Origin of the sequence: Mesorhizobium sp. Ca11, assembly GCF_020165275.1 — a bacterium.
In the GTDB taxonomy this organism is placed as follows: Bacteria; Pseudomonadota; Alphaproteobacteria; order Rhizobiales; family Rhizobiaceae; genus Mesorhizobium.
The window spans coordinates 284,495-395,923 of sequence record NZ_JAIUHU010000004.1 but is presented as its reverse complement, the minus strand read 5'-3'; the positions used below and the strand labels follow the sequence as shown (position 1 = coordinate 395,923).

At 63.7% G+C, this 111,429-nt stretch carries 109 protein-coding genes and 1 other RNA gene (1 of these 110 running past the window's edge); 43 read left to right on the top strand and 67 right to left on the bottom strand.

Translation table 11 applies throughout. From position 1 onward, the window contains the following. Positions 1 to 113: 113 nt before the first annotated feature. The 3 genes from LB538_RS10415 (at position 114) to LB538_RS10405 (ending at position 3,283) form a co-directional block, all read left to right on the top strand. Positions 114 to 1,037, top strand: coding sequence for a sulfite exporter TauE/SafE family protein (locus LB538_RS10415; protein WP_095765915.1), 924 nt, complete (start codon positions 114 to 116; stop codon positions 1,035 to 1,037). Further along, complete coding sequence (locus tag LB538_RS10410; RefSeq protein ID WP_095765916.1) at positions 1,037 to 1,828, top strand: TIGR02186 family protein; 792 nt, start codon at positions 1,037 to 1,039, stop codon at positions 1,826 to 1,828. The genes LB538_RS10415 and LB538_RS10410 overlap by 1 nt, the downstream gene beginning before the upstream one ends. 198 nt (positions 1,829 to 2,026) lie before the next feature. Beyond that, positions 2,027 to 3,283, top strand: coding sequence for an Hsp70 family protein (locus LB538_RS10405; protein WP_224523422.1), 1,257 nt, complete (start codon positions 2,027 to 2,029; stop codon positions 3,281 to 3,283). Positions 3,284 to 3,572: 289 nt separating this feature from the next. On the opposite strand, the gene LB538_RS10400 is transcribed toward LB538_RS10405, so the two are convergent. Beyond that, positions 3,573 to 4,460, bottom strand: a complete 888-nt coding sequence (locus LB538_RS10400; protein ID WP_224523420.1) for a LysR substrate-binding domain-containing protein — start codon at positions 4,458 to 4,460, stop codon at positions 3,573 to 3,575. Between the two features lie 124 nt (positions 4,461 to 4,584). Between LB538_RS10400 and LB538_RS10395 the strand changes: the two genes are divergently transcribed. From LB538_RS10395 to LB538_RS10380, 4 genes are read left to right on the top strand one after another with little or no spacing between them, the layout of a single operon-like run. Then, positions 4,585 to 4,743: a hypothetical protein gene (locus LB538_RS10395; RefSeq protein ID WP_224523418.1), complete on the top strand. Its 159-nt coding sequence runs from the start codon at positions 4,585 to 4,587 to the stop codon at positions 4,741 to 4,743. Continuing rightward, positions 4,740 to 7,670, top strand: a complete 2,931-nt coding sequence (locus tag LB538_RS10390; RefSeq protein WP_224523416.1) for a molybdopterin oxidoreductase family protein — start codon at positions 4,740 to 4,742, stop codon at positions 7,668 to 7,670. The genes LB538_RS10395 and LB538_RS10390 overlap by 4 nt, the downstream gene beginning before the upstream one ends. Continuing rightward, complete coding sequence (locus LB538_RS10385) at positions 7,667 to 8,401, top strand: 4Fe-4S dicluster domain-containing protein (protein WP_224523414.1); 735 nt, start codon at positions 7,667 to 7,669, stop codon at positions 8,399 to 8,401. The genes LB538_RS10390 and LB538_RS10385 overlap by 4 nt, the downstream gene beginning before the upstream one ends. A gap of 2 nt (positions 8,402 to 8,403) precedes the next feature. Continuing rightward, a complete protein-coding gene (locus LB538_RS10380) occupies positions 8,404 to 9,342 on the top strand; it encodes a dimethyl sulfoxide reductase anchor subunit family protein (protein ID WP_224523412.1) in 939 nt (312 codons plus the stop codon). Positions 9,343 to 9,345: 3 nt separating this feature from the next. Here LB538_RS10380 and pdeM read toward each other — a convergent pair whose 3' ends face one another. From pdeM to LB538_RS10355, 5 genes are all read right to left on the bottom strand, one after another. Further along, on the bottom strand, positions 9,346 to 10,062 hold the full coding sequence (gene pdeM / locus LB538_RS10375) for a ligase-associated DNA damage response endonuclease PdeM (protein ID WP_224523411.1): 717 nt from the start codon (positions 10,060 to 10,062) through the stop codon (positions 9,346 to 9,348). Positions 10,063 to 10,080: 18 nt separating this feature from the next. Continuing rightward, positions 10,081 to 12,612, bottom strand: coding sequence for a ligase-associated DNA damage response DEXH box helicase (locus LB538_RS10370; protein ID WP_224523896.1), 2,532 nt, complete (start codon positions 12,610 to 12,612; stop codon positions 10,081 to 10,083). A 272-nt stretch (positions 12,613 to 12,884) separates the two neighbouring features. Continuing rightward, the gene (locus LB538_RS10365; protein WP_224523409.1) at positions 12,885 to 13,745 is read right to left on the bottom strand and encodes an NlpC/P60 family protein; all 861 of its coding nucleotides are present in this window, start codon (positions 13,743 to 13,745) and stop codon (positions 12,885 to 12,887) included. 37 nt (positions 13,746 to 13,782) lie between these two features. Further along, complete coding sequence (locus LB538_RS10360; protein ID WP_040985896.1) at positions 13,783 to 14,133, bottom strand: MarR family winged helix-turn-helix transcriptional regulator; 351 nt, start codon at positions 14,131 to 14,133, stop codon at positions 13,783 to 13,785. A gap of 68 nt (positions 14,134 to 14,201) precedes the next feature. Then, positions 14,202 to 15,566, bottom strand: coding sequence for a leucyl aminopeptidase family protein (locus LB538_RS10355; protein ID WP_224523408.1), 1,365 nt, complete (start codon positions 15,564 to 15,566; stop codon positions 14,202 to 14,204). A 125-nt stretch (positions 15,567 to 15,691) separates the two neighbouring features. On the opposite strand from LB538_RS10355, the gene LB538_RS10350 reads away from it, so the two are divergent. Further along, positions 15,692 to 16,519 (top strand): tetratricopeptide repeat protein, encoded by an 828-nt coding sequence (locus LB538_RS10350; protein ID WP_095765924.1) that lies wholly within the window; start codon positions 15,692 to 15,694, stop codon positions 16,517 to 16,519. 148 nt (positions 16,520 to 16,667) lie between these two features. Here the strand turns inward: LB538_RS10350 and LB538_RS10345 are convergent, their stop codons facing one another. The 9 genes from LB538_RS10345 to LB538_RS10305 form a co-directional block, all read right to left on the bottom strand. Beyond that, positions 16,668 to 17,684 (bottom strand): type II secretion system F family protein, encoded by a 1,017-nt coding sequence (locus LB538_RS10345; RefSeq protein ID WP_224523405.1) that lies wholly within the window; start codon positions 17,682 to 17,684, stop codon positions 16,668 to 16,670. Positions 17,685 to 17,697: 13 nt separating this feature from the next. Further along, positions 17,698 to 18,711, bottom strand: a complete 1,014-nt coding sequence (locus LB538_RS10340; RefSeq protein WP_095765926.1) for a type II secretion system F family protein — start codon at positions 18,709 to 18,711, stop codon at positions 17,698 to 17,700. A gap of 155 nt (positions 18,712 to 18,866) precedes the next feature. After that, a complete protein-coding gene (locus tag LB538_RS10335) occupies positions 18,867 to 20,363 on the bottom strand; it encodes a CpaF family protein (RefSeq protein WP_224523403.1) in 1,497 nt (498 codons plus the stop codon). Positions 20,364 to 20,393: 30 nt separating this feature from the next. Continuing rightward, positions 20,394 to 21,677 carry a CpaE family protein gene (locus tag LB538_RS10330; RefSeq protein ID WP_224523401.1) on the bottom strand — a complete coding sequence of 428 codons (1,284 nt, stop codon included), beginning with the start codon at positions 21,675 to 21,677 and terminating at the stop codon, positions 20,394 to 20,396. Positions 21,678 to 21,722: 45 nt separating this feature from the next. Next, positions 21,723 to 22,454 carry a CpaD family pilus assembly protein gene (locus LB538_RS10325; RefSeq protein WP_224523399.1) on the bottom strand — a complete coding sequence of 244 codons (732 nt, stop codon included), beginning with the start codon at positions 22,452 to 22,454 and terminating at the stop codon, positions 21,723 to 21,725. 14 nt (positions 22,455 to 22,468) lie between these two features. Beyond that, positions 22,469 to 24,004 carry a type II and III secretion system protein family protein gene (locus LB538_RS10320; protein ID WP_224523397.1) on the bottom strand — a complete coding sequence of 512 codons (1,536 nt, stop codon included), beginning with the start codon at positions 24,002 to 24,004 and terminating at the stop codon, positions 22,469 to 22,471. After that, positions 24,001 to 24,813: a Flp pilus assembly protein CpaB gene (gene cpaB / locus LB538_RS10315; protein WP_224523395.1), complete on the bottom strand. Its 813-nt coding sequence runs from the start codon at positions 24,811 to 24,813 to the stop codon at positions 24,001 to 24,003. Before cpaB ends, LB538_RS10320 begins: the two co-directional genes overlap by 4 nt. Before the next feature lie 219 nt (positions 24,814 to 25,032). Next, a complete protein-coding gene (locus LB538_RS10310) occupies positions 25,033 to 25,551 on the bottom strand; it encodes a prepilin peptidase (RefSeq protein ID WP_095765932.1) in 519 nt (172 codons plus the stop codon). A gap of 157 nt (positions 25,552 to 25,708) precedes the next feature. Beyond that, complete coding sequence (locus tag LB538_RS10305; RefSeq protein ID WP_095765933.1) at positions 25,709 to 25,888, bottom strand: Flp family type IVb pilin; 180 nt, start codon at positions 25,886 to 25,888, stop codon at positions 25,709 to 25,711. A 345-nt stretch (positions 25,889 to 26,233) separates the two neighbouring features. Here LB538_RS10305 and LB538_RS10300 point away from each other — a divergent pair, with 345 nt between their 5' ends. The 3 genes from LB538_RS10300 to LB538_RS10290 all read left to right on the top strand — a co-directional run bounded on the left by LB538_RS10300 (position 26,234) and on the right by LB538_RS10290 (position 28,047). After that, a complete protein-coding gene (locus tag LB538_RS10300; protein ID WP_140687731.1) occupies positions 26,234 to 26,656 on the top strand; it encodes a pilus assembly protein N-terminal domain-containing protein in 423 nt (140 codons plus the stop codon). 142 nt (positions 26,657 to 26,798) lie between these two features. Continuing rightward, the gene (locus tag LB538_RS10295) at positions 26,799 to 27,392 is read left to right on the top strand and encodes a TadE/TadG family type IV pilus assembly protein (RefSeq protein WP_411909004.1); all 594 of its coding nucleotides are present in this window, start codon (positions 26,799 to 26,801) and stop codon (positions 27,390 to 27,392) included. Positions 27,393 to 27,429: 37 nt separating this feature from the next. After that, positions 27,430 to 28,047 (top strand): TadE/TadG family type IV pilus assembly protein, encoded by a 618-nt coding sequence (locus LB538_RS10290; RefSeq protein WP_224523393.1) that lies wholly within the window; start codon positions 27,430 to 27,432, stop codon positions 28,045 to 28,047. A gap of 3 nt (positions 28,048 to 28,050) precedes the next feature. Here LB538_RS10290 and LB538_RS10285 read toward each other — a convergent pair whose 3' ends face one another. Further along, on the bottom strand, positions 28,051 to 28,989 hold the full coding sequence (locus LB538_RS10285; protein ID WP_224523391.1) for a phosphate/phosphite/phosphonate ABC transporter substrate-binding protein: 939 nt from the start codon (positions 28,987 to 28,989) through the stop codon (positions 28,051 to 28,053). A 134-nt stretch (positions 28,990 to 29,123) separates the two neighbouring features. On the opposite strand from LB538_RS10285, the gene LB538_RS10280 reads away from it, so the two are divergent. The 5 genes from LB538_RS10280 to dnaA all read left to right on the top strand — a co-directional run bounded on the left by LB538_RS10280 (position 29,124) and on the right by dnaA (position 34,920). Beyond that, positions 29,124 to 30,362 (top strand): phosphopentomutase, encoded by a 1,239-nt coding sequence (locus tag LB538_RS10280; RefSeq protein ID WP_224523389.1) that lies wholly within the window; start codon positions 29,124 to 29,126, stop codon positions 30,360 to 30,362. After that, positions 30,355 to 31,245, top strand: a complete 891-nt coding sequence (gene mutM / locus LB538_RS10275; RefSeq protein WP_224523388.1) for a bifunctional DNA-formamidopyrimidine glycosylase/DNA-(apurinic or apyrimidinic site) lyase — start codon at positions 30,355 to 30,357, stop codon at positions 31,243 to 31,245. The genes LB538_RS10280 and mutM overlap by 8 nt, the downstream gene beginning before the upstream one ends. Positions 31,246 to 31,291: 46 nt before the next feature. Beyond that, positions 31,292 to 32,065 (top strand): enoyl-CoA hydratase, encoded by a 774-nt coding sequence (locus tag LB538_RS10270; protein WP_224523387.1) that lies wholly within the window; start codon positions 31,292 to 31,294, stop codon positions 32,063 to 32,065. Positions 32,066 to 32,261: 196 nt separating this feature from the next. Further along, entirely contained in the window at positions 32,262 to 32,528 is a 267-nt protein-coding gene (rpsT, locus tag LB538_RS10265) for a 30S ribosomal protein S20 (RefSeq protein ID WP_095765940.1), read from the top strand. Between the two features lie 844 nt (positions 32,529 to 33,372). After that, positions 33,373 to 34,920 carry a chromosomal replication initiator protein DnaA gene (gene dnaA, locus LB538_RS10260; RefSeq protein WP_095765941.1) on the top strand — a complete coding sequence of 516 codons (1,548 nt, stop codon included), beginning with the start codon at positions 33,373 to 33,375 and terminating at the stop codon, positions 34,918 to 34,920. On the opposite strand, the gene LB538_RS10255 is transcribed toward dnaA, so the two are convergent. Further along, entirely contained in the window at positions 34,904 to 35,122 is a 219-nt protein-coding gene (locus tag LB538_RS10255) for a hypothetical protein (RefSeq protein ID WP_224523386.1), read from the bottom strand. The two genes, dnaA and LB538_RS10255, sit on opposite strands and share 17 nt — an antisense overlap. Here LB538_RS10255 and dnaN point away from each other — a divergent pair. The 6 genes from dnaN to LB538_RS10225 all read left to right on the top strand — a co-directional run bounded on the left by dnaN (position 35,121) and on the right by LB538_RS10225 (position 40,605). Further along, complete coding sequence (gene dnaN / locus LB538_RS10250; RefSeq protein WP_095765942.1) at positions 35,121 to 36,239, top strand: DNA polymerase III subunit beta; 1,119 nt, start codon at positions 35,121 to 35,123, stop codon at positions 36,237 to 36,239. The two genes, LB538_RS10255 and dnaN, sit on opposite strands and share 2 nt — an antisense overlap. Before the next feature lie 141 nt (positions 36,240 to 36,380). After that, positions 36,381 to 37,541, top strand: coding sequence for a DNA replication/repair protein RecF (gene recF, locus LB538_RS10245; RefSeq protein ID WP_224523385.1), 1,161 nt, complete (start codon positions 36,381 to 36,383; stop codon positions 37,539 to 37,541). A gap of 155 nt (positions 37,542 to 37,696) precedes the next feature. Further along, a complete protein-coding gene (locus LB538_RS10240; RefSeq protein ID WP_224523384.1) occupies positions 37,697 to 38,452 on the top strand; it encodes a molybdopterin-synthase adenylyltransferase MoeB in 756 nt (251 codons plus the stop codon). Positions 38,453 to 38,456: 4 nt separating this feature from the next. Next, on the top strand, positions 38,457 to 38,945 hold the full coding sequence (locus tag LB538_RS10235; protein ID WP_224523383.1) for a GNAT family N-acetyltransferase: 489 nt from the start codon (positions 38,457 to 38,459) through the stop codon (positions 38,943 to 38,945). After that, a complete protein-coding gene (locus LB538_RS10230; RefSeq protein ID WP_224523382.1) occupies positions 38,942 to 40,195 on the top strand; it encodes an aconitase X in 1,254 nt (417 codons plus the stop codon). The genes LB538_RS10235 and LB538_RS10230 overlap by 4 nt, the downstream gene beginning before the upstream one ends. Continuing rightward, the gene (locus LB538_RS10225) at positions 40,192 to 40,605 is read left to right on the top strand and encodes an aconitase X swivel domain-containing protein (protein WP_095765948.1); all 414 of its coding nucleotides are present in this window, start codon (positions 40,192 to 40,194) and stop codon (positions 40,603 to 40,605) included. Before LB538_RS10230 ends, LB538_RS10225 begins: the two co-directional genes overlap by 4 nt. Positions 40,606 to 40,611: 6 nt before the next feature. Here the strand turns inward: LB538_RS10225 and LB538_RS10220 are convergent, their stop codons facing one another. After that, positions 40,612 to 41,613, bottom strand: coding sequence for a 2-hydroxyacid dehydrogenase (locus LB538_RS10220; RefSeq protein ID WP_224523381.1), 1,002 nt, complete (start codon positions 41,611 to 41,613; stop codon positions 40,612 to 40,614). A gap of 269 nt (positions 41,614 to 41,882) precedes the next feature. Between LB538_RS10220 and LB538_RS10215 the strand changes: the two genes are divergently transcribed. Further along, positions 41,883 to 42,440, top strand: a complete 558-nt coding sequence (locus tag LB538_RS10215; protein WP_224523380.1) for an SH3 domain-containing protein — start codon at positions 41,883 to 41,885, stop codon at positions 42,438 to 42,440. Positions 42,441 to 42,580: 140 nt separating this feature from the next. On the opposite strand, the gene LB538_RS10210 is transcribed toward LB538_RS10215, so the two are convergent. After that, positions 42,581 to 42,964 carry a DUF4260 domain-containing protein gene (locus LB538_RS10210; RefSeq protein ID WP_224523378.1) on the bottom strand — a complete coding sequence of 128 codons (384 nt, stop codon included), beginning with the start codon at positions 42,962 to 42,964 and terminating at the stop codon, positions 42,581 to 42,583. A gap of 6 nt (positions 42,965 to 42,970) precedes the next feature. Further along, positions 42,971 to 43,402 (bottom strand): iron response transcriptional regulator IrrA, encoded by a 432-nt coding sequence (irrA, locus tag LB538_RS10205; RefSeq protein WP_095766194.1) that lies wholly within the window; start codon positions 43,400 to 43,402, stop codon positions 42,971 to 42,973. Between the two features lie 247 nt (positions 43,403 to 43,649). Here irrA and fabA point away from each other — a divergent pair, with 247 nt between their 5' ends. From fabA to LB538_RS10185, 4 genes are all read left to right on the top strand, one after another. Next, on the top strand, positions 43,650 to 44,165 hold the full coding sequence (gene fabA, locus LB538_RS10200) for a 3-hydroxyacyl-[acyl-carrier-protein] dehydratase FabA (RefSeq protein WP_140845655.1): 516 nt from the start codon (positions 43,650 to 43,652) through the stop codon (positions 44,163 to 44,165). A 115-nt stretch (positions 44,166 to 44,280) separates the two neighbouring features. Then, complete coding sequence (gene fabB / locus LB538_RS10195) at positions 44,281 to 45,501, top strand: beta-ketoacyl-ACP synthase I (RefSeq protein ID WP_095765953.1); 1,221 nt, start codon at positions 44,281 to 44,283, stop codon at positions 45,499 to 45,501. 30 nt (positions 45,502 to 45,531) lie between these two features. Further along, complete coding sequence (gene fabI / locus LB538_RS10190; RefSeq protein ID WP_095765954.1) at positions 45,532 to 46,344, top strand: enoyl-ACP reductase FabI; 813 nt, start codon at positions 45,532 to 45,534, stop codon at positions 46,342 to 46,344. Between the two features lie 102 nt (positions 46,345 to 46,446). Then, positions 46,447 to 48,000 (top strand): putative bifunctional diguanylate cyclase/phosphodiesterase, encoded by a 1,554-nt coding sequence (locus tag LB538_RS10185; RefSeq protein ID WP_224523376.1) that lies wholly within the window; start codon positions 46,447 to 46,449, stop codon positions 47,998 to 48,000. An 88-nt stretch (positions 48,001 to 48,088) separates the two neighbouring features. Here LB538_RS10185 and LB538_RS10180 read toward each other — a convergent pair whose 3' ends face one another. The 12 genes from LB538_RS10180 to LB538_RS10125 form a co-directional block, all read right to left on the bottom strand. Beyond that, a complete protein-coding gene (locus tag LB538_RS10180) occupies positions 48,089 to 49,099 on the bottom strand; it encodes a class I SAM-dependent methyltransferase (protein WP_224523374.1) in 1,011 nt (336 codons plus the stop codon). 130 nt (positions 49,100 to 49,229) lie between these two features. Beyond that, complete coding sequence (gene pnp, locus LB538_RS10175; RefSeq protein ID WP_095765957.1) at positions 49,230 to 51,380, bottom strand: polyribonucleotide nucleotidyltransferase; 2,151 nt, start codon at positions 51,378 to 51,380, stop codon at positions 49,230 to 49,232. A gap of 381 nt (positions 51,381 to 51,761) precedes the next feature. Further along, positions 51,762 to 52,031 (bottom strand): 30S ribosomal protein S15, encoded by a 270-nt coding sequence (gene rpsO, locus LB538_RS10170; protein WP_095765958.1) that lies wholly within the window; start codon positions 52,029 to 52,031, stop codon positions 51,762 to 51,764. Positions 52,032 to 52,220: 189 nt separating this feature from the next. Continuing rightward, on the bottom strand, positions 52,221 to 53,315 hold the full coding sequence (gene corA, locus LB538_RS10165; RefSeq protein ID WP_095765959.1) for a magnesium/cobalt transporter CorA: 1,095 nt from the start codon (positions 53,313 to 53,315) through the stop codon (positions 52,221 to 52,223). Positions 53,316 to 53,421: 106 nt separating this feature from the next. Beyond that, positions 53,422 to 54,381: a tRNA pseudouridine(55) synthase TruB gene (gene truB, locus LB538_RS10160; RefSeq protein ID WP_224523372.1), complete on the bottom strand. Its 960-nt coding sequence runs from the start codon at positions 54,379 to 54,381 to the stop codon at positions 53,422 to 53,424. Then, positions 54,382 to 54,798 carry a 30S ribosome-binding factor RbfA gene (rbfA, locus tag LB538_RS10155; protein WP_095765961.1) on the bottom strand — a complete coding sequence of 139 codons (417 nt, stop codon included), beginning with the start codon at positions 54,796 to 54,798 and terminating at the stop codon, positions 54,382 to 54,384. A 123-nt stretch (positions 54,799 to 54,921) separates the two neighbouring features. Then, positions 54,922 to 57,489, bottom strand: a complete 2,568-nt coding sequence (infB, locus tag LB538_RS10150; protein WP_224523370.1) for a translation initiation factor IF-2 — start codon at positions 57,487 to 57,489, stop codon at positions 54,922 to 54,924. Continuing rightward, entirely contained in the window at positions 57,486 to 58,136 is a 651-nt protein-coding gene (locus tag LB538_RS10145) for an RNA-binding protein (protein ID WP_224523891.1), read from the bottom strand. The genes infB and LB538_RS10145 overlap by 4 nt, the downstream gene beginning before the upstream one ends. A 32-nt stretch (positions 58,137 to 58,168) precedes the next feature. Continuing rightward, a complete protein-coding gene (nusA, locus tag LB538_RS10140) occupies positions 58,169 to 59,764 on the bottom strand; it encodes a transcription termination factor NusA (RefSeq protein ID WP_095765964.1) in 1,596 nt (531 codons plus the stop codon). 46 nt (positions 59,765 to 59,810) lie between these two features. Beyond that, on the bottom strand, positions 59,811 to 60,443 hold the full coding sequence (rimP, locus tag LB538_RS10135; RefSeq protein ID WP_224523368.1) for a ribosome maturation factor RimP: 633 nt from the start codon (positions 60,441 to 60,443) through the stop codon (positions 59,811 to 59,813). A gap of 156 nt (positions 60,444 to 60,599) precedes the next feature. Then, a complete protein-coding gene (locus LB538_RS10130; protein WP_224551439.1) occupies positions 60,600 to 60,887 on the bottom strand; it encodes a type II toxin-antitoxin system RelE/ParE family toxin in 288 nt (95 codons plus the stop codon). After that, positions 60,884 to 61,126: a CopG family ribbon-helix-helix protein gene (locus LB538_RS10125; protein ID WP_224526699.1), complete on the bottom strand. Its 243-nt coding sequence runs from the start codon at positions 61,124 to 61,126 to the stop codon at positions 60,884 to 60,886. Before LB538_RS10125 ends, LB538_RS10130 begins: the two co-directional genes overlap by 4 nt. On the opposite strand from LB538_RS10125, the gene LB538_RS10120 reads away from it, so the two are divergent. After that, entirely contained in the window at positions 61,110 to 61,271 is a 162-nt protein-coding gene (locus LB538_RS10120) for a hypothetical protein (protein ID WP_181174833.1), read from the top strand. The two genes, LB538_RS10125 and LB538_RS10120, sit on opposite strands and share 17 nt — an antisense overlap. A 29-nt stretch (positions 61,272 to 61,300) precedes the next feature. Here the strand turns inward: LB538_RS10120 and trmB are convergent, their stop codons facing one another. The 18 genes from trmB to LB538_RS10030 form a co-directional block, all read right to left on the bottom strand. After that, entirely contained in the window at positions 61,301 to 62,011 is a 711-nt protein-coding gene (gene trmB / locus LB538_RS10115) for a tRNA (guanine(46)-N(7))-methyltransferase TrmB (RefSeq protein WP_224527093.1), read from the bottom strand. Further along, entirely contained in the window at positions 62,008 to 63,273 is a 1,266-nt protein-coding gene (gene metK / locus LB538_RS10110; RefSeq protein ID WP_095765968.1) for a methionine adenosyltransferase, read from the bottom strand. The genes trmB and metK overlap by 4 nt, the downstream gene beginning before the upstream one ends. Positions 63,274 to 63,435: 162 nt before the next feature. Continuing rightward, complete coding sequence (locus LB538_RS10105; RefSeq protein ID WP_140545192.1) at positions 63,436 to 63,858, bottom strand: helix-turn-helix domain-containing protein; 423 nt, start codon at positions 63,856 to 63,858, stop codon at positions 63,436 to 63,438. 139 nt (positions 63,859 to 63,997) lie between these two features. Further along, entirely contained in the window at positions 63,998 to 65,584 is a 1,587-nt protein-coding gene (lnt, locus tag LB538_RS10100) for an apolipoprotein N-acyltransferase (protein ID WP_224526701.1), read from the bottom strand. Positions 65,585 to 65,761: 177 nt separating this feature from the next. Continuing rightward, positions 65,762 to 66,232 carry a VOC family protein gene (locus LB538_RS10095; protein WP_224526704.1) on the bottom strand — a complete coding sequence of 157 codons (471 nt, stop codon included), beginning with the start codon at positions 66,230 to 66,232 and terminating at the stop codon, positions 65,762 to 65,764. 12 nt (positions 66,233 to 66,244) lie between these two features. Beyond that, positions 66,245 to 67,318, bottom strand: coding sequence for a hemolysin family protein (locus LB538_RS10090; protein ID WP_224526707.1), 1,074 nt, complete (start codon positions 67,316 to 67,318; stop codon positions 66,245 to 66,247). A 27-nt stretch (positions 67,319 to 67,345) separates the two neighbouring features. Continuing rightward, entirely contained in the window at positions 67,346 to 67,843 is a 498-nt protein-coding gene (ybeY, locus tag LB538_RS10085; protein WP_224526709.1) for an rRNA maturation RNase YbeY, read from the bottom strand. 11 nt (positions 67,844 to 67,854) lie between these two features. Continuing rightward, positions 67,855 to 68,847, bottom strand: a complete 993-nt coding sequence (locus LB538_RS10080; RefSeq protein WP_411909007.1) for a PhoH family protein — start codon at positions 68,845 to 68,847, stop codon at positions 67,855 to 67,857. 84 nt (positions 68,848 to 68,931) lie between these two features. Then, the gene (gene miaB, locus LB538_RS10075) at positions 68,932 to 70,341 is read right to left on the bottom strand and encodes a tRNA (N6-isopentenyl adenosine(37)-C2)-methylthiotransferase MiaB (protein ID WP_224526715.1); all 1,410 of its coding nucleotides are present in this window, start codon (positions 70,339 to 70,341) and stop codon (positions 68,932 to 68,934) included. A gap of 144 nt (positions 70,342 to 70,485) precedes the next feature. Beyond that, positions 70,486 to 71,286, bottom strand: a complete 801-nt coding sequence (locus LB538_RS10070) for a lysophospholipid acyltransferase family protein (RefSeq protein WP_140843733.1) — start codon at positions 71,284 to 71,286, stop codon at positions 70,486 to 70,488. Between the two features lie 26 nt (positions 71,287 to 71,312). Then, entirely contained in the window at positions 71,313 to 71,807 is a 495-nt protein-coding gene (gene rimI / locus LB538_RS10065) for a ribosomal protein S18-alanine N-acetyltransferase (protein WP_224526718.1), read from the bottom strand. Then, positions 71,807 to 72,562 (bottom strand): tRNA (adenosine(37)-N6)-threonylcarbamoyltransferase complex dimerization subunit type 1 TsaB, encoded by a 756-nt coding sequence (tsaB, locus tag LB538_RS10060; RefSeq protein ID WP_224526720.1) that lies wholly within the window; start codon positions 72,560 to 72,562, stop codon positions 71,807 to 71,809. The genes rimI and tsaB overlap by 1 nt, the downstream gene beginning before the upstream one ends. Positions 72,563 to 72,687: 125 nt before the next feature. After that, the gene (locus tag LB538_RS10055) at positions 72,688 to 73,794 is read right to left on the bottom strand and encodes a DUF1513 domain-containing protein (RefSeq protein ID WP_224526722.1); all 1,107 of its coding nucleotides are present in this window, start codon (positions 73,792 to 73,794) and stop codon (positions 72,688 to 72,690) included. 4 nt (positions 73,795 to 73,798) lie between these two features. Continuing rightward, positions 73,799 to 74,872, bottom strand: a complete 1,074-nt coding sequence (locus tag LB538_RS10050) for an imelysin family protein (protein ID WP_224527096.1) — start codon at positions 74,870 to 74,872, stop codon at positions 73,799 to 73,801. 20 nt (positions 74,873 to 74,892) lie between these two features. Continuing rightward, positions 74,893 to 76,377: a di-heme oxidoredictase family protein gene (locus tag LB538_RS10045; RefSeq protein ID WP_411909003.1), complete on the bottom strand. Its 1,485-nt coding sequence runs from the start codon at positions 76,375 to 76,377 to the stop codon at positions 74,893 to 74,895. A 129-nt stretch (positions 76,378 to 76,506) separates the two neighbouring features. Then, a complete protein-coding gene (gene bfr / locus LB538_RS10040; protein ID WP_095765979.1) occupies positions 76,507 to 76,992 on the bottom strand; it encodes a bacterioferritin in 486 nt (161 codons plus the stop codon). Further along, positions 76,958 to 77,269, bottom strand: coding sequence for a (2Fe-2S)-binding protein (locus LB538_RS10035; protein WP_224526726.1), 312 nt, complete (start codon positions 77,267 to 77,269; stop codon positions 76,958 to 76,960). The genes bfr and LB538_RS10035 overlap by 35 nt, the downstream gene beginning before the upstream one ends. Positions 77,270 to 77,370: 101 nt before the next feature. Beyond that, positions 77,371 to 78,660, bottom strand: a complete 1,290-nt coding sequence (locus tag LB538_RS10030) for an imelysin family protein (RefSeq protein ID WP_224526727.1) — start codon at positions 78,658 to 78,660, stop codon at positions 77,371 to 77,373. A gap of 416 nt (positions 78,661 to 79,076) precedes the next feature. Here LB538_RS10030 and LB538_RS10025 point away from each other — a divergent pair, with 416 nt between their 5' ends. Genes LB538_RS10025 through LB538_RS10015 form a run of 3 tightly spaced genes read left to right on the top strand, consistent with a single transcriptional unit; the run spans position 79,077 to position 80,931 of the window. Next, positions 79,077 to 80,360, top strand: a complete 1,284-nt coding sequence (locus tag LB538_RS10025) for an NAD(P)/FAD-dependent oxidoreductase (RefSeq protein WP_224526729.1) — start codon at positions 79,077 to 79,079, stop codon at positions 80,358 to 80,360. A 9-nt stretch (positions 80,361 to 80,369) separates the two neighbouring features. Further along, positions 80,370 to 80,600 carry a type II toxin-antitoxin system ParD family antitoxin gene (locus LB538_RS10020; protein WP_224526731.1) on the top strand — a complete coding sequence of 77 codons (231 nt, stop codon included), beginning with the start codon at positions 80,370 to 80,372 and terminating at the stop codon, positions 80,598 to 80,600. Positions 80,601 to 80,604: 4 nt separating this feature from the next. Next, positions 80,605 to 80,931, top strand: coding sequence for a type II toxin-antitoxin system RelE/ParE family toxin (locus LB538_RS10015; RefSeq protein WP_224526733.1), 327 nt, complete (start codon positions 80,605 to 80,607; stop codon positions 80,929 to 80,931). A gap of 46 nt (positions 80,932 to 80,977) precedes the next feature. Here the strand turns inward: LB538_RS10015 and LB538_RS10010 are convergent, their stop codons facing one another. From LB538_RS10010 to ffs, 12 genes are all read right to left on the bottom strand, one after another. After that, a complete protein-coding gene (locus LB538_RS10010) occupies positions 80,978 to 82,255 on the bottom strand; it encodes a 4-aminobutyrate--2-oxoglutarate transaminase (RefSeq protein WP_224526736.1) in 1,278 nt (425 codons plus the stop codon). A 184-nt stretch (positions 82,256 to 82,439) separates the two neighbouring features. Next, positions 82,440 to 83,186 (bottom strand): ABC transporter ATP-binding protein, encoded by a 747-nt coding sequence (locus tag LB538_RS10005; RefSeq protein ID WP_140843752.1) that lies wholly within the window; start codon positions 83,184 to 83,186, stop codon positions 82,440 to 82,442. Beyond that, entirely contained in the window at positions 83,183 to 84,019 is an 837-nt protein-coding gene (locus LB538_RS10000; RefSeq protein WP_095765985.1) for an ABC transporter ATP-binding protein, read from the bottom strand. The genes LB538_RS10005 and LB538_RS10000 overlap by 4 nt, the downstream gene beginning before the upstream one ends. After that, on the bottom strand, positions 84,016 to 84,942 hold the full coding sequence (nikC, locus tag LB538_RS09995; protein ID WP_224526739.1) for a nickel transporter permease: 927 nt from the start codon (positions 84,940 to 84,942) through the stop codon (positions 84,016 to 84,018). Before nikC ends, LB538_RS10000 begins: the two co-directional genes overlap by 4 nt. Positions 84,943 to 85,138: 196 nt before the next feature. Then, positions 85,139 to 86,206: an ABC transporter permease gene (locus LB538_RS09990; protein ID WP_224526743.1), complete on the bottom strand. Its 1,068-nt coding sequence runs from the start codon at positions 86,204 to 86,206 to the stop codon at positions 85,139 to 85,141. Between the two features lie 15 nt (positions 86,207 to 86,221). After that, a complete protein-coding gene (locus LB538_RS09985; RefSeq protein ID WP_411909002.1) occupies positions 86,222 to 87,859 on the bottom strand; it encodes an ABC transporter substrate-binding protein in 1,638 nt (545 codons plus the stop codon). A gap of 268 nt (positions 87,860 to 88,127) precedes the next feature. Further along, positions 88,128 to 89,405: a lytic murein transglycosylase gene (locus LB538_RS09980; RefSeq protein WP_224526748.1), complete on the bottom strand. Its 1,278-nt coding sequence runs from the start codon at positions 89,403 to 89,405 to the stop codon at positions 88,128 to 88,130. Between the two features lie 192 nt (positions 89,406 to 89,597). Then, entirely contained in the window at positions 89,598 to 90,203 is a 606-nt protein-coding gene (gene recR / locus LB538_RS09975) for a recombination mediator RecR (protein ID WP_224526751.1), read from the bottom strand. A 199-nt stretch (positions 90,204 to 90,402) separates the two neighbouring features. Next, a complete protein-coding gene (locus LB538_RS09970) occupies positions 90,403 to 91,389 on the bottom strand; it encodes a cell wall hydrolase (protein WP_224526754.1) in 987 nt (328 codons plus the stop codon). Positions 91,390 to 91,605: 216 nt separating this feature from the next. Continuing rightward, a complete protein-coding gene (locus tag LB538_RS09965; protein WP_095765991.1) occupies positions 91,606 to 91,929 on the bottom strand; it encodes a YbaB/EbfC family nucleoid-associated protein in 324 nt (107 codons plus the stop codon). A 22-nt stretch (positions 91,930 to 91,951) separates the two neighbouring features. Continuing rightward, positions 91,952 to 93,766, bottom strand: coding sequence for a DNA polymerase III subunit gamma/tau (locus LB538_RS09960; protein WP_224526757.1), 1,815 nt, complete (start codon positions 93,764 to 93,766; stop codon positions 91,952 to 91,954). A gap of 106 nt (positions 93,767 to 93,872) precedes the next feature. Continuing rightward, an RNA gene (gene ffs, locus LB538_RS09955) (signal recognition particle sRNA small type) lies at positions 93,873 to 93,969 on the bottom strand. Positions 93,970 to 94,152: 183 nt separating this feature from the next. Between ffs and LB538_RS09950 the strand changes: the two genes are divergently transcribed. Genes LB538_RS09950 through LB538_RS09940 form a run of 3 tightly spaced genes read left to right on the top strand, consistent with a single transcriptional unit; the run spans position 94,153 to position 95,871 of the window. Beyond that, complete coding sequence (locus LB538_RS09950) at positions 94,153 to 94,572, top strand: HIT domain-containing protein (RefSeq protein ID WP_224526759.1); 420 nt, start codon at positions 94,153 to 94,155, stop codon at positions 94,570 to 94,572. A gap of 44 nt (positions 94,573 to 94,616) precedes the next feature. Beyond that, positions 94,617 to 95,558, top strand: coding sequence for an NAD(+) diphosphatase (nudC, locus tag LB538_RS09945; RefSeq protein ID WP_224526761.1), 942 nt, complete (start codon positions 94,617 to 94,619; stop codon positions 95,556 to 95,558). A 10-nt stretch (positions 95,559 to 95,568) separates the two neighbouring features. Next, the gene (locus tag LB538_RS09940) at positions 95,569 to 95,871 is read left to right on the top strand and encodes a Dabb family protein (protein WP_140843772.1); all 303 of its coding nucleotides are present in this window, start codon (positions 95,569 to 95,571) and stop codon (positions 95,869 to 95,871) included. Positions 95,872 to 96,161: 290 nt separating this feature from the next. Here the strand turns inward: LB538_RS09940 and LB538_RS09935 are convergent, their stop codons facing one another. Together LB538_RS09935 and LB538_RS09930 are read right to left on the bottom strand one after the other, a co-directional pair. Next, positions 96,162 to 97,025 (bottom strand): prephenate dehydratase, encoded by an 864-nt coding sequence (locus LB538_RS09935; protein WP_224526763.1) that lies wholly within the window; start codon positions 97,023 to 97,025, stop codon positions 96,162 to 96,164. Positions 97,026 to 97,034: 9 nt separating this feature from the next. Further along, the gene (locus tag LB538_RS09930; RefSeq protein WP_224526764.1) at positions 97,035 to 97,763 is read right to left on the bottom strand and encodes a 3-deoxy-manno-octulosonate cytidylyltransferase; all 729 of its coding nucleotides are present in this window, start codon (positions 97,761 to 97,763) and stop codon (positions 97,035 to 97,037) included. 192 nt (positions 97,764 to 97,955) lie between these two features. Between LB538_RS09930 and LB538_RS09925 the strand changes: the two genes are divergently transcribed. From LB538_RS09925 to LB538_RS09895, 7 genes are all read left to right on the top strand, one after another. Further along, positions 97,956 to 98,627 carry a c-type cytochrome gene (locus LB538_RS09925; protein ID WP_224526766.1) on the top strand — a complete coding sequence of 224 codons (672 nt, stop codon included), beginning with the start codon at positions 97,956 to 97,958 and terminating at the stop codon, positions 98,625 to 98,627. A gap of 257 nt (positions 98,628 to 98,884) precedes the next feature. Beyond that, entirely contained in the window at positions 98,885 to 100,765 is a 1,881-nt protein-coding gene (locus LB538_RS09920) for an extracellular solute-binding protein (protein WP_224526768.1), read from the top strand. After that, entirely contained in the window at positions 100,765 to 102,642 is a 1,878-nt protein-coding gene (locus LB538_RS09915; protein ID WP_224526770.1) for an extracellular solute-binding protein, read from the top strand. The genes LB538_RS09920 and LB538_RS09915 overlap by 1 nt, the downstream gene beginning before the upstream one ends. Positions 102,643 to 102,672: 30 nt before the next feature. After that, complete coding sequence (locus tag LB538_RS09910; protein ID WP_095766000.1) at positions 102,673 to 103,767, top strand: microcin C ABC transporter permease YejB; 1,095 nt, start codon at positions 102,673 to 102,675, stop codon at positions 103,765 to 103,767. Beyond that, entirely contained in the window at positions 103,767 to 104,906 is a 1,140-nt protein-coding gene (locus LB538_RS09905) for an ABC transporter permease (protein ID WP_224526773.1), read from the top strand. Before LB538_RS09910 ends, LB538_RS09905 begins: the two co-directional genes overlap by 1 nt. Next, entirely contained in the window at positions 104,903 to 106,531 is a 1,629-nt protein-coding gene (locus LB538_RS09900; protein ID WP_224526775.1) for an ABC transporter ATP-binding protein, read from the top strand. Before LB538_RS09905 ends, LB538_RS09900 begins: the two co-directional genes overlap by 4 nt. Before the next feature lie 40 nt (positions 106,532 to 106,571). Further along, the gene (locus tag LB538_RS09895; protein ID WP_224526778.1) at positions 106,572 to 107,513 is read left to right on the top strand and encodes a 2-hydroxyacid dehydrogenase; all 942 of its coding nucleotides are present in this window, start codon (positions 106,572 to 106,574) and stop codon (positions 107,511 to 107,513) included. On the opposite strand, the gene LB538_RS09890 is transcribed toward LB538_RS09895, so the two are convergent. The 3 genes from LB538_RS09890 to LB538_RS09880 all read right to left on the bottom strand — a co-directional run bounded on the left by LB538_RS09890 (position 107,510) and on the right by LB538_RS09880 (position 109,554). After that, positions 107,510 to 108,040 carry an AAA family ATPase gene (locus LB538_RS09890; RefSeq protein WP_224527101.1) on the bottom strand — a complete coding sequence of 177 codons (531 nt, stop codon included), beginning with the start codon at positions 108,038 to 108,040 and terminating at the stop codon, positions 107,510 to 107,512. The genes LB538_RS09895 and LB538_RS09890 overlap by 4 nt on opposite strands. A 59-nt stretch (positions 108,041 to 108,099) precedes the next feature. Beyond that, positions 108,100 to 108,474: a hypothetical protein gene (locus tag LB538_RS09885; RefSeq protein ID WP_140843790.1), complete on the bottom strand. Its 375-nt coding sequence runs from the start codon at positions 108,472 to 108,474 to the stop codon at positions 108,100 to 108,102. 135 nt (positions 108,475 to 108,609) lie between these two features. Further along, complete coding sequence (locus tag LB538_RS09880) at positions 108,610 to 109,554, bottom strand: class I SAM-dependent DNA methyltransferase (protein ID WP_224526783.1); 945 nt, start codon at positions 109,552 to 109,554, stop codon at positions 108,610 to 108,612. A gap of 109 nt (positions 109,555 to 109,663) precedes the next feature. Here LB538_RS09880 and LB538_RS09875 point away from each other — a divergent pair, with 109 nt between their 5' ends. Then, positions 109,664 to 110,671, top strand: a complete 1,008-nt coding sequence (locus LB538_RS09875) for a ligase-associated DNA damage response exonuclease (protein WP_224527105.1) — start codon at positions 109,664 to 109,666, stop codon at positions 110,669 to 110,671. A gap of 235 nt (positions 110,672 to 110,906) precedes the next feature. Then, a protein-coding gene (locus tag LB538_RS09870) for a cisplatin damage response ATP-dependent DNA ligase (protein WP_224526786.1) crosses the window boundary here: on the top strand, positions 110,907 to 111,429 show its 5' end (the start). Its footprint extends 1,079 nt past the window's final position; 523 of the gene's 1,602 nt are visible here — the first part of the coding sequence; the start codon lies at positions 110,907 to 110,909; its stop codon lies off the right edge, out of view.

Below are 111,429 nucleotides of genomic sequence, written 5' to 3'. Positions count from 1 at the left end.
CCCGTCTGTCTCGATCAGTTTGTCCGCCGGCGCAAGAAAAAATTGGCTTTTCGGTGCTTTACTGTCCGGGGACGGCACTGTGCGCCGGCAGACAAACTGATCGAGACAGACGGGTGGGCATCTATCTCCCGATCGCGGAAATTTCCGTCAACATCTTCGTGCTGCTCGCGATGGGCGCCGCGGTGGGTTTCCTGTCGGGCATGTTCGGGGTCGGCGGCGGCTTCCTGATCACGCCGCTTCTGATTTTCTACAACATCCCGCCGGCAATCGCCGTCGCCACCGGCGCAAACCAGGTCATCGCCTCCTCCTTCTCCGGCGCGCTTTCGCATTTCAAGCGCGGCACGCTCGACTTCAAGCTGGGCGGCGTGCTTTTGGCCGGCGGCATCGTCGGCTCGACGGCCGGTATCTTCGTCTTCGCGCTGTTGCGCCGGCTCGGCCAGCTGGACCTGTTCATCTCGCTGCTCTACGTCGTGCTGCTCGGCACGGTCGGCGGGCTGATGCTGTTCGAAAGCGTCAACGCGCTGCGCGCCAGCCGCAGCGGCGCCGCACCCGTGCTCAAGAAATCCGGACAGCACAACTGGATTCATCGGTTGCCGTTCAAAATGCGCTTCCGCGCCTCGAAGCTGTTCGTCAGCGTCATCCCGGTGCTTGGGCTCGGCGCCGGGATCGGCTTCCTGTCGTCGATCATGGGCGTCGGCGGCGGCTTCATCATGGTGCCGGCGCTGATCTATCTGCTCAAGGTGCCGACCAATGTCGTTATCGGCACCTCGCTGTTCCAGATCATCTTCACCTCGGCCTATACGACGCTGGTGCATGCCACGACCAACCAGACGGTCGACGTGATCCTGGCTTTCCTGCTGATGGCCGGCGGCGTCGCCGGCGCGCAATATGGCGCCAAGGCCGGCCAGAGGCTACGCGGCGAACAGCTGCGCGCCCTTTTGGCGATGCTGGTGCTGGCTGTCGCCATCCGCCTTGCCGCCGATCTCTTCGTGACGCCGCCCAATCTCTATTCTCTGTCCGCCGCGGGGCTCAACTGATGGCGGCGCGACGAGCATTTGCAGCCGCCGTCTCGTTGTCGATGCTCTTTGCCCTTTCCCCGGCGACGGCGCAGACGCCGCCCGCCGAAAGCATTCAGATCGGCCTGTCGACGGATGCCATTTCCATCACGGCGGGCTTCTCCGGCGCCGACCTGACGATCTTCGGATCGCTGGAGAATCCCGATCCGCTGATCGCGCGCCAGGGGCGCTACGACGTGATCGTCGTGCTCGAAGGGCCGCCAAGGCCGGTCGTCGTCCGGCGCAAGGACCGGGTGCTCGGCGTCTGGATCAATCTGGATTCGGAGACGTTCGAGAACGTGCCGGTTTCCTATTCCGTCGCGACGACGCGACCGCTGCAGGACATCGCCGAGCCCGCCAAATACAAGCAGCTCTCGCTGGGCGCGCAGAACCTCTACATGAAGCCCGCCGACGAGACCGACAGCCCGGCGACGATCGAGGAATTCACCGCCGCGCTCCGCGACCGCAAGGCAGCGACGGGCCTCTACAGCGAGAATGTCGGCGGCGTGCAATTCCTGTCGCAGAACCTGTTTCGCGCCACCGTGCGCCTCGCGCCCAACGTGCCGGTCGGAACCCATAAAGCCCGCGCGTTCCTGTTCAAGAGCGGCATGTTCGTCAAGGAAAGCTCGGCCCAGCTCGAAATCCGCAAATCCGGCTTCGAGCAATCGGTCTTCCGCGTCGCGCATGACGATTCGTTCCTCTACGGCGTGTTTGCGATATCGCTGGCCATGCTGACCGGCTGGCTGGGCCGGCTCATCTTCCGCAAGGATTGATGCTTCGGGAAGGATCGGAAGACCCGTTTTCCGTTCGAAACAGGGTTTCCCTTTTCCCGGTTTTGCGATACATCGCCGCCTCCCAGCCTAGGGACAAGCACAGACATTTCGATCGGCAGAGCGGTCCGGCAATCCGGATGACGGCGCGCAACGCGTCGCCGACGATATGCCGCCATGAAGCAAAGACAGGAGGCTGCGATGCGATCGGCATTCGGCGGCATCGATTTCGGCACGTCCAATTCCACCGTGGGCGTGATCCGCAACGGCCGGGCGCGACTGGTGGCGCTGGAGGGCGAGCAGCCCACTCTGCCGAGCGCCGTGTTCTTCAACTTTGAGGACGGCTACACCTATTTCGGCCGCCGCGCGATCAGCGACTATACCGACAGCATCGAAGGCCGGCTGATGCGCTCGCTGAAGAGCGTGCTTGGCAGCTCGCTTGCCAACGAGAAGACGCGCATCAAGGCACGCCAGATCGGCTTCATCGACATCGTCGGCCTGTTCATCGACCACCTCAAGAAGCGGCTGGAAGAAGATGCCGGCGGTCCGGTCGACAACGTCGTGCTGGGCAGGCCCGTGCAATTCGTCGACGACGACGCGGCTGCCGATGCGAAGGCGCAGGGTGAATTGGAAAAGGCGGCGCGCGCGCAAGGCTTCAAGCACATCGCCTTCCAGTTCGAGCCGATCGCGGCGGCGCTCGATTACGAGCAGAAGGTTTCCCGCGAGGAGCTGGCGCTGATCGTCGACATGGGCGGCGGCACCTCCGATTTCTCGATCGTACGAGTCTCACCGGAGCGCGCCCGCTCGACCGACCGCAAGGCCGACATATTAGCCAACCGGGGCATCCATATCGGCGGCACCGACTTCGACCGGCTGCTCAGCATCGTCCATGTCATGCCCGAGCTCGGCTATCTGACGCGGACCAAGGACCACAAGCGGAACCTGCCCGCGGCCTATTTTATCGATCTGGCGACCTGGCAGCGCATCAACCTCGTCTACACCGCCAAGGCGATGAACGACCTGCGACAGATCCGCTACGAGGCCGAGCGGGCCGACCTCGTCGACCGCTTCATCCACGTCGTCGAGCATCGCTACGGCCATGCGATGGCGGGCCTAGTCGAGAGGGCCAAGATCGCGCTCACGGACCAGCCCTCGGCCGAAGTGAAGGTGTCGCTACCCGGCGCGCGCTTCGCGGCCGAGATCACGCGCGCCGGCCTCGAGGAGACCATCGCGAGCGATATCGAACGCGTGGCCGCGACGGTCAAACACACGATCGCCGACGCCGGCATCCCTGCTTCGGCCATCACCGCCGTGTTCCTCACCGGCGGTTCGACCGCCATCCCGCTGGCGAAACGGCAGATCCTGGCGCTGGTGCCGCAGGCATCGGTCATCGAAGGCGACATGTTCGGCTCGGTCGGCCTGGGCCTCGCGCTGGATGCGCAGCGGAAATTCGCGTGAGGGCTGGAGCTTGACTAAGACGCCAGTCACTTCGTCATCCACGGGCGGAGCAAGGAGCGAAGCGACGCGGCGCAGACCCGAGGATCCATTCCGTGACTTTGAAGCGTTGCTCCGGTGCAGAATTCTGCTCCGCTGCATTCCACGTCGAAGGTCACGGAATGGATCCTCGGGCCTACGCTCCGCTTCGCGTCGCTCCGCCCGTGGATGACGAAGTTCGGAGGCTTTCGGCTAATCGCGAGCGTTCGCAATGATCAGCATCCAAATGACATAGTTCGGATGCCGCCTGGGCTCAGCTGGCCCTTCCACCCAGATGCGCCTTCAGCGCCATCTGCGCGAGGCTCGCCTGGCGGTCGCGGTGGGTGATCATGGCGAAGTCGCGCTTCGGCAATTCGACCGGCACGGCCCTGAGGCTGCCTTCCGCCAGGGAGCGCGCGACCACCAGTTCCGAGATGATCGTCGCCCCTGCGCCGGCCTCGACCGCCTGACGCACGGCCTCATTGCTGGGCAGGACGAGGAAAATCTGCAACTCGGCCGGCGGGACTCCCTGGCTAAGCGCGAAATCCTCCAGCGCCTCGCGCGTGCCCGACCCGCCTTCCCTGATGATCCAGCGCAGCGCCCTGATGTCGAGGTTCCCCGCCCGCGTCATCGGGATTTCGGGATGCGCGCGCGCGACGACCAGCATCGGACGGTCTTCGTCGACCGTGGCGCGGCGCAGGATGTCGGACTCGGTGCGGCCCTCGACCAGTCCGAAATCGGCCCTGCCGTCCAGCACATTGGTCTCGACCTGCCTGGTGTTGCCGATTGTCACGCTGAGCTTCACGGCAGGATAGGCCTCGTGGAAGGACGCCAGGCGGCGCGGCAACCAGTAGCTGGCGATGGTCTGACTGGCCGCGATCGACAGGCTGCCGGCGACGGTCTGCGAGACATCCTCCAGCACGCCACGGGCCGCCACGGCGCGATCCAGAACCGCCTTCGCCTCCGGCAGGAAGCGGTGGCCGGTCTGGGCCAGCTCGATGTTGCGGCCGACCCGGTTGAACAGGCGCACGCCGTGCTGGCTTTCGAGCGCGCGAATGGCAGCCGACGCCGCCGACTGCGAGATGCCGAGCCGCTCGGCAGCCTTGGTCATATGGCCGTGCTCGGCGACAGCGACGAAGATGCGCAACTGATCGAGTGTCATGGGCTAACTAAGAAGCAAAATCGATCGGAATTACAAGAGCTGCTTGTTAGACGCATCAATAGCTTTGTTCTAAGTTTTTACAGGAAATTGGAAAAAACTGGTCGTCAGAGGCCAAGAGCGGGAAATGGCAGGGCGCTTCAAATCCCTATTCGCGCATTGGAGCCGCCGGCTGAAGCGGCAGCTCGCCGGTGAGCGCTATCATCCCGAGCTCCACTACATGCGCGGCCCCGGCCCCAAGACGAAGGCCAAGATGGCGAGCGGCAAGAGCGTTCGCGGATCATGAGCAGGGCCGAGCCGCGCGGCGCCAATTCCGCCCCCTCGCAACGGCCGCTGGCGGACAGCCGAGCGCCGGAGGAGGGCGATGGCGTCGAGACCTCGCCAAGCGTCTCCGACCGCATCGCCAAGACCACCTGCTACATGTGCGCCTGCCGCTGCGGCATCGACGTCCACATCAAGGACGGCAAGGTACGCTACATCAACGGCAACAAGGACCATCCGGTGAACCGCGGCGTGATCTGCGGCAAGGGCAGCGCCGGCATCATGCAGCATTACAGCCCGGCGCGGCTGAAGAAGCCGTTGCTGCGCACAGGTCCGCGCGGCTCCGGCGAATTCCGCGAGATCGAGTGGGAGGAAGCGCTGACCATCGCCACCGAGAGGCTGTCGGCGATCCGGCGCACCGACCCGAGGAAGCTTGCCTTCTTCACCGGGCGCGACCAGTCGCAATCGCTGACCGGCTGGTGGGCGTCAAAATTCGGCACACCCAACTTCGCCGCCCATGGCGGCTTCTGTTCGGTCAACATGGCGGCCGGCGGGCTCTATACGATCGGCGGCTCGTTCTGGGAATTCGGCGAGCCCGACTGGGACAACACCAGATACTTCATGCTGTTCGGCGTCGCCGAGGACCATGATTCCAACCCAATCAAGATCGGCCTCGGCAAGCTCAAGGCACGCGGCGCCAAGGTGGTTTCGATCAATCCCTGCCGCACCGGCTACAATGCCATCGCCGACGACTGGATCGGCATTCGCCCCGGCACCGACGGCCTGTTCGTGCTGGCGCTCGTCCACGAACTGCTCAAGGCCGGACGCGTCGATCTCGACTATCTGCTGCGCTACACCAACGCGCCCGTGCTGGTCGTGCAGGAACCGGGGACCGCCGACGAGGGCCTGTTCGTGCGAGACGGCGACGGCAATCCGCTGGCTTGGGACAGAGTGGCGAAGCGCCCGGTCAATGCAGCCGACCCCGAAGCCAAGCCGGCGCTGACCGGCAGCTATGAGGCAGGCGGGCGGCGTTGCGTGCCTGTCTTCCAGCTCATCGCCGAACGCTATCTCGACGAGACCTATTCGCCGGACGCCGTGGCGGCGCGCTGCGGCGTCACCGCCGACACGATCCGGCGGATCGCGGCGGAGCTGGCGCATGTCGCCTTCGAGCAGCCGATCGAGCTGCCGATCGCCTGGACCGATTGGGCCGGCCGGCGACACGAGACGATCAAGGGACGACCCGTCTCGATGCATGCCATGCGCGGCATCTCGGCCCATTCCAACGGCTTTCACACCTGCCGCGCCATCCATCTGCTGCAGGTTCTGCTGGGCACCGTCGATGTTCCAGGCGGTTTCCGCTTCAAGCCGCCCTACCCGCGCCCGGCGCCGCCGGAGCCGAAGCCATGCGGAAAAAACGTTCGGCCGATGACGCCGCTGGACGGCATGCCGCTCGGCTTCGTCTGCGGCCCGGACGATCTTCTCGTCGACGAGGCCGGCCGGCCCACCCGCATAGACAAGGCCTATTCCTGGGAAGCACCCCTGGCCGCGCACGGGCTGATGCACTCGGTCATCCGCAATGCCTGGGCCGGCGATCCTTATCCGATCGACACACTGATGATGTACATGTCGAACATGGCGTGGAACTCGTCGATGAATACGGTCGAGACCGTTCGTATGCTGACCGACAAGGACGAGGCGGGCGCCTACAAGATCCCCTTCATCATCTATTCCGACGCCTATTATTCCGAAACGGTGGCTTTCGCCGACCTGGTGCTGCCCGACACCACCTATCTCGAGCGGCACGACTGCATCAGCCTGCTCGACCGGCCGATCAGCCATGCCGACGGTCCGGGCGACGCCATCCGCCATCCCGTGGTGCAACCGGACCGCGACGTGCGGCCGTTCCAGTCGGTGCTGATCGAGCTCGGCGCGCGGCTTGGTCTGCCGGGCTTTGTCGACGAGGACGGCTCAGCCAAATACCGCGACTATGCCGACTACATCGTCAACCACGAGCGCACGCCCGGCATCGGCCCTTTAGCCGGCTGGCGCGGCGAGAATGGCGGCTCGATCGGCAGGGGCGACGTCAACCCCAACCAGCTGCAGCGCTACATCGACAATGGCGGCTTCTGGCACCACGATTTTTCCGACGAGCAGCGCTATTACAAGATGGGCAACCGTGCCTATCTCGACTTCGCCGTAGAGATGGGTTTCATTTCCAAGGCCGAGCCTATCGTCTTCCAGCTCTACTCGGAGCCGATGCAGCGGTTCAGGCTTGCCGGGCGCGGCCATGGCGAGGTGCAGCCGCCGGACGCCGAGCGCGGCCGCATCGAGGCCTATATGGACCCGCTGCCCTTCTGGTACGCGCCCTTCGAGGACAGCACCGTCGACCTGCAAAAATATCCGCTGCATGCGCTGACGCAGCGGCCGATGCACATGTACCATTCCTGGGGATCGCAGAATGCGTGGCTGCGGCAGATCACCAGCCAAAACCGGCTGTTCGTGCATAGGCAGACCGCCACCGAGCTTGGCCTTTCCGACGACGACTGGGTGTGGATCGAAAGCGTCAACGGAAGGGTGAAAGGCCAGATTAAGCTGATCGACGGCGTGAACCCGGACACGGTGTGGACCTGGAACGCGATCGGCAAGCGGCGCGGCAGCTGGGGCCTGAAGGACGATGCGGCGGAGAGCAATCGCGGTTTCCTGCTCAACCATATCATCGGCGACCAGACGGCGGCCGATGCCAACGGCAAGCGCTATTCGAATTCCGATCCGGTCACCGGACAGGCCGCGTGGTTTGACGTGCGCGTGCGGATCGTCAAATGCGCGGCGGAGGAAGCCGGCTTCACCGAGCCGCATTTCGAGCGTTTTGCACAGCCACCGCATTTCGAGCCATCGCCTGACGTGCTTCGCTTCGGCACGGAATTCCGCATGAAGAGGGAAGCCGCCGAATGACCTGTCTTCCCGCTCGAACCGAGAAAAAACTCGGCCTCGTCATCGACCTCGACACCTGCGTCGGCTGCCAGGCCTGCGTCACCGCCTGCAAGGAGTGGAACACTGGCGGCCACATGGCGCCGCTGACGGACATCGATCCCTATGGCGGGCATGTCGACGGCGTCTGGTTCAACCGGGTGCATAGTTACGAGCACACGACCGAACAGGGCGACCGCACGGTGAACTTCCCGCGCTCCTGCCTGCATTGCGAGCAGCCGGCCTGCGTCACCGTCTGCCCGACCGGCGCCTCCTACAAGCGTGCCTCGGACGGCATCGTGCTGGTCGACGAGGACAAGTGCATCGGCTGCAAATTGTGCAGTTGGGCCTGTCCTTACGGCGCGCGTGAATTCGACACCGATGTCGGCGTGATGAAGAAATGCACGCTCTGCGTCGACCGGATCTACAACGACAATCTGGCTGAGGAGGACCGGGTGCCGGCCTGCGTCGCCGCCTGCCCGACCAGCGCCCGGCATTTCGGCGATCTCGGCGATCCGGCCTCGGCGATTTCGCAGCTTGTCGAGGAGCGTGGCGGCGTCGCGCTGATGCCGGAGCTCGGCTACAAGCCGACCAACCGGTATCTGCCGCCGCGCGCCCGTAGCGAACGCGCTGCGAAGGTCGACGCGGCGGCGCTGGAGCCGATCCGGGCCGAGGGCGGCTTCCTCGGCTGGATCGACCGCATGCTTTCGAACTGATCATGCATCCCGCCTTCTCGGTCGTCTTCTTCACCACTGCCACCGGCGCCGGCTACGGCCTGCTGGCACTGCTCGGCCTGCTTGGCGGATTTGGCGTGATCCCGGCCGATTTCTGGCTTGGCCTTGTCGGCATGGGGCTGGCGCTCGGCCTGATCGCGGCCGGCCTGTTGTCCTCGACCGGCCATCTTGGCCGCCCTGAGCGAGCCTGGCGCGCTTTCTCGCAATGGCGCAGCTCGTGGCTGTCGCGCGAAGGCGTGGCCTCGGTCGCCACCTTCATTCCGGCCGGCCTGTTCGGCATCGGCTGGGTGTTGCTCGGCAGGAGCGGCGGCTGGGTAGCGATCGCCGGCCTGCTGGCGGCGGCAGGCGCGGTCGTGACAATCTGCACGACCGCCATGATCTATGCTTCGTTGAAGCCGATCGCGCAGTGGCACAGTCGCTATACTTTGCCGGCCTATCTCATCTTCGCGGTGATGACCGGAAGCGTTCTCGCCAACGCCTTGCTCCAGGGGTTCAAGCTGGGTTCAACGGCGATGCCGATCTGGGCTCTGCTTGCCACGCTCGCCGGCTGGGGCTGGAAGCTTGCGACTTGGCGCTACAATGACCGGCTGGAAATCCCGACCACCGCCAACACAGCGACCGGCCTTGCCGGCGGCACGGTGCGTTCCATCGAGTGGCCGCACACGGAAGAGAACTATCTGCTGAAGGAAATGGGATTCCGCATCGCGCGCAAGCATAGCGCCAAGTTGCGGCTGATCACGCAGGCGCTGGCATTCGCAGTGCCAGCCATTCTGCTGGCGATCGCGTACTTTCTGCCAAGGCCCTTAAGCGCAATTGCGTCCATGCTTGCAGCCGTCGCGCAACTCGCCGGCATGCTGGTCGAGCGCTGGCTGTTCTTCGCCGAGGCGAAGCACACGGTCACCCTCTATTACGGCAGGGAGTAAGTTTCAGCCCGGCCTGAGCATCGAGCCGGAGATAGCAAAAATGCGTTCGGCGCCCAGCATATAGGCCATTAGCGTCTCCAGCCGGAACAGGCCGGCATAGGCGCGGTCGAGAACGTTGAGCGAGCCGGTATAGGCGCCGAAGGCCGGCATGATCATGCGGCCGCCATCGCCGGCAAAGCAGCGCCGCCTGACCGAGCGCCCGCGCTGAACGATGCGCGCGCACGGATGGAGGTGGCCTGCTATCTCGCCCTCCACCCGGACCTTCGACGGCTCGTGACGGAAGAGCAGCGAGCCGATGGCGAGTTCCCGCACGGTCTCGCCCGGCAGGTCGGCTGGCGCATCCGGGTCGTGGTTGCCGGCGACCCAGAACCAGTCGCGGCCGGCCATCATCGCCTCCAGCCTTTCGCGGAAACTCAGATGCATGCGCTCGGCACCGCCGCCGTCATGGAAGGAATCGCCCAGGCTGACGACGATGCGCGGCTGATAGTCGGCGATCACCGCCTGAAGCCGCAGCAGGGTGGCCCCGGTGTCGTAAGGCGGGATCAGCGCGCCGCGCCTGGCGAAAGAAGAGCCTTTTTCGAGATGCAGATCGGAGACCGCGAGCAGCCGCAGATCGGGGAAATAGAGCACGCCGCGCCGGTCGCAGACCGCGCGCTCGCCGGCGATGCCGACAGGGTCGGCCTCGGCGATCAGCGTTGCGCGCGACAGCGAAAAATTCATCCCCTCTTAGGCCTTCTTTCAGTCCGCCATCTCCGGCCCCATGGCCTCTTCGACGAGCGTGGCGGCATCCATCAGCAGCGTCTCGTCTGCCTCGCCATTCACCGGCATCTTGCCGATTTCAAGCATGATCGGCACGGCCAACGGCGATATCTGCTCAAGGTTCTTATGCATGATTCGACCGCGGATGCGCGAGAGCATCTCGGCAAGTCTGCTGACATCGAGCAACCCGGTCGCGGCATCCGTACGGGTGGCCTGCAGCAGAATATGGTCGGGTTCATGGCTGCGCAACACGTCATAGATCAGGTCTGTCGACACGGTGACCTGGCGGCCGCTTTTTTCCTTGCCTGGGTGGCGCTTCTCGATCAATCCGGAAATCAGCGCGCAGTTGCGGAAGGTGCGCTTCAGCAGCCAGCTGTCGGCGAACCAGGCTTCGAGATCATCGCCCAGCATGTCCTGATCGAATAGCGTGGCCAGCGACGGTTTTCTGTTCTTGAACATCCAGCCCATGTCGGCCAGCGACCAGATGGCCAGCGCGTAATCGGTGGCCACGAAACCGACTGGCTTCGCGCCCGCCCGATCCAGCCGGCGGGTGAGCAGCATGCCCAGCGTCTGATGGGCAAGCCTGCCTTCGAAGGGATAGGCGACGAGGTAATAGCGGTTGCCGCGTCGAAAAGTCTCGATCAGCAGATCATCGCGTTTCGGCAGCACGGACTTGTCCGCCTGGAACCGCAACCAATCCGCCACCTGTTCGGGCAGTTTCTTCCAACGTTGCGGGTCATCGAGCATGGCCCGCACCTGCTCGGCGAGATAGGTCGAAAGCGGGAATTTGCCGCCGCCATAATAGGGCACCTTCGCGTCGCTGCCAGGCGCGTTCGAGACGAAGCACTCGTTCTCGCGAATGCCTTCGAAGCGAAGGATCTTGCCACCGAACATAAAGGTGTCGCCGTGGGTCAAAGTCTCCAGAAACGCTTCCTCGATCTTTCCTAGCACCCTGCCGCCGCGCGAGGCCGCCCCTCTGCTGCCGGCCTGGACGTAGCGCACATTGAGCGCCGGCACTTCGATGATGGTGCCGACATTCAGCCTGTATTGCTGGGCGACGGCCGGATTTGAAACCCGCCATAAGCCTTCCTTGGTCTGTCGGATGCGGGCATAGCGCTCGTAATTTCTCAGCGCGTAGCCGCCGGTGGCGACGAAGTCGATGACCCGATCGAATGTCGGCCTGTCCAGGCTGACGTAAGGCGCGGCCGTCCGTATCTCCTCGAAGAGCACATCGGCATGGAACGGCGCGCCGCAGGCGCAGCCCAGCACATGCTGGGCCAGCACGTCGAGCCCGCCATTGACCAGCGGCGGCGTGTCCTGGGCGCCGAGATAATTGGCATCGAGCGCCGCCCGGCATTCCAGCACCTCGAAACGGTTGGCCGGGATGAGAATCGCCTTTGAGGGCTCGTCCATACGATGGTTGGCACGGCCGATGCGCTGCGCGAGCCGGCTGGCGCCTTTCGGTGCGCCGACATGCACGACCAGATCGACATCGCCCCAGTCGATGCCGAGATCCAATGTCGAGGTAGCGACGATGGCGCGCAACGCGTTTTCGCCCATGGCCTTCTCGACGCGGCGGCGCTGAGCGACGTCAAGCGATCCGTGATGAAGCGCGATCGGCAGCGTGTCTTCATTGACGCGCCATAGCTCCTGGAACAGCAGCTCGGCCTGGCTGCGCGTGTTGACGAACAGCAGCGTGGTCTTGTGCCGCTTGATCTCGCGGTAGATCTCAGGCGTGGCGTAGCGGGCGGAGTGACCGGCCCAGGGCACCCGCTCTTCCGAGTCGAGGATCGATATCTCGGGCTTCGCGCCGCCCGTGACGACGATGAGCTCGGACATGGCGCCTGGAGAAGCCTGACTGACCAGCCAGCGACGCAATTCATCCGGCTCGGCCACTGTGGCCGACAGGCCTATGGTCTGCAACCCGGGGACAAAGGCGCGCAAGCGCGCAAGGCCGAGCGCCAGCAGATGGCCGCGCTTCGAGGTGACAAGCGAATGCAATTCGTCGAGCACGACATAGCGCAGGTCCTCGAAGAAGCGCTTTGCGTCGTTCGAAGCGATCAGCAAGGCGAGTTGCTCGGGCGTGGTGAGCAGGATGTCGGGCGGCGCCAGCTTTTGCCGCTGGCGCTTGTGCGAAGGCGTGTCGCCGGTGCGCGTCTCGATGGTGACAGGCAGGCCGATCTCCTCGACCGGCTTGCCGAGATTGCGCTCGATGTCGACGGCCAGCGCTTTCAGCGGCGAAATGTAGAGTGTGTGGATGCCACGGCGGGCTTCGCCCGCCTTTCGCTTGGGACGGCTGGCCAGCTCGGTCAGCGACGGCAGGAAGCCGGCCAGCGTCTTGCCGGCGCCGGTCGGCGCGATCAGCAGCACCGATTGGCCGCTTTGAGCCTTCGACAGCAGCTCGAGCTGATGGACGCGCGGCGACCAGCCCTTTTCGCCGAACCATCTGACGAATGGCTCAGGCAGCAGGACGGCGGCATTCTGCTCGGCAAGGCGCGGCTGCTCGGTCACGCGCAAGAGGTAGCGCGGCGGCAAGCAATCGCCAAGGAAAATCGGAACAAAAGGGGATCAGCGCGATTCTTCCTTCCCCCCTTGTGGGGGAAGGTGGATTGCCGCGTAGCGGCAAGACGGATGAGGGGTGCTGGAAGAAACGAGACCTGACTAGATAGAGGTGCTAAAGACGCTTAGCTCTTCAACGTAGCGATCCGTCCAGCACCCCTCATCCGTCTCGGCGCTGGGCGCCGATCCACCTTCTCCCACAAGGGGAGAAGGGGAAGCTGGCGCTACGGCCTCCGAAACCCAGTCGGACCGCCATAAAGATAGCCGATGCGGTCGACAGCCTCTTTAAGGCCCTCGCGCGAGACCAGCATGGTGTGGCCGTTGGCGTGGATCATGCCTCTTTCGTCGGTCATGATCGCGACATGGCCTTTCCAGAAGACGAGATCGCCGCGCCGGAGACCCGAATAGTCCGGACCCGGCTCGAACGGCGTGCCGATCGACGCCGCCTGCATATCGGAGTCGCGCAGGACATCCTTGCCCGTCATGCGCATCGCCAACTGCACGAGGCCGGAGCAATCGATGCCGAAGCCGGAGGCACCGCCCCAGAGATAAGGCGTGCCGAGGAAGCTTTCGGCGACCGTGACGTAATCCTCGGCCAGCTCGGCGATCGGCCGCAAATGGCGGGCGACGATCGCCTGGCCGGAGGGCAGCAGCGCATAATGCGTGCCGCGCGTTTCGGCCGAGCCGGTCACCGTCACGGTCGACCCCATCGACAGCTGCCCGCTGATCGGGAACCGCAAATCGGGGCCCGGATAGAGGAAGGTGCGCGGCACGGAGACGACATGCGTGGGCGCATGTTCGCGCGCGCCAATCAGATTGTCGGCCACATAGCCGACATAACCGTCGCGCTCGGCCTGCACCCAGGCCCAGCCTTCCGCGTCCTCGAAAACGAGCACGTCGTCGCCGAACAGCGCCTGCGTGTTGACGCCCGCGTCGGGGCGCGGCGCCTTGCGCAGATCGGCGACCGACGCCGTGATCCGCGCCGGGCGGCCGGTGACGAAGCGGTCGGCGGCGACCTCGCCCTTCAGCCTCGCATCGGCAAGGTCGGAGCGGAAGGCATGAAGGCGGGCATCCCTGGCGGTCAAATCGATAATCCAGTCATATCAGATAGGGGCAATGAGGTCAGATGGGCAGCTCGTGCGCCCTGGCGACGATACCATCGCCGAAGCGCTCGACAAAGAGCGCGCCTTCCACCGTGCGCCGGATCAGCACGTTGCGTTTGTCGAGCTCGTCGCGGTGGCGCGAGACCAGCTTCAGCGCACCCATCGTGTCCAGCGCCCGGGTGATGACCGGCTTGGTGACGTTGAGCTTGGCGGCCAGCCCGCGCACCGTATGGGGCGGCGGATCGAGATAGATAGTGAACAGGATAGCCGTCTGGCGCATGGTGAGATCGGGCTCGCCGTCGCGCACCTGGGCCAGCATCACCTGCTGCCACAGTCGCAAGGCCTGGCTCGGGCGCATCGAGATCGACATTGCCCAAGCATGCCGGCAAATTGTTTCGGTTCCGTTTCAGTGACGATCTGCCACCTTGGTCTTCCGGCCTAGGCAAATCGCTGCGTAATTATCCGCTCCAGCGCGCGAATGCCTTGCGCTTCGCCGCCGGCCAGGCCGTAGGGTCGGTCGGCCGGGTTCCAGGCGAAGATGTCGAAATGCGCCCAGCTGTGAGTCTTCTCGACGAAGCGCTTGAGGAAAAGCGCGGCGGTGATCGATCCGGCAAAGCCGTCCGTCGTCACATTGTTGATGTCGGCGATCTTCGAGGAAAGCTTTGCATCGTAGGGGCGCCACAAAGGCATGCGCCACAGTGGATCCTCGACCGCGACCGACGCCGCGGCCAGGTCGGCGGCAAGCGTCTCGTCGTTGGTGTAGAAAGGCGGCAGATCGGGCCCCAGCGCGACGCGGGCGGCTCCGGTCAGCGTCGCCATGTCGACCAGCAAAGCTGGCTGCTCCTCGTCGGCCAGCGCCAGCGCGTCGGCCAGGATCAGCCTGCCTTCGGCGTCCGTGTTGCCGATCTCGACCGTGATGCCTTTGCGGCTCCTGAGCACATCGCCGGGCCGGAAGGCGTTGCCGGCGATCGAATTCTCGACGGCGGGGATCAGCACGCGCAGCCGGACATTCAGTCTCGCCGCCATGATCATGGCGGCGAGGCCCAGCACGTTGGCGGCGCCGCCCATGTCCTTCTTCATCAAAAGCATGCCCGACGACGGCTTGATGTCGAGGCCGCCGGTGTCGAAGCAGACGCCCTTGCCGACCAGCGTCACCTTCGGCGCGTCGGCACGTCCCCAGCTCATGTCGATCAGCCGCGGCGCGCCGGTGGAGGCCCGGCCGACGGCGTGGATCATCGGGAAATTCCGCATCAGCAGATCGTCGCCATGGATCACCGAGATATCGGCGCCGTGGGCGGCCGCCAGTTTTCGGGCGGCTTCTTCCAGTTCGACCGGACCGAGGTCGCTGGTCGGCGTGTTGACGAGGTCGCGTGTCAGGAACACGCTGTCGGCGATGCGGCGGAGATGCGCCGCGTCGGCGCCCTCCGGAAGCGCGAAGCGCAAAGCCTTGCCGGGCTTCTTGCCGTAGCGAGTAAAGACATAGCCGCCGAGGACAAGCGCGAGCGCCGCGAGATCGGGTTGCGCCGGGCGCGACGCGAAATGCCAGTCGCCCTCCGGCAACGCCCTTGCGAGCGCGCCGAGGGCAAGAACGCTCTCGCCATCGCCTGTGCCGAACAACGCGCCGGCAAGCCCGCCACCCTCGCCCGGCAAGACCAGCGTGCGCCCTGCTTCGCCGGAAAAACCGTTGGCTCTTGCCCAGGCGATGGCGGAAGGCGGCAGTGCCGCGGCTTCAACGGCGTCCTTCGCCACCAGATAGACAGGCAAGGCGGCTTCCGGCTTCTGCTCAACGAGTTCGACAGGCATGCGATGATCTCCGGCCGAACAGTTCGAGTCGGCGCTTCTTAACGGTCCGTTAGGGTTAACAGAATATTTCTGACGGAGGGAAGACGGCCAGCCAATGGCCGCACAGGAATGGAGACCGGGCGCCGATGCCGACCGAAGCGTTGAACCTTACAGCCAAGCGTCTGATCACCACGGCTTTCATAGCGGCGCTGGCGGCCAGCGTGGCGGGTTGCGGCAGCACCAGCAAGTTCACCACGGGCTCCATCTCCCGCTCCGACAGCAGGCCGCTGGAAACGATGTCGTCCGGCGAATTGCGTACCGCCACGTCCAGGCTCGGCCAGTCCTATGCCCGCAATCCGGGCGACAAGCGCATCGCGATGAACTTCGCGGCGGCACTGCAGATGGACGGCGATGCCGACCAGTCGCTGGCGGTGATGCGCAAGCTGGCCATCGCCTATCCCAAGGATCGCGAGGTACTTGCGGCCTATGGTAAGGCGCTCGCCGCCAACGGCCAGTTCGAACCGGCGCTCGATGCCGTGCGGCGCGCGCAGACGCCCGAATATCCGGACTGGAAGCTGGTGTCGGCGGAAGCCGCCATTCTCGACCAGATGGGACAGAAAGACGAAGCGCGGCAAGACTATCGTAAGGCGCTGGAACTGAAGCCGAACGAGCCTTCGGTGCTGTCCAATCTCGGCATGTCCTATGTGCTTGAAGGCGACCTGCGCACGGCAGAAACCTATATGCGCTCGGCCGCGCAGCAGCCCGGCGCCGACAGCAGGGTGCGGCAGAACCTCGCGCTGGTCGTCGGCCTGCAGGGCCGCTTCGACGAAGCCGAAAAGATCGCCTCGCAGGAACTGTCGCCCGAACAGGCGCAGGCCAACGTCGCCTACCTGCGCCAGATGCTTGCCCAGCAGAACGCCTGGAGCCAATTGAAGGATCAGGACAAGAACAAGGCGAAGGTCGCCACGAATTGACCGCGGACGGCATTGCCAAATCGACCACCGTTGAAATCAAAAAAAGCCGCGCGGATCCCGCGGCTTTTTGATTTGAAGCGAACGGCCTATCTCTTTGTTCTTACGCAATCCGGACGGAAAACTGCTCAACATTTTTCCTGGAATTGCTTTATTGGCTCGAGGAGCTGTGCTGGTCGCCGAAGATGCCGCGCTGGCTGACCTGGATGCCGGCCGGTCCCAGAATGATGGCGAACAGAACCGGCAGGAAAAACAGGATCATCGGCACGGTAAGCTTCGGCGGAAGTGCCGCGGCCTTCTTCTCGGCGGCGTTCATGCGCATGTCGCGGCTTTCCGAGGCGAGCACGCGTAGCGCGTGCGCCACCGGCGTGCCGTAGCGTTCGGCCTGGACCAGGGCCTGGGACACCGACTTCACCGATTCCAGGCCGGTGCGGCTTGCCAGGTTCTCATAGGCGTTCTTGCGGTCCTGCAGATAGGACAGCTCCGCATTGGTGAGCACGAATTCCTCGGCAAGCGCCACCGACTGCGTGCCGATCTCGTCGGCAACCCTGCGCAGGGCCGCTTCCACCGACATGCCGGATTCCACGCAGATCAGCATCAGGTCGAGCGCGTCCGGCCACGCCAGCTGGATCGACTGTTTGCGCTTGGTCGCGCGGTTGTTGACGTAGAGGATCGGCGCGTAGAAGCCGCCATAGGCGACAACGACACAGACGAACAGCTTGATGAAGGCCGGCTGCTGCGGCAGGCCGCCGAGCAAGAACAGATAGATGGCCGCCAAGGCAAAACCGACGAATGGCAGGACCAGGCGGAAAAAGAGGAAGCGCGTCAGCGGGTTCTGGCCGCGGAAGCCCGCGACCTTGAGCTTCTGCATCGTGCTTTCGTCGGCAAGCGCGCGCCTGAGATCCAGGCGGTCGACGATGTTGCGCATGCCGATGGACTGTTCCTCGCGCAGGCCCTTGCGGCGGCGGTCGGCCTCGTTGGCCAGCCGCGCACGCTGCTCGGCGCGCATTTTGTCGCGTTCGAGCGCCACGCTTTTCATGCGCGACTTGAGCGACGTGCCGCCGAACGCCGGCATGAGCGTGAAGACGGTCGCGAACACGGCGATGCCGACCAGCATCGCGATCAGGAAAGAAGGGTCGGTGAGTGTTTTGACGACCTGCTCTGTCACCGGATCCGCACCCCTACACTTCGAAGTTCATCATCTTGCGCATCACCAGGATGCCGATCGACATCCACACACCCGAGCAGCCGAGGATCAGGTTGCCGACGTTGGTGGTGAACAGCGGCATGATGTAATTCGGGCTCGACAGATAGACGAGGAAGGCGACGACGAACGGCAAGGCGCCGATGATGACGGCCGATGCCTTGGCTTCCATCGACAGCGCCTGGACCTTGGCCTTCATCTTCTTGCGGTCGCGCAGGACGCGCGAAAGGTTGCCCAGCGCCTCGGACAGGTTGCCGCCGGCCTGCGACTGAATCTGGATGACGATGCCGAAGAAGCCGGCTTCGCTGCACGGCATCGTCTCGGGCATGCGCATGGCGGCGTCGGGCACCGACATGCCCATCTGCTGGGAATCGACGATGCGGCGGAACTCGGACCGGACCGGTTCGGGCGATTCGTTGGCGATCAGGCGGATCGCATCGTTGAGCGGCAGGCCGGACTTGACCGCGCGCACGATGATGTCAAGCGCGTTCGGAAATTCTTCCAGGAAAGCCTTGGTGCGACGTGTGCGGCGAAACGACACGAACCAGCGCGGCAGGCCGAGGCCGCCCACCAGCAGGGCACCGGGCAGCGCCCATAGAGGCGCGCCGAGGAAAAAGAGAACGGCCGTCAGGATGATCCCGCAGACAGCGGAATAGATATAGAAACGCTCGATCGGAACCTGCATGCCGGCCTGGCGGATCTGAACCTTCAGCGGCGGTTTCTTGACGTTGCGATCATTGGCCTTCTGCTTCTCGTCGAGCTGCTTCAGCGTGTCCTGAACATTTTTTCGCCGCTTGACCGCTTCCGCGGCGCGGTCGCGCGTCGCTTTCACCACCGACCGGTCCGTTTCGGCTGTCTTGATGGTCTGAAGCCGCTTTCCGGCCTGCTTCTCGTTGTCGATGCGCGTGAACAGGAAAGCATAGGCCACCGCGCCGGCGCTGAAGCCGGCAAGCACGATGAAAGCCAGTACGGTGGTGTCAATTCCGAACATCGACCGGGGTCCCTAGGGCATTTAGCCGTTCCAAGGAAACGGCGAACCGCCCTGTCTCTTTGTCTTGATGCAATTGCGGACGGAAAGTTACGGCGAAGTCGCCGAACCCGACCGCATCACACTTTTCCTGGAATTGCTTCCAACCTCCAGATGCATCAGTCAGCGCGTTTCTCCATCGCCTCGAGCGCATTGGCGAGGCGCTGCTCCTCGCCATAATAGCGGGCGCGGTCCCAGAAATGCGGACGGCCGATGCCTGTCGACACATGCTCGCCGACCAGCCGGCCGCCGGCGTCTTCACCCTTGATGTTGTAGAGCACAAGGTCCTGGGTGATGATGACGTCGCCTTCCATGCCGACCACCTCGGTGATGTGGGTGATGCGGCGTGAGCCATCGCGCAGGCGAGCCGCCTGGATGATCACGTCGATCGAGCCGACGACGATCTCACGCACCGTCCGCTGCGGCAGGGAATAGCCGCCCATGGCGATCATCGATTCGATACGATTGAGGCATTCGCGCGGGCTGTTCGAGTGGATCGTCCCCATCGAGCCGTCGTGACCGGTATTCATCGCCTGCAGCAGGTCGAACACCTCCGGTCCGCGCACTTCGCCGACGATGATCCGCTCCGGCCGCATACGCAGGCAGTTCTTGACCAGGTCGCGCATGGTCACCTCGCCCTCGCCCTCCAGATTGGGCGGCCGGGTTTCGAGACGGACCACATGCGGCTGCTGCAGCTGTAGTTCCGCCGAATCCTCGCAGGTGATGACGCGCTCCTCGCGGTCGATATAGTTGGTCAGACAGTTGAGCAGTGTCGTCTTGCCGGAGCCCGTGCCGCCCGAGATGACGACGTTGCAGCGGACGCGGCCTATGATCTTGAGGATTTCCGCGCCTTGCGGCGAGATGGCGCCGAACTTGACCAGCTGGTCCAGCGTCAGCTTGTCCTTCTTGAACTTGCGGATGGTGAGCGCGGTGCCGTCGATCGACAGCGGCGGCGCGATGACGTTGACGCGCGAGCCGTCGGGCAGGCGTGCGTCGCAGATCGGGCTCGATTCGTCGACGCGGCGGCCGACCTGGCTGACGATGCGCTGGCAGATGTTGAGCAGCTGCTGGTTGTCGCGGAAACGGACGCCGGTCTGTTCGACCTTGCCATTGACTTCGATGTAGACGTTCTTGGAGCCGTTGACCATGATGTCGGCTATGTCGTCGCGGGCAAGCAACGGCTCCAGCGGTCCATAGCCCAGAACGTCGTTGCAGATGTCCTCGAGCAGCTCTTCCTGCTCGGAGATCGACATCGCGAAGTTCTTGATCGCGATGATGTCGTTTACGATGTCGCGGATTTCTTCGCGCGCGCTTTCGGGATCGAGCTTGGCGAGCTGCGACAGGTCGATCGTGTCGATGAGCGCCGAAAACACCTGGCTTTTGGTGTCGTAATAGGTCTCGGAGCGCTCGCGCTGGACCCTTCTTGGCGGCTCCGGCGCCATAGGCGGCGCCTCGACGGGCCGGCGCGCCGGCGGCGTGGCCGGCGTGCCGGACGGCGGCGCGACCGGTCGTTCGGCCGTCATCGTCCCGGTTGGAGCGGCGGCGGGAGCGGATGCCGGCGGACGGAATTCGGGCGTTGCCCGGCCGCCGTCGTCTTTGCCTCTTTTACCAAACATGATCGACTACCCGATGCCGCTCAATCAGCGTCACTTCTTGTTGCGCGAGAGCTTGCCGAGGATCGAGCCCAGGCCTGCTTTCTTCCTTGTCTTGATTTCGCTGCGTCCGGTCAGCACATGCGCTATTTCATTGATGGTGGTCACGACCGGGCTCTTGGCGTCCATCTCGGAGAGCATGCGGCCGTTGTTGGCGGCATTGCCGAACAGCAGCGGTTCGAAGTTGATCACCGCCATCGGCGTGATGCCGAGCGGTTCGGCGAAATCGGACGCCGCGATCTCGGGCCGTTTCGGCACGCCCGCCTGGTTGATGATCAGCTTCGGCGGCGGATCGTTCGGACGCAGCCGCTTCAGCATGTCCACCATGTTCTTGGTGTTGCGAAGATTTGCGAGCTCTGGCGTGGCCGTGATGACGATCTCGTCCGCCTTGATCAGCGTGCTCTTGGTCCACCCGCTCCAGACGTGCGGGACATCGAGGACAAGCAGAGGCGCGCTGCGCTGCGCTGTCTCTATGATCTGCGCGAAGGCCTCGGACTCGAAATCATAGACGCGCTCAAGCGTAGAGGGAGCCGCGAGCAACGACAGATGCTCGGCGCATTGCGCAAGCAGACGGTCGAGATAGACCTCGTCGACCCGCTCCGGTGAAAACACCGCCTCGGCGATGCCTTGCGCCGGATCCTGATCGAAATTGATGTTGGCGGTGCCGAAGGCGAGATCGAGATCGGCGATGACGACCTCGGACTTGAACAGGGAAGACATCGCCCAGGCGACATTGTGAGCGATGGTCGAGGAGCCGACGCCGCCCTTGGCGCCGATGAACGCGATCGAGCGGCCGATCGGCTCCGAATCCGGATCGACGAAGATCGACGACACGACACTGACGATGTCTGTCATCGAGACCGGCGCGATGACATATTCGGAAATGCCCGAACGGATCAGCTCGCGGTAGAGCCCGACATCGTTGTAGTGGCCGATAACCACCACCTTGGAGGACGGATCACAATGTTCCGAGAGGTGGCCGAGCTGTTCGAGCAGCTGCTGCGGTTCGCTGCGCGATTCCAGCAGGATCAGGTTCGGTGTCGGCGCGGACTGGTAGAACTCGATCGCGGTCGGGATGCCGCCCATATGAACCTTGAGATGGGCCTTGGCCATCCGGCGATCCTCGCCGGCGCGCTCGACGGGGTTCGCGACCCCCTCGGTCTCGCAGAAGGCCTGGATTGAAATGCGCGGCACGGGGCGCAGCGCCTGCATGGCGGCGATGTCCTGCTGCGAAAGGTCGCCGGTTTCCGCGGGCGTGTCGTAGGCAAGATTGCTCATCGTCATGCTCTTTCCGTGACTGCTTTCTTCGTCGTCCGGCGCAGCTCAGTAAGTTACTTCCGAATTGGCGAGGAACTCGTCCGAGATGCCCCTGCTCCGATAGATATCGATCACCGCGCCGCGATTTTCGGCGTCGATGTCGGACTGTTTGCGCGGCCCGATCAGATCGTTGGGATTGGCGATTTGAGCCGCGAGGTTGTTCTGATAGGAGCAGCCGAAGTCGGCGTAGTGTTTGTTCTGCGACGTCTCCAGGATGTCCTCGGGCCAACGCCCGCATTTGTCGGTCTGGGCCCTCACCGCGACGAAGGCGACGCGCACCGGCGCTGACGCCTCCGGCACCGCCGACTGATAGGATGTCATGACGATACGGTTGCGCTTGACGCCTGCCGCCATGGCGAGCCTGGCAAAATCGCGGCCGGCGGCCCGGGCGGCAAGCTCATTGGCGGACCCGGCCGGCATCGCGATCGTCAGCGCCGGCGCGGCGCTCTTGTCGTAGCGGTCGAGAAAACCGAGCAGCGTATCGCGCTGCGCACCGGTCATGCCGCGATCACCGGCGCCGACCGGCAGGTCGATCTTCTGGTTCTTCTCGGCAATGACGATCGGATGGGTCGTGCGGTAGTCGTCCGGGATCGACCCGACGGTTACGCTGTCGCGGTTGGCGCAACCTGCGAGCGACGCGGCAAGCATGACCGCCAATGCCGGGACTACCTGCCGACCGATCCTTGCGATACCGGATGCTGTCCGGACCGTCATGACCTTCGATGCTGACTTGGACATATCCGCATTCCCACTCATTTGTAGATGAAGCCCACGACGCCGTGGTAGCGGCCGGCCGGCCTGTCGGTCTGCATGGTGCCGTAGACGCGGTTGACGCGGCCGAGGAACATGCCGGCGCCGTCGCTTGCCGCATTGAAGTTGTCGTCCGGCTTGGCCAGGTCGTTGCGCGCCACTGGCCGCGTCAGATAGGGCGTGATGATGATGATGAGCTCGCTCTCGTTGCGCACGAAATCGCGGCTGCGGAACAGCGTGCCGAGGACGGGGATCTTGCCCAAGCCAGGGAACTGGCTGATAGCCTGGCGAACATCGTCGCGGACAAGGCCTGCGATCATCATCGAGCCGCCCGAAGGGAGCTCGACGGTGGTGTCGGCGAGACGCTTGCGAATAGAGAGAATGTTCGCGGCGGGAACGTTCTTTGAGCCGGTCGAAAATGCGGCGGAGCCTTCTGTCGTCGGCTCGGAAACCGCCGTCCGGACTTTCAGGCTGATGCGACCGGCGGACAGGACGACCGGTTGAAATTCCAGTCCGATGCCGTAATCGACCTTGTCGAGTTGGTACGTCAGCTTCGCAGGAATGCCTTTGGTGATGTCAGGATCGGTAATGGCCTGGCTGGAGACAATATTATACTCGCCGCCAACCCTGAACGTGGCTTTCTCGCCTGAAACTGCCGTCAAAGTCGGCTCGGCTAGCGTCTTCATCACCCCCGACTGTTCCATGGCGTTGACATAGGCCTGCAGCGAGGACGAGCCGATGTTAAATCCCGAATTGCTGAGGGGCTTGCCGAGCCCCATCGGGTTGTCGCCTGTCGACATCCAGCTGATGCCGTTGCTCTCGCCGCTGCCAAACATGTTGACGCCGAGCTGCTTCATCACCGAGCGGCTGACTTCGGCGACGGTCACCTTGAGCGTCACCTGGTCGTCGCCGATGATCTGCAAGAGGTTGACGATCTTGGAGGTCCGGCGCTCCTGGTCGGGATTGTTGATGTCGACGCCGCCATTGACCGAGCCGCCGGCGGCGGTCTGCGAATATTGGCCCGTCGTCGCTTCACCGCCGGACACGAAGATGGTGGCCAGGTCGACGGCACGCTTGGAATCGAGCGGCGTGTCGACCATGCCCGTCAGCACGACGTTGTCATTGAGAAGCTCGACCTTGATCTGCGAGGAGGGGATGAAGCGCTTGAGATAGTCTTCCAGCCCTGCGACGTCGCGCTCGACGGCCAGATCCAGGCTGACGATCTGCTCGCCATTGGGGCCGAAGACGAAGATGTTGGTCTCGCCGACCGTCTTGCCGAACAGGTAGATGCGCCGCGCGGTGCGCGTCACGGCATCGGCAACCGCCGGATTGGCGACGAGGATATCATAGGCGTCGCTCGGCAAGTCGATGACCACGGATTTGTTGAGGCCGAGCTTGACGCGCTGCGTGGCAACGGAAGCCGACACGCCGGCTCCCGCGGCTTTGGCTTCGACCAGCCCCGGGGCGCCGGTGCCGAGCACGAAAAAACCGATCGCCGCGGCGGCCAGGAAGGGCAGCAGTTTACCGTTCAGCCTCATTTCCTTGCTCCCACCTCGGAAACCTCGCCGGACTTGATCAGCCGCACGGTTCCGCGTCGGCCGTTGCCGTTGACCAGATAGTCGGCCTCGCCCGTATTCTTTTCATGGATGTCGGTGATCGGGCGCAGCGCCAGCGTCAGGCGGTCGGCCATCTGCTGCGCCACCGTGATGATCTCCGCCTGCTGCGGCGTCAGCTCCAGCGTCGCGGTCTGGCCGACCCTGGTCTTCTTACCTTCCTCGTCTTCCTGGATGGTCTGGTCGATGGCCAGCACGCGGATGTTCTTGAGAATCGTCTCGGTGTTGAAGCCGCTGCCGCCGTTGCCGGTGTCGGCGCGGCGGGTCATGATGACGTCGACGAAGTCGTTGGGCAGGATGAAGCCGCCGGCGGACGTGTCGGCCGATATCGCGGTGGCGACGGCGCGCATGCCGGAAGGCAGGATCGACGACATGAAGCTCTGTCCCTCGCCGACCAGCTTGGAGCGCCGCAACGGCTCGCCGGTATACATGGCTACGCGGGCGACCGAGCCCTTGAGCTTTTCGATCGCGTCAGGCTCGGCGGCGCGCGTGATGAAATTGGCGTTGACGCCATCGGCCGGCCATTCTTCCCAGCTGATGTTGTTGCCGAGCTGGCTGCCCATTGACACGTCACCGGAAAGCACCAGCACGTCCTGCAATGCGATCGCCGGCTGCTTGGGCGCATCGACAATGACCTGAGGCGGCGGCGCTACGACCATGTTCTTCGCCACGTAGCCCGCGCCACCCGCCGCGACCGCAGCCACGCCCAGAATAATCAATCGGGATGCTGGCATTCGTCCGAAACCCTTCGCCTCATGGCAACCACCTCGCCAGGCCGGACTTTGCAGCTGCAATCGTCAAAACAAGGTTAATGTAATGCTTACGATCGTGATTAATTTAAGGTTTACTCAAATTGGATTGAACAGTGTGCCGTTAACAGAAAAAAGCGGCCGGGGCCGCCTTCCGATCTGATAAAAGGCGGCCTGGGATCGCCGACATCGAGATCGCCGGGCCTATGTTGTGAGCCTCTCCAGCGCCCAGACCATCAGCGGCGAATCCGGGAAAGTGATCAGTCCGCCGGCGCCAAGCGCGATGCCATATGGGATGCCAACATTCTCGTCCGCGAAATGGCGCAGAAATCGGCTGTGGCCGGTGTACGTGACGAGCGGCGATTTCCGGTAGGCAAGGATTGCGAGGGTAAGCAGGCCGCCGATGAAAGCCGACGTCACCAGATAGCCGACCAGGTTGATGTTGAGGCCCATCCACAGAGCGGTCGCGGCCAGAAGCTTGGCGTCGCCGCCGCCCATGCCGCCGAGCGCAAAAAGGCCGAAGGTCGTGGCAAGCACGAGGGCGCCGGCGGCGAAATGCCAGCCATAGGTTGCCCAGTCCATACCGGCGAGCGGCGCAACAAGCGCGAATGTCGCCACCAACAGCACGGGAACGCGGTTGGCGATCGTCATCGACAGCGTGTCCGAGATCGCAGCAAAAAGCATGCAGAAAGGAAAAACGACGAAGATCACGGCTTCAAGCATGGATGCGGCCTGCCTGTGGCATGTTTCAGCGTCATCCTAGGCGCGCTGAATTAACGATCGATGAGGCCGGACGATCAAATCGGCCGACTGCATAAAAAAGGGCCGCCAGCCGGCGGCCCTTTTTCTTTCTGTCGAAAAGGCGCGATACGCAGCCTTATTACGGAGCAGTGGCGCCGTTGAGGGTGGCGGCGATGTTGGCGAACTTGGCGTTCAGCGCGCCGCCGAGCTGGGTAGCACCAACCATGATGGCAAGCGCGATGAGAGCGGCGATCAGACCGTATTCGATGGCGGTCGCGCCGGATTCGTCCTTCACGAAACGTGCGATGAGATTAGACATTCGAGAGCTCCTACTCCACGTGTTACAGCACTACCGTCAACTTCTCTTCCGGGTTGATCGGATGGCGCAAATCTAGGGAGAAGCCGTTTCGATCGGCTTAATAAACAGCCTTACCGATTCCTTTCCGGTGGCGAACGCACTGCGTGGTTAACCGTGGCCTAAACATCGCCAGAGGTCCGACTTCCCGAGAAACCGGCGCTTGTGCAATATTCCTAAAACAGTAAGCGCCATGGACGCATGGCGCATCGTGCAGGCGATCCTTAATCATGGCGGGCCCGGTTTAACCGTTACTTCACCAATCTCGTTCATGTTCCGTTGAAGAATCTGCCTGCCGGGAGCGCTTCAATGACCTTGTCGAGATCGCTGTTTCCAGTCGCCGCGCTGCTGGCAACTGCTGCCTTGGTCATGCCGGCCAGGGCCGGCGCCGGTATTGAAGTCACCATGAACCAGGCCAAGATCGTCAAATTGTCACGCGGGGCCGACACGGTCGTCATCGGCAACCCGGCAATCGCCGACGCCTCCGTGCAGGACGCCTCGACCATCGTTCTCACCGGCAAGGGCTTCGGTGTCACCAATCTGGTCGTGCTCGACTCGGAAGGCAGCCCGATCATCGACGAACAGGTGACCGTCGTGCGACAAGCCGCCTCCTCGGTGCGCATCTACCGACGCGCCGAAGTCCAGACCATGTCCTGCACGCCCTATTGCGAGAGCGCGTTCAAGAGCGAGGCCGAGAAAACTTCCGAAGCCGAAATGAGCGCCGGGCACTGAGCTCTGCGAGGGCGCGAACCCACGGGCATTAAAGACGGCTTAAAGCTTGCCCGACGAATTTAACGATCATCAAAACCGGAACTCAATGGGTTATCGCTAACCTTACCGCCGGTACCGCCAAGGGGATCGGCAGGAAAGCAATATGAGCAAGGATGCCACATCCGGCGGCGGCATGGACAACAAGACGCGGGTCAAAGTCCGCCCCGGCTTCTTCAGCGACAGGCGCGGCAGCACGGCGATGGAATTCGCGATGCTCGCCATCCCGTTCGCGCTTCTCGTCTTCGCCATCCTCGAGAGCTGCATTTCGTTCGCCGGCCAGGAGGTGATGGCCAACGTCGCCGACGATGTGGCCCGCCAGCTGCGGACCGGGCAGTTGCAGAAGACGAACGTCACCGAAGCCTCCATCAAGCAGCTGATCTGCAGCAGGCTTGAGATCATGGTGGCCAAGGACTGCCCGGGATTGCTGGTGGATCTGCGCGAATATCCGAGTTTCGCCGACGCCGCCACGGCGGGCTTCAAGATCGTCAATGGCGATATCGTGCTGGTGCAAGGCACCAACTCGATGAATTTCACGGTGTCGCCCGGACTGGCGGAGTCCATCAACATGTTGCGGGTGTTTTACAAATGGCCGGTGATGACCGATTTCCTGGCCAAGTCGATGGCCAATCTGAAAGACGGCAACACACTGCATTTCGCATCGGTGACCTGGCAGAACGAGCCGTTCGACGACAATTGAGACTGCTCGACGGCTAAGCCGCGGCGTGGAGGACGATATGCATAGTGCGGGGGCACTCCGGGGCATTTCGGCGAAGGTGAAGCAGTTTTGCCGCGATCGCCGCGGCATCGCGGCGATCGAGTTCGCGTTCATCGTGCCGGTGCTCCTGATCATGTATTTCATCACGATGGAGGCCTCGCAGGCCATCGAGACCGGCAAGAAGGTCAGCCGCATCGGCAGCATGGTCGCGGACCTCGTCACGCAGCAGCAGGCCGTCGTGAAGGCTAACCTCGATGCAATGATGAAGATCGGCATATCGACGCTTCGGCCCTACAATCGCTCGGATCCGACGATCATCATCACCGGCATACAGATATCCGACGAGGCATCGCCAACAGTGAAGGTGGCGTGGTCGCGCAAGCTGGTGGGCAACACCTACAGCGTCGATGCCAGTCCCGGCGACACCACGACCGTCCCTTCGACGCTGAAAATCCGCAACACTTTCCTGGTCCGCGTGGAAAGCGACCTCGGCTATGTGCCCGTCATCGCCTGGAGCGAGAACAACAACCAGCAGAAGGCGCTTGGACTGTTGTCGACCTTCAGCCACATAAATATGAGCGAGACTTATTATCTCCGGCCTCGCCGGAGCCCAACGATCCCCTGCAGCGACTGCTGACGGTCAGTCCCGGTCGTCGGACGCCTGCCGCACAATGGCCGTGGCCATAGCGTAGTCCTTGGACGCCGCCGGCACAAAGCCACCGGTATGCGCGGCCTCCAGCAGATCGTATATGTCGGGCGTCTGGGACTTGAGATTGGTCAGGAAGACCGTCAGCCGGCGCTTTGCCTCGGGATCGATATCGTTGCGGACGGCGTGCGGCCCGTAGCGCAAGAGGCCCGAGGTCCACAACACCCGAAGCGACGCCTCTGGGACGCCGGCAGCCTCCAGCCGCGCGACGGTGCCCCCGGAACGGGTGGATCGGCCGTCGGCATCGGCTGGTTCCCAGCCGAACAGGGCGTCCGCTTCGCCGCCGGCGAGCATCGTCTCGGCCGCAGTGGCTGAAGCGGCGCGCGCCAGGAAGGGCGAACCCCGGGTGATGTTGACGCCTTCGGCCGGCAGCGCCGTCAGCGGCAGCAGCGCGCCGCCGACGTTTTCGACCGGCGCTATCGCGATCCGGTGCGAAGCCACGGCGGCAAGGTCCGCAAGCCGGCCGTCGCGCGTCACCAGGACGGAACGGATGCCGACGGCGCCGTCGGTATCGACCGGCGCCACCAGCGGCTCGACGCAGCCGCAGCGCTCCGAGGCCGTGGCATAGGCGAGAGCGGAATAGATCGCATATTGCACGCGCCCGCTCGCCTGCGCCTCGATCAGCGCCGCGTAGTCACGCGCAACGACGAACTCGACCTTCATGCCGAGCGCATTGGCATAGGCGTCGGTCAGGCGCGCGAGCCCCGGGACGGTATTGCCGCCGCCCGGTTCGGCGACGATGCCGATGCGGAACGTGCCGATGTCGTCACGCCAGTCGGCGCGTGCCGGCGAGGAAGCGGCGCCGAAGGCCGCGAGAGCGGCCGCGCACATCTTCACGGCTTGCCTTGTCGCGGTTTTGCCGCGCCTTGCCATACCTGCCACGCTCCCGCCCCGCATCCGCGCCTCGCCGCAACTATGGCGCCAAGCCGTTGCGGTTTGGTTTCCGATTTGCCAACGCCGCCGGGGAACCTTATGTCTGGCGATCAAGGCTCACAATAAAGATACCCATGGCGCGCGCGTTCCTGTTCGTTCTCGATTCTTTCGGCATCGGCGGCGCGGCCGACGCCGAACGCTATGGCGATACCGGCGCCGACACGTTCAGGCATATTTTTCAGGCTTGCGCCGATGGTCGTGCCGATCGGCAAGGTTTGCGCAAAGGGCCGCTCGCCGTGCCCAACATGATGTCGCTCGGACTTGGCCGGGCGGCGCAAACCGCGACGGGACTGAAAACCGGTATCGACGCGCCGCCGGTCGCCTCGGCCTTTCATGGAGCCGCACAGGAAGTGTCGAGCGGCAAGGACACGCCCTCCGGCCACTGGGAGATTGCCGGCCTGCCGGTGCGTTTCGACTGGGGCTATTTCCCCGATACGGTGCCTGCCTTTCCGGCCGACCTGACCGACGCCATCATCCGCGAGGGCAAGCTGCCGGGGATCCTCGGCAACTGCCATGCACCCGGAACCGAGATCATCGAGCGGCTCGGCGAAGAGCATATCCGCACCGGCAAGCCGATCTGCTACACGTCGGTCGATTCCGTGCTGCAGATCGCCGCGCATGAGACGCATTTCGGCCTGGAGCGGCTTTATGAGCTTTGCCTCACGGTGCGTCGGCTGGTCGAGCCGCTCAAGATCGGGCGGGTGATCGCTCGGCCATTCGTGGGCGAGACGCCGGCCACGTTCCAGCGCACCCACAATCGCCGCGATTATGCGGTGCCGCCGCCGGAGCCGACCCTGCTCGACCGGCTGACCGGGCGCGGCAACAAGGTCATCGCCGTCGGCAAGATCGGCGACATCTTCGCTCATCGCGGCATTTCGGAAGTGCGCAAGGCCGGCGGCAACATGGCAATGTTCGACAAGGCGCTCGGCGCGATGGACGATGCCGGCGACGGCGACCTGGTTTTTGCCAATTTTGTCGATTTCGATACGGAGTTCGGTCACCGGCGCGACGTCGCCGGCTATGCCGGAGCGCTCGAAGCGTTCGACCGCCGGCTGCCGGAGGCGCTGTCGCGGATAAGGCCTGGCGACCTGCTCATCCTCACGGCCGATCATGGCAACGATCCGACCTGGCGCGGCACCGACCATACGCGCGAACGCATTCCGGTGATCGGTATCGGGCCGGGACTGACGGGCGGCGACATCGGGCTCAGGCCGACCTTCGCCGATATCGGCGAGACCGTCGCGGACCACCTCGGCCTGGCTGCCGGTCGCCACGGAACATCGTTCCTTGCGATGATCGGCGGCCATGCCTGAGCTGCCCGAAGTCGAGACCGTCCGGCGCGGTCTGCAGCCGGTCATGGAAGGGGCGCGGCTCGTCGAGGTCAAGGCGCGCAGGGCCGACCTTCGCTTTCCTTTCCCCGAACGCTTTTCGGAACGGCTTGCCGGCAAGACCGTGACGGCGCTTGGCCGGCGCGCCAAATACCTGACGATGCATATCGAAAACGGTCCGGTTCTCATCTGCCATCTCGGCATGTCGGGGTCGTTCCGGATCGAAGCCGCGGAAAGCAGCGACGTCCCCGGCGCCTTCCACCACGACCGCTCGAAAAGCGCGGCGCACGACCATGTCGTGTTCGACGTCGTCTCTCCGAGTGACGAGCGCTCCCGCGTCATCTTCAACGATCCGCGCCGCTTCGGCTTCATGCTGTTTGCCGAAGGAGCGCCGGACACGCATCCGATGCTGGCGCGGCTCGGCATCGAGCCAACTGGCAACGCGCTCGACGGTCCCCTGCTCGCCTCGCTGTTGAAGGGTCGCAGATCGCCGCTCAAGGCAGCGCTGCTCGACCAGCGGCTGATCGCCGGGCTCGGCAATATATACGTGGCTGAGGCCTTGTGGCGCGCCGGCCTCTCGCCGCTGCGCGAAGCCGGCACCATCGCCGGGTCGGCCAAGAAGGCGAAAGAGCAAAGCGCGCGCCTTGCCGAAGCGATCCGCTCGGTCATCGCCGATGCGATCGCCGCCGGCGGCTCCTCGCTGCGCGACTATGTCCAGGCCGACGGATCGCTCGGCTATTTCCAGCATTCCTTCGCAGTCTACGATCGCGAGGGGGAACCATGCCCGAAGCCGGGCTGCCGCGGCCACATCGAGCGCATCGTGCAAAGCGGCCGCTCGACCTTCTATTGCCGGACCTGTCAGCGGTAAGCTAGGAACGTATCGATCGTCCCACTGCCGCGGAAGGAAGCGAACCATGGCCTATGAAACCATTATCGTGGAAGCACGCGGCAAGGTCGGGCTGATCACACTGAACCGGCCCAAGGCGCTCAATGCGCTGAATTCGCAGGTCCTTGCGGAGGTCGTGGCGGCCGCGCGCGCGTTCGATGCTGATCCCGAGATCGGCGCGATGGTGCTTACAGGCTCGGAGAAGGCGTTTGCCGCCGGCGCTGACATCAAGGAAATGCAGGCGATGTCCTTCGCCGACGCCTACACGCAGGACTTCTTCGTCGGCTGGGAGGAATTCACGCGCACGCGCAAGCCCATCATCGCGGCGGTCGCGGGCTATGCGCTCGGCGGCGGCTGCGAATTGGCCATGATGTGCGACTTCATCATCGCCGGCGACAACGCCAAGTTCGGCCAGCCCGAAATCACGCTCGGCGTCATGCCGGGCATGGGCGGCTCGCAGCGGCTGACCCGCTTCGTCGGCAAGTCGAAGGCAATGGACATGTGCCTGACCGGGCGAATGATGGATGCTGCCGAAGCCGAGCGCAGCGGACTGGTCTCGCGGGTGGTGCCGGTCGCCGAGCTCGCCGAGGAGGCGCTGAAGGCGGCGGCCAAGATCGCCGAGTTCTCGCTGCCGTCTGTGATGATGACCAAGGAGGCCGTCAACCGCGCCTACGAGACGACGCTCGCTGAAGGGCTGCGCTTCGAGCGCCGCCTGTTCCATTCGCTGTTCGCGCTCGACGATCAGAAGGAAGGCATGGCCGCGTTTGTGGAGAAGCGGAAGCCGAATTTCACCAACCGCTAGAGCATGATGCCGAATGACTGAAGGCGGGTCACGACGTGACGCGCTTTCAGTCTCCAAAAAGACCGCCGAGTGGCGTTGACGCGCCGGAAAAGCTGAACTATAAGCCGCACCAACCGAGGCGGCCTGTGGCTGCCCGTTTGTTTTTTGCGCCCTGCGGCATCCCCGCTGGCGCCCATCAGATCGGAAGAGAGGCATCATGGCCAATACGTCTTCGGCCAAAAAGGCAACGCGCAAGATCGCCCGCCGCGCGGCGATCAACAAGAACCGTCGCTCGCGTGTCCGCACCTATGTGCGCCAGGTCGAAGAGGCGCTGGCCGCCGGCGACAAGGCCGCGGCGGTGGCAGCCTTCAAGGCGGCGGAGCCTGAATTGATGCGCGCCGCCACCAAGGGCGTCGTTCACAAGAACACGGCTTCCCGCAAGGTTTCGCGGCTGGCCCAGCGGGTCAAGACGCTGTCGGCCTGACCGACTTAATCCTTACTCCATCGATGTTGAACCCGGTCGCATAGACCGGGTTTTTTTCGTTTGCCGGCAAGTACTTAAAAAAATTGCTCGTGAGCAACGCTTGTGACGTGATTCCAACGCCAGTAATGTTTTGCCGGCATATTCAACGCCGCTGACAGCGGAACGCCCTCCCCGCGGCAACTGCCTAAATTTGCCTGGCAAAAAATCCACAGTTTTTTCAAAGGCTTACAGCCGGTCGTCCACAGCTTGTTCAGCTCAAGGTCGAGCGGCGGGGGAGAAGTAGCTGTCAAGACAATTATTTCAGATTATTTCGTTTCGGGCCGCCTTTTTCATATTCGCCGGAAAAGGGTTTGAATCACAATGGCTTTGTCAAAACGTGCCGGCGCAGCTCCCGATTTCAAGCCCCGTCCGGTAACCAGATTCGTTAAAAAACCGTTAGATGTGGCCTTGCCCTATCCACAGCGATTTCGGTAATGTCCATCCATCGAAGGGACGGGCTCTAGCCCCTGACCCAGCCTGAATCGGCCAGCACAAAATGGCGGAATTCATGACGTGGAGCAATTCCGCGTACGGCTTGGTTTGTCTCTTCGGTGCGGGTAGGGGACTGGCGTAATTGTACATGGCAGTCGATGTCTCGCCGGCGTTTTCGCCGGAGAGTGAGGTATTGACTTGTCTTTGTCGGTGGCCGGCGTGCGGAGCCGGCAGCTGGTCCCTTGCGCGAGTTGCGACGATTATTGCCGGCGGCGGCAATGGCATCGCGGCTGAAAGAGGGTCGCCGGACCAAGGATGCAGGAGGCGCATCCCCGGCGGAAAAAGGGTACGAGAAGACAAAGGGACTTTGATCATGCAGAGCGGCATTGAAAGGGAGATAGCGGGCGAGCTCCCATTTCCAGCAACTTTTGTCGGAGGGGGCGACGTGGCGGTATCCAGCGACGCGGAACAGAAGTTCGAACGGGTCAAGGCCCAGCTGAAGGCGCGTCTTGGAGCCGAGGTCTATTCGAGCTGGTTCGGTCGCATGAAGGTCGCCGAGGCTTCCCGCGGCGTCGTTCGCATCTCCGTGCCTACAGCCTTCCTGCGGTCCTGGATCAACGGCCATTACCTCGAGCTTATCGCGGAGCTGTGGCGGCATGAGGATGCCGACGTCCTCAAGATCGAGATCGTCGTGCGCACCGCAACGCGCCAGGGGCGCAATCCTGTCGAGCCCGAGATCGCGCCGGCGCGCAAGATGACCAAGCAGACGCATACCGCGCTTGCCAACGGCACCGCGAGCGCCGGGCGTGTGGAGCAACGGGCGCCGGCGCCCCGCCAGGGCGTGTCAGCGGAACCGGAGTTCCGCCACAATGTGCTGGGGTCGCCGCTTGACCCGCGTTACACATTCTCCTCCTTCATCGAAGGGCCGTCGAACAGGGTGGCCTTCGCAGCGGCCAGGGCGGTGGCGGAATCGCAGTCCAGCGCGGTACGTTTCAACCCGCTTTTCCTGCACGCGACCGTCGGGCTCGGCAAGACGCACCTCCTGCAAGCGATCGCCGCGGAATCGCTGCGGCAAAACCCGAAGTCGCGCGTCGTCTACCTGACGGCGGAATATTTCATGTGGCGCTTCGCCACCGCGATCCGCGACAACAACGCGCTGACGCTGAAGGAGCAGCTGCGCGATATCGATCTCTTGATCATCGACGACATGCAGTTCTTGCAGGGCAAGTCGATCCAGCACGAATTCTGCCATCTCATCAACATGCTGCTCGACAGCGCCAAGCAGGTGGTGGTCGCGGCCGACCGGCCGCCCTCGGAACTGGAATCGCTGGAGCCGCGCGTGCGTTCGCGCCTCAATGGCGGCGTGGCGCTGGAAATGTCGGCGCCGGATTTCGCCATGCGGCTCGGCATGCTGAAACTGCGCCGCGCCAGTACCAAGACCGATGACACCTCGCTCGACATCTCGGACGAGATCCTGGAGCATGTCGCGCGCACGGTGACCGGCAGCGGGCGCGAGCTCGAAGGCGCCTTCAACCAGCTTCTGTTCCGCCAGTCCTTCGAGCCGCAGATCACTATCGACCGCATCGACGAGATCCTCGGCCACATCTACCGCTCCGGCGAGCCGAAGCGGGTGCGCATCGAGGACATCCAGCGCATCGTGGCGCGCCACTACAACGTGTCGAAGACCGAGCTTCTGTCCAATAGGCGCACGCGCACGATCGTCAAGCCGCGGCAAGTGGCGATGTATCTGTCGAAGGTGATGACACCGCGCTCATTGCCGGAGATCGGGCGGCGGTTCGGCGGCCGCGACCACACGACCGTGCTGCATGCCGTGCGCAAGATCGAGGACCTTTCGGGCGGGGACAACACGCTGGCGCAGGAACTGGAACTGCTCAGAAGGCTGATCAACGACCAGGCCTGAAGGAGCGCACAAACAGCCGGCGGCACGCTTCGCCGGCTTTATCCCCAGAAAGCCCGCGCCGCCGGTCGGAACCGGTGCCGCGGGCTTGCCTTTGCAGGCTTTTTACTGTCAGCTTACGGAGATTCTGGAAGCCTTTCAGAGCTTTCACGGGATGCCGCCTGCCGGTGACCTGTTCATTCTTGAAGCGAGCCTGTTTCGTCATGCGTGTTATCCTGGAACGGTCAAATCTCTTGAAGTCCCTCAACCACGTCCACCGCGTGGTCGAGCGGCGCAACACCATACCGATCCTGTCCAACGTGCTGCTCAGCGCCGAGGGCGCCAGCCTCGAGATGAAGGCGACCGACCTCGACCTCGAAGTGACGGAGGCGACGCCCGCCAAAGTCGAGCGCGGCGGCGCGACGACGGTGCCGGCGCATCTGCTCTACGACATCGTGCGCAAGCTTTCCGACGGCGCGGAGGTGATGCTGAAGACGGACGAGGACGGCAACGCGATGACCGTCACCTCCGGTCGTTCGAGCTTCCGCCTGCAGTGCCTGCCGCAATCCGACTTCCCGGAGCTTTCGGCCGGTTCGTTCTCGCATATCTTCCGGCTGGAATCGGCGGCGCTCAAAGGGCTGATCGACAAGACGCAATTCGCCATCTCCACCGAAGAGACGCGCTATTATCTCAACGGCATCTTCCTGCACACGCATGAGGTCGGCGGCAAATTGAAGCTGCGCTCGGTGGCGACCGACGGGCACCGCCTGGCGCGGGCCGAGATCGACGCGCCGGCAGGCTCCGAAGGCATGCCCGGCATCATCATTCCGCGCAAGACGGTGAGCGAGCTGCAGAAGCTGGTCGACGATCCCGACGTGGCGGTGACCACGGAGCTGTCGGACACCAAGATCCGCTTTACGATCGGCAGCGTCGTTTTGACCTCGAAGCTGATCGACGGCACCTTCCCCGATTATCAGCGCGTCATTCCGACCGGCAACGACAAGAAGCTGATCATCGACCGGCAGAGCTTCGCTGCGGCGGTAGACCGCGTTTCGACCATTTCCTCCGAACGCGGCCGGGCGGTGAAGCTTTCGATCAATGACGGCCAGGTGACGCTCGCAGTCAACAATCCGGATTCGGGCAGCGCCACCGAGGAACTGGCGGCCGACTACTCGTCGGACCCGATCGAGATCGGCTTCAACGCCAAATATCTGCTCGACGTCGCGGCCCAGCTCACCGGCACGGAGGCGAAATTCATGCTGGCCGATGCCGGCTCGCCGACGCTGATCCACGACATGGCTGACGAGACCGCGCTCTACGTGCTGATGCCGATGCGGGTCTAGGCTCAGTCACCTTGACGCAATTCCGGACGGAAAACCGCTGTGCACTTTTCCCGGAATTGCGCCTTTGTCTTTCGCAATTCCGGACGGAAAACCGCTGTGCACTTTTCCTGGAATTGCTCTGACGGAACCTGATGTGTCGCCGTGAACTCGGATGCGAAACAGCTTCGGCAGCAGAGCTATGTAAGTAAGCTTATACTTACGAATTTTCGCAATTACGGTACGCTGTCGCTCGAGCTCGCGCCCGGCGCGGTGGTGCTGTCAGGCGACAATGGCGCCGGCAAGACCAATCTCCTGGAAGCGATCTCGTTCCTGACGCCCGGCCGCGGCCTGCGCCGCGCGCCCTATGGCGATGTGGCGCGCGAAGGCGGCGATGGCGGCTTCGCCTTGCATGCGCGCATTGAGGGGCCGGAGGGCCAGGTCGAGATCGGCACCGGAATTTCCGGCGGAGACGCCGCCGGCGAAGGCGGCAGGAAGGTACGGATCAACGGCGCGCCGGCGCGATCGGCCGAGGATATGCTGGAATGGCTGCGGGTCGTTTGGCTGACGCCGGCGATGGACGGGCTGTTTCCAGGGCCGGCGGCGGACCGCCGCCGCTTCCTCGACCGGCTGGTGCTGGCGATCGATCCCGGGCATGGCCAGCGCGCGCTCGATTATGAGAAAGCCATGCGCGGCCGTAATCGCCTGCTTACCGAAGGCTCCCGCGACGGCGCCTGGTTCGACGCGATCGAGACGCAGATGGCCGAGACCGGGGTGGCGATCGCCGCGGCGCGGGCCGAGCTGATAAGGCTGCTTGCCGCCATGATCGACAGATTGCCTGGCAGCGGACCGTTTCCGCAGGCTGACATCAGCCTTGCCGGCGACCTGGAGAGCGAGGTCGCCGCCGCGCCGGCCGTCGATGTCGAGGAGCGCTTCCGCCGCGCGCTTGCCAATGGCCGCGAGCGCGATCGCGCCGCCGGCCGCACGCTGGACGGCCCGCATCGTTCCGATCTCGTGGTGCGGCACCGGCCGAAGTCGATGCCGGCCGAGCTTTGTTCGACCGGCGAGCAGAAGGCGCTGCTGGTCGGCATCGTGCTGTCGCATGCCAGGCTGACCGGCGAGATGTCGGGACTGACGCCGATCCTTCTGCTGGACGAGATCGCCGCGCATCTCGACGCGGGCCGGCGCGCGGCGCTGTTCTCCATCCTGGAAGAACTGAACTGCCAGGCCTTCATGACCGGTACGGATGCCGCCTTGTTTTCGAGCCTTGCAGGCAGAGCGCAATTCCTGACGGTGGATCACGGCAGCGTCGAGCCGACCGGCTGATCGCTTGAAGAATCAAGCGGGCGTAGTGGTAGCCCGGCGGGACAAAGCTGCGCTTTGCCCGTGCTTGCTTGGCGGGACAAAGCTGCGCTTTGCCCGTACAAGGCTCTGCCTTGCATGTGCATGACAAGATTTTCTCGCCGCTATAAGGTCCAGCCATGACCGACACCGCCCTGACCGACGAAGAGCTCGAACGCTATGCCCGCCACATCGTGTTGCCGGAGATCGGCGGACCGGGCCAGCAGAGGCTGAAACGGGCGCGGGTGCTGGTGATCGGCGCCGGCGGGCTCGGCGCGCCGGTGCTCGAATATCTTGCCGCTGCCGGCGTCGGCACGCTCGGCATTGTCGATGACGATACAGTTTCGCTATCCAACCTGCAGCGGCAGGTGATCCATGGCAGCGACACGATCGGCATGGCCAAGACCGACAGCGCACGGGAAGCGATCATGCGCATCAATCCCAACGTCACGGTGGAATCGCATCGCCTGAGGTTGACGGAGGAGAATGCCCCTGCTCTCGTCGCCCGCTACGATATCGTCGTCGACGGCTCCGACAATTTTGAAACGCGCTACGCCGTCGCCGATGCCTGCGCGGGCGAGAAGAAACCCCTCGTCACGGCGGCCGTCGGGCGCTTCGACGGCTCGGTGACGGTGCTGAAGCCGTTCGAGGCTGGCGCCGACGGCAAGCGCAATCCAAGCTATCGCGACCTGTTTCCGGAAGCCCCGCCCGAAGGGCTGGTGCCGTCCTGCGCCGTCGCCGGCATCGTCGGCGCGCTGACGGGCGTCATCGGCACGCTGGAGGCGATGGAGGCGATCAAGCTGATCGCTGGCATAGGCGAGCCGCTGATCGGCCGGCTGCTGCTCTATGACGGGCTCACGGCCCGCTTCGACACCATCCGCTACAAGGCCGTCTGAGCGCATGGACCAGAACGTCGGCATCTCCATAACCGGCCTTCCAGCGGATTTCGATCGGTGGGACGACCTGCTCGCGCTGATCCGGCGCGCCTTCGCCTATATGGACGGCGTCATCGACCCGCCCTCCTCGGCGCATCTTTTGACCGCCGAGGCGCTTGCCGCGAAGGCGAAGCGGGAGACGGGGTTTCTGGCCGTCGAGAACGGCCGCATCGTCGGCTGCGTCTTCGCCCTGGAACGGGCGCGGGACTTCTATGTCGGCAAGCTCGCGGTCGAGCCACGGCTGCAGGGCCAAGGCATCGGAACCCGGCTGATGCGGGCGGTGGAGGATCTTGCCCGCAAGCGCGGCATGGACGCCATCGAGCTTCAGACCCGTATCGAACTGACCGCAAACCATGCAGCCTTCACCCAGCTCGGCTTCCGCGAGACCGCGCGCACGGCGCATGCGGGCTATGACAGGCCGACCTCCATCACCATGCGCAAGGTGCTGTCTTGAGCCTGGTCCTCAGCCCGGAAGAACGGGCGATCGCCGCCGGCCGGGACGGCGTGGGCATGGCGATGCGCATCGTCGCCGAAAGCGCTCGCCTGCTCGGCGCGCCGCGACTGATCCCGATCGCCTCCACGCATATCGATGGCGCTCTGTATCACGGCGATTCCGGCACGCTGTTCGCTGAAAAACTGGTCGAAGGTGGTGCGAAGGTCGCGGTGCGCTCGACGCTCAATGTCGGGGCGCTCGACCTGATGGGTTGCTCGCGCATCCGCCTCGAGGAGCCGCAGCGCGGCATGGCACGGCGGATGATGGAGGCCTATCGCAAGCTGGGCTGCGAGCAGAGCTGGACCTGCGCCCCGTACCAGGCCGGACACAGGCCCGCGCTCGGCAGCGACGTCGCCTGGGGGGAGTCCAACGCGGTCGTCTTCTGCAATTCGGTACTGGGCGCGCGCACCAACCGCTATGGCGATTTCCTGGACATTGCCTGCGCCATCACTGCCAGAGCGCCTGACTACGGCCTGCATCGCACGGAGAACCGCCGAGCGCGGCTCATTTTCGATGTCTCGGGCCTCTCGCCATCCTTCCTTGCCTCGGAGATCGCCTGGCCAGTGCTGGGCAGCCTCTATGGCCGCGAGCTGGGCAATGCGATCGGTGTCGTCACCGGCGTGACGGCTCATCTCGGTGAAGACGCGCTGAAAGCTTTCGGCGCGGCGGCCGCATCGTCCGGCGCGGTCGGCCTGTTCCACATTGCCGGCGTGACGCCCGAGGCTCCAGACGCCGAAGCCATTCTGGCCGGGCCAGAGCCGGAAGCGGTGATCCGCGTGACGCCCGCCATGGTGGCGACGGCCCGTGCCGGCCTGTCGACCGCGGCCGCGACCAAGACCATCGATGCGGTGGCGATCGGCAGCCCGCATCTGTCGCACGCGGAGTTCGACTACCTGGAGCGGCTGATCGCCGGACGGCGGCTCGCGGTGCCGATCTACGCCTGCACCGGCCGCCATGCGCTTGCCCTGCTGGAGCAGAACGGCCGGCGGAAGCGGCTTGAAGCCAGCGGCGTCATTGTCGTCGCCGACACCTGCGTGGTGGTGACGCCGATCATGCCGGACCTTGCCGGCGGCGTTTTGATGACCAATTCGGGCAAGTTCGCGCATTACGCGCCGGGCAACACCGGCTATGCGGTGCTCTACGCCTCGCTCGCCGACTGCGTCGAAAGCGCGGTCCTCGGCAAGCCGGTCTTCACGGATATCGCGGCATGAGCGCGAGGGCCGAAATCCTGGTGCCGGGCAAGGCGGGCGAAGGCGACGCGCTGGTGCTGACGGCGCCGATCAGCTTCTGGGGCGGCGTCGACCCCAGGACCGGGCGTATCGCCGACGTTCGCCACCCGCAACATGGCGAAGTCATCGCCGGCCGGGTTCTGTTCCTGCCGGGCACGATCGGCTCGTCATCCGCTTCGGCGGTGCTGATGGAGCTCGTCCACAACGGCCGCGCGCCGGCCGCCCTGGTGCTGCACGAGCCGGACGCCATCCTGCTGCTCGGCCTGATCGTAGCCCGTGAGATGGGCTGGGAAACGCCGATGGCGGTGAGACTCGAACGCGGCGCGTTCGACAACTACCGCGGAGCCGCCGTCACGGTCGCTTCGGACGGCGCAGTGAGTGCCGCCGTCTAAAGCTTTTCATGTCCTGAGCGGCAGCACGCGGTCCGGCGGACGGTGGCCGTCGAAGAAGGCGCGGATGTTGATGATCACCTTCTCGCCCATGTCGATGCGGCCCTCGAGCGTGGCCGAGCCCATATGCGGCAAAAGCACCACCTTGCCCTTGGCGGCGAGCTTCAAAAGCTTGCTGTTCAGCGCCGGCTCGTGCTCGTAGACGTCGAGGCCGGCGCCGGCGATCTTGCCGTCATGGATGAGCTTGATCAGCGATTCCTCGTCAATGATATCGCCGCGCGCGGTGTTGACGATATAGGCCGAAGGCTGCATCAGCGCGAGGCGACGGCCGGACAAAAGGTGGAACGTCGCCGGCGTCGACGGGCAGTTGACCGAGATGATGTCCATGCGGGCCAGCATCTGGTCGAGGCTTTCCCAATAGGTCGCCTCCAGCTCCTCCTCGACGGCGGGCAGCACGCGGTGCCGATTGTGGTAGTGGATCGACAGGCCGAAGGCCTTGGCCCGCCTGGCGACCGCCGTGCCGATGCGGCCCATGCCGAGGATGCCGAGACGTTTGCCCCAGATGCGCCGGCCGAGCATCCAGGTCGGCGACCAGCCGGCCCATTTCTTCTCGCCCGTCAGCACATTGGCGCCTTCGGCGAGCCTGCGCGGCACCGCGAGCATCAGCGCCATAGTCATGTCGGCGGTGTCTTCGGTGAGCACATTGGGCGTGTTGGTGACAGTGATGCCTTTCTTGGCGGCGGCCGCGACATCGATCTTGTCGACGCCGTTGCCGAAATTCGCGATCAGCTTGAGGTTTTCGCCGGCCTGGGCGATCAGCGCGGCGTCGATATGATCGGTGATGGTGGGGACCAGCACATCGGCTTCCTTGACCGCCGCGACCAGCTCCGGCTGCGTCATCGGCCGGTCCTCGACATTCAGCCTTGCGTCGAACAGCTCGCGCATACGCGTTTCGACTGGATCGGGCAGCTTGCGCGTGATGACGACGAGGGGCCTTTTTTTGCCTGCCATTTTATCCCCGAAGCTTCTTCGATCAGGATGACGTTCGTCGAATCGTCATCCTGATCCTACTCTTTGTTGGAGCATGATCTTTTCCGAAAACCGGTTCCCACTTTTCGGGATCATGCCCTCGAAACCGATCTCGTTGAGACCTCTTTAACCAAGACCGGCGAAACTTGCAGCCAGTCGCGGCATCAGTCCACTCCTGTAACAAGCGGTGCCGCCGAAGACAAAGAAAAAGGGGCGCTCATCCGCATGGACCGGCGCCGAAAGGAACGAAAGTGTCTGGTTTCGCGTCGCTTCGCCTGGCCTTCAGTGCAGCCATTCTTGGCGCCCTGCTTTGCGCGCCGCAGGCTTTGGCGCAAGGCGCGGCCGCGCCGGCCCAAACCATAGCGCTTGGGCCGAGCGGCCTGCCGCTGCCGCGCTTCGTCAGCCTGAAGCCGGCCCGGGTCAATTCACGTGTCGGCCCCGGCGCCAATTATTCCGTCAATTGGATGTATCTGAAGGCCGGCCTGCCGATGGAGGTCATCCAGGAATTCGACACCTGGCGCCGCGTGCGCGATGCCGACGGATCGGAAGGCTGGATCAACCAGTCGCTGCTTTCCGGCCGCCGCACCGCGATCGTTGCGCCTTGGCAGCGCGGCAAGGGCGGGCGAATCAACCTTCTCGACGAGCCCGACAAGGATGCGGGTGTCATCGCCATCATCGAGCCGGGCGTGATCGGCTCGATCAAGAAATGCGACGGTCAATGGTGCGAGATGACCTTCGACGGCCATACCGGCTGGATGGCGCAGTCGCAGGTGTGGGGCGCCTATCCCGGCGAGAAGGTCAAGAACTAGGCTGTGTCGATATTCAGGTGAGGCCGGTCTGCGAATGCCGGCTTTCTGCGCTTCCGGTGCTCACGTACTTTAAGTACGCTCCGCTCCGGTTCTCGAAAACCGCCATTCTCGACTTGGCCTGACCTGAATCTCAACACAGCCTAACTGGACACACCGTCCTGCTGGCGGCCGATGCGGCCGAGATGCGTATCCTGAAAACCGGTGGGCAGCTTGAGGCCGTAGCCGAGGGCACGGTCGATGGCGATGTGCGCGATCCATATCAGCGCCACGGCGGTCGTGATCGGGCCGGCGAGCAACGCGCCCGCAAGCAGAAGCACGAGCGGGGCAATCAGGATATGCAAGGCGTTGTAGGTGACGGCGCCGGCGCTTGGCCCGGCGAGATAGCCCAGCATCGACAGGTCCGGCGCAAGGATGAGCAGCGCAAACAGCCACCAGGAAAAGCCGGAGATTGCATAGCAAACGATAGCCAACGCGGCGACGGTGATCCATTCAAACCGGACAATCAAATCGACGCGCCGCGTCACCACGGATCAGTTGCCGCGCTTCGGGCGAAGCCTCACGACGATGTCGACATTGGCGATCTCCATGCCTTCCGGAGGCGCCGGCAGGTTGGAGACGGTCACCGGTCCGCTTTCGATATCGAAAATCCGGTTCTCGCCCTCGACGTAGAAGTGATGGTGGTCGGAGGTGTTGGTGTCGAAATAGGTTTTCGAACCTTCGACCGCCAGGATGCGCAGCAGTCCGGCCTGGGTGAACTGGTGGAGCGCGTTATAGACCGTCGCCAGCGAAACCGGCACGCCGGCGGCGATCGCCTCTTCGTGCAGTTCCTCGGCCGAAAGGTGGCGGTCGCCCTTGGCGAAAAGCAGGTCGGCCAGCGCAATGCGCTGGCGCGTCGGCCTCAGGCCGGCTTCGCGAACCCGCTTGTCCACAGCGACATTTTCCTTCCTGTAGCCCGAATCCATCTCTTCGCGTCGAAGCTTTGCTGCCCAGCCCACCAACAGGTCCAGAATGGCAAAAAGACGTCAAAAGCCAAACCGGACATCAGCCGACATATATTCTGTAGTCCGAATGCGATCAATAGCGCGCATTGACCCGGGCAGGCGCACGGGTTAAGCGCAAACGCCGGTTTCCGGCCGCAAACAGAGTGTGTTAGGAAACCAACGAGAAGGGCGCCCTGCCGCCCGCGAAGAACACGGGGACAGAAATTTGATGGCGGATCAAAAGTCCAGCTACGATTACGAGGAACTGCTTGCCTGCGCCCGCGGCGAGCTGTTCGGTCCGGGCAATGCCCAGCTGCCCTACCCGCCGATGCTGATGTTCGACCGCATCACCGAGATCAGCGAGACCGGCGGCGCTTTCGACAAGGGCTTCATCCGCGCCGAGTTCGACATCAAGCCGGACCTGTGGTTCTTCGCCTGCCACTTCATCGGCAACCCGATCATGCCCGGCTGCCTCGGCCTCGACGCCATGTGGCAGTTGACCGGCTTCTATCTCGGCTGGCTGGGCGAACCGGGCAAAGGCATGGCGCTTTCGACCGGCGAGGTGAAGTTCAAGGGCATGGTGACGCCGTCGGTGAAGAAGGTCGAATACGGCATCGACTTCAAGCGCGTGATGCGCGGTCGCCTGGTCCTCGGCATCGCCGATGGGTGGCTCAAGGCGGATGGCGAACCCATATATGCGGCTACGGATCTGAAGGTCGGCCTGTCCAAGCAGCCGGCCGCCTGACCGTTTTCCGCCACGGCGCCCGCGTAGCCAACGGATGCCACGTCAGTTTGTTTGCGTATGATCAAGGGCGAAGCCGGTTAGGTCTTTCGCCCGAATACGCGGGAAGGAGTTGCGAATGAGACGGGTCGTAGTGACAGGGCTCGGCATTGTGTCCTCGATCGGCAACAATGCCAATGAGGTGCAGAGCTCGCTTTACGATGCAAAATCAGGCATCAGCTTTTCCAATTCCTTCGCCGAACACGGCTTCCGCTGCCAGGTCTGGGGCGCGCCGACGCTCGATCCCACCCCGATGATCGACCGCCGCGCCATGCGCTTCCTGAGCCAAGGCGCCGCCTGGAATCACGTCGCCATGGACCAGGCGATCGCCGATGCCGGCTTAAGCGAAGGCGACATCACCAATGAGCGGACCGGCATCGTGATGGGTTCCGGCGGGCCCTCGACCCGCACCATCGTCGAAGCGGCCGAAACCACGATCAAGAACAACAGCCCCAAGCGTATCGGCCCGTTCGCCGTGCCGAAAGCCATGTCATCGACGGCGTCGGCCACCTTGGCCACATGGTTCAAGATCCACGGCGTCAATTATTCGATCTCGTCGGCCTGCTCGACCTCCGCGCATTGCATAGGCAATGCCTATGAGCTCATCCAGTGGGGCAAGCAGGACGTGATGTTTGCCGGCGGCCACGAGGACCTCGACTGGACCATGTCTGACCTGTTCGACGCTATGGGCGCCATGTCGTCGAAGTTCAACGACAACGCATCGGCCGCTTCGCGCGCCTATGACGTCAACCGCGACGGTTTCGTCATCGCCGGCGGCGCCGGCGTGCTGGTGCTGGAGGAACTGGAGCACGCCAAGGCGCGCGGCGCCAAGATCTACGCCGAGGTCGTCGGGTACGGCGCGACTTCCGACGGCTACGACATGGTCGCACCTTCGGGGGAAGGCGCGATCCGCTGCATGCGCCAGGCGCTTGCCACGGTGTCTTCGCCGGTTGACTACATCAACACCCACGGCACCTCGACGCCGGTCGGCGATTCCAAGGAAATGGGCGCCATCCGCGAGGTGTTCGGCGACAAGATGCCATACATCACCTCGACCAAATCGCTCACCGGCCATTCGCTGGGCGCAGCCGGCGTGCAGGAATCGATCTATTCGATCCTGATGATGCAAGGCGGTTTCATCGGCGAGAGCGCCCATATCGAGGAGCTCGATCCGGAATTCGAGGGCATGCCGATCGTGCGCAAGCGTATCGACGACGCCAGGATCGACACCGTCCTGTCCAACTCCTTCGGTTTCGGCGGCACCAACGCAACGCTGATTTTCCAGCGCTATTCCGCATAAGACCAGCGTTTTTCATAAGGATTGCCAGGCATGGAAGGGTTGATGAAGGGCAAGCGCGGGCTTGTCATGGGTGTTGCCAACGACCATTCGATTGCCTGGGGCATCGCCAAGAAGCTGTCGGAACACGGGGCCGAGCTCGCTTTCACCTATCAGGGCGACGCCTTCGGGCGGCGGGTCAAGCCGCTGGCCGAGAAAGTGGGAGCCTCGCTGATCGTGCCCTGCGATGTCGAGGACAGCGCCTCGGTCACCGCGACCTTCGAGACCCTCGGCAAGGCCTGGGGCGGGCTGGATTTCGTGGTGCACGCCATCGGCTTTTCCGACAAGAACGAGCTGAAGGGCCTTTATGCAGACACCAGCCGCGACAACTTCGTGCGCACCATGGTGATCTCCTGCTATTCCTTCACCGAGATCGCCCGCAACGCCGCCGCGTTGATGGGCAATGGCGGCTCGATGATCACGCTCACCTATGCCGGCTCGGTCAGGGTGATGCCGAATTACAACGTCATGGGCGTCGCCAAGGCCGGGCTGGAAGCCAGCGTGCGCTACCTGGCCAACGACTACGGCCCGCGCGGCATCAGGGTGAACGGCATCTCGGCCGGGCCGGTGCGGACGCTGGCCGGCTCCGGCGTGTCCGATGCCCGCCACATGTTCTCCTACCAGCAGCGCAACTCGCCTTTGCGGCGCACCGTGACCATCGACGAAGTCGGCGGCTCGGCGCTTTACCTGCTTTCCGATCTGTCGTCGGGCGTCACCGGTGAAATCCACTATGTCGATTCCGGCTATCACATCGTTTCGATGCCGGCACTGGAGGAATTGAAGCAGAACGACGGCACGCGGGAATAGTTCGCGGCGGCGACAGTAGCGCTCCAGTAAAATTGGATTCATCGGCGGAAACTCATTTTAAGGAGATATCCGCTATAAGGCCCCGCAATCTGGGGACAATGCATGCCTGCAGTCAGCAATCCCAAACGGACTCCGCTGTTCCGGCTGATCACCATCGCCAGCTCGGGCATGGGCAGTTTCATCCTTGGACTGTGGGGGCTGAGGTTCGGCTTCGGCGACGGCATGGCCGGCATGCCGGCCGAAACGATGGCGGGCGTCATTGCCGCTCTCTGCGCACTTGCCGCCGGCGGAGCAGCACTCTCGTTCTTTGCCGGGGTCGACGAATCGGCGGCCTATGTCTTCAAGGAAACCCATTTCGACAAGCTGACCGGCCTTTTGTCGCGCCAGGCCATGGTCGGCAAGATAGCCGAGGCCGCCTCTGGGACGATCCGAACCGGCGAGCCGGTATTCCTGATCGACATCGATATCGACCGCTTCAAGCACATCAACGACGCCATCGGCTACAGCCAGGGCGACGAACTGATCTGCGCCTTCACCAGCAGGCTGACGGAGACTATGCCGGAGGATGCGGTGATCGGCCGTATCGGCGCCGGCGAATTTGCCGTGCTTTTGCCGGACCGCCAGATCAGGGGCTCGATCGAGCGGCTGATCGAGAAGCTCATCAACGAGATGATGGAGCCCTATCAGCTGCAGACGCATCTGCAGTCGGTCAGCCTGTCGGTCGGCATCGTGGCGATGCCAAAGGACGGCGTCGACCCGGTCCTGGTCCTGCGCCGCTCGAACCTGGCGCTGCAGAACGCGCGCGCCAGCGGCATCGGCAACTGGTCTGTCTTCAACGCCGACATGGGCCGCGTTGCGGATTATCGGCAATGGATCGAGTCGGAGCTGAAGACCGCTTTCGACCGAGGCGACTTCAGTCTTCACTACCAGCCGCAGCTCGATCTGCCGAGCGGCCGCATCGTCGGTTATGAGGCGCTGATCCGCTGGAAACACCCGGAGCGTGGCATGATCCCGCCGATGGAATTCATTCCGATCGCGGAGGAAACCGGCATGATCAATCCGATCGGCGAGTGGGTGCTGCGCAAGGCCTGCAGCGACGCCCGGTACCTGCCGGAGAAATGCTTCGTCGCCGTCAACATCTCGCCTGTCCAGTTCATGACCAGGGATTTCGTCGGCATCGTGCGTGAGGTGATGGAATCGACCGGCATCAAGCCCTCGCGGCTTGAGCTTGAGGTCACCGAGACGGCGATGATGCAGGACCGCGACCGCGCCGCAGCCATCCTGGAACAGCTTGCCGAGATGGGTATCTCTGTGGCCGTCGACGATTTCGGCACAGGCTATTCCAATTTGAGCTACCTGATCGATTTCTCTTTCGGCAAGCTGAAGATCGACCGTTCCTTCGTCAGCCGCATCGACACCGATTCCAGCTCCGGCGCGATCGTGTCGACCATTGTCGGCCTGTCGCGGGCGCTGGGCGTGGGCATCATCGCCGAAGGCGTAGAGACCGAGAACCAGGCCACCCTGCTCCGAGCGGCCGGCTGCGAGGTTGTGCAGGGCTATCTGTTCGGCCGGCCGGCGCCGCTCAAGGTCGAGCTTGGCGAAGCGCGGTCCGCCTTCGGCACGCACGAGCCGGCCCGCATCGTCAGCCTGCAATAGAACGAGTATTCTTCCCGCCGCAATTGTGGATCCAAGGCTACGGCGAAGGCGCCGAATCCACCCCGCTGCACGCTTTTCCTTGATTGCTTCAGCGGCGCGCCGAAAACACCTTGAACATGCCATCGCGGGCGATCTCGGCATGGCTGGCGAAGACCGCCGAGAGCGCCTGTTCGTAAGGAAGCTGGCGGTTGGCGACCAAGAACAGGCGGCCGCCCGGTCTCAGCGCCTTCGACGCGGCGCGGATCATGCCGGAACCGATCTCCGGCTCGGACGCGCGGCCGCGGTGAAAGGGTGGGTTCATGACGATCGCGTCGTAGCGCCGTTCGACCGCCTCGGTGAGCAGATCGGTCCAGAAGAAACGCGGCTCGATGGCGCCGCCGTGGACGTTCAACCTGGCTGCTTCCAGGGCCTCAAGGTCCGCTTCGTAGAGATCGACTGCGGTGAGGCCTTGCGGGCGCAGCAGGATTTCCACCGCCAGATAACCCCAGCCGGCGCAGAAATCAGCGACATTGCCTTTGAGATCGTCAGGCAGGTTCGCGGCCAGCAGTTTCGAACCGGCATCGATCCGATCGAAGGAGAACATGCCAGGCCCGGTCTTGAAACCGCCTTCGATGATCAAATCGGGGTTGCCGGCGCGCAGCGTCGCGACCGTCTCCGCGCCGGCTCGCTTGAACCAGAAGGCAACGCCGTGATGTTTCGGCAAATGGCCTTCGAGCGGCACCAGGACGTTGATCCGCTTGCGCAGGCTGTCGATGCCGGCCTCCTTGCCGCCGGCAACGACAACCCGCCCGCCCGGCTGGACGCGTTCTATCGCCTCGGCGACGCGCTGCTCGTTCTGGCCGCGATGACGGCCCGCAAGCACCAACGCCAGGTCGAAGCCGGTATCCTCGGCGCGCGGCGTGACCGCGTAGCCGGACGCCTGCAGCGTTCGAAAATGTGGCCGAAAGCCTTGCACGAGGTGCAGCGCCGCCTCGAAGCCGGCGGGCAAGCGGAAGCCGGGCTCGGCGCCGAGAAACAGGACACGGGCATCCTTTCTCGGCAAAGGCAGCGCCTCGGCCTCGAACGGGTAGAACAGCGTCTTCAGCGGCTCCGCGGCCATTCATCTGCTCCGTAGGACCTTTGCCCGACGCAATTCCGGACGAAAACGGTTGCCGCTTTCCTAGAACTGCCCTGAAACAAAACGGGCGCGACCTCGCGGCGCGCCCGTCTAAATTATCCGGTCAAACCGATCAGGCGGCGTCTTCCTCGCCGTCCGACTTCTTCTTGTCCTGGACGATTTCCTTGCCGGTCGCCTGGTCGACGACCTTCATCGACAGGCGGACCTTGCCGCGCTCGTCGAAGCCCATCAACTTGACCCAAACCTTGTCGCCTTCCTTGACGACGTCCGAGGTCTTGGCGACTCGCTCATTGGCGAGTTGCGAGATATGGACGAGACCGTCGCGCGGGCCGAAGAAATTGACGAACGCGCCGAAGTCGGCCGTCTTGACGACGGTGCCTTCATAGATCTCGCCGACTTCCGGCTCGGCGACGATTGTGTGAATCCACTTCTTCGCCGCCTCGATCTCCTTGGCGTTCGCCGAAGCAATCTTGACCGTGCCGTCGTCCTCGATGTTGATCTTGGCGCCGGTCTTCTCGACGATCTCGCGGATCACCTTGCCGCCGGAACCGATGACGTCGCGGATCTTGTCGGTCGGGATATGCATGACCTCGATGCGCGGCGCGAATTCGCCGAGCTCGGCGCGGGCGCCGGACAGCGCATGCGCCATCTCGCCGAGGATATGCAGGCGGCCGTCCTTGGCCTGGGCCAGGGCGATGCCCATGATCTCCTCGGTGATGCCATCGATCTTGATGTCCATCTGCAGCGAGGTGACGCCGTTGGCGGTGCCGGCGACCTTGAAGTCCATGTCGCCGAGGTGGTCCTCGTCACCGAGGATGTCGGAGAGCACCGCGAAGCGCTCGCCTTCCTTGATCAGGCCCATGGCAATGCCGGCGACCGGCTTTGCCAGCGGCACGCCGGCATCCATCAGCGCCAGCGAGGTGCCGCAGACGGTCGCCATCGAGGACGAGCCGTTGGACTCGGTGATCTCCGAAACGACGCGCAGCGTGTAGGGGAACTGGTCCGCGCTCGGCAACATCGGCCGGATGGCGCGCCAGGCGAGCTTGCCGTGGCCGATCTCGCGGCGGCCCGGCGAACCCATGCGGCCGGTCTCGCCGACGGAATAGGGCGGGAAGTTGTAGTGAAGGAGGAACTTCTCCTTGTACATGCCGGTCAGCGAATCGACATACTGCTCGTCCTCGCCGGTGCCGAGCGTGGCAACGACCAGAGCCTGGGTTTCGCCGCGTGTGAACAGCGCCGAACCATGGGTGCGCGCCAGGACGCCGACTTCGGAGACGATCTTGCGGACCGTCTTCAGGTCGCGGCCGTCAATGCGCGAGCCGGTGTCGAGGATGTTCCAGCGCACGACCTTGGCCTGGAGTTCCTTGAACACCGAGCCGATCTGCTCGGAGGTGTATTTGGCCTCTTCGCCTTCGGCCGGCGCAAACGCGGCCTTGACCTTCGACTTGACGGCGTCGACGGCGGCATAGCGCTTCTGCTTGTCGGTGATCTTGTAGGCCTCGCGAAGCTCATCGCCGACGATCTTCAGCATCTCGGCTTCAAGCGCGGAATAATCCGGCGCGGTGAAGTCGCGCGGCTCCTTGGCGGCGACCTCGGCCAGCTTGATGATCGCGTCGATGACAGGCTGGAAGCTCTTGTGGCCGAACACGACGGCACCGAGCATCAGTTCCTCGGAGAGTTCCTTGGCCTCGGATTCGACCATAAGCACGGCGTCGCCGGTGCCGGCGACGACGAGGTCGAGCTTGGATTCCTGCATTTCGTCGATGTGCGGATTGAGCACATATTCGCCGTTGATGTAGCCGACGCGGGCGCCGCCGATCGGGCCCATGAACGGCACGCCGGAAAGCGTGAGCGCAGCGGAGGTGGCCACGATCGACAGAATATCGGGATCGTTCTCGAGATCATGCTGGACGACGGTGACGACGATCTGGGTATCGTTCTTGTAGCCGTCGGCGAAAAGCGGGCGGATCGGGCGGTCGATCAGGCGGGAAACCAGCGTTTCCTTTTCGCTCGGGCGGCCCTCACGCTTGAAGTAGCCGCCCGGGATCTTGCCGGCGGCGTAGGTCTTTTCCTGGTAGTTAACGGTAAGCGGGAAGAAATCGAGGCCGGGCTTCGGCTCCTTCATCGAAACGACGGTGGCGAGAACGACGGTCTCGCCATAGGTGGCGAGCACCGCGCCGTCAGCCTGGCGCGCGATCTTGCCGGTTTCCAGGATGAGCGGACGGCCGCCCCATTCGATTTCCACTTTGTGTTGATTGAACATGTCTTGTCCTTCATATGCGGAAAGGGCCGCGCCGTCCTAACGGTCACGGGTTCTCCCTTTCCTGGCTTCCTTCGGGCAGCCACGGGCAAGACAACGGGAGGCTCGTAGGTCCGGCTCATAAGCCGAGCGAGCATCCTGCAATCCTGCCCCATGACCGTCCATGGGGCGGTTCCGAATGGCCCTCTGCGCGTCCGGAACCGTGTTTGGCCGACCGATCGGCCGGCTTTTGCGCATGACGCCGGAAACCGCTGTTTCCGGAACGCGCCTTGCGCGAACGCGAATTTCTAGAGCGCGCCGCGCTCCGGCATTATCGCACCGGATCGACCGATGCGCCAATGCGCGACCGGCGGGCCCTCCGAGGAAGACCCGCCGGTCAATTCGTCAGCGACGCAGACCGAGCTTGTCGATCAGCGTCTGATAGCGCCCGTCATCCTTGCGCTTGAGGTAGTCAAGCAGGCTGCGGCGCTGGGAGACCAGAGCAAGCAGGCCACGGCGGGAATGGTTATCCTTCTTGTGGTCCTTGAAGTGCTCGGTCAGGTTCTTGATGCGCTCGGAAAGAATGGCAACCTGGACTTCCGGGGATCCGGTGTCGCCCTTGGCGGTTGCGAATTCGGTCATCAATTCCTTCTTGCGGTCGGCAGTAATCGACATCGTGCTTTTCCTTATCTGTTGGAGGAAACGGGACGCCCACAGCCGGGATGTCGTCCAGCAGGGGCCAGTGCAAGCGACGCGTCAGGGCGCGAAGCTGCGGCGCATATAGTCCAATTCCGGAATAAACACCAGCCCAAATGTCAAGCCGGCTTGTCGCAGGTCTTGCCACGAAAACAAAGGGTTCAGCGGCTATAGCCACTTCTTCCATTTGAAGAAGAAGATCAGTCCGGCGGCGACAAGCGCCATGAACAGAATTGCCACCGGATAACCGTAATAGGCTTTCAGCTCCGGCATGTTCCAGGGCGAGCTTTGCGGATCGAAATTCATCCCCCAGACGCCGACCAGGAAGGTCAGCGGCATGAAGATCACCGAGACGATCGTCAAATAGGAAATGACGTCATTGGTGCGGGCCTGGGTCAGCGAGACATGCATCTCGATCAGGCCGGTGAGCATGTCGCGCTGGTTCTCGACCAGCTCGATCAGACGCAGCGAATGGTCGAGCGTGTCATTGAAGAAGATCTTGGTCTCCGCCTTCACGAAGGCCACGTCGTTGCGGATCAGCGTCGCCAGCGTGTCGCGCATCGGCCACAGCACGCCTTTGAGCACGTTGGCGTCACGCCGCAATTCATGCAGCTGCCGCATCTGGTGCTTGTGCGGCTTATTCAGCATCTCGTCCTCGATGCCGTCGACCAATTCGCTCGCCGCCTCGATCGGTGGGAAATAGCTGTCGACGATGGCATCGATCAGCGCATAGGCAAGATAGTCGGCCCCGCGCGAGCGCAGGCGGTTGGGCATCGCGGCCGCAATGCGCTTGCGCACCGGATCGAACGGATCGCCTTCGCGCTCCTGGAACGTGACGACGAAATTGCCGCCGAAGAACAACGCGATCTGCTCGTAGCGATGCGAGGTGACATCGTCGATCATGCGCATGACGACGAAGGCATGATCCTCGAAGAAATCCACCTTGGGCCGCTGTCCGGTGTTGACGACGTCCTCCAGTGCCAGCGGATGCAGGCTGAAGATGCGGCCGATCTCCTCGATCAGCGGGATATTGGCAAGTCCGGTGCAATCCAGCCAGACGACAGGCCATTTCTCGCAATGCGCGTTGAGATCGTCGATCGAGGCATTGTCGATTGTTTTGTATTTCTCGGGCGAGATCAGCGTCAGCCGGAGTTCGCTGCGCCGCGCCGCCGGATCGGCGATAAGCGTGCCTGGCGACGCCCCAACCGGCGGCCGGCGGGTTTTCAGCGGTTCCCGCTTCTTGCCTGCATCGGCCTTGGCCATGAGATATCCTCGGGACTCAGCATTCGGCCTAGATTAGAGCAATTCCAGCAAAAGTGCGCAGCGGTTTCCCGTCCGGAATTGCGTAAATACAAATACTTACACCGGATTACCCGACAAAGACCCGCTTGGGCTTGAACATGCCCTGCTCGATGGCGCCGATAGCGACGAGCTTGCCGCGCGCGGTGGCGCAGGCCTCCTCGGCCTCGACCGGCGCGTCGCGGCCGCGAATGATGACGGGATTGCCGAGGCGGATCTTCGTCGCCGCGTCGTCGCTGACCGCGACCTGCGGCAGGCAGTCGAGCGCCGCCGCCGTTTCGACAAGCAGCGCATCAATGGCGCTGAAATCGACCGGGGCGTCCATTTCATCGGATTTGTCGTCATCCTTTTCGCCAAAGCGGGCCGCTTCCAGCTCGGCGACAGTGACGAAATCCTCCGGCGTGAACGGCTCGACCTCGACGCGGCGCAATTCGGCGACGTGGCCGAAGCAGCCGAGATCGCGGCCCATGTCGCGGGCCAGCGAGCGCACATAGGTGCCCTTGCCGCATTCGACCTCGAAGACAGTTTTGTCGGCACCATGTTCGACAATGTCCAAACGGCCGATTTCAATTTCCCGCGCGGGTATCTCGACCGTCTCGCCTTCACGGGCAAGGTCATAGGCGCGTTCGCCGGCGATCTTGATGGCCGAGAATTGCGGCGGCGTCTGCATGATGACGCCGGTGTATTTCGGCAGCAGCGCCCTCACCTCCGCCTCGTCCGGCCGACGGTCGGAATTGCTGGTCACCGGGCCTTCGAGGTCGTCGGTCGAGCGCTCTTCGCCCCAGGCGACGGTGAAGCGGTAGACCTTGGCGCCGTCCTGCACATAAGGAACGGTCTTGGTCGCCTCGCCGAGCGCGATCGGCAACATGCCGGAAGCCAGTGGATCGAGCGTGCCGGCATGGCCGGCCTTCTCGGCTTGAAACAGCCATTTGATCTTGGAAACCGCCTCGGTCGAGCCCATGCCGACCGGCTTGTCCAGCACCACCCAACCGGAGACCGGCCGCCCCTTCTTCTTACCGCGACGCGCCACCTATTCCTCGTCCTTGTCGTTGTTCTTGCCGTCACCGAGATCGCGTGCGACTTCGGGCGATTTCAGCAGTTCATTGATCTTCGCGAAATTGTCGAAGGACGTGTCCAGCCTAAAGCGAAACTCCGGCATGTACTTCATCTGCCTGAGCGCGCCGGAGACGCGGCCGCGGATGAATTTCGCGTGCCTGTTGAGCGCCTCGATCACGGCGCCGTCGTCCCCCGCGCCAAGCGGCGAGACGAAGGCGGTGGCGATCTTGAGATCGGGCGACATGCGCACCTCGGACACCGAGACGACGCTGTTCTCGATCACCGGATCGATGATCTCGCCGCGCTGCAAGGTTTCAGACAGGGCGTGACGCACCTGCTCGCCGACGCGCAGCATGCGCTGGGAGGGGCCTGACGGTGTCGAACGGGGCATTTTCTCTGGTCCTGAAATCGTGAAGCGCGGGATGGGACCGCGCCACATGTCTCAACATGCATGAGGGAACTGGGCGGCAGCCTTTCGGCCGCCGCCCGTTATTATTCGGCAAGTATACCCGAATTAGAGCGTTCTGGTTACCATCTCGACGCGGAAGCACTCGATGACGTCGCCGACACGCATGTCCTCGTAGTTCTGGAAGGCCATGCCGCATTCCTGGCCGCCCGGCACTTCCGCAACCTCGTCCTTGAAGCGCTTCAGCGTCTTCAGCGTGCCTTCGTGGATCACGACGTTGTCGCGGATCAGGCGAACACCCGCGCCACGCTCGACCTTGCCTTCGGTGACACGGCAGCCGGCGATCTTGCCGACCTTGGAGATGTCGAAGATCTCGAGGATCTCGGCATTGCCGATGAAGGTCTCGCGCCGCTCCGGCGAAAGCATGCCGGAAAGTGCCGCCTTCACGTCATCGACGAGGTTGTAGATGATCGAGTAGTAGCGGATCTCGATGCCGGCCGCGGCCGCGGCCGCACGCGCCTGCGCATTAGCGCGGACGTTGAAGCCGATGATCGCCGCTCCGGACGTCTCGGCGAGCGAGACATCGCTTTCGGTGATGCCGCCGGCGCCGGCATGGACGATGCGCGCGCGCACCTCGTCATTGCCGAGCTTTTCAAGCGCGGCATTGATCGCCTCGATCGAACCCTGCACGTCGCCCTTGATGACCAGCGGGAATTCCTTCAATCCGCTCGTCTGCAGCTGCGACATCATCTGCTCGAGCGAGCCGCGCTGGCCGGCATGCTTGGCCACTGCCTTGTCGCGCGCCAGGCGCTGGCGGTATTCGGTGATCTCACGGGCGCGCGCCTCGTTGTTGACGACGGCGAAGCGGTCGCCCGCCTGCGGCGTGCCCTGGAGGCCAAGCACCTCGACCGGCATTGCCGGCGGCGCTTCCGGCACATGCTCGCCGCGATCGTTGACGAGCGCGCGCACACGGCCCCACTCGTTGCCGGCGACGATGATGTCGCCCGGCATCAGCGTGCCGGTCTGCACCAGCACCGTGGCGACGGGACCGCGTCCCTTGTCCAGCTGCGCTTCGATGACCGCGCCTTCGGCGGTGCGGTCGGGATTGGCCTTGAGGTCGAGGACTTCGGACTGCAGCAGGATCGCTTCCAAGAGCTTGTCGAGATTGATGCCCTTGGTCGCCGAAACCTCGACGTCCAACACCTCACCGCCCATCGATTCCACGAACACTTCGTGGCGCAGCAGTTCGGTCCGCACCTTCTGCGGGTCGGCATCGCGCTTGTCGATCTTGTTGATGGCCACGATGATCGGCACGCCGGCCGCCTTCGCGTGGTTGATCGATTCGATCGTCTGCGGCATCACGCTGTCGTCGGCCGCCACCACCAACACCGCGATGTCGGTAACCTGCGCGCCACGGGCGCGCATGGCCGTAAAGGCCGCGTGGCCGGGCGTGTCGATGAAGGTGATCTTCTGACCGTTCTTCTCGATCTGGTAGGCACCGATATGCTGGGTGATGCCGCCGGCCTCGCCGGAGACGACATTGGCGTTGCGGATGGCATCGAGCAGCGAGGTCTTGCCGTGGTCGACATGGCCCATGATCGTCACGACCGGCGGACGCGACACAAGGTCTTCCGGGCGGTCGGCGATGTTGAACAGGCCTTCCTCGATGTCGGATTCGGCGACGCGGCGGACCGTGTGGCCGAATTCGGAGGCGACCAGTTCGGCCGTGTCGGCGTCGATGACGTCGCCTGGCTTGAGGATCTGGCCCTGCTTCATGAAGAACTTGACCACGTCCACGGCGCGCTCGGACATGCGTTGCGCCAGTTCCTGGATAGTGATGGTTTCGGGCAGGATCACTTCGCGCATGACTTTCTCGCGCGGCTCATTGTGAAGCGCGCGTTTGAATTTTTCCTGGCGGCGACGCATCGACGATAGCGAACGGGCGCGTGCGTCGTCATCCGACAGCGCCGAGTTCAGCGTCAGCTTGCCGCGGCGGCGATCTTCCTCGCCCTTTGTCGGCTTGGCAGGCCTTGCCACTTCCGGCGTCGCAAGACGGCGTGGTGGCGCACTCGCGGCACCGGCACCGGTACGCCTCGGCTTGGCCTCCTCCTCGTCGTCAGCGGTGGCGACATCCGCAGCCAGCGGCGCGCGGCGGCGAGCCTCTTCCTCGGCGCGCCGGCGGGCCTCGGCCTCAGTCTGCAGGCGTGCCTCCTCCTCGGCCTGACGGCGCGCGGATTCGTCGCGCTCGCGCTTGCGGCGTTCCTCTTCCTCGGCGCGGCGCTTGGCATCTTCCTGAGCGCGCAAGCGATCCTCGGCCTCGCGGGCCTTGGAGCCTTCCAGCGCCTTGCGGCGCGCTTCCATCTCGCCGCGCGAGAGCTCGTTCAGGACCATGCCGGAACGCTCCGGCGGCGGAGGCGGCGCCTTCGGCGCTTCCTGCACGACAGGCGCGGCGGCAACGGCGGGCTTCGGCGTGAAGACGGACGCAGCCGCCGGCTCCGGCTTGTCGCCGGGCAGCGAGAACTTGCGCTTCTTGGTCTCGACCACGACCGACTTGGTGCGGCCATGCGAGAAATTCTGGCGCACGGTGCCCTGCTCGAGGCCGGGGCGCTTCAGCGTCAAGGTCTTCTTCGGCGTCACGCTCAACGTCTTGTCGTCGCCCGATTTCGTATCGCTCATTCCATATCCTCTGCGGCATCATCTTCGTCAGCAACGGCCGCAAGCATTGCCAGATCGTTCGGGGTACCGCCCCGATATCGGTCGAGCGCAACTACGCGCTTCTCAACCGCCTGTCCCGCGTCCTGCGCGAGAACGGCAGCATGTATCACATTTGTACCCCCCAATGCCAAGCTCAACTCGGCTTCGGGGAAAAGTTTGTAGGCAAGGATGGCCGGTCCGCCGAGATGGACGGTTGCCCGCCGCGCCTGACTGATCTTGCGGACACCGTCGTCCGAAGCCTCGGTCGCATGCAGCACCAGAAGCGCCAGCCCGTCGCGCACCGCGCCTTCGACCTTGGCGGCGCCAAGGACAACGGCGCCAGCCTTGCGAGCAAGGCCAAGCATGCCCAGAGCGGATCTGGAGAGCAGCCCGTCGACCATGCCGCCGAGATCGGCCGGAACGGTCACCTGCGCCTTGAAGGCACGGGCAAACAGGTTCTTGGCCGCTGCCTTCTCGATATGTAGGCGATCGGCAGTAACCCAGCAACCGCGGCCGGGCAGATTTCTCTTGATGTCCGGAACGACGACCGAATCCGGGCCGACGACGAAGCGGATCAGTTCATCCGCTTCGGCCTGCCTGCGCGTAACGATGCAAGTGCGATCGTTCATCTCGTCCACGGGCTTTGCGATTGGTGGTCACCTCACGCACCAACGGTTTCGTCGGCCGCTGCCTCTTCGGCAGCGAGTTCTTCCTCGGTGATCCAGCCGGCCTGCTTGCGGGCGGCGAGCACCATCTGCTCCGCCTCCGCGCGCGAGACGCCGTGGCTGGCGAGCACGCCCGGATAGACCTTGGTCTCGCCGTCCTTGCGCTCTTTCCAGCCAATCAGATCGTCGGCGGCATAGCCGGCGAAGTCCTCGACCGTCTTCACGCCGTCCTCGCCGAGCGTCACCATCATGGCGGTGGTGATGCCGGGAATGTCGCGCAGCTCGTCCTTGACGCCCAGCGCCTTGCGCTTTTCGTCGTGCTCGGCCTCGATCTTCTCCAGATATTCGCGGGCGCGGGTCTGGATTTCCGAAGCGGTGTCCTCGTCGAAGCCATCGATCGAGGAAATTTCGCCAGAGTCGACATAGGCGACTTCCTCGACGCTGGTGAAGCCTTCGGAGGCAAGCACCTGGCCGACCATCTCATCGACGTCGAGCGCTTCCATGAAGAGCGCCGAACGCTCGACGAATTCCTTCTGGCGACGCTCGCTTTCTTCCTGCTCGGTCAGGATGTCGATATCCCAGCCGGTGAGCTGCGAGGCAAGGCGCACGTTCTGGCCGCGGCGGCCGATGGCCAGCGACAGCTGGTCGTCCGGTACCACCACCTCGATGCGCTCGGCATCCTCGTCGAGCACCACCTTGGCGACCTCGGCCGGCTGCAGCGCGTTGACAATGAAGGACGCGGCCGATGGCGACCACGGAATGATGTCGATCTTCTCGCCCTGCAATTCGCCGACCACGGCCTGGACGCGGCTGCCGCGCATGCCGACGCAGGCGCCGACTGGATCGATCGAGGAATCGCGCGAGATAACGGCGATCTTGGCGCGCGAGCCCGGATCGCGGGCGACCGACTTGATCTCGATGATGCCGTCGTAGATTTCCGGCACTTCCATGGTGAACAGCTTGGCCATGAACTGCGGATGCGTGCGCGACAGGAAGATCTGCGGGCCGCGCTGCTCGCGTCGCACGTCATAGACATAGGCCCGCACGCGGTCGCCATATTTATAGTTCTCGCGCGGGATCAGCTCGTCGCGGCGGATGATCGCCTCGCCTCGGCCGAGATCGACGATGACATTGCCGTACTCGACGCGCTTGACGGTGCCGTTGACGATCTCGCCGATGCGATCCTTATACTCGTCATACTGGCGATCGCGCTCAGCCTCACGCACCTTCTGGACGATGACCTGCTTGGCCGACTGCGCGGCGATGCGGCCGAAATCCATGGGCGGCAGCTGCTCGGCGATGAAGTCGCCGATCTGGGCGTCGGGGTTGCGCTCGCGCGCCGTGGAAAGCGCGATCTGCGTCGCGTAGTCCTCGACCTTCTCGACCACTTCCATCAGCCGCTGCAGCTTCATCTCGCCGGTGTTCGGGTTGATGTCGGCGCGGATGTTGGTCTCCTGGCCGTAACGAGAGCGCGCCGCCTTCTGGATGGCATCGGCCATGGCGGCGATGACGATCTGCTTGTCGATCGACTTTTCACGCGCGACCGCGTCGGCGATCTGCAGCAGTTCAAGCCTGTTGGCGCTTACAACCATTGTCTTTCTCCCGATTTCGCGCCGGGCATACGGCCCGGCTACTCAATCAACTTTCCTGTTCGGTTTCATTTTCGTCGCCGTCGGCGGCGTCTTCCGCTTCGCCACGGCGCTTCCTGGCTTCCTTGCGCGCCCGGTTGTCCTTCGACAGGGCATCGCGAATGAGATCGTCGGTCAGCACCAGCCGGGCCTCGGCGATCGCGTCGTAAGGCACGCGCACCGTCGGCTCTTCGCCATAGGCCGCCTTGTCGCGCTCGATCAGGATGCCATCGGCATCCGCCTCGGCGATCTTGCCCTTGAAGCGTTTGCGGTCGCCGACAAGAACCGATGTCTCCAGCTTGACCAGATGGCCGGTCCAGGCGGTGAAATCCGACTTGCGCACCAGCGGCCGGTCGATGCCTGGCGAGGAAACTTCCAAATGATACGCCTTTTCGATCGGATCATCGACATCGAGCGCCGGCGACACGGCGCGGCTGACCTCTTCGCAATCCTCGACGGTCATGGTGCCGTCCTCGCGTTCGGCCATGATCTGCAGCGTCAGCCCGTTCTGGCCAGTCAACTGCACCCGCACGAGCCGGAAGCCGATGGCCTTGAGCACCGGCTGCACGATCAGCGCAATGCGCGCATCGATACCGCTTTCGCGGATGATACGGTCGTCGGCCTCGCTTGCCGCTGCAGTCATCAGATCCCTGTCGCTTTTTGCTTCCGGCCGGCAGGTAACAAAAAAGAGCGGGACCGGGTGGACCCACTCTTCGTCATACCGACCAAGAATTTGAAGTTGATATAGACGATTGCCGCCGGCGTTTCAAGCCTTGAGGCACAAGGCCAGCGGTGGTGTCTACAACTGGCGCGGCCATCGTTGGGCCGCATGCATCACGGTGAGTATCTCGATCTCCTCGCCGATAACACGGTAGGGAATTATGTAGGGGACATCAGCGAGGACCAGTTCTCGTGTCCCTTTCACCCGCCCGACCCGCCCCATGGCGGGTTGCTCGGCGAGATTGTCCGCACAGGAAACGATACCGGCAACCACTCGTGCCGCGGCCGTTGGATTGTCCTTTTCGATGAAAGCGCCAACCTGGTCGAGACGACGCACGGCGCGCTGGGTCCAGCGGGTCCGCTTCATCGTTCGGGCTTGACGTATTTCGCTATGACGCCGGCCAAGTCCTTCTCGCGTGCGAATTCTCCTCGATCGGCTTCGTCAAGGCCGGCCTCGATCTCGGCAAGCTGCCATTCTTCCCTGGCGACATAGTCTTCGATCGCTTGAGCGGCGACGTAGGAACGAGAGCGATCCACCTTTTCCGCCAGTTGGTCCAGCTTGGCCACAGTCTCATCCGGAAGCCGCACGGTGAAGGCGCTCATCATCCTGTCTCCATTCTGGTTCATTGTGAATGTGGTAGAACCAAAGTGGTTCGTCAACTCCGCATGCCGTGAGGCGGAGCGGCGACGCAGCGACCTGAAGAAACTCGGCATCGATCCGGCCGCTTTCGACCGAATCGGCCGCTTCTAGAGCGGCTGATTACGACACCTTGGTGCCGTCTATTTCCGGATGAAGGCCAGATAGGCCGGCCGCCGTCCTTCGCGGATGGCCTTGGCCTCGTAGCGGGTGCCTGGCCAGCCGTCATAGGGCTGGTGCCAGCCGGAAGCGTCCTCGGCCTGCCATGCGAAGGCGCCGTGTTCGCGGCAGGCAAGCAGCGTCCAGTTCACATAGCTGTCGATATCGGAGGCGAAGCGGAACCTGCCGCCGGATCTCAGCACCCGGGCAAAGCGGTCGAGATTGGCGGCGCCGACAAAACGCCGCTTCCAGTGCTTCTTCTTCGGCCACGGATCGGGATAGAGCAGGTCGATGCCGTCGAGCGAGCCAGACGGCAGCCAGTCGAGCAGGCGCGTGGCGTCGTCGTCATAGACCCTGAGATTGGCAAGCGGCGCCTTGGCAAGCGCCGTCATCATCTTAGCCATACCGTTGACGAAGGGCTCGACGCCGATGAAACCGGTTGCCGGCGCTTCCGTCGCGCGATGCAGGAGATGCTCACCGCCACCGAAGCCGATTTCCAGCTGGAGCACCGAAACCTGTGCCTTGAACAAGGTCCTGAGATCGGCTGGCGCTTGCGCCGTCAGGTCGATAAGGTATTGGCGCAGGCCGCTTTCGAGGGCGATCGCCTGCTGCGGGCGTATAGTCTTGCCGTGCCGGCGACCGAAGAATCCCTCGGTCGCCCGGCTCGGCCTATCCTTTGCGTCCGCTGGCGTCAGGCGGCGACGGCGTCCTTGAGCGCCTTGGCAAGATCGGTCTTTTCCCAGGAGAAGGAGCCGTCGCGACCGGCCTTGCGACCGAAGTGGCCGTAGGACGAGGTTTTTGCATAGATCGGCTTGTTGAGGTCGAGATGACGGCGAATGCCCGACGGCGACAGGTCCATCACCTTGCGCAGCGCATCCTCGAGCTTCGCTTCGTCCACCTTGCCGGTGCCGTGCAGGTCGACATAGACCGACAGCGGCTGGGCGACGCCGATGGCGTAGGAGAGCTGGATGGTGCAGCGGTCGGCAAGCTTGGCCGCCACCACGTTCTTGGCAAGATAGCGCGCCGCATAGGCGGCCGAACGGTCGACCTTGGTGGTGTCCTTGCCCGAGAAGGCGCCGCCGCCGTGGGGGGCTGCGCCACCATAGGTGTCGACGATGATCTTGCGGCCGGTGAGGCCGGCATCGCCGTCAGGCCCGCCGATGACAAATTTGCCGGTCGGGTTGATGTACCAGTTGCAGTCCTCGGCGATCTTCAAGTCGCCAAGCGCCTCGCGGATATAGGGCTCGACCACCTTGCGGACCTTCTTGGAGTCCCAGTTCGCATCGAGATGCTGGGTGGAGAGCACGATCTGCGTGACTTCCGCCGCCTTGCCGTCGGCATAGCGCACGGTGACCTGGCTCTTGGCGTCCGGGCCGAGCTTGCCTGCCTCGCCATTGCCTTCATGACGTGCCGCTGCCAGCAGTTCGAGAATCTTGTGGCTGTAATAGATCGGTGCCGGCATCAGGTCGGGCGTCTCGCGGCAGGCGTAGCCGAACATGATGCCCTGGTCGCCGGCCCCTTCCTCGCCCTGGCGGTCGGCGGCATTGTCGACGCCCTGGCCGATGTCGGGCGACTGGCCATGCAGCAGCACGTCGATCTTGGCGGTCTTCCAGTGGAAGCCGGACTGCTCGTAACCGATCTCGCGGATCGCCTTGCGGGCAACCGACTTGAACTTGGCCGGGTTGACCACAGGGTGGCCGGACGCGTCCTTGAGGACGTTGCCCGCCTTGTCCTTCTTCAAAAGCGTGTCCGGGACGCGGACCTCGCCGGCGATGACGACGCGGTTAGTGGTGGCCAGCGTCTCGCAGGCAACGCGCACCTTCCACGGATCCATGCCCGTCTTCTTGGCTTCGCGATAGACCAGATCGACGATCTCGTCGGAGATACGGTCACAGACTTTGTCGGGATGACCCTCGGAGACGGATTCCGAGGTGAAGAGATAGTTCTGCCGCGTCACGGGTGTCCCCTCTTGAAAAGATCGGCAAACTGCCGATTTTGGCGCGCCACGTGTTAGCGGTGCCGGGCGGCGCTCGTCAAGCGGCGCGACGGATCTGGCATGAATGTAGGCAAGGTCGGCTATGCCACCGACGGCATGAAACCGCCGGCGGCATCAGGCAAATCAATCGGCGTCCTCGGCGGAAAGTGCCTTCACCAGATCGATGATCCTGCGGCGCACCTTAACGTCACCGATCTTGACGAAGGCCCGGTTGAGCTGGAGACCCTCGGGACTGCCGCAGAATTCGATGGCGAACGCCATCGAGGAGTCTTCGGCAAATCCCCTGGTGCCGCCGGCGGGCTCCTCGCCCGGGGCATCCTCGAAGAAGAAGGCGACAGGAACGCTCAGGATGGAGGCGATCGCCTGCAGGCGGCTGGCGCCAACCCTGTTTGTGCCCTTCTCGTACTTCTGGATCTGCTGAAAGGTGATGCCGAGATTTTCCCCCAGCTTTTCCTGGCTCATTCCAAGCATATTGCGACGCAGCCGGATGCGGCTCCCGACATGGATGTCGATCGGATTCGGCTTCTTCTTGTTCTCTTCTGTCATTTTTTCCTCGCCGAATTTTTCCGGCTTTTTCTATTTGTTCCGCCCATATGAAGCCGGAGCCACCTGCCCCAACAGAACCCTCCAACCGACTTCGAGAAAATTTTAGGCGTTACAGTATGAGTTTCTAATGTGCCGACTGTCAATTCACCCGTAGCCGCTGCCTTACATTCAGTGTGAAGGCAATCAGCGCAAACAGCAACATGATCAGCAATCCGTTAATGCGTCGCTGTTCGGCGGGCAGGAGGGAGCGCCCAGAAACGGGCACATGCGCGTCGATAGCGCCGCGCGCGTCGACGGCAAGCGCATCGACAATGCGCCCGCGCGAATCGACGACGGCCGATATGCCATTGTTAGCCGCGCGCAACAGAGGCATTCCATTCTCCGCTGCGCGAATCTGCGCCTGCCTGAAGTGTTGATACGGGCCTGGCGTGTCGCCGAACCATGCGTCGTTGGTGACGTTTACAATCAAGTCGGCGGATGCAGCGTCAGCAGCAACGAGATCGGGAAAAATCACCTCGTAGCAGATGAACGGAGCGGCACGCAGGCCGCCCGGAACGCCGATCGGATGGCGTTCGTTGCCGGCGGCGAAATTCATCGGCCCGGCAACGAGTTGGCCTATGCCCAAGCGTTCGAACAAGTCGGCGAAGGGCAGATATTCGCCGAACGGCACCAGATGCACCTTGTCGACGGCATCGACGATCTCGCCCTTGTCGTTGATCGCTACGACGGAATTGTAATAGCGGCTGCCGGCATTGGCCGATCCGCCTTCTTCGCGCACGACACCGGCTATCAGCATCTGGCCGTCGGCCAGCATGTCGCCCAGCGCCGTCAGCGCGTCCGGACGCTCGGTGAAGAGGAACGGCACCGATGTCTCCGGCCACAGGATAAGCTGCGGCTTGGCATGGCCCTGTTCCGGCGCTTTCCCCGATATCCCCAGCAAAGTCGCAAAGATGCGGTCGCGCACCGAGGCATCCCATTTCTCGCTGAGATCGACAGCGGGCTGAACGATGCGAACGTCGATCGCGCGGCTCGATTCGACCGGTGCCGCAAGCCTGACATAGCCGAAGCCGACATGGGCGGCGACGAGGAGGACAAACAAGGCGAGGCCGAGCTTGAGATGGCGGCGCGCGGCGATGAGCGCCGGAAGCGAAAAGACAAAGACCGCGAGCGCATTCATGCCGATCATGCCGGTCACCGATACGCTCTGCATCAGGAGCGGCACCGGCATTGCGGCATAGCCGACGGCATTCCACGGGAAGCCGGTGAAGAGGAAATCGCGCAGCCATTCCGCGAGCCCGAAGCCGAAGGCTAACGCCGCGATACGACCGATATCGCTGCTCCAGAACAGCCGCGCCACAACGGTGGCAAAGCCATAGAAGAAAGCGAGCGCGAACGGGATGCCGACAACGGCGAAGGGCAAGGCCCACGCGAAGCTGTCGGCCTCGACCAGCAATGCCTGGCCGATCCACCAGAGGCCGGCCAGGAAATAGCCGAAGCCGAACCACCAGCCAGCGGCGAAGGCCGGCCTCAGTCGCCTCACCCAGCCATCCGACGCCTCGCCGGTGGCGCCGTCGAGCAGCCAGACAAGGACCGGGAACGAAACGAAGCAGACGGCGAAGAAATCATAAGGCGCCTGGGCAAGCACCGCCAGCGCTCCGGCGGCAAACGCCACCAGAGCCCGCCGCCACCCCCACAGCAGAATTATCCGGCCGGCAAAGCGCTGCATCAAGCTTCCCAAGTCGCGCGAATCAGGGAGCTAGAGGTTTAACAGGCTGCGCCACCCGATCCAAACCCAGATAAGCGCAGCCTGATGCGCCGTCGCGCTATATTGGTATCCCGCCACAGCTCTTTGCCTTAGCCGCATTTCTGCAACGCCAAGCGATTCCGGTTGGGTGCAAAATGCTCAGTTGTGCCAGCCCTCGATCCGCAGGCCGCTCAGCCGCTCGGCCTCGTCCTTCGGGACAACGCGCACGGTCTGGCTGAATGTCCAGACATGACCCTCGGGATCGCGGGCGCGGTATTGGCGCTCGCCGTAGAAATGATCCGTCGGTCCCTGAAGAATTTCCGCGCCGGCCGCACGTGCCTTTTCGCAATGAGCGTCGATATCCTGCCGCAGCCGGATATAGACCGCCTGGGTGTTCTTGCCGCCGACCGAGGCCGGGCTGGCGACATGCTCGGCCCATTCGCAATCGACGATGATGTAGCCGTCGCCGAAACGCATTTCGGCGTGGACAAGCCGGCCGTCGGCGTCGCTCTCCACCATGCTCGGCTCGAAGCCGAAGGCCGCCTGCAGCCAGGTCAATGCGGCGCGCGGATCTTTATAGAAGACGCCTGAGCCGAGAACGGCATGCTTGAATGGATCGTCGACGGGCATGTCGCGACGGTGTCAGGCCTGCTCGGTGCGCGCGGCGCGGCGGCGACGCTCGCCTTTCTGGCTCTGCACGATGCGCACGCGCTTGACGCGGCGCGGGTCGGCGTCGAGCACGTGGAACTCGAAACCTGGGATGGCCTGCACCACTTCGCCGCGAGCGGGGACGCGGCCGAGCGTGTTGAAGATCATGCCGCCGATGGTGTCGACATATTCGCCATGCTCGCCGGCGGCGAAATCCTCGCCGATCATCTTGGCGACCTCGTCGATCTCGGCTTTGCCGTCGACGACGAAGACGCCGTCGCCCGTCTGCGTGATCATCGGCTCGTCGTCGTCATGCTCGTCCTCGATGTCGCCGACCACCATCTCGACGATATCCTCCAGCGAGGCGAGGCCGTCGGTGCCGCCATACTCGTCGATGACCAGCGCCATCTGCGTGCGGGTCGTCTGCATGCGCCCCATCAGGTCGGAGGCAAGCATCGAGGGCGGCACGAACAGAACCGGGCGGATCAGGCTGAGATCGCCGATGGTGCGCGCAAGGTCGACCTGGGCAAGGTCGAGCGCCGTCGTCACCGGCGCCTTCGCTCTGCTGCGGCCCTTCTTGACGCGGGCGACCTTGGTGATGTGGGCGAGCACGTCGCGGATGTGGACCATGCCGCGCGGATCGTCCAATGTCTCGGAATAGACCGGCATGCGCGAATGGCCGGACTGCTCGAACAGCCCAAGCAGATCGCCAAGTGTCGTGTTGATCTCGACCGCCTCGATGTCTGCGCGCGGCACCATGACGTCCTCCACCCGGACTTCGCGCAGGCGCAGGATGTTGTTGAGCATGGCGCGTTCGCCGGGCGAGAAGGCGCCGGCATCGGTCGCCGTTTCGGCAAGCGCGCCGGCGATTTCCTCGCGCAGGCTGGTGCCGTTGCGGTGCCGGAACAGGCCAAGCACGCGGTCGACAAGGGAAGGACCGGCATGCGTCGGCTCAGCGGCCGCGCTGCCGGTCGGAATACTCGGACTTGAGCCCTCTTCCGTCTTTTCGGAAGACTTGGCAGCACTGCCGGCGTCCGGACGGGCGGCAGTTTCTGGTGTGTCGTTCATCGCCATCGGGTCAATTGAGCTTTTTTGTTACGCGTAGGGATCGGGAATGGCAAGTCTCGCAAGCGCCGCGCGCTCGATCCCTTCCATCTCCTCGGCCTCGGCGTCGGTCTCATGATCATGGCCCAAAAGATGCAGCAGGCCATGGATAACAAGATGGGTGATATGGTTCGCAACCGGCTTGTCTTCCAGTGCCGCCTCGCGAGACACCGTCTCCGAAGCCAGCACGATATCGCCCAGCATCGGCGGCAGCTTGCCGCCTTTCGAAAACGAAAACGCCGGGAAAGACAAGACGTTGGTGGGCTTGTCCTTGCCGCGCCATTCGGCATTGAGCGCCTGGATATGGGCATCGTCGGAAAAAACGACGCTGAGCTCGGAAGCGCCGCCCGCGCCGGTCTCGGCAAAAGCGGCCGCAACGGCGCGCTCGACCAGACGCGTCAACTCGGCTTCCGCGGGCCAAGCGCCGGCCTCGATGAAAATATCGATGTCGACCGGGATTCCGGCAGAGGATTTGTTGTCTGCAGCCATGCGGCCTTTGATCAGCTTTCGGCGCCGAGGCCTCGCGCCAGCTTGCCGTCGCGGTCATAGGCCCTGACGATCTCGGCGACCAGCGGGTGGCGCACCACGTCGCCTTCGTTGAAGCGGACCGTGACGATGCCCGGGACGCCGTCGAGGATGCGCAGCGCCTCGACCAGTCCCGACTTGGTGTTGGGCGGCAGGTCGATCTGGGTCGGATCGCCGGTGACGATCATGCGCGAGTTCTCGCCGAGACGGGTCAGGAACATCTTCATCTGCATCGGCGTGGTGTTCTGCGCCTCATCGAGGATCACCGCCGCATGCGCCAGCGTGCGGCCGCGCATGAAGGCCAATGGCGCGATCTCGATGACTTCGGCGGCGATCGCCCGCTCGACCTTGTCGGCCGGCATCATGTCGTAGAGCGCGTCGTAGAGTGGCCGCAGATAGGGGTCGACCTTCTCCTTCATGTCGCCGGGCAGGAAGCCCAGCCGCTCGCCGGCCTCGACGGCCGGGCGCGACAGCACGATGCGCTCAACCATGCCGCGTTCGAGCAGCATGGCCGCATGCGCGACCGCCAGATAGGTCTTGCCGGTGCCGGCCGGGCCGATGCCGAAGACCATTTCCGAGCGCTCCAGCGCCCGCATATAGGCGTCCTGCGTCAGCGACCGGGCATAGATCGTCTTCTTGCGCGTCGCGATCTGGGCGGCCGAAACCTTGCCCTTGCGCTCCAACGTGGGCAGCGTCAGCTGGTCGTCGGCGGCAATCGCCATGCGCACGGCGCCGTCGACATCCGACTGGCCGATGTCGACGCCCTTCTGCAGGATGCCGTAGAGTGTATCCAGCGCCCGGCGCGCCTGCTCGGCGGCCGGAGCCGAGCCTTTGATCGCAAGCTGGTTGCCGCGCGAACGGATATCCACGCCGAGCTTCTGCTCGAGCCGGGCCAGATTCTCGTCGAACTGACCATAAAGGGCGCTGGCAAGCTTGTTGTTGTCGAAGGTCAGTACGATGTGCGCCATGTCGGAAGCCCCGGACGCCTGGTTCGGGGGCGGATTCTTCAGTTCAGCAGCGCTCAACCGTCTCTCCTCATCTGCCGAGGCCCGTCAGGCCAGTTCGGCGAACAGGCTATTGTAGCCGGTCCTTGTGATTCGTACGTCGATAATGTCACCGATTCCGCCGGCCTTGTCGTCAACAATAACGGGCTGCAGCCAAGGCGAACGGCCAACTTTCTGCCCGGCCTGCCGGCCAGGCTTCTCGATCAGCGTGCCGATGGTCCTGCCGACCAGACTCAAGCCGAAATCCTGCTGCTGCCTGAGAAGCAGAGCCTGCAGAGCCTGCAGACGCTCGTCCTTCACCGCTTCCGAGACATGGCCGTCCATTTCGGCGCCCGGTGTGCCGGGGCGCGGCGAATATTTGAACGAGAAGGCCGAGGCATAGTTCACCTCGCGCACCAATTTCAGTGTCGCTTCGAAATCCTCATCCGTCTCGCCGGGGAAGCCGACGATGAAGTCGCCGGACATGGCGATATCGGCGCGGGCGGCGCGAATGCGCTCGATGAGCGCCAGATAGTGGCGCGCCGTATGGCGCCGGTTCATCGCCTTCAAAATCCGGTCGGAGCCCGACTGTACCGGCAGATGCAGATAGGGCATCAGCGCCGGCAGGTCCCGATGCGCGGCGATCAATTCGTCGTCCATGTCGCGCGGATGGCTGGTGGTGTAGCGCAGCCGCGCCAGGCCGGGGATTTCCGCCAGACGAAACAGCAGGCGGCCAAGGCCCCATTCCTCGCCATTTTCGCCGATGCCGTGCCAGGCATTGACGTTCTGGCCGAGCAGCGTCACCTCGCGCACGCCGGCCTCGGCGAGGCGCTCGGCCTCGGCGACGATCTGCGCCACCGGGCGCGAAACCTCGGAGCCGCGCGTGTAAGGCACCACGCAGAAGGTGCAGAACTTGTCGCAACCTTCCTGCACCGTCAGGAAAGCGGTGACGCCGCGCCTGGCAAGCTCGGCGCGCTTCGGCTGCGGCAGATGCTCGAACTTGTCCTCGACGGCGTATTCGGTCTCGACGATCTTTTCGCCGCCACGGACCCTCGCCAGGACGTCGGGCAGCCGGTGATAGGTCTGCGGGCCGATGACCAGATCGACCGCTGGCGAGCGGCGGATGATCTCGGCGCCCTCGGCTTGCGCCACGCAGCCGGCGACGCCGATCAGCAATTCGCGGCCAGCCTCGGCGCGTTCGGCCTTCATGTCGCGAATGCGGCCAAGCTCGGAATAGACCTTTTCCGCCGCCTTTTCGCGGATATGGCAGGTGTTGAGCAGCACAAGATCCGCATCTTCGACGGCGTCGGTGGCGACATAGCCGTCGGCCGCCAGCGCATCGGTCATGCGCTGGGAATCGTAGACATTCATCTGACAGCCATAGGTCTTGACGAAGACCTTTTTCGCCGCCCGGTCCGTGCCGGCCGAGTGCTCGGCGGCAGCGCCGATGTCGTGGCTTTCAATCGTGTTCAATTCCATCGGGCGGCTTCTAGCGCCTTTCCGTGACAAAAAACAGACGAATCTGCCCGAAGCAGGTCGTCCCGACAGGACGCGCTTCAGGTCTTTTTTCCTTATGTATGTCGTTATCCCAAAACCGCTATGCACTTTGGCAAAATGCATCGGCTACCGGCTCTTGGCCGGATCGGCGAGGACGGCCTGCATCATCTCGCGCACCCTGGCTTCCATCAGCCGTGCCGTTTCCTTGCGGTTCGAGCCCTTGGAGAACGGCACAGGCTCGCCGAAATGCACCTCGGCATCGATCGCGCCTTCGGCAAGCAGGGTTCGCAGGTGCGGCATCAAATCCTGATCGCCGATCCAGGCGGACATCGGCCGATGGCGGCGGCCCATCGGCATGCCATGCAGGCGCGTATACGCGATCGCCACGGGCTGGATGAAGACCTGGTCCGCCGCACCTTCCGAAATCGCCATCGAGGCGGCGCCGAAGAGCGTGCTCTTGAACGGCAGCACAAGGTTGCCGTCCCCGGTCGAACCTTCGGCGAACAGCACCATGGCGTCGCCTTTTGCCATCCTTTTGGCGATCTCGCTCGCCTGGTCGCCAGAGGTGCGCTTGCGCTCGCGCTCGATGTAGACGGTGCGCTGCAACTTGGACAGCATGCCGATCAGCGGCCAGCCTTCCATGTCGGCCCTGGCGATGAACTTCACATCGACAAAGGAGCCGAGCACCATGATGTCGGTCCAGGAGATATGGTTGGCCGCGATCAGCAGCGGACGTTCCCTGGCCAGCGCGCCCTTCACATGCACCCGCATGCCCAGCGCCCTCAGGATCATGCGGTGCCAGATTTTCAGGATGAAGATCTCGGGCCAGAGTCCCGTCTTCATCGACAGTATCTGCAGCGGCACCAGCACCAGTGAACAGACGACGACATAGAAGAGCGCCAGGAAAATCCGCAATTTCTTGATCATTCGCTCCGCCCTATCGCGCGGACTGGCTAGCGAAGATCGCGGCGCATGACAAGCGCGCCGGTCGGACCGTGCTCGGTCGAACGGTAATAGTTCGGGCGGTGACCGACCTGGATGAAGCCAAGTCTGCGATAAAGCGCGATCGCCGGCGCATTGGTCTCGTCGACCTCGAGGAAGAGCGCTTCGGCGCGCTGCGCATGAAGCTCGCGCAGCACCGCATCCATCAATTGCCAGCCAAGGCCCTGCCGGCGATGGCTACGGGCGACGGCCACGGTCAGGATCTCGCCCTCGCCGGCCGCGAGCCGCGCCAGCACGAAACCGACCGGAGGTTTCGATCCCTGCCCTGTCTCGCGTGCGGCGTAGCCGAACACCGTGTCCTGCTCGAGCAGCGCCGCGAACTCGCCATCGGTCCAGGGCCGCACGAAATCCTCGCGATGCAGCTCCGAGACGGCGGCGCTGTCGGCAACCGTCAGCGGCTCCAGCGCGTAGTCCCTGCGGCGCGGCTGAAAGAACGGTATGCGCATCAGGCGTCGTTTCCTTTTGGACCACGACTTTTCCGCAAAACCGCCTCCCCCTTTTTGGGATCATGGTCTTCCTTTGGACTGTTGTCCTGTCTTGGAAGAACGAAGCCCGCCTGCGGCTTGGCGTCGGCGCCGCGCAGATAGAGAGGCTTTGGCTTTTCGCCCGGCCCTCTGGCCGACGCCAGCCTGGCATAGGTCGCGATGTCGGCGGTGGCGGCAACCGGGCCGGTGTCGAAGGCCCGTCCCGCCGCTGCGGCAATCTGTGGCGCAGCGGTGCCGACAAGGACGGCATCGGCGCCGTTGGCCATGATCGCCGCCACGGAAAGCGTGACAGCCGAAGGTCCGTAAGTTTCCGCTAACGCTTTGTCAAAGAGCGCCGCGTGGATTTCGTCGCGGCCGGCGTCGAGCGCGGCTAGCACCGCGCGCCCGGGAAATGTTTTCGCACCCTCCGCCGCCAGGGCCTCCAGCGTCGTCACGCCGATCGCCGGGATGTTCAACGCCAGCGCCAGGCCGCGCGCGGTCGAGACGCCGACGCGCAGGCCGGTGAACGAGCCGGGTCCGATCGAGACGGCAACGGCGTTAAGGTCAGGGTAGCCGATGCCGCCCGCTTTCAAGGCCGTCTCGATGACGGCCATCAGATGCTCGGCATGCCCCTTGCCTAGGTCGCGCACTTCGCGGCCAAGCTCCTTCCCCGCGCCCGCGTCATAGACGCAGGCGGCGCAGAGATTGGCAGCGCAATCGATGGCAAGCAGCTTCATACGGGCAGCTTCATAGGCCGGTTAACGAACTGGATCGAAACACAATTCCCTCTGCCCGGCATAGGCCGCCGCTGCAAGGGCCAGGGCGGAGAAATGTTAAGCGGCTTCGGTTCAGTGCGCGGCGATCACGCCGTCGCGACAATGCACAGCATGTGATTGTCCCAGACATAGTCCGGTTCGGAACGGGTGGCGCCGGCGCCGACGACGATTTCGCCGGCGCCGGTCGTCGCCATGAAGCCGGCGCCGTCGGGCGCGACGCCGCAGACCTCGACCAGCGCTCTTGTCGTGACCACGCGTCCGCTGGCGGTATCGATGACGGCCAGCGAATTGCCCTCCGGCGAGGTGACGGCGACGGTGCCCGTCGCGGCATTGGCGGCGACCGAGCCGATATAATTGCGGAAGCCCGAGAGCACGTCCTGCGGCATCTCCAGGAGCTCGAGCTCCTTGCCGCGCGCGGCGCGCCCGACCAGCGCCGGCCGATCGGTCGCCGGCCCGCGATACTGGCAGCCGAACCAGACGGTGCCCACCTGGTCGCGATCCATGTGGCGGATCGAAAGCTGATGCAGCGCCGGCGGCAATTCGTGCTTTTCGATGAGGTCGCCGGTGATCCGGTCGACCAGTGTGTAGGAGGGCTTCATCGTCGCGATGTTGAGTTCGGCGCGACCGAAATCGGGATGGGTCTCGATGCCGCCATTGGCGATGGCTAAAGTGCGGCCATCGCCAAGCAGGAGCAGTTCATGCGGTCCCATGCCGTAGGTCGGGAACTCGCCGACGCGATTGAATTTCGCCCGCGCGTCATAGACGCCCACGATACCTGCCGCGTTGTCGAAGTCGTTCTCTGTCGCATAGAGCAAGGCGCCGTCGGGCGAGAACACGCCATGGCCGAAGAAATGCCGGCCGGCGATGCTGGCGATGGTCAGCGGCTTGTCGCGGCCGGCATGGTCGAAGACCACCGCAAAGGTGCCGGGCTGGCGGGCAAAGACCACCGAGCGCTTCGACACCGGATCGAAAGTGACGTCGTGGCCGCGGTCCGGCAGATCGATCGTGTGCAGGATTTTCCCCGACTCAGAGAGCACGGCGGCGCCAAAACTGCCGTCACGCTTAACGAAGGCCGTGGCGAACACCGCGTCCGCGGCAAGCGTGTTGGCCCAGGCGCGCGGCGCCATGGCGGCGGCGAAGCCCACGCCCGCGGCCCGCAGGAAATCGCGGCGGTCGATGAGGGCGGTTCTCACGACATCAATCCCCATCCAGCGACGAGAAGCCGGCGGTCAGGCCGAACTCGGCGGTCATCCTGGTGCCGATCAAGGTCGACAGGCTGGAAGTGATCAGCGCGAAATGCTCGAGCTTGCCGCGCAGCGCGGGGTCGGCGAGCGCCTTGTCGATCGGACCGGCAACGGATTTCGCTGTCGTCACGCCGTTGCTGAGCTGGATGTGGATGGACTCTGCCATCCATTGCGCGTCGGCGGGCAGCGCGTCGCCGAGCCTGGAGGCCTGGAACAGCTGGTCGATGCCGGACAGGTTTGCGGCCAGTGAGGCCGTCGTGTTCTGCGAGCGCCAGTAGATCGCCTGCTTCGGCTTATCGGCATCGGGTTTCGCGCCGAGAAAGCCCTTGAGCCGCACGTCGCGGATCATTTCCAGCTCGTTGATGAAGACGCCGACCAGTTCCGTCACCGCTTCGTTGCCGTCGCGGTAAAGCGGGTTCTTCGGCCCCGGATTGGCCCAGACCGACGCAAAGCCGTCGGGCTTTTGCCAGGCGTCGCGCACCTCGCCCGCCATCGTTTCGATATTGCCGGCAACCGCCGCGCCATAGGCGCAGCGGTAAGGATCGTCTTTCCCGGCAAGGGATTCGGCGCCGTCGCCGTAGAGCACATATTCGAGCGCGCCTAGGCCCTGCATGGCGACGCTCTTTTGCGCCAGTTGCGCCGGATCGGTGGCTGATGGGTCCTTGGATGCGAGCGTGGTCTGCACTTGCCTCAGGCCGATGCTCTTGCGGTCCGGCCAATACAGCATGCGCTCCAGCCGGTTGTTCTCCTTGATCGGTCCGAAGGCGATGACCTCGGCTACCGACCAGGCCGCGACCGTGCCTGAAAACGCCGCGCGAGCCGCTTCGAGCTTCTCCTTGGACGGCGCTTCGCAAAGCTGGTGCATCGCCTTGGTCAGGCCCGCCGCATGCTCATCGAGGCTGGCATAGGCGGGGCGGACGAAGCCATCGATCGCGCGGCCGATGACATCGGAAGCCTTGACCGCGGCTGATGCCGGCGTTACGGCGGCCAGAAGGAACGGAAGAGCAAGGGCCATGCGTTTCGACATCAGAGCGACGCGTTTCGACATCATAGGGACTCCAGGAATTTGATCAGCGCGTCGCGATCGGCCGCGGCGGCGCCGACAAAGCGGTCGCGCGCCTTCTGTCCCTCGCCGCCATGCCACAGGATCGCCTCAGCAAGCGTACGGGCGCGGCCGTCATGCAGGTAAAAGGCATTGCCGTTGACTGTCGCGGTGAGCCCGATGCCCCAGAGCGGCGGGGTGCGCCACTCGCTGCCGCTCGCTTCACCAACCCGTTGCCCGTCGGCAAGGCCTTCGCCCATGTCGTGCAGCAGGAAGTCGGAATAGGGCCAGATCAGCTGAAAGGCCTGCGCCTTGTCGGGCGTGCCTCGCATGGTGACGAATTTCGGCGTGTGGCAGGCAATGCAACCCATCTCGTAGAACTGTTTTTTGCCAGCAAGCACGTCCGGCTCGTCGAGATTGCGCCGCGCCGGCACGGCCAGGTTCTGCGAATAGAAGGTGACGAGGTCCATCACCGGCGGCGGCGCCTCGGCCGTGCCGAGGCGTTGCTGCACCCCGTTTGGCATGGCCAGGCAATCCTTCTGCGCCTCGGTGCAATCGCCCCAGGGTTTCCGCACTTCCGGCGTCGAGATGCCGATATCGCCAGCAAAGGCGTCGGCCGTTTGCTGGCGGATCGAGGCGGTCTGCGCCTTCCAGCCGAAGCGGCCCAAGGTCACCGCGCCACTCAACGCATCGCGCACAATGTTAGGCCGGCCCGAAATGCCGTCACTGTTACGATCGTCCGGATCGGCATTGGCGAGGATATCGGCCGGCGCGATCTGCTCGATCAGGCCCAGCCCGATCATCGGCGGCGTCAGGCGCGGCGACAGCGTGGTGCGCGGATCGAGCGGACCGTAGCCGAGATTTTCGATCGTATAGCTCGGCTTGCGCAGTGAAACGACGGCACCGTCGCCGAGCGTCACCTTTTGCTCCTGATAATCGACGCGCATCCGGCCCTCGCCCCTGAGCCCGGGAACCGCAAGGTCCTGCAGTTGCGCGCCATAGACAGGATCGGGAAAGTTCAGCAGCTTGTGATCGGTGAGCGCGGCCCTTTCCTCGGCGCTATTGGCATCGCGCGCGAGTCTCAGGAACATCGATGTCGATCCGGCATCGCCTTCCGGAGGACGCCCGCGGCCATCCTTCAGATGGCAGTTCTGGCAGGCGCGTTCGTTGAAAAGCGGGCCGAGCCCGTCCGAAGCCTGGGTCGAGGACGGCGACGACACCCAGTTCTTGCGAAACAGCGCGTTGCCGAGCTTGAAGGTTCCTTCTTCCTCGAAGGTGATATTGGCGGAGGATTGCGAGAAGGCATCGCGGTTGATGTCCTTGCGCGAGGTGCCGGCGCCGCCCTGCATCAGCTCGAACGGCTCCGGCCTGGTGAAATCGGTCGTCGGCATGGTGACCGCCAGAACCCGCGCCTGGTCCTTCGGCGTCAGGTCGGCGCGGCTCGTCGGCAGGACGGCGGGCTCACCAGCCAAGGCGGATGCGGAAAGCATGATCGCCAGCAAAAGCGGTGCCCCGCGATAAATCCGGTATCGCGGGGTCATTTGGGACGGCAAGCCGTGAATCCCGGCCCACCACGCGCAGCGCGAAAAATCTACGGGGCGCCGCATTCCCGCATGTCCTTACTCCGCCTCGTTGGCCGAGTCGGCATTGAGTTGGCCGTATTTTTCCTCGCCGATCGAAGCAAGCAGATCGAGCTGCGTTTCCAGGAAGTCGATATGTCCTTCCTCGTCCGCCAAAAGATCCTCGAACAGCTTCATCGAAACGAAATCGCCTTCGTCCTGGCAGATCTCGCGCGAGCGCTTGTAGGCGGTGCGTGCGTCATATTCGCCGGCGAGATCGGATTCGAGCACCTCCTTGACATTCTGGCCGATGCGCAACGGCGCGACGGATTGCAGGTTCGGGTGACCCTCGAGGAAGATGATGCGCGCGATCAGCCGGTCGGCGTGATGCATCTCCTCGATCGATTCCGCCCGCTCCTTCTTTGCCAGCTTGGTGTAGCCCCAATCCTCGAGCAGACGGTAATGCACCCAGTACTGGTTGACGGCTCCAAGCTCGAGAAACAGAGCTTCATTAAGCCGCTCGATGACCTGCGGTTCGCCTTTCATGGGTTCTGCTCCCGTATTGGCCGCGCAAGCCTCGCACGCGATCCAGGTGTGAAACGATGTCCACGCCCCCCACCTCTGAGCGGGCGTGGTAATTCTCGGTGACCCGAATGATCGTTTCCACCACATTTGGGAAACAGCCGCAACAGCGACCGCGCTTGGCCATCGCGTGGTAGACCTTCGCGGGCACGATCAGCTGCCAGGGATCCTGATCCAGCAGGCCGACGATCGTCTGCTCGATCTCCTTTTCGGTGATGATGTTGCAATGGCAGATCAGCATCTACTTGCTCTGGCTAACGGCGCCGTTCCGGCGCCGCTTGGCTGGTTTCTCAATTGAGCATGATCTTGTCCAAAAACCGGCTTTTGGGATCATGCCCGATCTTACTTGAACACCTTGTCGGGCGCGTCGAGGCTGTCGGAGCCCTCGAAAGCAATCTCGTTCAGCTTGAGCGAGCCGACGGCGCGCTCGATCGACTTGGTCTGGTCTATGAGGGCGTCGATCGCCGCCTGCACCGTGGCGTTGCCTTCCGTGTTGCCCTCGGCGATCTGCTGGTCATATGCCTCGCCGGCAAGGGCACGCGCCTGGATGGCCTCCATCTTGGCGACGGTGGTGTCGAGTTTGCCCGACAGCTCCTTGTCGATCGCCGGATCGGCGGCCTTCACCATGTCGGACACCGACGGACCCGAGACCACGGAGCCGTCGAGCCGCTTGTAGCTGGCATGGTAGGCGTCGCGGATGCCGACCGCGTCATAGAGATGCGAGATGTAGGTGTTGTCGGAAAAGCAGTCATGCTCCTCTTCCGGGTCGTGCAGCAACAGGCCGAGCTTCATGCGCTCGCCGGCGAGCTCGCCATAGGAGAGCGAGCCCATGCCGGTGAAGATGGTGGAGATGCCGGCATTCGCATCGCCGTCGGTGAGGTTCTTGCGCGCGGCCCCGTCTTCCTTCCAGTTGCCGACCATTTCCTGCAGGTCGGACACCAGAAGATCGGTCGCCGATCTCAGATATTCGGCGCGGCGATCGCAATTGCCGCCTGTGCAGTTCTTGAGGTCGTAGTCGGTAAAGGGCCGCTCGCCGGCGCCCGGCCCGGTGCCATGCAGGTCCTGGCCCCAGAGCAGGAATTCGATGGCGTGATAGCCGGTCGCGACATTGGCTTCGACGCCGCCGGCCTCCTGCAGCGTGCCGGACAAGAACTCGGGCGTTAGCTTCGAGGCATCGACCTTCTTGCCGTTGATCTCGATTTCCTTGTTGGCGATGACATTGGCCGTATAGAGCGCGTTTTCGTCCGACTCGGTGCCATAGCTCTTGGCGACATAGTCGATCAGGCCCTCATCCAGCGGCCACGAATTCACCTTGCCTTCCCAGTCGTCGACGATCTTGTTGCCGAAGCGGTAGACTTCTGTCTGCTGGTAAGGAATGCGCGCCGCCTTCCAGGCCTCGCGCGCGGCGTTCAGCGTGTCTGCCGAGGGGCTGGCAATGAGCGCATCCACCGCCTTATCCAGCGCCTGCGCAGTGGTCAGAGAATCCTCGTATTTGGCTAAAGCGATGTCGGCATAGGTCTTGATCACCGCCTTGGCGTCCGTTTCGGCTTTCGCCGGCAACACGAACACCGCCGCCGTCAGCGCAGCCGTGGCGCAGATCGCAGCCAGCCTGCCGCCATTACGTGCCGTCATCATCCTTCTCCAGTTCTTTGGAAATTCAATAAAAGGCGCCCACCCGCGCCTAGGCATAATCATGCCGGGAAAAATGGTGGCCGCGTCGATGTGCGGTTCGCGATAAAAAGACACCCACTTGCCTCCAATCGAAAGGGTTCAAGGCCCAGACATCAAAGGGATACGCTTTGCGCGCAGCTCTCCATAAAGCGATGGAGAGGCCGGGAGTCAACTGGTGAGGTAGAAAATATACAATTGAAACAACAGTTTAGAATTATTCTAAACTACAAATGTCAACTTTAAGCTCGGTATTGCCTCGCTGGGCCCGATTGACAGACAGCCATTCTGGGTGCGACCCGATGCGCGGCTCTTGCGGCGGCGGCAGACAATCGCCACCTGGCGCAAGAGCCTAGATTTGCTGACCAAAAAGGATTGCGATGACCAACGGGGTTGTGATTGTCGGTGCGGGCCATGCCGGCGTGCAGGCCGCCGCCAGCCTGCGCGAAGAGGCCTATGAAGGGCCGGTTGTCCTGGTCGGCGACGAGCAGGACCTGCCCTATCACAAGCCGCCGTTGTCCAAGACCTTCATCAAGGACGCCGAGGCCAAGCCGCAGCCCTTGCGCGGCGAAACCTTCTACACCGGCAACAACATTGATTACCGGCCGGGAGTGCGCATCGACGGCATCGATGCCCGCGCGAGCCGGCTGAATGTCGCAGGCGGTGGAACGCTTGCCTTCGACCGGCTGGTGCTTGCCACCGGCTCGCGGCCGCGCCTGCTCAAGCTCGACGGCGCCGGCCTTGCCGGCGTGATCTCGCTACGCTCGCTGGCCGATGCGCGCCTGATCCGCGAGCTCAGCGCGCAAAGCGAGGACGTGGTCATTCTCGGCGGCGGCTTCATCGGCCTGGAGATCGCGGCGACGCTGAGAGCGGCCGGCCGCAACGTCACCGTCGTCGAGGCGGTCGACCGGCTGCTCGGCCGCGCCGTGGCGCCGGTCATCGCCGCGCATGTGCGCCAGCGCCTGGAAGCGATCGGCGTGCGCATCCTGACCGGCACCACCATTGCCCGCCTGGAAGGCGAACGCGGCCGCGTCGCGGCCGCGATCACGTCGGGCGGCGAACGCCTGCCGGCGCAGATGGTGATCATCGGCATCGGCGTGGTGCCCAATGTCGAACTGGCTGAAGCCGCCGGCCTGGCAACCGGCAACGGCATCCGCGTCGACCAGCATATGCAAAGCTCTGTTCCCGAAATCCTCGCCATCGGCGACGCGGCCTCCTACCGGCATTGGTTCACCGGCGGCGACGTGCGGCTGGAATCGGTGCAGAACGCCACCGACCAGGCGCGGCTTGCCGCACGCACCGTCCTCGGCCATGGCGAGCCCTTCTCGGCCGTGCCGTGGTTCTGGTCGGATATCGGCGACATGAAGCTGCAGATGGTGGGCCTGACCCAAGGCGGCGATCACCATGTCGTGCTGGGCGATCTCGCCGAGAACAAGTTCTCGATCTACCACTATGCGGGCAACCGGCTGCTCGGTATCGAATCCGTCAACCGCCCGGCCGACCACATGCTTGGCCGCAAGATGCTCGGCGCCGGCTTCTCGCCGACGCCGCAAACGGTGGCAGGCGGGCCGGATGCGCTGAAGGCGGCGCTTGCGGCCTTCAGTCGGGACGAACCGGCAAGGGCGAGGCGCGTAGAGATTGCCAATTTTTGCCATAGATCATAAAGTGGCTGAATGAGCACGATGAACATTTCACTGCCGGACAGCTTGAAGAATTTTGTCGATCAGCAAGTGACTGATCGAGGCTATGGCACGAGCAGCGAATATGTGCGTGAATTGATCCGCCAGGATCAGGATCGTCAACTTTTGCGCCGCTTGCTCCTAGAGGGCGCGTCGTCCGCGCCGAGTGAGCCCGTTGACGACGACTATTTCGCAGCGTTGAGGAAACGAGCGCAGGGCCAATAAGTTAGTGGCCACCAAGCCAATTATTCCTCGAAGGCTTGCTCTGCGCGATATCGAGGACGCTGTCGATTATTATGCACGTGAAGCTGGTTCGCACGTGGCGTTAGGCTATGTCGAGGACCTTCAGAATGCCTACAAGTTAATAGCCAGCCACCCGGCATCAGGCTCTCTGAGATATAGTTATGAAGTTGGGTTGCCCGGCCTACGCAGCCTGCCGCTCAAGCGTCATCCATATTTGATCTTCTATATTGAACAGGCAGACCACATCGATGTGTGGCGCGTGCTTCACGCCAAGATGGATATCCCATCCTGGTTACAAAATCCGGGCTCCTGACGGCTTGCGCGCCGGCGCAGACCGTCAGAAGAGCACCGCACCATCCTCAGGCGGCCTGCGCCTCGCGGATCGAGGTTTCCAGGATATCCAGCGCCTCGGTCATGACGCCGTCCTGGATGGTGATCGGCGACAGGAAGCGGATGACGTTGCCATAGACGCCGCAGGTGAGCAGGATGAGGCCCTTGTCCAGCGCCTTCAGCCTGACCGCATTGGCGAACTCGGCCGAGGGCAGCCCCTTCTTCACATCGTTGAACTCGACGGCATTCATGAAGCCCGGACCGCGGATGTCGACGATCTCCGGCACGTCCTCGCGGATCGATACCAGCCGCTGCTTCAGCCGCGCGCCCAGCGCATTGGCGCGGTCGCAGAGCTTTTCCTCCTCGATGACGTCGAGCACTGCGTGCGCGGCGGCAACGCCGATCGGGCTGCCGCCATAGGTGCCGCCGAGCCCGCCGGGGCCGGGCGCGTCCATGATCTCGGCGCGGCCGGTGACGGCCGACAGCGGGAAGCCGCCGGCGAGGCTTTTGGCCATGGTGGTGAGGTCGGGCGCCACGTCATGATGATCCATGGCGAACATCTTGCCGGTACGGGCAAAGCCGGTCTGCACTTCGTCGGCGACCAGCAGGATGCCGTGCTGATCGCAGATCTTGCGCAGTGCGGCCATGAAATCGCGCGGCGCCTCGTAGAAGCCGCCCTCGCCCTGAACCGGCTCGACGATGATGGCTGCAACGCGGCCCGGATCGACATCGGCCTTGAACAGCTTGTCGAGCGCGGCAAGCGAATCGGCGACTGAGACACCGTGCAGCGCCACCGGGAACGGGGCGTGGAAGACATCGGCGGGCATGGCGCCGAAGCCGACCTTGTAGGGCACGACCTTGCCGGTCAGCGCCATGCCCATGAAGGTGCGGCCATGAAAGCCGCCTGAAAAGGCGATGACCGCCTGACGGCCGGTGGCGTTGCGGGCGATCTTGATTGCGTTCTCGACCGCCTCGGCGCCGGTGGTGACGAACACGGTCTTCTTGTCGAACTTGCCGGGCAGCAGGCCGTTCAGGCGCTCGGCGAGATGCACGTAGCTTTCATAGGGTACGACCTGGTGGCAGGTGTGGGTGAAGCGGTCAAGTTGCGCCTTGACGGCCTCGATCACCTTCGGGTGGCGGTGGCCGGTGTTGACGACGGCGATGCCGGACGAGAAGTCGATGTAGCGGCGGCCTTCGACATCCCAGATTTCCGAATTCTCGGCGCGTTCGGCGTAGATCTGTGTCGTCATGCCGACGCCGCGCGAGATCGACTGGTTCTTGCGTTCGGAAATGGCTGAATTCTTCATCTCATCCCTCAATCGGGCCATCCCTCATCGAGACTGGGCCCGTTCTCGTTTGATGCCGTTGAAATCCCTTCTGGCCTTATTTCACGTTTTGCTCAAGTCGGCACGTAGTCCAGTCAATTGGGCCTGCCCCAGATAAAGTCCTCCCCGGTACACCTGGGCAGGGACGCGGCTTGGCAATTGCGGGCTAAACCCTTACAAATCCTTCGCTGGCCCTCAACAGATTGCGCGTATAATCCTCGCTGACGCGATGGCCGATCAGCTGGCTCGCGGTCAGCGTCTCCACGGCCTCGCCGTTCTGCATCACCATCAGCCGCTCGCACATATGGGTGATGATGGCGAGGTCGTGGCTGACCATCAGGAAGGTGAGCTTGCGGCGCCGCCGGACCTCCTCCAGCAGGTTCAGCACCTCCGCCTGCACCGAAGCGTCGAGCGCCGAGGTCGGCTCGTCGAGCAACAGGATCGAAGGTTCGAGGATCAGCGCACGCGCAATGGCGACGCGCTGGCGTTGGCCGCCGGAGAGCTGGTGCGCGTAACGAAAGCGGAAGCCCTTGCCAAGCCCTACCTCGTCCAGCGCGCGCTCGATGCGCTTCTCGCCGTCGGCAATGCCATGGATCGCGAGGGGCTCCTGCAGAAGGCGGTCGACCGTCTGGCGCGGATGCAGCGAGCCGTACGGATCCTGAAAGACCATCTGCACCTCACGATAAAACGCCTTGTCGCGGGTTTTGCCGAGCGTCTTGCCCCTGACGGTAATGGTGCCCGAGGAAACCGGCGCGAGACCTGTGATTGCTCTCAGCAGCGTCGACTTGCCGGAACCGCTTTCGCCGACCAGCCCGTAAGACTCGCCTTCCCTGACTTCGAGGCTGACGCCCTTCAGCGCGCGAAACCGGTCGAAGACCACTTCCAGCCCTTCGACAGTGATGGAAGCCGTCATGCCGCCCACTCCGGCTTGCGGTCGAGCACCGGCAGCGGATGGCGCTCGAAGCCGATCCTGGGCATGCAGTTGAGCAGGCCGCGCGTGTAAGGGTGCTGAGCGTCGCGCAGCTCCGAAGCCTTGATCTGCTCGACCACCTTGCCGGCATACATGACGACGACGCGGTCGCAGAAGGAGGAGACCAGGCGCAGATCGTGCGAGATGAAGATCAGCCCCATGCCGCGCTCGGCGACGAGCTTGTCGAGGATATTGAGCACGTCGAGCTGCACGGTGACGTCGAGCGCCGAGGTCGGCTCGTCGGCGATCATCAATTCGGGTCCGGTGACCAGCATCATGGCGATCATGGCGCGTTGGCCCATGCCGCCCGAGACCTCGTGCGGATAGAGATCGAAGACGCGGGCCGGGTCGCGGATCTGCACCGCCTGCAGCATCGCCAGCGCCCGTTCGCGCGCTTCGGTCTTTCCGACCTTCTCATGCGTGCGCAGCGTCTCGACGATCTGGCGGCCGATGGTCATGACCGGATCGAGCGAATATTTCGGATCCTGAAGGATCATGGCGATGCGGTTTCCACGCAGCGCCCGGCGCTCACGCGGCGATATGGAAAGTAAGTCCATGCCGTCGAAAGCGAGTTTCGTCGCCGAAACCTCAGCCTGCGGCGGGGTCAGCCCCATGATGGCGCGGCCGGTCTGCGATTTGCCGGAGCCGCTTTCGCCGACGATGCCCAACCGCTCGCGACCCAGCGAGAAGGAGACGCCGCGCACCGCCTGCACGAGGCCAGTGCGGGTCGGGAAGGTGACGCGCAGATCGTCGACCTCGAGAAGCGTGTCGCTCATTGGTCGCCGCTCCGGGGGTCGAGCGCGTCGCGCAGGCCGTCGCCGAGCAGGTTGAAGCCGAGGCTGACGATGAGGATGGCGGCACCTGGGGCTGCGGCGACCCACCACTGGTCGAGGATGAAGCGGCGGCCGGACGCGATCATCGCGCCCCATTCGGGCAGCGGCGGCTGCGCGCCGAGGCCGAGGAAGCCAAGGCCGGCGGCGGTCAGGATGATGCCCGCCATGTCGAGCGTGACGCGGATGATCAGCGAGGAGATGCAGAGCGGCATGATGTGGCGCAGCACGATGCGGAAGGGCGAGGCGCCCATCAGCTGCACCGCCTTGATGTAGTCGGAATTGCGCACCGTCAGCGTCTCGGCGCGCGCGATGCGCGCGTAAGGTGGCCAGGAGGTGATGGCGATCGCCAGCACGGCGTTCTCGATGCCGGGGCCGAGCGCGGCAACGAAAGCCAGCGCCAGAACCAGCTTGGGAAAGGCGAGAAAGATGTCGGTGATGCGCATCAGGACCGTGTCGGTCCAGCCCCCGGCATAACCGGCGATCGTGCCGACCAGAAGGCCGATAGGCGCGGCGATGATGGCGACGAGGATCACCACATAAAGCGTCCAGCGCGAGCCATACACGATGCGTGAATAGATGTCGCGGCCGAGGTCGTCGGTGCCGAACCAGTGCGCGGCGCCGGGCGCCAGCAGTCGGGCATTTTTCAGATCGCCGACGGTCGGCGAATAGGGCGCCAGCACATCGGCAAGGGCGGCGACCACCAGCAGCGCGATGATAATCAGCATGCCAACCAGCGCCAAGCGATTGGCGGAGAAGCGGCGCCAGGCGACATAGGCGCGGCCGAGCCTCGCCTGCAGGCGCGAGGCCGGTCGGTCGCTCAGCAGCCATGCGCGACGGGAGAAGGCGCCGGCGTCGGCGGCGGTCATGACAATGCCTCCTGAAGTAGTCGGCCCCCACTCCGGTCTGCTTCGCAGACCGCCTCTCCCCCGTTCGATGGGGGAGACGAAAGGCACCTGGCATGCGACCAGCCGTTCCTCTCCCCAGGGCACGAGGCGAGGTGGCCCGAAGGACCGGAGTCGGGGTGGCTGGTCGCGGCCAAGCCCAAAACGGCAATAGCTCTGATCATCCGGTCTTCGTCCTTGGATCGAGAAGCCGGTAGAGCAAATCGGAGAAAAGGTTGATGGCGATGAAGACCGAGCCGATGGCGATGGTGCCGCCGAGCACGGCGTTCATGTCGGCGTTCTGCAGCGAGTTGGTGATGTAGAGGCCGATGCCCGGCCAAGAGAAGACGGTCTCGGTCAGCACCGAGCCTTCGAGCAGGTTGGCGTAGGAAAGCGCGATCACCGTCACCATCGGCACGGCGGCGTTGCGCAGCGCGTGGCCCCAGATGATGCGCGTCTCCGACAGGCCCTTCGCACGGGCCGCGACGATATATTCCTGCGCCAGCTCGTTCAGCATGAAGGAACGCGTCATGCGGCTGATATAGGCAAGCGACAGGTAGCCGAGCAGCGCTGCCGGCAGGACAATGTGGCGCCAGGCATCGTAGAAGACGTCCCACTGCCCCTGGATCGCGGCATCGAGCAGGTAGAAGCCGGTGATCGGCGTGAACGTGTATTCGTAGACGACATCGAGCCGCGCTGGAAAGGCGATCCACTGCAGCTTGGCGTAGAACAGCACCAGCCCGAGCAGACCCAGCCAGAATATCGGCACGGAATAGCCGATGAGGCCGACGATGCGGGCGACCTGGTCGATGAGGCTGCCGCGCTTGACGGCGGCCAGCACGCCGAGCGGCACGCCGATGACGGCGCCGATGATCGTGCCCAGCGTTGCCAGCTCGATGGTCGCCGGGAAAACGCGGCGGATATCCGTCATCACCGGATTGGTAGTCAGCACCGACGTGCCGAAGTCGCCGCTCAACGCACTTTTGACATAGAGGTAGAACTGCTCGATCCAGGGCAGGTCGAGACCCATCTCGCGGCGCGTGCGCTCGACGACGGCCGTCGGCGCCCGGTCGCCGAGAACGGCCAGCACCGGATCGATCGGGATGACTCGGCCGATGAAGAAGGTCACCGCGAGCAGACCGAGATAGGTCGTCACCGCAATGATCAGAAAGCGGCCGAGCGACGATAGGATGGCCACGGCGCGGGCGCTGCCGCGCCCGGCCGCCGCCTGGTTTTCAGCTACGCTCACGCGTGGCGCCCGGGGTTACTGCTTCGACACCGCCCAGACAAAATTGGTATCGAAGCTCGGGCCGAGCTTGAAGCCCTGGAGGTTCTTGCGCAGCCCCGCCACTTCCAGCTGCTGGTGGATGATGACGAAGGGGCTGGTGTCCATGATCTTCTGCTGCAGGTCCTTGTACATATCAGCGCGCTTGGCCGCATCCTTCTCCAGCAATGCCGCCTCGGTTTCCTTGGTCAGGTCCGGAATGTCCCAGGCATTGCGCCAGGCCAGCGTCTTGATCTTGGCGTTGTCGGAATTGTCCGGGTTGGAGGCAAAAGTCTGGGCGTTGGAGTTCGGATCAAAATAGTCCTGGCCCCAGTTGCCGATATAGATGTCGTGGTTGCGGGCGCGGTATTTGGTCAGCGTCTGCTTACCATCGCCCGGAATGATCTCCAGCTTGATGCCGGCCTGGCCGAGCGTCTGCTGGATCGATTCCGCCATGCCGGTGGTCGGCTGTCCAGTGCGCACGTCCATGGTCACCTTGAAGCCGTCCGGCAGGCCGGCCTTGGCAAGCAATTCCTTGGCTTTGGCGACGTCGAGCTTGAACGGGTTATCGTCGATGGCGCCGAGATCGCCCTTGGGCAGGAAGGACTGGTGGATTTCGCCGATGCCCTTGAGGATGGTGGTGCTGAGCGCGTCGTAGTCGACCAGATATTTGAACGCCTGGCGCACCTCGGGCTTGGCGAGGTTCGGGTTCTTCTGGTTGAGGCTGATGTAATAGACCGTGCCCTTCGGCGCGCTGGTGGTGGTGAGATCGGCGTTCTTGGCAATGGCATCGAGGTCGTTCGGCTCGAGATTGCGGGCGACGTCGATATCGCCGGCTTCGAGCGCCAGGCGCTGTGCCGAGCTTTCCTTCATGTTGCGGTAGATGACGCGGGCGAGCTTGGCCTTCTCGCCGTTGTAGTTGTCGTTGCGCTCCAGGACGACGGCCTCGTTGGCGCGCCATTCGCGCAGCTTGAACTGACCGGAGCCGGCATAGCCGGTCTTCAGCCAGGCATTGCCGAAATCATTGTCCCATTTGTAGTCGGCGCTCGGCGTGGCGGCGGCGACATGTTCCTTGACCAGCTTGGCGTCCACGACCGACGCGACGGTGGCCGACAGGCAGTTGAGCACGAAGCTTGGCGCATAGGCCTTGTCGACGACGAACTGGAAGGTGGTGTCGTCGACGGCCTTGGCCTTTTCGGTGACGTTGTCGCCGGTAATGCCGAACTGGTTGATGATGAAGGCCGGGCTCTTGTCGAGCTTGACGGCGCGTTCGAAGGAATAGGCGACGTCGGCGGCGGTGATCGGATTGCCGGAGGCGAATTTCATGCCGGGCTTCAGCTTGAACGTATAGGTCAGGCCATCATCGGAAACGGTCCAGCTCTCGGCGAGGTCGGGCTTGACCTTGGAGGTGTCGTTGAGATCGAGGCGGACCAGAAGATCATAGGTGTTGCCGGTGACCTCGGCCGTCGACAGCTCGAACGCTTCGCCCGGATCCATCGAGATGATGTCGTCGATGGCAAAGCCCTCGACCAGCGTATCGGCGGGCGTGACCGCGAAAGCGGGCGCGACGAGCAGCGCGGACAGCGCGGCGCCGGCAAGCAAGGCGCGCGAGCGGAGAGCAAACTTTTCCAGCATCATAGTGATCGTTCCCTGTTTTGTTGACCTGAGTTCCCGGCTCAGGGCTGTATTGTTCTTTGCAAGGCCGGCTGCGGCTTTGACCGCTTACCGTCGTGTTTTTTGTCCAGTTGGTCAACACCCTATTCAGCGGTTCTCGAACCGGCAACGGACATTTTGCGAGACGCTATATCGGGGGACCAGTCGAGCCACATGAGTCGACCCATGCGCCGGCTAATTGAGGCCGCCAATCCGCAAAAAATTATCAGGTCCGTCCCTCGCGAGGCAGCCGCTATTTCAACTGCGCGACGAGGCCCGCATCGGGAAAGCAGGTGGCGGGCTTGCCGTTCTTTGCCTGCCAGATGCCGATGGAGCGACGGGTCTTGAAGCCGGGCAGGCCGTCGGCGCTGCCGACATCGTAGCCCTTGGCCTCCAGCGCCCGCTGCAGGGCGGCGATATCGGAGCGGTGGAGATCGCCGACCGCGCCCCAGCCGCCGACAAAGGCGGCGTCGCCCTTGGCGATGCGATCGGCGGCATGACCGATGAACAGGCCGTAGAGATCGCTGTTGTTGTATTGCTTCAGCACATAGAAGTTCGGCGTCACGACGAAGGCCGGACCGCTGCGCCCGGCCGGCATCAGCAGCAAGCCCTCAGCCTTCAATTCGCTCGCCGCAAATGCCTTGCCGTCGACGCGCCTGATGCCCATCGCCACCCAATCGGAGATCCTCTTGCCCCGGTCGGGTCCTTCGAGCGAGCACGACACATTTGCCGGCACCGTCACCTCGCCCCCCCAGCCGCGCCCCCTCACCCAGCCATAATGGACGAGATAGTTGGCGATCGAGGCGAGCACATCGGGCGTCGAATTCCAGATGTCGGGCCGGCCGTCGCCGTCGAAATCGACGGCGTGCTTCAAGAAGGAGGTCGGCATGAATTGCGGCTGGCCGAGCGCACCAGCCCAGGACGATTTCATCGCATTGACCGGCGCCAGCCCGCGCTCGACGATTTCGAGCGCCGCCAGCACCTCGGTGCGGAAGAAATCCTTCTTGGTCGACGTGAACGCCTTGGTGCCCAGCACCTCGAAGGCGTCGTAAGGCATCTTGGCCGCGCCGAATCCGGTCTCGCGGCCCCAGATCGCAAGCACGATCTCGCCTGGAACGCCATAGCGCTTCTCGATCAGCCCGAGCGTCCGGGCATTGGCGCTCTCGCGCGTCCTTCCGCCCGAGGTGACGGCCCGAACCACCTTCTCGGCGAAGTAGCTGGCAGGCGGGCCGAACTCGGCCTGATGCTGCTTCTCAGGCGTCGTCGGCTTCTCGCCGGGCAGGACGAGATCGGGCAGTTTCAGGTTCGGCTTCACGCCGAGGAAGGCGGCGTCGAAGGTCTTCTTGGAGATGCCTTTGGACTTGGCTTCGGGCCAGAGGTCGGTCTGCAGCCAGGCCTGGAACTGGTCGTCGATGGGGGCGGCATGGGTGGGGGTGGTGAGGAGAAGAGCGAGAAACGTCGCTAGGAAGGAAAGGACGACCAATCTGGAAGGCTGGCGTTCTGTCGCGCCCCCCTCTGTCCTGCCGGACATCTCCCCCTCTAGGGGGGAGATCGGCCGTCGCAGTGGCTTTCGCCAATCGCCAACCTTGCAGGAAGAGCGCTGGGGGCGAAGCTGCCAATCTCCCCCCTTGAGGGGGAGATGTCCGGCAGGACAGAGGGGGGTGTGAAAGAACGCCAGCATCTCGAGGAATAACATCTGTCACGCGCGCCCTCTCCAGTCCCCTCAAAACGCCGTCCTCGACCGCAGCGCCGCGGCCAGCGTGCCTTCGTCGAGATAATCGAGCTCGCCGCCGACCGGCACGCCGTGCGCGAGCCGCGTCACCTTCACATCAGAGCCCGATAACTGATCGGTCAAATAATGCGCCGTCGTCTGCCCCTCGACGGTGGCATTGACGGCGAGGATGACTTCCTTCACCTCGCCGCCGGCAACGCGGTCGATCAGCGAGCGGATGTTGAGCTGGTCCGGACCGATACCGTCGAGCGGCGACAGCGTGCCGCCGAGCACATGGTAGCGCACGTTCATCGCCGCCGCGCGCTCCAGCGCCCAAAGGTCCGAGACGTCTTCGACGACGATCAGCGTGCCGGCGTCGCGGCGTGGGTCGGTGCAGATCATGCAAGGATCGGCGGTATCGACATTGCCGCAGGTCGAGCAGATGCGCACCTTGTCGACCGCTTCGCTCATGGCGGCAGCCAGGGGCTCGAGCAGCTGTTCCTTCTTCTTGATGAGATGAAGCGCTGCGCGCCTGGCCGAGCGCGGCCCTAGCCCCGGCACCTTGGCCAGGAGCTGGATCAGGCGTTCGATTTCCGGACCGGCGATTCTCTTCGACATCGCCCTGATCTAGAGCAATTCCAGGAAAAGTGCGAAGCGGTTTTCCGTCCCGAATTGTGCAAGGGAAAAGATGGATCAGTTCGCCGCTTCTTGAAACGGTGGACTGATCCAGGATTTTTCAGAGCGGTTTGGAACAGCCAGCAAGGGCAGAGGGCCTGCCATGGCGCCATGGCGGGCCCTGTATTGGATGAGATCGGGCTCAGTTGGTTTCGAGCGGCCGATCCTGGCTGGCGATCATCGCGCCGATGGCGTCGGTGTTCTCAGGTGTCGACTGGAAGCCCATCGACGCTTCCTGCGGCGCGCTGGGCACCGAAGAGACGTAGCGACCCTTGAGCGTGCCGCCGAAACGCGAGGCGTCCGGCTCGGCCATCGGCTCCTGCATTGCCACGACCGTCGGCTTCTGCGCGAGGCGGCCGGACTTGGCAGAAGGTGGAACGGAAGCCGTCACATAGGTCTGTTCGGCGGAAGCGTCTTCGGTTCGCGCGGCGGCAGCCAAGGCGGCCTGCTTCGCCGGGTCCGGACGGACGATCGTCCTGACGATCGGCTCGGCGGAAGCCACGAGCACCGGAGCGGCGGCCGTGGGTTGCTGCCGGCCAGACTTCTGCTGGTCGCCCACGTTCATGGCGACCATCGGCTCGTCCGGCAGCGGCTGCCAGTTGCGGCCGCGCTTCTCATAGAAGGCGTTGCCGCCGGCCACCATGGTGTAATGCATGTTCTTGTAAGGGAAGCGCAGGCCGGCGGTGTGGAAATACATTGTGTTCTTGAGCTTGGCCTTGCGCTCGCCTTTCAGCACGGCATCGGCCGCCTCCTCGACATCCGGCAGGGCCTTCGAGTTCATCGGCCGAGTCATGACGCCCGGAGCAAACTGGCCCGGCTCGCCGACAACCTCACAGATGGTGTTGCCGTGCTGGCCCGAGCGAAGACGGTTCATGACGACCGTGCCGACCGCGATCATGCCGTCGCGGCTCGACCTGTTGGACTCGAAGAACATTGCCCTTTGCAAGCATTCCTTGTCCTTCAGCGAGTGGCCGGAGGAACGCGTGAGGAAGCTCGGCGTAAGGGCATCGGTCAGACCCGGCACCGACATGCCATGGGAGGAAGTGGTCTGGCTGCAACCGGCCAGGAGCAAGGGGGAAGTGACGATGCCGATAAGCAGCAGCGGCGTCTTCCATCGCGTCGCGATCACCAAAAAAGCCTCATGTCCAGATGCCAGCCCGCCCCGAGATGTGGCAAGAATGAGACTCTTTCGGGCAAAAAGATGGCTAGAGGGTTAGCAACTTCTGGACTTGGGTAAAACTTTATGAATGCCGCGAAATGAGCCCGTGAGCATTGCCGGCAAATGGTTAATATTGCAGGCTGGACTCAATTTCCGTTCATAATCAATTAACTGGCGGACACCGCCTCAGAAAGGCAATTTCATTCCGGGCGGGATCGGCAAGCCTGCCGTCAACGCCTTGGTCTTCTCCTGCATGATCTGCTCGACCTTATTTTTGGCGTCATTGTGGGCGGCCAGGATGAGGTCCTCCAGTATTTCGGCTTCGTCCGCCTTGATCAAAGACGGATCGATCTTGAGCGTCTTCATTTCGAACTTGCCGGTCAGCGTGATGCTGACCAGACCGCCGCCGGCCTGGCCGGTGGCTTCAAGCGTGGCGATCTCGTCCTGCATGGCCTGGAACTTGGCCTGCATTTCCTTCGCCTTGCCCATCAGGCCGAGAAGATCTTTCATCGGTTGGTCCTCTAAAAATGTTTCAGGTCTCGTCGTCATCGGCCGCCGGCTCGACCGGCAGGTCCGCCTCGGCTTCATCCACTTCCGGCACGTCCGGGATGCGCACATCGATGATCTTGGCGCCAGGGAAACGGGCGAGAATGGCCGCGACTACGGGATCGCTCTTGGCGTCGGAGAAGGCATTCTCGCGCTTCGTCGTCTCCATCTCGGCCAATGTCTGGCCGCCTTCTTCCTTCGACAGCGACACCAGCCAGTTGCGCCCGGTCCAGGCGCGCAGCTTGGCGGTGAGGTCGTTGAGCAGCATCTTCGGCGCGTCGTTAGTCAAGGCAACGTCGAGCCGGCCGGGCTCGATGCGAACCGGCCGCACGCAGCGTTTCAGCAGCACCTTGAAGGCCATGTCGCGATTGGCGTCGGCAAGCGCAACGATGTCGGCCAGCGATTTCACTGGAACGACAGGCGCCTCGGCGACCGGTTCCGGCGCGGGAACGAAGGTATCCGGCACAGGCTGCGCCTCGACCAGGCGCATCGTCTGCGCGCCGCCGGGGGAAGCTGGCACCCGGGTCTGCGCGACAGCAGTTGCGCTGCCATTGCCGGACCCCGCGGGTGTTCCGTTGGCGCGCGGCGCCACATTCGACTGCGGGGCCGCACCTTCCAGCGATTTCAGCGCCTCGTCCAGCGTCGGCAGGTCGGCGGCATGCGCCAGGCGGATCAACACCATTTCGCCGGCGCTGACCGGGCGGTTGGAAGACTGCACCTCAGGAATACCCTTGAGCAGCATCTGCCAGGTCCGGGACAACACGCGCACCGAAAGCGTGCCGGCGAATTCGGCGCCGCGCCGGCGCTCATCCTCGGAAAGCGAAGCATCGTCGGCTGCCGCCGGCACGAAGCGCAGGCGGGTGACGAGGTGGTTGAACTCGGCAAGATCGGTAAGCACGGCGGCCGGATCGGCGCCGGTGTCGTATTGCGCGCGGAATTCGGCCAGGGCCGCCGCGACATCGCCCTTCATGACATGCTCGAACAGGTCGATGATGCGGGCGCGGTCGGCAAGGCCAAGCATGGCTCGCACCGCCTCGGCGCTGACCGTGCCGCTGCCATGGGCGATCGCCTGGTCGAGGATGGAGAGCGAATCGCGCGCCGAGCCTTCGGCGGCCCGCGCGATCATCGCCAGCGCCTCGTCGTCGACGGTAATACCTTCCTTGGCCGCGATCGAGGACAGATGCCCGACAAGCGCGCCGGCATCGATGCGGCGGAGATCGAAGCGCTGGCAACGCGACAGGACCGTTATCGGAACCTTGCGTATCTCGGTGGTGGCGAAGATGAATTTGACGTGCGGCGGCGGCTCTTCCAGCGTCTTCAGCAGGCCGTTGAAGGCCTGGGTGGAGAGCATGTGCACTTCGTCGATGATGTAGACCTTGTAGCGCGCCGAGACCGGTGCGTAGCGCACCCGGTCGATGATGTCCCTGATGTCGTCGATGCCGGTATGTGAGGCGGCGTCCATCTCGATGACGTCGACATGGCGGCCTTCCATGATCGCCTGGCAATGCTCGCCGAGAATCGAAAGGTCGACGGAGGGCTGGTCGACGGTCGCGGTCTTGTAGTTGAGGGCCCGCGCCAGGATGCGTGCGGTCGTCGTCTTGCCGACACCGCGCACGCCGGTCAACATCCAGGCCTGGGCGATGCGGCCGGTGGCAAAGGCGTTGGTCAGCGTGCGAACCATCGGCTCCTGGCCGATCAGCTCGGAGAAATTCGAAGGGCGGTATTTGCGCGCCAGGACGCGATAAGCGGCGGCCTTGCCAGTCTCCAGGCTTTGTGGCCCCAAATTTCCGGCTTCGCTCATTCGCCGTCAAAAGCTCCCAGGACCGCGACGGAAGGCGGCCGATTCCTGCGCATAGTCTCACCCGCACGGCTTGGCGCCGTCAATGTCGCGGGAGAAAGGCGAAGAGGTGGGAGGCTGGAACAATGACCCGTTCCGGGCTCGTTAGGGCTGCTTCCTTCCGGACCTGACCCGGTTGGCGAGTGGATCGTCCACCACCAACCTCCCGCGCTCCATATCGGCAATTCGGCAGCGAAATGCAAGGGCCGAGCCGGAACCCGCAACCGCATCGAAGGCGGAAAGTCCTTCAAATCGATAATGGCGGTCAATGAATCGCTTGCAGCCACCCTGCCGCCGCTCTAGCGTTCCTGGTTTGGAAAATGCTTGCAACAAAAGCGAAGGAAACGCTCATGCTGCCGGGCCTCGAGGCCGGATTCACGCTGGACGCCCGGCTGGAGGCGGACAGCGAGCAGCTTATGTGGCTTGGCCTTTGCGAGCTCAGGCTGATGAACGACCGCCGCTGGCCATGGCTGGTTCTGGTGCCGCAACGGCCGGGCGTGGAGGAAATTCACGACCTGACGCCGCTCGACCAAACGATGCTGACCTTCGAGACCAATATGGTAGCGCAGGCGCTGAAGCGGGTGACCGGATGCACCAAGATCAACACTGGCGCGCTCGGCAACATCGTGCGGCAGTTGCATGTCCATGTCGTCGCCCGATCTGAGGGCGATCCCGGATGGCCGGGACCGGTCTGGGGACACGGCATGCGCGAGCCCTATCAGCGCTCCGATATCCGCCGGTTTGCCCAAACGATCAAGGCGGCGCTATAAGCTGACCAGTATCCATTCCGCACATCGAGCCCACCCGAGTTTCCATGAGCTTTCGCCTGTTCGACGCGCCCTTGCGCGAGCCCAGCCAATTCGTCGGTTTCGCCGGCAACCGCATCGATCGGCAGTCCGAGAACCGCGCCGATGATGCGGTCGAAAAAGCGCTGGCCGACCAGGCCGCTCGGCTGATGCTGATGCGTGCCGGCCGGCTCTATCTCAAACTCGAGGATGGCACGTTCGACCCCTGGTTCAGGACGGATGAGAGTGGAGCTTTCGAAGCCGCACTCGATCGCGGCGTGCTGCTCGGCTTCTCTGACAGCGGGCCGGTGCTGGCCGTGCCCGCCGGCATCGAGCCGGAAAAGCTGCCCGAGACGATCAAGGCGATCGACTATCGTTCCGTCTATATGCAAGGGCTGGTCGACGAGGCGGCGGCCGGCGCGCTGGCGCAAGGCGCGGCGCTGCTTGCCTGGCACGTAAGCCATGCCTTCTGCTCCAAATGCGGCAACCGCTCGGAGATGCGCGCCGGCGGCTACCGGCGCCATTGCCCTGCCTGCGGCACCGACCATTTCCCGCGCACCGATCCGGTGGCAATCATGCTGACGGCGACGCGCGAGAAATGCCTATTGGGGCGCGGCAGGCATTTCGCGCCGGGCATGTATTCGGCGCTTGCAGGCTTCATCGAGCCGGGCGAGACAATCGAGGCGGCGGTACGGCGCGAGACGCTCGAAGAGGCCGGCATCCGGCTCGGCCGCGTCGTCTACCACGCCAGCCAACCCTGGCCGTTCCCCTATTCGCTGATGATCGGTTGTTTCGGCGAGCCCCTTAACGAGGATATCCAGGCCGACCTCAACGAGCTGGAGGACTGCCGCTGGTTCTTCCGCGACGAGGTGCGCACGATGCTGGACAGGCAGCATGCCGATGGCTTGATTACACCGCCGAAAGGGGCAATCGCCCATCACCTCATCCGCGCCTGGGTCGACAGCGAATAGGAGACGAGACATGATCCGCCATACCGTCGTGTTCACGCTGAAGCATCCGCTGCAATCGCTGGAGACGAAGCGCTTCCTGCACGATGCGAAGAAGATCCTGACCGGGATCAAGGGCGTCACGCATTTCGAGCAGTTGCGGCAGGTGAGCCCGAAGAACGACTACCAGTTCGGCTTCTCGATGGAATTCGCCGACCAGGCGGCCTACACGCGCTACAACGAGCACCCCGACCATGTCGCCTTCGTGCGCGACCGCTGGGTGCCCGAGGTCGAGAAGTTCATGGAGATCGACTACGTGCCGTTGGGGTTCGGCTGAGAATGGTTGAGTGGCGGAGTCCGAGAATAGCCGGAACGCCCGTGACATCGCCATTCCAGGGATAGCGAAGCGAGACCCTGGAATCCATGTCGTGACCTCGGCGGAAGGGTGCAGCGGAGCAGAATTCTGGACTGGTGGGCGGCGCTCCGGCGTAACGGAATGGATCCTCGGGTCTGCGCGCGTCGCTTCGCTCCTTGCTTCGCCCGTGGATGACGAAGCACGCATGCCTCCGCCAATCCCCGAAGGGCAGTCGTGCCCTTTGAACCGTCAGCTTACGGACCGAAGACCGTTCAGTCCGCGACCTTCCACTGCTCGCGCGAGGCGCTGGCCGGATAGACGCCGAGGATGCGCATCTCGCGCGAGAAGAAGCGCAGCTCGTCCAGCGCCAGCTTGACCAGCGGATCGTCCGGGTGGCCCTCGATGTCGGCGTAGAACAGCGTCGCGGTGAAGGCACCAAGCTGGTAGCTCTCCAACTTGGTCATGTTGATGCCGTTGGTGGCGAAGCCGCCCATGGCCTTATAGAGCGCGGCCGGCACGTTGCGGACACGGAAGATGAAGGTGGTCATCATCTTGGCGTCCGGCGCGGGGCGCTCCGCCCATTGCTTGTTCTTGGTCAGCACGACGAAGCGGGTGACGTTGGAGTCGGTGTCCTCGACATTCTTCTCGACGATGTCGAGCCCATAGAGCTCGGCGGCTAAAGCCGGCGCCAGCGCGGCCATGGTGCGGTCCCTGACCTCCGACACCATCTTGGCCGAACCCGCCGTGTCGCCGGCGACCACAGGCTTCCAGCCGTTCTTGCGGATATATTTGCGGCACTGGCCGAGCGCGTGGATGTGGCTGTGGACGGTCCTGATCTCTTCGCGCTTCACGCCCGGCAGCACCATCAGCTGGAAATGGATCGGCAGGAAATATTCGCCGACGATGTGCAGCTTCGATTCCGGCAAGAGGTGGTGGATGTCGGCGACGCGGCCGGCGATGGTGTTCTCGATCGGAATCATGGCGAGATCGGCCTTGCCGGTCTCGACCGCGTTGAAGGCATCCTCGAAGGTCGGGCACGGCAACGGCTCCATCGCGGGGAACATGTTGCGGCACGCCGTGTCGGAATTGGCGCCGGGCTCGCCCTGGAAGGAAATTCTGTTGGTCTTTTCAGGCATGCTGATGTCTCATTTTGAAAGGATTTGCCTGGCGCGTTCGAGATCGTGGGGCGTGTCGACGCCGAGCGGCACGGAATGGACGATCTCGGCGTCGATGCGCATGCCGGCTTCCAGCGCGCGCAGCTGCTCCAGCCGCTCGCGACGCTCCAGCGGCGACGGCTTTAGCGCGACGAAGCGTTCCAGCGCGGCGCGGCGATACGCGTAGAGGCCGATGTGGTGGTAGAGCGGCCCCTCGCCCCAAGGCGCAGTGGCGCGGGTGAAATAGAGCGCTCGCAACCGTGTCGCGGACTGTGGCGAGCCGACGATCTTGACGACATTGGGATTGGTCTTCTCCTCGTCGCGCACGATCTCGACGCCAAGCGTGGCGATATCGACCGATTTGTCCTCAAACGGCCGCAGCGACGCGCCGATGATCTCGGGGTCGATGGTCGGCAGATCGCCCTGAACGTTGACGATCGTTTCCACCTGCTTTTCGGGGTCGAGGGCCGTCAGAGCCTCGAAGATGCGGTCGGAGCCCGATTCGTGATCCGTGCGGGTCATGACAGCCTCGAAACCATGCGCCCGCACTGCCTGTGCGACCGCTTCCGTGTCGGTCGCCACCACCACGCGGCCAAGCCCGGCCTCGGCCCCGCGCCGGGCGACATGGACGATCATCGGCACGCCCGCAATGTCGGCCAGCGGCTTGCCCGGCAGGCGCGTCGAGGCCATGCGGGCGGGGATCAGGATCAAGGTCGACATCGGATTTCAGGGCAGCCGAAAAAAGCGGATGGAAAAGTGGCAAAAGGTCTCACTGGAAGCGCCCTTATAGGTGTTGCAACGCCAGAGCAAAAGACCTAGTTTCCGCGCGGTTTGACTGGCCTTTCAGGGCAGTTCGCGAGACCGACGGACGGAGTGGACGGGACGGTCCGCCGGAAAAGGAGCAAGGGGCGTATGGATTCCAACGAAGTCAACAAGCTGCTCGGCGGATTTCTTGGAACCTGCTTCATCGTCTTTTCCATAGGCCTCGTCTCGGACGGGCTGTTCGCCTCGCCGACGCCCGAAAAGCCCGGCTTCGCCATCGAAGCGCAGGAACCGGCCGAAGGCGGTCCGGCTGCTCCCGCGGCGGAAGCCAAACCGATCGCCGACCTGCTCGCCACCGCCAATGCCGAGGCGGGCGCCGCGATCTTCAAGAAATGCCAGGCCTGCCATTCCGGCGAAAAAGGCGGTCCGAACAAGGTCGGTCCGGACCTTTGGGACATCGTCGACCGCCCCGTCGCCGAGCATGAAGGCTTCGCCTATTCGGCCGGCATGAAGGATTTCTCCAAGGGCGGCCAGGAGCACTGGACGTACGACAATCTCAACCACTTCATCACCTCGCCGAAGAAGTTCGTGAAGGGCACGGCGATGGGCTTCGCCGGCCTGCCGAAGGATGAAGACCGCGCCAATGTGATCGCCTATCTGCGCACGCTGTCGGACAATCCGAAGCCGCTGCCGCAGCCGGGTGCTTCGGCGGAAGCCAAGCCGGCGGAAGGTGCCGCACCCGCGAAGCCCGCCGAAGGCGCCGCGCCGGCCAAGCCGGCCGAGGGAACCGCTCCGGCCAAGCCCGCCGCGCCCGCTCAATAAACAATTTGTCATAGAGACTTCCTTGGAAAAGCCGGGTTCATCCCGGCTTTTTTGTTAGGAAAGCTGCATGGATCGCGACAAAGGCGGCACTTGCGGTTTCCACCCGCGTCAAATGATCTAGATTGCGGGTGGGCAGAGCAATTCCACGAAAGCGGGAACCGGGTTTCCGTCCGGAATTGCGTCGAAACAAAGCGATAGAGCGGTTGTCGTTTCCGGGAAACGATGAACCGCTCTGGAGTTCGCGACGAGGAGAACGCATGAAGGTTGGCCGCTTCCGCACGCTTTTCGCATCGGCATTCGCGCTTGCCTTCGCCGCCAGCCTGCAGGCCGGCTTCGCCGACGAATGGCGCACGACATCGTCGCTGATCGGACCTTCAAAATACGGCGACAATTTCCAGCATTACGACTACGTCAATCCGAATGCGCCGAAGGGCGGCACCTACAATGCCGTCGCTATAGGGACCTTCGACAGCTTCAATCCCTTCATAGTGCAAGGGTCACCCGCTGCTGGCTTCGCCGATTTTGGTGGCAGCCTGCTTTACGACACGCTGATGGAACAGGCTACTGATGAAGGCAGTGTGAGCCACCCCCTGATCGCAGACGCCTTCAAGTATCCTGCCGATTTTTCCTCAGCCACCTACCGACTCGATCCTCGTGCAAAATGGCATGACGGCAAGCCGATCACCGTCGACGACGTGGTCTGGTCATTCCAGGTGCTGAAGGCCAACAGCCCCAGATACAATCGCTATTTCGAGAACGTGACCGAGGCGGTCGCGGTCTCGGACCGCGAGGTCGAGTTCCATTTCAACCAGAAGGGCAACCGCGAGCTGCCCAAGATCCTCGGCGATCTCGTCGTCTTGCCGAAGCACTGGTGGGAAGGCACGGACGCCAGCGGCAAGAAGCGCGACATCACAAGGCCGACGCTCGAGCCGCCACTGGGCTCCGCGGCCTACAAGATCGCCAGCTTCAAGCCAGGCTCGGAAATCGTCTGGCAGCGCGTGCCGGACTATTGGGGCGCCAAGCTGCCGGTCAAGATCGGGCGCGAGAATTTCGACACCCAGCGCTTTACCTACATCCTCGATGACAACGCTGCCTGGCAGGCCTTCACCAAGGGGGGGCTCGACGACATCCACCGCGAAATGAGTTCGCGCAAATGGGCAACGGCCTATGACTTTCCGGCCTTCAAGGGCGGCGACGTGATCAAGAAGACCTTCGAAAGCGAACATGCGCAGCCCATGCAGGGCTTCGTGTTCAACCAGCGGCGAGCACTTTTCCAAGATCGTCGGGTGCGTGAGGCGCTGACCCAGCCCTTCGATTTCGAGACGATGAACAGGACGCTGTTTTTTGGCTTCAACACCAGAACGTCGAGCTATTTCCAAGGCACCGAACTGGCGTCGAGCGGCCTGCCGCAAGGCAAGGAACTGGAAATCCTGGAAAAATATCGCGACAAGCTGCCGCCCGAATTGTTCACTCAGGAGTTCAAGCTACCTGTCTATGACTCACCGCAAGCGGAGCGGAAACATCTTAAGCGGGCCGTTGATCTCCTTGCTCAGGCCGGCTGGCAGATCAAGGGCGGCAAGATGATCAACACAAAGTCCGGCGAGCCGCTTAAGTTCGAGATACTCGGTTCGAACGACACCGACCAAGTCATCTCCAGCCCTTACATCGCTAACCTCCGCAAAATAGGGATCGACGCGACCCTACGCATCATCGACCAGACCCAGTACATCAACCGGATCAACCACTTCGACTTCGATATGGTAACGACGGTGCTTCAGCAATCTGAATCGCCCGGCAACGAGCAACGCGAATTCTGGAGTTCGAAGGCAGCAGACGCCCCAGGCTCGCGTAACCTGATGGGCATTAAGGACCCGGTCGTAGACGCCCTGATAGATCGGATCGTTTTTGCCGGCGACCGCGCCGATCTTATCGCCGCCACCCACGCCCTTGACCGGGTGCTCTTGTGGAACTTCTACGTCCTGCCGCAGTACCATCGCACCGCTGTCTGGTACGCCTACTGGAATAAATTCGGCATGCCGGATAAGCAGCCCAGCTACCGCGGCGCCGATATCGATTCCTGGTGGATCGACACGGCCAAGGAAAAGGCGCTGGCCGCCAGGTACAAAGGCCTCAATTGATGGAGCGGCGGACTTTGCTTCCTCGCCGCGACTTCCTGGCGCTCGGCGCCGCGGCCACGGCCGCCGCGTTGCTGCCCGGCCGCGCCTTTGCCGGTACCCCGACCGGCATCAGGCTGCATGGCCTGTCGGCCTTCGGCGATCTGAAATACAAGCCTGACTTCACGCATTTCGACTATGTCAATGTCGATGCGCCGCAAGGCGGCACCTTCAACTTCTCGCCGCCCAACTGGGGCGCCAACCAGAGCCCGCAGACCTTCAACACGTTGAATTCGTTCGTCCCCAAGGGCGATTCCCCGCAGCGCATGGAAATGTGCTTCGATTCCTTGATGGTGCGGGCGCTTGACGAGCCGGATGCGGCCTATGGACTGATCGCCGAGAGCGTCACGATCTCCGACGACCGCAACACCTTCACCTTCTCGCTGCGCCCGCAGGCGCGCTTCCATGACGGCACGCCGCTCACCGCCGACGATGTTGCCTTCACCTTCAAGCTGCTGAAAGACAAAGGGCATCCGGACTATGCGCTGTCGCTGACGCATCTGGATGACGCGGTGGCGAAGGACACCCACACGGTCGAGCTCAAATTCTCCGGCAAGCAGTCGGCCCGCACCATCCTCAACGTCGTCGGATTCCCTATCCTTTCGAAGGCCTTCTTTACGGCCAACCCGTTCGATTCCTCGCAGCTCAATCCGCCGCTCGGCTCAAGCGCCTACAAGGTCGGGCGCTGGTCGGCGGGCGCCTGGATCGAATATGAGCGGGTGGCCGACTATTGGGGCAACGACCTGCCGGTCAATCGCGGCCTGAACAATTTCGGGCGCATCCGCATCGAATTCTACCAGGATCGCACCGCCGGGTTCGAGGCCTTCAAGAAGGGCGAGATCCTCTACCGCGAGGAATTCACGTCGCGCGTCTGGGCGACGGCTTACGATTTTCCGGCCTTTACCGCCGGCAAGGTGATCAAGCATGAGTTCCCGGCTGAAACCACGCCATCCATGCAGGCCACCGCGGTCAACCAGCGGCGTGAGCAGTTCAAGGATCCACGCGTGCGGCAAGCGATCGCGCTCTGCTTCGATTTCGAATGGACACGGCGCAACTTCTTTTACGGTTCCTATGAGCGCTCGCAATCCTGCTTCGAAAAATCCGACTTCCGGGCCGCGGGCATGCCGACGCCGCAGGAGCTGGCGCTGCTCGAGCCGCTGCGCGACCAGCTGCCACCGGAGACCTTCGGCGAAGCGGTGACGCAACCGCCGTCGGACGGGTCCGGGCGGGACCGCAAACAACTGAGCGCGGCACTGAAATTGCTCGCTCAGGCCGGTTGGAAACGCTCCGGTGACTTCGTGGTCAACGACAAGGGCGGGCGGCTGGCCGCCGAATTCCTGGTCGACGACGAGACCTTCGTGCAGGTCTATTCGCCCTGGGTCGCCAACATGAAGGCCATCGGCATCGATGCCTCGATCCGCCTGGTGGATTCGGCGCAGTACCAGCTCAGGCAATCGACGTTCGATTTCGACCTTCTCTCGGCCGCCTTCAATTTCAGCGCCACGCCGACCCGCGACGATCTGGAAATTTTCTTCCACTCGCGCAGCGCCGCCGTATCGGGCTCGCGCAACCTGTCGGGCGTTGCAAGCCCGGCAGTCGATGCGTTGATCGATGCCGTCGGCGCCGCCAAGGATCGTGAAAGCCTGACCACCGCCATGCGTGCGTTGGACCGGGCCTTGCGCGCGCGGCGCGATTGGATTCCAAGTTGGTATCTGGCGAATCACCGAAGCGCCTATTGGGACATGTTCGGCTTTCCCGAACAGAAACCCGATTTCGGCTTTCCGGTCGAGGCGCTGTGGTGGTTCGACAAGGGCAAGGCGGCAAAGATTGGCAAAGCCTGACATCACTGTTCGCGCGGGGCCCGTCGCCTGATGGGCGCCTATATCCTGCGCCGCATTCTTCTGATGATCCCGACGCTGTTCGGCATCATGGCGATCTCCTTCGCGGTCATCCAGTTCGCCCCGGGCGGGCCGGTCGAACAGGTGATCGCCCGGCTGACCAACCAGGGCGGCAACGACCGCCTCGGCAGCGGTGGCGGCGACGCCGGCGGCGGCAATTTCGACGTGGCCGGTGATGTCGGCTCGAAATATCGCGGCGCGCAGGGGCTCGATCCCGAATTCATCAAGAAGCTGGAAAAGCAGTTCGGCTTCGACAAGCCGCCGCTCGAGCGCTTCGGCATGATGCTGTGGAACTATATCCGCTTCGATTTCGGCGACAGCTATTTCCGCGATATCTCGGTGCTGAACCTGATCCTGGAGAAGATGCCCGTCTCCATCTCCATCGGCCTGTGGATCACGCTTCTGTCCTACCTGATCTCGATCCCGCTCGGCATCCGCAAGGCGGTGAAGGACGGCTCGACCTTCGACGTTTGGACCAGCGGCGTCGTCATCGTCGGCTATGCCATTCCAGGCTTCCTGTTCGGCATCATGCTCATGGTGCTGTTCGCAGGCGGTTCGTTCTGGGACTGGTTTCCGCTGCGCGGCATCGTTTCGGACAATTGGGATCAGCTGTCTTGGCCCGCCAAGATCGCAGACTATTTCTGGCACATGACGCTGCCGCTGACGGCGCTCGTGCTCTCGGCTTTCGCGACGACCACCCTGCTCACCAAGAACTCCTTCCTCGAAGAAATCCGCAAGCAATATGTGGTGACGGCGCGCGCCAAGGGGCTGTCGGAGCACAAGGTGCTCTACGGCCACGTGTTCCGCAACGCCATGCTGATCGTCATCGCCGGTTTTCCCGGCGCCTTTATCTCGGCCTTCTTCACCGGCTCGCTGCTGATCGAGAACATCTTCTCGCTCGACGGCCTCGGCCTGCTCGGCTTCAAGTCGGTGATCGACCGCGACTATCCGGTGGTGTTCGCCACCCTCTACATCTTCTCGCTGCTTGGCCTGTTTGTCGGCCTTCTGTCCGACCTGATCTACACCTGGGTCGATCCGCGCATCGACTTCGAGCGGAGAGACATCTGATGGCCGAGGCCGCGATCGAAAGCGCCCCGGTTCGGCCCCGCAGGCCATTTCTGTCGCCGCTCAACCAGCGGCGGTTGCAGAATTTCAAGGCCAACCGGCGCGGCTACTGGTCGCTCTGGATCTTCCTGTTGCTGTTCGTGCTGTCGCTGTTTTCAGAGCTGATCGCCAACGACAAGCCGATCGTCGCCTCCTACAAGGGCGAGATCCTGTTTCCGGTTCTGGTCGCCTATCCGGAGGAGAAGTTCGGCGGTTTCTATGCCGTCACCGACTACCGCGATCCGGTGATCCAGGACGAGATCAACTCCAATGGCTGGATGATCTGGCCGCCGGTCCGCTACTCCTATCAGACGGTCAACAACGCCATTCCGGAACCGGCGCCGGCAAAGCCGTCCTGGCTTTACGACAAGAAGACGCGCTGCAGCCAGTATCCGCAAGGCGACGCCGATGCCAACTGCACCGTCGGCAACTGGAACTGGCTGGGCACGGACGACCAGGCCCGCGACGTGCTGGCGCGGGTGCTCTATGGCTTCCGCATCTCGGTTCTGTTCGGCCTGATCCTAACGCTCGGCTCGTCGCTGATCGGCGTCGCGGCCGGCGCGGTGCAAGGCTATTTCGGCGGCTGGACCGACCTTCTCTTCCAGCGTTTCATCGAGATCTGGTCGGCGATCCCGGTGCTCTATCTGCTGCTTATCATCTCGGCCATCCTGCCGCCCGGCTTCTTCATCCTGCTCGGCCTGATGCTGCTGTTTTCATGGGTGGCGCTGGTCGGCGTGGTGCGGGCCGAATTCCTGCGCGCGCGCAACTTCGAATATGTCAACGCGGCGCGCGCGCTGGGCGTGCCAAATCTCACCATCATGTTCCGCCACCTGCTGCCGAACGCCATGGTGGCGACGTTGACCTTCCTGCCCTTCCTGCTCTCGGGCTCGATCTCGACACTGACCTCGCTCGACTATCTCGGCTTCGGCCTGCCACCGGGCTCGGCCTCGCTCGGCGAGTTGCTGAAACAGGCGCAACGCAACCTCAACGCCCCCTGGCTCGGCATCTCCGGCTTCATCGTGATCTCGCTGATGCTGTCCCTGTTGGTCTTCATCGGCGAGGCGACGCGCGACGCCTTCGATCCGCGCAAGACGTTCAAATGAGCCAAGCCCTGCTTTCCGTCCAAGACCTGAGCGTCGCCTTCGCGCAAGGCGGCAAGCAGGCGATCGCTGTCGACCATATCTCATTCGACATCGCCAAGGGCGAGACGCTGGCCCTGGTGGGCGAATCCGGCTCGGGCAAATCGGTTTCGGCGCTGTCGGTGCTGAAGCTCCTGCCCTATCCCGCCGCCAGCCATCCGTCGGGCAGGATCCTGTTCAGTGGGGCCAACCTGCTTGCCATGGACGAGAAGGCGTTGCGCGGCGTGCGCGGCAACAAGATCACCATGATCTTCCAGGAGCCGATGACCTCGCTCAACCCGCTGCACACGATCGAGCAGCAGATCGTCGAGGTGCTGCAATTGCATCAGGGCCTGCGCGACGCCCCGGCGCGCGCCCGCACGCTGGAACTGCTCACCGAGGTCGGCATCCGCGATCCGCAGAAACGCCTCGACGCCTATCCGCACCAGCTCTCCGGCGGCCAGCGCCAGCGCGTCATGATCGCCATGGCTCTGGCCAACGAGCCGGAGCTTCTGATCGCCGACGAGCCGACGACCGCGCTCGACGTCACCGTGCAGGCGCAGATCCTGGAACTGCTGGCGGAGCTCAAAGCCCGCAAAGGCATGTCGCTCCTGTTCATCACGCATGATCTCGGCATCGTGCGCAGGATCGCCGACCGCGTCTGCGTCATGACCAAGGGCAAGATCGTGGAGAGCGGCCCGACCAGGGAAATCTTCGCCAATCCGCGGCATGACTATACAAAGCATCTGCTCGCGGCCGAGCCGAAGGGCAAGCCGCCCACAACCGACCCGGGCGCCAAATCCGTCATGACCGGCAAGGACATCAAAGTCTGGTTCCCGATCAAGAAAGGCTTCTTCCGGACCACGGTCGACCATGTGAAGGCCGTGGACGGCATCGACGTCACGGTGCGGGCCGGCCAGACCCTTGGCGTCGTCGGCGAATCCGGCTCGGGCAAGACGACGCTGGGCCTAGCGCTCGCGCGGATGATCTCCTCGACCGGTACGATCAATTTCAACGGACGCGACATCAACCAGCTCTCCTTCGGCGCCATGCGGCCGCTGCGGCGCGAATTGCAGATCGTCTTCCAGGATCCGTTCGGATCGCTCAGCCCGCGCCTGTCGGTTTCGGAGATCATCGAGGAAGGACTGAAGATCCACGAGCCGAAGCTCTCGGCCGACCAGCGCGACGACAAGGTGGTCGCCGTGCTGAAAGAGGTCGGCCTCGATCCCGAAACGCGCCACCGCTATCCGCATGAATTCTCCGGCGGCCAGCGCCAGCGCGTCGCCATCGCCCGCGCCATGGTGCTCAACCCGCGCTTCGTCATGCTCGACGAGCCGACCTCCGCGCTCGACATGAGCGTGCAGGCGCAGGTGGTCGACCTTTTGCGCAGCCTGCAGGCCAAGCACAATCTCGCTTACCTCTTCATCAGCCACGACCTCAAGGTCGTCCGCGCCCTTGCCAATGATGTCATCGTCATGCGCAATGGCCGGATCGTCGAGGCGGGACCTTCCGAGCAGATTTTCAGCAGCCCGCAAACCGATTATACGCGGGCGCTGATGGCGGCGGCCTTCAAGATCGAGACCGCGCCGACCGGCGTGGTCAGCGAGTAGCCAGACCCGCACCGGCGAAACAGGGAAGAAAAATCCGAGAATGGAAAAAGGCAAAATCCTGCTTGCCCTCACGGGCATCCACCCGCAGCGCTGGCATGAGCTGCTCTCGGCCGAGCGCGAGGTCGTGCTGGAGCCGAACGGCGCCGACGATCCGTCGATCACCTATGCGGTGGTGTGGAAGCAGAAGCCTAACCTTCTCAAATCGCTGCCCAATCTGCGCGCCATCTTCTCGATCGGCGCCGGCGTCGACCACATCTTTGCCGATCCAGGCCTGCCCGACGTTCCGATCGTCAAGGTCGTCGCCGACAATCTTACCCAGCACATGGTCGAATATGTCGTCTGGCGCGTGCTCGACCACCATCGGCAGGCCTCGCTTTACCGGGCCCAGCAGCAAAAGAAGATCTGGCACGAGCCGCCGCAACGGGTGGCAGGCGACGTCTCCGTCGGCATTATGGGGCTTGGCAGTCTTGGCCGCGCCGCGGCTTCGGCGTTGTTGTCGCTCGGCTTCGCCGTCAACGGATGGTCGCGCAGCGAGCGGGGGATGAAGGGCGTTTCGACCTATGCCGGCGAGGCGGGGCTGATCCCCTTCCTCAATGCCACTGACATCCTGGTTGTGCTCTTGCCGCTCACGCCGCAGACCCAGGGCATCGTCAATTACGGACTGCTCAAGGAATTGCGCCGGCGCAACGGGCTTGGCGGCGCGGTGCTGATCAATGCCGGGCGCGGACGGCTGCAGAAGGACGCCGACATTTTGCGCGCGCTGGACGACGGCACGCTGAAGGAAGCGAGCCTCGACGTCTTCGAGGTCGAACCGCTGCCGAAGACCAGCCCGCTGTGGAGCCATCCGAAAGTGTTCGTCACGCCGCATGCGGCGGCAACGTCGGACCCGGCGCACCTGGTGCCGATCATGCTTCGCCAGATGGCCGCCTTCGAGCGCGGCGAGAAGCTCGAGAACCTGGTTGACCGCGAGGCGGGGTATTAATCGGGAGTCAGACCCCAGTCGCGGAAGCGCTGCTTGATCGCCCGCAGCGAAGACAGCTGCAGCTTCGGCAGATCGAGCGCGTCGAACATCGCCCGGTATTTCCTGCGGTTTCGCGGCGTAGTGACGGCGATGTGGTGGATCATGTCCCATTTGATGCTGTCGCGCCCGCCTTCCAGAGCGCCGAGCCTGTCCTTCTCGAACAGCGTTCGCCTTAAATAGCGCAGAAGACTCGCGGCCGTGGAGATATCCAGCAGAATCAAGCCTGTCGCCCGCCGAAGTCGCTGCGGCATGCAAACCGAATAGTTCCCGTCCATCACCCAGCGCTCGCCGGCTATCGCGGCATCGTGCAGGGCAATGAATTCGGCCCTCGGACGCTGCTCCCAATCCGTATTGGGCAGATGAAAGAGCTGATCGAGGTGAACGGCTTCCAGGCCGCGCTTGCGCGCTATCGCGTCGGCAAGGGTGGACTTGCCGCTATTGGACAGGCCCAGGATGCAGATGCGGTCGCCGAGGTCTGAGAGGTTCATCGGGCGGTCTTTCAAGCGCGATCAAACGCTCGCCGGTCCATCCGGGCGTCAAACGGGGCTCAGGAAGGTTTCGAGCCGGGCAGCCCGAGCGTCTCCTTCTTCTTCGGCTTGCCGCAGTCGCGGCGTTCGATCGAGCGGTTCATGGCGTCGATCTCGCCGCTCGCCTTGTTGCTGGCGCGCTGCGCCTTGGAGCGCATATCCGGCATGAACGGGCCGAAGCCCATGGCCGGATTGGAGAAGCCCGGCTTGGCAGTGACGGGCAGATTGTTCTGCCGCGCCAGTTGATTGCGCTGCGCCAGCAACTGATCGCAAGGCACATCGTCATATTGCAATGAGGATTGGACATCCTCGTCCTGACGCTCGGCCATCGACGTGCCGCCGACACAGCCGGAGACCGTCAGGCAAGACGCCAACGCAACCATGGTCCAGCGCATGGATATCTCCCTAGGGCAATTCCAGGAAAAGTGCCTCGTGGTTTTCCGTCCGGAATTGCGCAAAAACAAAGACTCGGTATCCGCCCCGCGCAACCGGGACCATGCCATTCGGGCTTTTTCGCAGCAAGGTCGACCTCATGCCGTTGCCGGATTCCCCAGCTCGGCGGCTGCAGCGGGAAACCCAGCCACAATGGCCAGGCCCTCGACCGGATCCCGCCGGTCGTGCCGGATAACCGTGCTTTCCAGCGACAGGACTGCAAGCCCGTTGGCGCGAAGCACGCGCCGCGCATAGGCCTCGGAATGGGCATAGCGCCGTGACGGCAAAAGGGCGAAATCGCCGCCGCCGGCAAGCGTCTCGAGCGAAAAGGCGAACAGGCCGCCATCGGCAAGTATGTTCCCGACCGCGCCGACAATGCATTCGAGCGCGCCCAGATAGATGAACACGTCGGCCGCGACCACGAGGTCGGCCCTGTCGCCTGTGTAAGAGAAATGCTGGAGGTCGGCCTTGGCCAGCCGGTCGTAGATGCCCTTGGCCTTCGCCTTCTTCAGCATGCCGCCCGAGATGTCGTAGCCCTCCAGCCGGTCGGCGAACGGGCGCAGCCTCTCGCCCATCAGGCCGGTGCCGCAGCCGAGGTCGAGGGCCAGCCGGAACCGGCCGGGCCTCGCCTTGCAGATGGCGCGCTGGAGAAAATCCGGCAGCCCGTAGCCGAGCTTGCCGACAAGCGAGTCCTCGAAACTGTCGGCATAGTGATCGAACAAGGTCTCGACGAAGGCGCTGGGCGGCGCCGCTGCGGCCGGCGCCTTGCCGATCAGTTGAAGCTTGAGCGCGGCGCCAAGGCGATCCGCGGGGTCCAGCTTCACCGCTATGGCCCAGGCCTGCGCAGCCTGGTCGAGCAGGTTAGCCGCCTCCTGCATCTCGCCGAGGCGAAACCAGCCCGCCGCCCATTGCGGCGCCAGCTCCAGCGCGCCGAGCAGAAGCTCGGCTGCCTGCGCCGGCTCGCCCGAGACGAGCAGCATCTCGGCGAAATCGGCGCGACGGTCGGCATTCAAATCGCCCGACGAGGCCTGGAGCGGTTTCATGCGTTAGGGATCCCACCGGCGAGGCGGAGCCGGCGGGCGGGTTTAAGACGAGTCAGCAGTCTCTTGCAACAGGCTTCCCGAGGCAAATTTAGCCACTATGCTCAAAGCCATGCGCGCCAGCGACCTGCTCAAGCCCCAGCCGGAGGGCCTCTACTGCCCGCCCGGCGATTTCTTCATCGATCCGGTGCGGCCCGTCGGGCGGGCGCTGATCACGCATGGCCATTCCGACCATGCGCGCTCCGGCCACCGCTCGGTGCTGGCCACGCAAGAGACGCTCGACATCATGGGGCTACGTTACGGCGAGGATTTCGCCGGAACCACGCAGGCGGCTGCTTTCGGTCAGACGATCGACATCAACGGCGTCGCCGTCACCTTCCATCCGGCCGGGCATGTGCTGGGCTCGGCGCAGATCTGCGTCGAGCATGCGGGCATGCGCATCGTCGCCTCCGGCGACTACAAGCGGCAGAAGGACGCCACCTGCCTGCCGTTCGAGCCTATCCGATGCGATGTCTTCATCACCGAGGCGACCTTCGGCCTGCCGGTGTTTCGCCATCCGCCGGACCATGAGGAGATCGCGCGCGTGCTCAGATCGGCGGCGCAATTTCCCGAACGCTCGCATCTGATCGGCGCCTATGCGCTCGGCAAGGCGCAGCGCGTGATGCGGCTGTTGCGCGACGCGGGCTACGACCGGCCGATCTATATCCACGGCGCGCTGGCGAAGCTCAGCGAATATTATCAAAGCCAGGGTATCGATCTCGGCAAGCTTGAGCCGGGGACGGTGGAAAGCCGCAAGGCCGATTTCGCCGGCGCGATCGTCGTCGGCCCGCCGTCGGCCTTCGCCGACCGCTGGGCGCGGCGTTTTCCCGACCCGATCTCCTGCTTCGCCTCGGGCTGGATGCGCATCCGCCAACGCGCCAAGCAAGGCGGCGTCGAGCTGCCGCTGATCATTTCCGACCATGCCGATTGGGACGAGCTGATCATCACGATCAAGGAAACCGGCGCGGAGGAAATTTGGGTCACGCATGGCCGCGAGGAGGCGCTGGTGCGCTGGTGCGAGCTGGAGGGCATCGCGGCGCGGCCGCTGCATCTCGTAGGGTATGAGGATGAGGGCGATTGATGGCGATTCTTGATGCGGGAATTGGCAACGCCGCGATCCTTCACACCCCCCTCTGGCCTGCCGGCCATCTCCCCCGCAAGGGGGGAGATCGGATGTCGCGACGGCCTTCGCCAATCATCGACGTTGCAGGATGGGCGGCAAGGCCGAAACTGCCAATCTCCCCCCTTGCGGGGGAGATGTCCGGCAGGACAGAGGGGGGTGCCTCGCGCCGGCCTTCGTCATTGGCGTGCCGCCCATGAACCGCTTCGCCGAGCTCCTCGACCGTCTCGTGCTGACGCCGTCGCGCAACGGCAAGCTGACGCTGCTGACCGACTATTTCCGCAGCGTCGAGGATCCCGATCGCGGTCTGGCGCTCGCCGCCATCACCGGCGATCTCTCGATCGCGGCGGTGAAGCCGGCGATGCTGCGCGCGCTGGTGGTCGAGCGCATGGATCCGGTGCTGTTCGGCTATTCCTACGACTATGTCGGCGACCTCGCCGAGACCGTGTCGCTGGTCTGGCCGCAACCACAAGGCCACATCCCCAATCATGTGCCGACGCTTGCCGAGGTGGTCGGCAGACTGCAGGCGGCGAGCCGTTCCGACGGGCCGAAGGTTTTGTCACGGCTGCTCGACGACGCCAGCATCTCGGCGCGCTTCGCCATCATCAAGCTGGTCACCGGGGGCTTGCGCATCGGCGTGTCGGCGCGGCTCGCCAAGCAGGCGCTGGCCGACCTTGGCCAAGTCGACGTCGCTGAGATCGAGGAGCTCTGGCACGGGC

Bases quoted from the DNA above. Each gene is read 5' to 3' on its own strand.
- LB538_RS10410 (WP_095765916.1), top strand. From the start codon at position 1,037: ATGGCGGCGCGACGAGCATTTGCAGCCGCCGTCTCGTTGTCGATGCTC.
- LB538_RS10405 (WP_224523422.1), top strand. From the start codon at position 2,027: ATGCGATCGGCATTCGGCGGCATCGATTTCGGCACGTCCAATTCCACC.
- LB538_RS10400 (WP_224523420.1), bottom strand. From the start codon at position 4,460: ATGACACTCGATCAGTTGCGCATCTTCGTCGCTGTCGCCGAGCACGGC.
- LB538_RS10395 (WP_224523418.1), top strand. From the start codon at position 4,585: ATGGCAGGGCGCTTCAAATCCCTATTCGCGCATTGGAGCCGCCGGCTG.
- LB538_RS10390 (WP_224523416.1), top strand. From the start codon at position 4,740: ATGAGCAGGGCCGAGCCGCGCGGCGCCAATTCCGCCCCCTCGCAACGG.
- LB538_RS10385 (WP_224523414.1), top strand. From the start codon at position 7,667: ATGACCTGTCTTCCCGCTCGAACCGAGAAAAAACTCGGCCTCGTCATC.
- LB538_RS10380 (WP_224523412.1), top strand. From the start codon at position 8,404: ATGCATCCCGCCTTCTCGGTCGTCTTCTTCACCACTGCCACCGGCGCC.
- pdeM (WP_224523411.1), bottom strand. From the start codon at position 10,062: ATGAATTTTTCGCTGTCGCGCGCAACGCTGATCGCCGAGGCCGACCCT.
- LB538_RS10360 (WP_040985896.1), bottom strand. From the start codon at position 14,133: ATGTCGATCTCGATGCGCCCGAGCCAGGCCTTGCGACTGTGGCAGCAG.
- LB538_RS10355 (WP_224523408.1), bottom strand. From the start codon at position 15,566: ATGCCTGTCGAACTCGTTGAGCAGAAGCCGGAAGCCGCCTTGCCTGTC.
- LB538_RS10350 (WP_095765924.1), top strand. From the start codon at position 15,692: ATGCCGACCGAAGCGTTGAACCTTACAGCCAAGCGTCTGATCACCACG.
- LB538_RS10340 (WP_095765926.1), bottom strand. From the start codon at position 18,711: ATGTTCGGAATTGACACCACCGTACTGGCTTTCATCGTGCTTGCCGGC.
- LB538_RS10335 (WP_224523403.1), bottom strand. From the start codon at position 20,363: ATGTTTGGTAAAAGAGGCAAAGACGACGGCGGCCGGGCAACGCCCGAA.
- LB538_RS10330 (WP_224523401.1), bottom strand. From the start codon at position 21,677: ATGAGCAATCTTGCCTACGACACGCCCGCGGAAACCGGCGACCTTTCG.
- LB538_RS10325 (WP_224523399.1), bottom strand. From the start codon at position 22,454: ATGTCCAAGTCAGCATCGAAGGTCATGACGGTCCGGACAGCATCCGGT.
- LB538_RS10320 (WP_224523397.1), bottom strand. From the start codon at position 24,004: ATGAGGCTGAACGGTAAACTGCTGCCCTTCCTGGCCGCCGCGGCGATC.
- cpaB (WP_224523395.1), bottom strand. From the start codon at position 24,813: ATGCCAGCATCCCGATTGATTATTCTGGGCGTGGCTGCGGTCGCGGCG.
- LB538_RS10310 (WP_095765932.1), bottom strand. From the start codon at position 25,551: ATGCTTGAAGCCGTGATCTTCGTCGTTTTTCCTTTCTGCATGCTTTTT.
- LB538_RS10305 (WP_095765933.1), bottom strand. From the start codon at position 25,888: ATGTCTAATCTCATCGCACGTTTCGTGAAGGACGAATCCGGCGCGACC.
- LB538_RS10300 (WP_140687731.1), top strand. From the start codon at position 26,234: ATGACCTTGTCGAGATCGCTGTTTCCAGTCGCCGCGCTGCTGGCAACT.
- LB538_RS10295 (WP_411909004.1), top strand. From the start codon at position 26,799: ATGAGCAAGGATGCCACATCCGGCGGCGGCATGGACAACAAGACGCGG.
- LB538_RS10290 (WP_224523393.1), top strand. From the start codon at position 27,430: ATGCATAGTGCGGGGGCACTCCGGGGCATTTCGGCGAAGGTGAAGCAG.
- LB538_RS10285 (WP_224523391.1), bottom strand. From the start codon at position 28,989: ATGGCAAGGCGCGGCAAAACCGCGACAAGGCAAGCCGTGAAGATGTGC.
- LB538_RS10280 (WP_224523389.1), top strand. From the start codon at position 29,124: ATGGCGCGCGCGTTCCTGTTCGTTCTCGATTCTTTCGGCATCGGCGGC.
- mutM (WP_224523388.1), top strand. From the start codon at position 30,355: ATGCCTGAGCTGCCCGAAGTCGAGACCGTCCGGCGCGGTCTGCAGCCG.
- LB538_RS10270 (WP_224523387.1), top strand. From the start codon at position 31,292: ATGGCCTATGAAACCATTATCGTGGAAGCACGCGGCAAGGTCGGGCTG.
- rpsT (WP_095765940.1), top strand. From the start codon at position 32,262: ATGGCCAATACGTCTTCGGCCAAAAAGGCAACGCGCAAGATCGCCCGC.
- dnaA (WP_095765941.1), top strand. From the start codon at position 33,373: ATGCAGAGCGGCATTGAAAGGGAGATAGCGGGCGAGCTCCCATTTCCA.
- dnaN (WP_095765942.1), top strand. From the start codon at position 35,121: ATGCGTGTTATCCTGGAACGGTCAAATCTCTTGAAGTCCCTCAACCAC.
- LB538_RS10255 (WP_224523386.1), bottom strand. From the start codon at position 35,122: ATGACGAAACAGGCTCGCTTCAAGAATGAACAGGTCACCGGCAGGCGG.
- LB538_RS10240 (WP_224523384.1), top strand. From the start codon at position 37,697: ATGACCGACACCGCCCTGACCGACGAAGAGCTCGAACGCTATGCCCGC.
- LB538_RS10235 (WP_224523383.1), top strand. From the start codon at position 38,457: ATGGACCAGAACGTCGGCATCTCCATAACCGGCCTTCCAGCGGATTTC.
- LB538_RS10225 (WP_095765948.1), top strand. From the start codon at position 40,192: ATGAGCGCGAGGGCCGAAATCCTGGTGCCGGGCAAGGCGGGCGAAGGC.
- LB538_RS10220 (WP_224523381.1), bottom strand. From the start codon at position 41,613: ATGGCAGGCAAAAAAAGGCCCCTCGTCGTCATCACGCGCAAGCTGCCC.
- irrA (WP_095766194.1), bottom strand. From the start codon at position 43,402: ATGGATTCGGGCTACAGGAAGGAAAATGTCGCTGTGGACAAGCGGGTT.
- fabA (WP_140845655.1), top strand. From the start codon at position 43,650: ATGGCGGATCAAAAGTCCAGCTACGATTACGAGGAACTGCTTGCCTGC.
- fabB (WP_095765953.1), top strand. From the start codon at position 44,281: ATGAGACGGGTCGTAGTGACAGGGCTCGGCATTGTGTCCTCGATCGGC.
- fabI (WP_095765954.1), top strand. From the start codon at position 45,532: ATGGAAGGGTTGATGAAGGGCAAGCGCGGGCTTGTCATGGGTGTTGCC.
- LB538_RS10185 (WP_224523376.1), top strand. From the start codon at position 46,447: ATGCCTGCAGTCAGCAATCCCAAACGGACTCCGCTGTTCCGGCTGATC.
- LB538_RS10180 (WP_224523374.1), bottom strand. From the start codon at position 49,099: ATGGCCGCGGAGCCGCTGAAGACGCTGTTCTACCCGTTCGAGGCCGAG.
- pnp (WP_095765957.1), bottom strand. From the start codon at position 51,380: ATGTTCAATCAACACAAAGTGGAAATCGAATGGGGCGGCCGTCCGCTC.
- rpsO (WP_095765958.1), bottom strand. From the start codon at position 52,031: ATGTCGATTACTGCCGACCGCAAGAAGGAATTGATGACCGAATTCGCA.
- corA (WP_095765959.1), bottom strand. From the start codon at position 53,315: ATGGCCAAGGCCGATGCAGGCAAGAAGCGGGAACCGCTGAAAACCCGC.
- rbfA (WP_095765961.1), bottom strand. From the start codon at position 54,798: ATGCCCCGTTCGACACCGTCAGGCCCCTCCCAGCGCATGCTGCGCGTC.
- infB (WP_224523370.1), bottom strand. From the start codon at position 57,489: ATGAGCGATACGAAATCGGGCGACGACAAGACGTTGAGCGTGACGCCG.
- LB538_RS10145 (WP_224523891.1), bottom strand. From the start codon at position 58,136: ATGAACGATCGCACTTGCATCGTTACGCGCAGGCAGGCCGAAGCGGAT.
- nusA (WP_095765964.1), bottom strand. From the start codon at position 59,764: ATGGTTGTAAGCGCCAACAGGCTTGAACTGCTGCAGATCGCCGACGCG.
- rimP (WP_224523368.1), bottom strand. From the start codon at position 60,443: ATGACTGCAGCGGCAAGCGAGGCCGACGACCGTATCATCCGCGAAAGC.
- LB538_RS10130 (WP_224551439.1), bottom strand. From the start codon at position 60,887: ATGAAGCGGACCCGCTGGACCCAGCGCGCCGTGCGTCGTCTCGACCAG.
- LB538_RS10125 (WP_224526699.1), bottom strand. From the start codon at position 61,126: ATGATGAGCGCCTTCACCGTGCGGCTTCCGGATGAGACTGTGGCCAAG.
- LB538_RS10105 (WP_140545192.1), bottom strand. From the start codon at position 63,858: ATGACAGAAGAGAACAAGAAGAAGCCGAATCCGATCGACATCCATGTC.
- lnt (WP_224526701.1), bottom strand. From the start codon at position 65,584: ATGCAGCGCTTTGCCGGCCGGATAATTCTGCTGTGGGGGTGGCGGCGG.
- LB538_RS10095 (WP_224526704.1), bottom strand. From the start codon at position 66,232: ATGCCCGTCGACGATCCATTCAAGCATGCCGTTCTCGGCTCAGGCGTC.
- LB538_RS10090 (WP_224526707.1), bottom strand. From the start codon at position 67,318: ATGAACGACACACCAGAAACTGCCGCCCGTCCGGACGCCGGCAGTGCT.
- ybeY (WP_224526709.1), bottom strand. From the start codon at position 67,843: ATGGCTGCAGACAACAAATCCTCTGCCGGAATCCCGGTCGACATCGAT.
- LB538_RS10080 (WP_411909007.1), bottom strand. From the start codon at position 68,847: ATGGCGCACATCGTACTGACCTTCGACAACAACAAGCTTGCCAGCGCC.
- miaB (WP_224526715.1), bottom strand. From the start codon at position 70,341: ATGGAATTGAACACGATTGAAAGCCACGACATCGGCGCTGCCGCCGAG.
- LB538_RS10070 (WP_140843733.1), bottom strand. From the start codon at position 71,286: ATGATCAAGAAATTGCGGATTTTCCTGGCGCTCTTCTATGTCGTCGTC.
- rimI (WP_224526718.1), bottom strand. From the start codon at position 71,807: ATGCGCATACCGTTCTTTCAGCCGCGCCGCAGGGACTACGCGCTGGAG.
- tsaB (WP_224526720.1), bottom strand. From the start codon at position 72,562: ATGAAGCTGCTTGCCATCGATTGCGCTGCCAATCTCTGCGCCGCCTGC.
- LB538_RS10050 (WP_224527096.1), bottom strand. From the start codon at position 74,872: ATGTCGAAACGCATGGCCCTTGCTCTTCCGTTCCTTCTGGCCGCCGTA.
- LB538_RS10045 (WP_411909003.1), bottom strand. From the start codon at position 76,377: ATGCTTTCCGCATCCGCCTTGGCTGGTGAGCCCGCCGTCCTGCCGACG.
- bfr (WP_095765979.1), bottom strand. From the start codon at position 76,992: ATGAAAGGCGAACCGCAGGTCATCGAGCGGCTTAATGAAGCTCTGTTT.
- LB538_RS10035 (WP_224526726.1), bottom strand. From the start codon at position 77,269: ATGCTGATCTGCCATTGCAACATCATCACCGAAAAGGAGATCGAGCAG.
- LB538_RS10030 (WP_224526727.1), bottom strand. From the start codon at position 78,660: ATGACGGCACGTAATGGCGGCAGGCTGGCTGCGATCTGCGCCACGGCT.
- LB538_RS10025 (WP_224526729.1), top strand. From the start codon at position 79,077: ATGACCAACGGGGTTGTGATTGTCGGTGCGGGCCATGCCGGCGTGCAG.
- LB538_RS10020 (WP_224526731.1), top strand. From the start codon at position 80,370: ATGAGCACGATGAACATTTCACTGCCGGACAGCTTGAAGAATTTTGTC.
- LB538_RS10010 (WP_224526736.1), bottom strand. From the start codon at position 82,255: ATGAAGAATTCAGCCATTTCCGAACGCAAGAACCAGTCGATCTCGCGC.
- LB538_RS10005 (WP_140843752.1), bottom strand. From the start codon at position 83,186: ATGACGGCTTCCATCACTGTCGAAGGGCTGGAAGTGGTCTTCGACCGG.
- LB538_RS10000 (WP_095765985.1), bottom strand. From the start codon at position 84,019: ATGAGCGACACGCTTCTCGAGGTCGACGATCTGCGCGTCACCTTCCCG.
- nikC (WP_224526739.1), bottom strand. From the start codon at position 84,942: ATGACCGCCGCCGACGCCGGCGCCTTCTCCCGTCGCGCATGGCTGCTG.
- LB538_RS09985 (WP_411909002.1), bottom strand. From the start codon at position 87,859: ATGATGCTGGAAAAGTTTGCTCTCCGCTCGCGCGCCTTGCTTGCCGGC.
- LB538_RS09980 (WP_224526748.1), bottom strand. From the start codon at position 89,405: ATGTCCGGCAGGACAGAGGGGGGCGCGACAGAACGCCAGCCTTCCAGA.
- recR (WP_224526751.1), bottom strand. From the start codon at position 90,203: ATGTCGAAGAGAATCGCCGGTCCGGAAATCGAACGCCTGATCCAGCTC.
- LB538_RS09965 (WP_095765991.1), bottom strand. From the start codon at position 91,929: ATGAAAGATCTTCTCGGCCTGATGGGCAAGGCGAAGGAAATGCAGGCC.
- LB538_RS09960 (WP_224526757.1), bottom strand. From the start codon at position 93,766: ATGAGCGAAGCCGGAAATTTGGGGCCACAAAGCCTGGAGACTGGCAAG.
- LB538_RS09950 (WP_224526759.1), top strand. From the start codon at position 94,153: ATGCTGCCGGGCCTCGAGGCCGGATTCACGCTGGACGCCCGGCTGGAG.
- nudC (WP_224526761.1), top strand. From the start codon at position 94,617: ATGAGCTTTCGCCTGTTCGACGCGCCCTTGCGCGAGCCCAGCCAATTC.
- LB538_RS09940 (WP_140843772.1), top strand. From the start codon at position 95,569: ATGATCCGCCATACCGTCGTGTTCACGCTGAAGCATCCGCTGCAATCG.
- LB538_RS09935 (WP_224526763.1), bottom strand. From the start codon at position 97,025: ATGCCTGAAAAGACCAACAGAATTTCCTTCCAGGGCGAGCCCGGCGCC.
- LB538_RS09930 (WP_224526764.1), bottom strand. From the start codon at position 97,763: ATGTCGACCTTGATCCTGATCCCCGCCCGCATGGCCTCGACGCGCCTG.
- LB538_RS09925 (WP_224526766.1), top strand. From the start codon at position 97,956: ATGGATTCCAACGAAGTCAACAAGCTGCTCGGCGGATTTCTTGGAACC.
- LB538_RS09920 (WP_224526768.1), top strand. From the start codon at position 98,885: ATGAAGGTTGGCCGCTTCCGCACGCTTTTCGCATCGGCATTCGCGCTT.
- LB538_RS09915 (WP_224526770.1), top strand. From the start codon at position 100,765: ATGGAGCGGCGGACTTTGCTTCCTCGCCGCGACTTCCTGGCGCTCGGC.
- LB538_RS09910 (WP_095766000.1), top strand. From the start codon at position 102,673: ATGGGCGCCTATATCCTGCGCCGCATTCTTCTGATGATCCCGACGCTG.
- LB538_RS09905 (WP_224526773.1), top strand. From the start codon at position 103,767: ATGGCCGAGGCCGCGATCGAAAGCGCCCCGGTTCGGCCCCGCAGGCCA.
- LB538_RS09900 (WP_224526775.1), top strand. From the start codon at position 104,903: ATGAGCCAAGCCCTGCTTTCCGTCCAAGACCTGAGCGTCGCCTTCGCG.
- LB538_RS09895 (WP_224526778.1), top strand. From the start codon at position 106,572: ATGGAAAAAGGCAAAATCCTGCTTGCCCTCACGGGCATCCACCCGCAG.
- LB538_RS09890 (WP_224527101.1), bottom strand. From the start codon at position 108,040: ATGAACCTCTCAGACCTCGGCGACCGCATCTGCATCCTGGGCCTGTCC.
- LB538_RS09885 (WP_140843790.1), bottom strand. From the start codon at position 108,474: ATGCGCTGGACCATGGTTGCGTTGGCGTCTTGCCTGACGGTCTCCGGC.
- LB538_RS09880 (WP_224526783.1), bottom strand. From the start codon at position 109,554: ATGAAACCGCTCCAGGCCTCGTCGGGCGATTTGAATGCCGACCGTCGC.
- LB538_RS09875 (WP_224527105.1), top strand. From the start codon at position 109,664: ATGCGCGCCAGCGACCTGCTCAAGCCCCAGCCGGAGGGCCTCTACTGC.